Genomic DNA, 112820 nt, shown 5'->3' on the forward strand with positions numbered 1-112820 from the left:
GAGCACCCGGCTCCAGTCGATCCGAGCCTTGCGGGCGGCGTCGGATTGGAGGGAGTCAAGGCCGGATTCCAGCTCGCGCAGGTCCTCAGAGCCGGTGGAGGACCGGGTCAGGGCCGCGGTGATGTGCCGGGTTTCGTTCGGTTCTGCAGGTGCTGTTGGTTCCGAAGAGACGGATTCAGCGAGCGGAGTGGGGTTACTTGGCATGGCGGCGAATCTCCTCCCGCAGCCGGGCTGTGATGACCCCGGTCAGCTGTCCGGCAAGCCCGGCGTCGGTTCGGTGTTCCTCGGTCACGGCCCATTCCTGGACCACGCGGCCCGGACGGGAGGACAGCAGCAGCACGCGCTGGCCCAGCCGGACGGCCTCGCGGACGTTGTGGGTGACAAAAACGATGGTGCGCCCGGTTTCCTTCCAGATGCGCTCCAGCTCGTCGTGGAGGAGGTCGCGGGTGATGGCGTCCAGGGCCGCGAACGGCTCGTCCATAAGCAGCAGCTGCCGGTCCTGCGCCAGGGAACGGGCCAGGGACACGCGCTGCCGCATGCCGCCGGACAGCTCGTGCGGCCGCTTGTCACCGGCAGTACCGAGGTGCACCAGCTCCAGGAGTTCCTGCGCTTTGACGCGCCGGTCTGCCTTGCCCACGCCGCGCAGCCTCAGCGCCAGCTCGATGTTCTCCCGGGCCGTCAGCCAGGGGAAGAGGGCGGCGTCCTGGAACATAAAGGCCGCGCCGTCGCTGGGCACTTCAAGAGCGCCCGACGTCGGGACCTCCAGTCCCGCCATGATGTTCAGCAGGGTGGACTTGCCGCAGCCGGAGGCTCCGAGGAGGGCCACGAACTCGCCCTTCCCGATGTTGGCGTTGACGTCGTCCAGCACCGGGGCGCCGTCGCCGAAGCGCTTGCCCAGGTTTTCCAGTACGACTGGCATGGTCCCGTCCTTACGTTGGTGGTTGATGCTGCAAAGCGGCGGTTAGTCGTCCCCGAGGCCGGCGGCCGGTATGGACTCACCGGTCACTTCGTTCAAGGCTTTGAGGTCGAACAGGCCCTTGATGTCCGCCTGTTTGGTGGTGCCGGCCTCCACGCCGTCCTTGAGCAGCCTGGGGTAGGTTCCGGCCAGCGGATCCACGGTGAACACGATGTTGCCCAAGGACCTTTCGATGACGTCGGCCGGGAGCGCGGCTCCGGCCGACTCCTGCAGCGCGGCGTTGATGACAGCGGACTTCTCGGCGGCGGGGGCGTCGTTGAGCCATGCCACCGATTCTGCATGGCCTTTCAGCAGGGCCTTCACTGTGTCCGGGTGCTCGGCCGCGAACGTCTTGTTAACGATCAGGATGGTGGTGGGAAACTCGCCGGGCTTGCCGGAGGCCGAACCGTCCCAGAGGTCCTTTTCGTCCACCAGGACCTTGGCTCCGGCCTGGAGCACCAGCCGGGACGCCCACGGTTCAGGCAGCCAAGCGCCGTCGAGCTTTCCGTCCTGGAACAGCTTGAGCGTCTGGGCGTTCTCGGTGGGGTTGATCAGGACATCACCGCTGCCGTCCACGTTGGTCTTGTAGCCCTGTGAGCCCAGCCAGGCGCGCAGCGCCACGTCCTGGGTGCCGCCGAGCTGCGGGGAGGCGAGGGTCTTGCCCTTGAGGTCCGACGCCGAGTTGATCTCAGGCCGGACCACCAGCTGGGCACCACCGGCGGCGGCGCCGGCGATGATGCTCACGGATTCACCCTTGCTCTTGACAAAGGAATTGATGGCCGGATTGGGGCCGATGTAGGCAGCGTCAATGGCGCCCGCGTTCAGGGCTTCGATGGCGGCAGGTCCGGCGTTGAAGGTCTCCGTGCTGAGTTTGGTGCTGCCCAGGTTCCTGGCCAGGAAGCCCTGCTTGAGGCCCACCAGGGCGGGAGCGTGGGTCAGGTTTCCGAAGTAGCCCAGCTTGAGCTCGGCTGCCGGCGTGGGCGGCGGGGAGGCAGCGGCGGCATTGCGGGAGACTGTGGAAGCCACCACGGCACCTGCAGCGATCAGGAGGACCAGTCCGATGGCGAGGGCAGCCTCGATGGCACGCTTGCGCTTGGGCACCGCGCTTTCGCCTGCCACGATGCGAATCATCCCGGGCTTGGAACTAGTCATTGGTTCACCATAGGGAGTCACGTAAACCCGGTTCAATGAAGCGGAAACGGGGGGTCACGCGCGTTCATGTAGCGTCATATTCGCCGCACTTGGCCCGTCATATCCCGCGTGGCGTCAGTTGCCCTTGACGTTGACCAGCTGGCGGAGCTTATGCCGGATTGTGACGAGGTCCGCCGCGTCCCTCATCACCACGTCGATGGGTTTGTAGGCCGCGGGGATTTCGTCGATGAAGGCCTCCGTAGCGCGGAATTCGATCCCGTGCATGGCCGTTTTCAGCTCCGCCAGCGAGAACGTTTTGCGGGCAGCGTTACGTGAGTACTCGCGCCCAGCCCCGTGCGGTGAGGAGTTCAGCGACACTGGATTGCCCAGGCCCTCCACCACGTACGACGCCGTCCCCATGGAACCGGGAATCAGTCCCGGATCGCCGTGCTCGGCTTTGATGGCGCCCTTGCGCGACACCCAGACGGTTTTTCCATAGTGCGTTTCCTGCTGGGTGAAGTTGTGGTGGCAGTTGATCCGCTCCTGCTCCTTCACCGGCCCGCCCACCCAGGTGCTGAACTGGGTGATCACGCGGTCCATCATTTCCTCGCGGTTCAGCAGGGCGAAATGCTGGGCCCAGCGCAGCTCCTCCATATAGCGGCTGAACTGCGGCGTGCCCTCCTCAAGGTAGGCAAGGTCCGGATCGGGAAGCGTGATCTGCCTCTTCCGGGTCAGGTTCTGCGCGACGCCGATATGGTGCTGCGCGATCTTGTTGCCCACGCCCCGCGAGCCGGAGTGCAGGAACAGCCAGACGCCGTCGGTTTCGTCGGCGCACACCTCGATGAAGTGGTTTCCGGATCCCAGCGAGCCAAGCTGCAGCTCCCAGTTGGCCACATACTGCGCAGGGCTGAACCCGGCCTTGGCGGCCATCCTGGACAGTTGGGCAACGCGGGGTTCGGCAGTTGCCTGGACCTTGCGGTTGTTGTGTCCGGCGGAGAGAGGGATGGCGCGTTCGATGTTCTCCCGCAACCGCTTCCTGTCCTTCGGCAGGTCCTTCAGCGAGTACTGGGTCCGGACGGCGATCATCCCGCAGCCGATGTCCACCCCCACGGCGGCCGGGATGATGGCACGTTCGGTGGGAATCACGGACCCCACGGTGGCGCCCTTGCCCAGGTGCGCGTCCGGCATCAGCGCCAGGTGCGGGTAGATGAACGGCAGCCGGGATGTTGCCAGGGCCTGCTCACGCGTCTTGTCATCCAGGATCGAGGCCCAGTTGATGAGTTTGCTGTTGATCTGTTCCACGGTGTGCCCTCCCACTTCCGATGATGGTGGGGCAGCTGCGGCGAGGCAAGGGCCGCCGTCGAACCCGGCCCCACAGTAGGAACGGCCCTGCCCCGCATAACCGGTGTGGGACAACACCGTTCGTGCGGGGCAGGGCCGTTCGTGCGTGGCAGGGCCGTTCGTGCGGGAAATCAGATGGAGTAGCGCTCGTCCTCGTGGTCGCCCGGGTGGTCCTTGATCAGGCCTGCGGCCAGCGTGTTGCCGTCCAGCGGATCGATCACCAGGAACGCTCCGGTGCGGCGGTGGTGCGTGTAATTCTCCAGCGGCAGCGGCGCGGAGAGCCGGAGCTGCGCGTGGCCGATGTCGTTCAGCTCAAGGCTTGATGTGGCTTCGAGCTTGAAGGAGGCCAGGTCAAGCTTGCCGCTGACGTTGCGGACCAAGGCCTGGACGGTGCGGGTGCCGTGCTTGACCAGCACCTTGGCGCCTTCACGCAGCGGCTTGGGTGAGAGCCAGCACAGGGCAGCGTACAGGTCAGCCGACGATTCACGGACAGTTCCGGCGGCGGCAATGGTGTCACCGCGGGCGACGTCGAACTCGTCAGCCAGGCGGATCGCCACAGACTGCGGAGCGGCGGCTTCCTGGAGCGAGGCTCCGGCGAAGTCGATGCCCACCACGGTGGTGGTGCGGGGGCCCTGGCCGGGGGTCAGCACAGAAACCTTGTCCCCCACCTTGACGGAACCCTCGGTGATCTGGCCTGCGTACGCACGGTAGTCGCGGTAGGCCTCAACGTCCAGGCCGGCAGCCACGGCGTCGGGAGCCAGCGCACCCTGCGGCCGGACCACCAGCTGCACCGGGAAGCGGAAGCTTTCCAGCTGGGTGTCGATTTCGTCGGCGGCCGGCAGGGTCTCCAGGACCTCCAGCAGGGCAGGACCGTCATACCAGGCAGTGCGCTCGGAGCGCTCCACCACGTTGTCGCCGTCGAGCGCGGACACGGGGATGACCAGCAGGTCATCGATGTGGTCCGCGGTGCCCAGCTCGGCGGAACCGATGCCCAGTTCGCGGGCAACCCGCTGCACGTCAGCCTGGATCTCGCGGAACACCGACTCGCTGAAGTCCACCAGGTCGATCTTGTTCACGGCCACAATCACGTGCGCCACCCGCAGCAGCTGCAGCACGGACAGGTGCCGGCGCGTCTGCTCCAGGACACCCTTGCGGGCGTCAATGAGTACGACGACGGCATCCGCGGTGGACGCGCCGGTCACCGTGTTTTTGGTGTACTGCACGTGACCGGGGCAGTCGGCCAGGATGAAGCTGCGCTGGTCGGTGGCGAAGTAGCGGTAGGCCACGTCGATGGTGATGCCCTGCTCGCGCTCGGCGCGGAGGCCGTCCGTCAGGAGGGCGAGGTCGATCGCCTGGGTGCCAGTGGCGCCGGCACCGCCGAAGCCGCGGTCCGCTGAGGTGCGGGCGACGGCGTCGAGCTGGTCTGCCAGGATCGCCTTGGAGTCGTGCAGGAGGCGGCCCACCAGAGTGGACTTGCCGTCGTCGACCGATCCGGCGGTGGCGAAGCGGAACAGGGTGGTGGGCAGGGCTGTTTCCAGCTCGGCGGCCAGGAGTGAAGTCTCGGTGCTCATTTAGAAGTAACCATCCTTCTTGCGGTCTTCCATGGCTGCCTCGGAGATGCGGTCATCTGCACGGGTGGCACCACGTTCGGTGATGGTGGAGGCGGCAACTTCGATCACAACGTCGCTCACGGTGGCTGCGGCCGATTCAACGGCACCGGTGCAGGACATGTCGCCCACGGTGCGGTAGCGGACCGTCTTGATGATGACTTCCTCGTGCGGCAGCGGCTGGGAAACCTCGCCCACGGCACGCCACATGCCGTCGCGGGCAAACACTTCGCGGTCGTGGGCGTAGTAGAGGCCCGGCAGCTCGATGTTCTCGCGTTCGATGTAGCGCCAGATGTCCAGCTCGGTCCAGTTGCTGATGGGGAAGGCGCGGACGTGCTGGCCCACGGTGTGGCGGCCGTTGTACAGGTTCCACAGCTCGGGGCGCTGGTTGCGCGGGTCCCACTGGCCAAACTCGTCGCGGAGGCTCAGGATGCGCTCCTTGGCGCGGGCCTTGTCCTCGTCACGGCGGCCGCCGCCGAAGACGGCGTCGAACTTGTTCTGCTGGATGGCGTCCAGCAGCGGAACGGTCTGCAGCGGGTTGCGGGTGCCGTCGGCACGCTCGGCCAGCTCGCCGCGGTCAATGAACTCCTGGACACTTCCGACGACGAGCTTCAGTCCCAGCCGTTCCACCGTCCGGTCGCGGAAGTCGATGACCTCGGGGAAGTTGTGGCCGGTGTCCACGTGCAGCACCGGGAACGGGACCTTGCCCGGCCAGAACGCCTTGGTGGCCAGGTGCAGCATGACCACGGAGTCCTTGCCGCCGGAGAACAGCAGCGCGGGCTTCTCGAACTCGGCAACAACCTCGCGGATGATGTGGATGGCCTCGGACTCAAGCGTGTCCAGGCTGGAGAGGCGCGTTGCGACGCCGAATGCCGCCCCCGCCCCTTCGCCGCGCGACTGATCTTCGATCAGTCCTGCGCGCGGCTCCGACAGGCCCGATGCCACTCCCTGGGCGGCATTCGGCGTCTCAGTAGCGTCGGTTTCCAGCACAGACAACTCCAGGTCCTCGTTGGTGGTTTGGGTGCTCATACGTGTAGTCCGCATTCTGTCTTGTCGGTCCCTGCCCAGCGGCCGGCGCGGGGGTCGTCGCCCGGCGCCACCTTCCGGGTGCAGGGCTGGCAGCCAATGGAGGGGTAACCCTGGGAAAGCAGCGGGTTCACGGGCAGGAGGTTGTCATCGGAGTACTGCACCAGCTGGTCGAACGTCCAGGCGGCCACCGGGTTGACCTTGACCAGGCCGTTAGCCTCGTCCCAGGTGACCAGCGGCGTGTTGGTGCGGGTGGGTGACTCGTCGCGGCGGACGCCGGTGAACCACAGCTCGTAGCCGGCCAGGGTGCGGCGCAGCGGGGCCACCTTGCGGAGGGCGCAGCACTGGGCGGCGTCGCGGGCAAAGAGGTCCTTGCCCAGGAGCCGGTCCTGCTGTTCCACAGTGTTCTCCGGAAGCACGTCCACCACGTTGACGCGAAGGTTTGCTGCCACCTCATCCCGCGTGGCGTAGGTCTCCGGGAAGTGGTAGCCGGTTTCCAGGAACAGGACGTCGACGCCGGGCATCTGGTCAGCCACCAGGGCAGGCAGCACGGAGTCGGCCATGGAGCAGGCGACAGCTACTGCGGGCAGGTCGAAGTTGCGCTCCACCCAGGCGATGACGTCGCGGGCGGGTGCGTCCCAGCCGAGTTCGGCAGCGCCGGATTCGGCCAGCGCCTTGAGTTCGTCGTGGCTGCGGAGGGCCGGTGCCGTTGACTGGTCGTTGCTCACTGCAGGTCCCCCTCATCAGCTGCGTGTGCCCATTCGGCAAACGTCTGGTTCTCGGAGCGCTTCGCCACGAAGGAGCGGACAACCCGCTCCACGTAGTCCGGCAGGTCCTCGACGTAGACCTTGAGCCCGCGGACGGTGCGTCCCAGGCCGGCCTCTTCCCGGTCGGTGGAAGCCAGCCCGCCGCCCAGGTGGACCTGGAAGCCGGGGGTGGGGTCGCCGTCGGGCGTTGGCAGCATCATGCCCTTGAGGCCGATGTCCGCGGTCTGGATGCGGGCGCAGGAGTTGGGGCAGCCGTTGATGTGCAGGGACAGCGCGTGCGGCAGTTCGCCGGACGCGGCGAGGTCCGCCAGGCGGCGTTCCAGCTCGGCGACGGCGGTTGCGGCGGTGACCTTGGTTTCCACGATGGCCAGCTTGCAGTATTCGATGCCGGTGCAGGCGATGGTGCCGCGGCGGAACACGGACGGCCGGGCGGAGAGGCCCAGGGCGTCCAGCTCGGCCACCAGCGGCTCAACCTGGTCCTTGGCGACGTCCAGCACCACGAGCTTCTGGTGCGGGGTGGTGCGCAGCCGGTAGGAGCCGCGGGCCTCGAGGGTGTCAGCGAGCTTGACCAGCGCAGCGCCGGAGAGGCGGCCGGCCAGCGGGGTGGCGCCGATGAAGAACTTGCCGTCCTTCTGCTCGTGCACGCCGATGTGGTCGCCCGGCGAGGTGGGCTTGGGCGCGGCGGGACCGTCGGCCAGCTTGTAGCCCAGGTATTCGTCCTCGAGGATCTGGCGGAACTTCTCCGGGCCCCAGTCGGCCATCAGGAACTTCAGGCGGGCCTTGGTGCGCATGCGGCGGTAACCGTAGTCGCGGAAGATGCTGGTGACGCCGAGCCATACTTCGGCGGCTTCCTCAGGCTTCACGAAGGCACCCAGGCGCTTGCCGAGCATCGGGTTGGTGGACAGGGCGCCGCCGGCCCAGAGGTCGTAGCCCACGCCCAGCTCGGGGTGTTTGACTCCCACGAGGGCGAAGTCGTTGATCTCGTGGACCACGTCCTGGCTGGGGTGGCCGGTGATGGCGGTCTTGTACTTGCGCGGCAGGTTGGAGAGCAGCGGGTTGCCGATGAAGCGTTCGCCCAGTTCAGCGATCAGCGGCGTGGGGTCGATGATCTCGTCCTTGGCGATGCCGGCCACCGGGGAGCCCAGGATGACGCGCGGAACGTCGCCGCAGGCCTCGGTGGTGGACAGGCCAACGCCTTCCAGGCGGGTCCAGATTTCCGGGATGTCTTCCACCCGGATCCAGTGCAGCTGAATGTTCTGGCGGTCGGTGAGGTCGGCCGAGTCCCGCGCGAAGTCAACGGAGATCTGGCCGATGACGCGCAGCTGCTCGGTGGTGAGCGCACCGCCGTCGATCCTGACCCGGAGCATGAAGTACTTGTCCTCAAGCTCGTGCGGCTCAAGCGTGGCGGTCTTGCCGCCGTCGATCCCGGGCTTGCGCTGGGTGTACAGGCCCCACCAGCGGAAGCGGCCGTGCAGGTCCTGGCCGGGGATGGAGTCGAAGCCTTCTTTGGAGTAGATGGACTCGATACGCTCGCGCACGTTAAGGCCGTCGTCTTCCTGTTTCCAGGTTTCGTTGGCGTTCAGCGGAGTTTTGCCGTCCACTTTCCACTGCCCGTGCGGCTTGGCGGCTGGGCGGGAAGAGGTGCGTGCGGGGCGCTTGGAGGCAGCGGAGTCCGCGGACGCTCCGGCTAGAGCTGTATCAGTCATGCATCGACTGTAGGGCCCACCCGAATAGCGTCACAAAGGTCCCGGAAACCCTAGGTCACCTAGGGAAACATTTCGTCACGAAACGCCGGACAGCCTTGAAGACGGCAGCGTGCTGTGCTTCGGCGGCGGCGTTTAGTGGGCGGCCGCCGCGCTGTTTTAGTGGGCGGCGCGGCGGCGGTTTTAGCGACCGGCTGCGACGGCGGCGTCGTAGCGTTCCAGCGCAATCTCGGCCAGCACGGGCGACGGCAGCAACGGCGCAGTCACGAGGTCGGCCCCGGCCTTCGCAAGCTGGTCATGGAAGTAGCCCGGCGCCAGGAGGTAGGAGGCGATCACCACGCGGCCGCCCAGGTCAACACCGCCGGCGGACTCCCCCGCGCCGGCACCGCCCTCGGCTTCCTCGCGGAGCATGGCGACGGCGTCGGGCACCGAGGGTTTGGCGGACGCTCCGTAGGCGGCGACGATCCTGTTGGACCGCAGCTCGCTCAGGTGCCCCAGGAGTTCCTCGACGCTGACGGCTGCGTTGGGGTTGGAAGACCCGGCAGCGGCCAGGACGACGGCGTCGCGGTCGGTGACGCCCGCCTCACGCAGGCGCTGGTCCAGCAGGGCTGCCAGCCTGGGGTCCGGGCCCAACGGCGCGGCGGCGAGGCTTCCCGGCCGGCTCTTGACGGCCCGGGCGATGTCCACCTTGACGTGGTAGCCCACGCTTAGCAGCAGCGGCACCACCACAGCCGTCTCGCCTTCGGGGAGCGACGCCATCACGTCCACAAGATCCGGCTGCTGGACGTCCACATAGGCCTCGCGCACGTCGAGTCCGGGGCGCAGGGCCGCGATGGCATCGCGCAGGGCGTTGACCTCCGCGGCGCCCTGGGGGTTGGACGTCCCGTGGGCGCAGGCGATCATGATGGGGCTGTTCATAGGGGCTAGCGTAACGTTGGAGCCGCCCTGTCCGCCCTCTTTGAAACCGCCGGGACGCTCCATGACATTCCCTTTTGACATCGCCCTGGTATGGCTGGACCTGGCCGGTGTCTTCTTCTTCGCCGTATCCGGATCCCTCCTGGCGGCCCGGAAGCAGTTCGACGTGGTGGGCTCGCTGCTGCTGGCCTCCCTCGTCTCCCTGGGTGGCGGCATCATCCGCGACATCATCCTCAACACCACTCCGGCCGCCTTCACCAATCCGGCCTACCTGGCTCCCCCGGTCCTGGCCACCGTGCTGGTCTACTTCCTCTTCTCCAGCGTCCAGCGCTTCACCTCGCTGCTGACCCTGTTCGACGCCGGCGGGCTGGCCCTGTTCTGCATCACCGGAACCCTCAAGGCACTTGCACTGGGCATCAACCCGGTGGCGGCCGTGCTTTTGGGAGTTACGACGGCGGTGGGCGGCGGCCTGCTGCGCGACATCACCGCCAATGAGGTACCGCAGCTGTTCGATCCCAGGGACCTCTATGCACTGCCGGCCTTCAGCGGCGCGGTGTTAACCGCAGTGCTGTGGGTTCTGGGCGGCTTCACTGCAGTGAGTGCGTGCGGGGTGGCGGCTGTGGTTTTCGCCTTCCGTGTGGTGGCCTGGCGCCGGTCCTGGCGTATTCCTTTGGCTGTTCGCGGCTGGCAACGGCTTGGCGTTGACGAGGGCAAGTTGAGGGACGGAAATTAGCTAGGATAAGAGCCATGACTGACATGTTCCTCGAGAAATTCCGCGCGCTTGTTCCGAAGTATCTCGAAGACGAATGGCAGGAAGAGGACGGGCTGCCCACGGATGAGCTTGATGCCGCCCTCGCCGAACACCAATTCCAGGTTCCCCTGGTCCTGCGCGAGTTCTACCAGGCCCTCGGCGGCTGCGAGGACCTCATGGAGGCCTACCACTACTTCTGGGATCCCGAAGAGCTGGAAGTCGATGACGAAGGCTTCCTGATGTTCATGGAGGACGAGGAAGAGCAGTTCACCTGGGGCTTCCGCGTAGGCGACCTCAGCGTTCCCGATCCCATTGTGTGGCGCCGCAACAACGCCCGAGGCCAGTGGAAGAACGAAGAAGGAACCTTCTCTGAGTTCGTCTTCGACATGTTCGAGTGGGCGTTCAACGACGAAGACTAGGGGCTCTTAGGGTTCTTAGTGTCCTCGGGGCGCCGTCGTAGGCACGGAAATGCGTAAGTTTTAGCTCCCGGGCAGCTGGGCTCCCCTGGATTTGCAGGGCTGGCTGCCCCTGACCTCGGCAAAACTTACGCAATTGCGTTCCCACACGCCGCCAACGGGCCTGTCAGGCTCCATGGAACCTGCCCTGACGCCTCAGCTCAAGAACTGCCAGCACTTCGGCCACCATATCGTCCGGGGAGTGAACAACGTCTGCGTAGTAGTACCGCAATACGAGGTAGCCACCCAGAACGCTCCTGTTGTTCCGCCGCTGGTCCCTCTTCACAGCCTTTGGTTCAAAGTGTGTGGACCCGTCGAGTTCGACAACCAGGCAGTCCTCAACCAGGAAATCCACTTCGCCCACTCCAGGGATGAATACGTGCCTGCGGACGCGGAGGCCGGCCCGCTCAAAATGGGTGTTTGCCAAGACTTCCAGAAGTGAGTCCGCTCTGGGAATCAGCAGGTCGAGCACGTCCCGCACCTTGCCGTTCCGCCGCCCAGGTGACTTTGAGTAGAGGAAGTCCAGCGCTATGTCTCCGCGTCCCACCGCTGATTGCACCATTACAAGGGACTCCAGTTCGGGCAAGCACCGAAGCGAGTGCAGCAACACGTCAGCGAGGCCGGCAACTGGGAGCCAGGCATGCCTTGGGTGCCGCGGCCGTGGGTGCTCTACAAGGCCAGATACGCGCTCGGGATGGCTTCGGCACAGATGAACAGCGCTGGCATCCCTGAGAACCCACAAGCCATAGATGGGGGCGGCCGACAAACAGGTCAGAAGACCCCCATGCGCGAGTGCTTCGCCGAAGCCCTTGGAGCCTGGCAGGACATACACTCCTCGGCTCAGGCGCAGCACGTGGCCCCGGCCGACTGCCGCTTTTACGGCTGCCCTGCTGAAACCCGATCCTTCCAGCTGGCCCGCCCTGGCTGCACCACCATGGCGCTGGAGAAAGTCGACGATGTCCACGAGGAAAGAATGACGCCCTTGCATCACCGCAGCGACGGTCCAGCCGGCGTATGTGGACAATCCTGGCGAAGCTTCTGCCCCGAAATGCGTAACTTTCAGCGCGGAGCCGCCCGCAAAAACCCGGGTTTGCAGGCCTTGTCTTTGTGGAGGACGCCAAAAGCTACGCAATTCCGGCACCTGTGCCCCACGAAGGAAGGTGAAAACGTGTGACAGCGAAGTAACAAGGGGCTTGCATCTTGTGACAAACCTGTCATAGACTGTTCACGGATCCGCTAAACGCCTCCGGCGGATTTGATGCGAACGGAGAAATAGCCTCGGTTCAATGCAACGTGATGACTCGTATCGTTGCAGCGAGCCGGGGCTATTCCGTTTTTAAGCCCACTTGGCGCTGAGGCCGCAGAACCTCAGCGCGCGGAACTAGCTGGCCCGGTCCACCACTGCCAGGGCAAAGTTGGACAGCGAGGCCTTCACCACACCCTCCGGCAGCGGCGCCAGGGCAGCAATTGCTTCGTCAGCCCAGCCACGCGCCACAACCCACGACTCGGCCGTGACGGGGTGTTCGCGCAGCCCGGCCACCGCGGCAGCCAGGGCAGAATCTGACGTGAGGTCGCCGTCGATAAGCTTCAAAAGTTCGACGGCGGACTGGTCACCGGACGCCGCATCCCGGCGCAGGAACAGGACCGGAAGCGTGGGTACACCTTCGCGCAGGTCCGTGCCCGGGGACTTGCCGGACTTGACCTTGACACCGGTGACATCAATGACGTCGTCGGCGAGCTGGAAGGCCACACCCACCTTTTCGCCGTACTCCACCAGCAGGTCCTCGTAGGCAGGATCGGCGCCGGCGAAGATGGCGCCAAGCTGGCCGGAGGCAGCCACCAGGGAGCCGGTCTTGTCCGCGATAACGGAGAGGTAGTGCTCCACCGGGTCCTCGTCCGGACCCGGCCCCACGGTTTCGTGGAGCTGGCCCAGGCAGAGCCGCTCGAATGTACGGGCCTGGATGCCCAGGGCGCGGGAGCCCAGCTCGGACACCAGAATGGAGGCGCGGGCAAAGATGAGGTCGCCGGTGAGCACAGCCACGGAGTTTCCCCAGACCTCGTGGGCCGTGGGGGCGCCGCGGCGGAAGGGAGCCGAGTCCATCACGTCATCGTGGTAGAGCGTGGCCAGGTGTGTCAGTTCCACCACCACCGCGGCCTGGACCACAGCGGGCAGCGAGGCGTCGCCAAGGTGCGCGCACAGCAGCGTCAGGAGGGGACGGATACGCTTGCCGCCGGCCTCCACCAGATGACGCGACGTTGCATCAGCCAGAGGATCGGAGTTGGCAATGGCTTCGCGCAGCTTTTTCTCCACCCGCGCCAGGTTGGTGGTGATGGCGGGGCCCAGCTCGGCATCCTCCGCGATGGCCGCGAAGCCTGCGGGCAGCTGAAGTCCCGTGGCAATGGCGGTGGTGTTGAGGCTGGGTTCGGAGTCCGGCAGGCCGTGCCCGGCGTGCGTCCAGCTGTGGTCTGCGGAGTTGGTCACGGGTTAACCCTAACTTTTTGTTGCGGATACCGCTGATTGGCGTGCGTTGGGGTGCGCGTCGCTGTATTGGCTGTGGCAGGAACCAGCGACTCCAGGACGCGGATGGCCCTGTCCTCGAAGCCCTTGGCGGCAGGGTCTGTGAGGTTGGCCAGCAGCCGCACCACAAACCTCATCAGGACCGGGACGGGCATTCCAGTCCGCAGCGCGAGTTTCATCACGGCGGGCTTCCCGATCAGCGCGGCGAAGGCCCTGCCAAGCGTGAAGTGCGAGCCCCACTGGTTCCGCACGTAGCCGGCGTACCCCGCAAGGTGCGCGTCGGCGTCGTACGTTCCGGCGGCCGCCAGAGAGCGTGAGGAGGCGTCAATGATGAACTCGGCCGCAAAGCGCGCGGACTCCATGGCGTAGGAGATGCCCTCGCCGTTGAAGGGGGACACCATGCCGCCGGCGTCGCCCAAGAGCAAGAGGCCGGGCGAGTAATGCGGAGTGCGGTTGAAGCCCATGGGGAGCGCGGCGCCGCGGATGTCCCCCACCTCGTTGTCCGGCGTGAAGCCCCACTCGGCGGGCATGCCGGCGGTCCAATCGCGCAGGACCTGCTTGTAGTCCAGCTGGCCGAATTCCTTGGACGAGTTCAGGATGCCCAGGCCCACGTTGGAGGTGCCGTCGCCCACGCCGAACACCCAGCCGTAGCCGGGGAGCAGGCTGCCGTCGCGGCCCGGGAGTTCCAGCCAGCCTTCCATCCAGTCGTCGTCGTGGCGCGGGGAGGTGAAGTAGGTGCGCACGGCCACACCCAGGGGACGGTCGTCGCGCTTTTGGATTCCCAACGACACCGCTGTGCGGGTTGAGTTGCCGTCCGCGGCGAGGACGACGTCGGCACTGAACTCGCGCGTCTCCCCCGTCTTGCGTCCGGACTCATCCAGCAGCGCTGCGCGGACACCGGTCACGCGGCCGTCCTCGTTGCGCAGGGCTTCCGTGACGCTGTGCCGCTCGAGGATCTCGGCGCCGGCAGCCTGGGCATGGCGGGCCAGTTCCTCGTCAAAGCCCAGGCGCGTGCGGATCAGGCCGTACTGGGGAAAGTCGCTGACCTCGGGCCAGGGAAGCTCGATGGTCCGCCCGCCCGCAATCAGGCGCAGGCCCTTGTTGCGGCGCCAGCCATCGGACTCAGGGTGCGGCAGGCCGAGCTTCTGGATCTCACGCACGGCGCGCGGGGTGAGGCCGTCGCCGCAGACTTTCTCGCGCGGGAAGCTGGTCTTCTCCAGGACGGTCACGGGCACGCCGGCCCGGGCAAGGTAGTACGCAGCGGTGGACCCGGCCGGCCCCGCGCCGACAATCAGAACATTCACACCGGTCAGCGTGGGATGCGCGTGATGTTGCGGCGGAGCTTGGCGACTGGGCCCTTGTTCGCGGCGATGGCGGCAGCAGCGGCGTCGGGCCCGCCTGCCGTGTCCGGCGATGCCGGCTTGAACGCGCGGTGTACGGCCACGATTCCGCCGGTGAGGTTGCGGTAGGTCACGTTTTCCCAGCCGCTCTCCTGCAGCCAGGCGGCCAGGTGGTCCTGGTCCGGCCAGGCGCGGATGGACTCGGCGAGGTAAACGTAGGCGTCCGGGTTGGAGGCAACCTTGACGGCGATGGCAGGCAGCGCCCGCATCAGGTACTCGGTGTACAGGTTGCGCCAGAGCGGCACCACGGGCTGGGAGAACTCGGCGATGACCAGCTTGCCGCCGGGCTTGGTGACGCGGAGCATCTCGGCAAGGGCCTTCTTGGGCTCGTTGACGTTGCGCAGCCCGAACGAGATGGTGCTGGCGTCAAAGGTGTTGTCCGCGAAGGGGAGGTTGGTGGCGTCGCCGGCGATGAAGTCGATGTCCGGGCGGCGGCGCTTGCCCACCTTGAGCATTCCGAGCGAGAAGTCGCAGGCCACCACGTCTATGCCGGCGTCGGCATATGGCTCGCTGGAGGTGCCCGTTCCGGCAGCCAGGTCAAGCACCCGTTGGCCCCGCGAGACTTCCATCGCTTCCACCACGACCTTGCGCCAGCGGCGGGTCTGCCCCATGGAGAGGACATCGTTGACGACGTCGTATTTAGGTGCGACGTCGTCAAACATCGTGGCTACTTCGTCCGGACGCTTATCCAAGGATGCTCGGTTCACCATGACATTGTCTCAAACGTTAGGCAGGCCGACGAACCACGGGCGTTTCGGCCGGCTGCGGCCCTCAAAGTGCCCAAGGATACCCAGGTGACACAGTAACCTCGGGTACCGTTGAGCAATCATGACGAGCACGTTCCGCACCGGCGTTATCAAGACCTTGACAGTCCCCCTGGATGGCACAGCATCTCCCGGGGGCCTGCCGCAGTTTCTGGTCCGGGACGACGTCCTCTGCTGGACCCGGCGCGAAGCCGGACTGGTGGGATTCGGCGAAATCACCCGGTTTACGGCCAGCGGCCCGGACCGCTTCCTCGAGGCCGACATTTGGTGGCGCCACCTGGTTTTGGAAGCCGACATCACCGACGCCGTTGAGCTCCCCGGCACGGGCCCTGTCGCCTTCGGATCCTTCGCCTTTTCCAAGAAATCGGCCCACGAGTCACGCTTGATTGTGCCGGAGATTGTGGTGGGTGTCCGCGACGGCAGTTACTGGCTCACCCAGTTAACGTTCGACGACGGCGAGCTCACCGAGGCGGGCGCCCTCGCCGCCCTGGAACGCTGGCTGAGCGGCAGCACCTCTGCCGCTTCCCTCGCCTCCTCCACTCCTGGGGATGTGCCGGCTGGTGACGTTCCCTCTGGGGATGCCCCCGGCGGTGACGTCCCCGCAAAGGCGGGTGGCGCCGTCGTACGTCCTTTGCCTTTGGCTGCCGGCGCAACGCTGCACACGGGTTCGCTCAGCGAGGAAGCCTGGATGGCCGCCGTCGCTGCCGGGGTGGCCGAAATCCAGACCGGAGCCCTGGAAAAACTGGTGCTGGCCCGCGACATTGTGGCCACTGTTCCGTCCGGTGTGAATGCCGCGCAGGTGCTGCGCGAGCTGGCCGTGCGGTACCGCGAATGCTGGACGTACGGCGTGGACGGGCTGGTGGGGGCCACGCCGGAGATGCTGATCCAGGTGGAGGGCCGGACCGCCCAGGCGCGCGTGCTGGCGGGGACACTGGACCGCCGCGACGCGCATGGTGAGGCGGGAATTCCCATGGATTACGCCGAACGGGTCCTGGCCGGGTCGGAGAAGCAGCGGCACGAGCACGAGATCGCCATCCAGTCGCTGACGTCCCAGCTGGCGCCGTTCTCCGAGGCTATGAACGCGCACGACGAACCGTTCATTCTGGAGCTGCCCAACGTGTGGCACCTGGCGTCGGACGTGAAGGCTGAGCTGACCGAGGTGGAGGGCCACGTGCCTACGTGCCTGGCCCTGATCAACGCGCTGCACCCCACGGCTGCCGTCTGCGGAACCCCCACGCTGGTTGCCGGCGCGCTCATCCGCAAACTCGAACATCTGGACCGGGGACCGTATGCCGGCCCCGTGGGGTGGCTGGACGCGGCGGGCAACGGCGAGTGGGGCATTGCGCTGCGCGGCGCCGTCATCGAGGATCCGCATACGGTGCGGCTGTACGCCGGCTGCGGAATCGTGGACGGCTCCCAGCCCGAGGCGGAGCTCTCTGAAACGTGGGCCAAGTTCCGGCCGATGCTCGAGGCTTTGGGCATCAGCAGCTAACGTCCGCGCCAGGCCGCCGTGCATCCGCCCCAGCTCCACCCCCGCCCACCCCAACCCGGCCACACCTCCCCCCAGCCACCGAACACCCAACTGGGTAGCGCTATCTGTCGTTTTGACGGCCCATAACGACAGATAGCGCGACCCAGTTGGGAGGAGTCCGGGATGCGAGACACCCCCAGGTTCTACGGGCTTGATTTCAGCCGTGATTTAGTTATCCAATAGTGAAAGTAAGTTTCCTGTGATGCACATCTCTTATTCGGGCTACACTATGAACCGATTTAGTACCGCATACTCCTGCAACAAAAGGTAAGAAACATGCAGCTCAAGTCCCTGGCCACGGCCAAAATTGCCGCCAAGGCAGCAGCAATCCTCGCCGCCGGTGCCCTCACCCTCACGGCATGCGGCGGCGGAACCACCACACCGGCAGCCACCGAGGGCGGGGTCCAGCTCATCAACCCCGGCAAACTCACGGTCTGCTCCGACATCCCCTACGAGCCCTTCGAATTCGAGAAGGACGGCGAGACGGTGGGCTTTGACATCGACATCGCCAAGGAAATTGCCAAGGACCTCGACGCCGAACTGAGCATCGTGGACAGCTCCTTCGAAGCGATCGAAACCGGCACCGCCCTCACCCAGTGCGACGTGTCCATCTCCTCGATCTCCATCACGGATACCCGCAAGGCAGTGATGGACTTCTCCACGCCGTACCTTGATGATGACCTTGCCCTCGTGGCCAGCAACAAGTCGGGCATCAACAGCCTGGACGATGCCAAAGGTAAGAAGGTAGGCGTGCAGCAGGCCACCACCGGAGCGGATTACGCCACCGAGAAGGGGATCGACGCCCAGCAGTTCGAGGACACCGGCCTCCTGATCCAGGCACTCAAGGCCGGAACCATCGACGCCGCCCTGGGTAACCAGTCTGTCCTCGGCTACGCCATCAAGGACGACAACGATTTCGAGAGCGTGGAGAAGTTTGCCACCGGCGAGCAGCTTGGAGTCGCCATCAAGAAGGGCGACAAGCTCATGGCCGAGAGCGTCAACGTCACGCTGGAGCGCCTCACGGACGACGGCACGCTGGATAAGCTCAAGACCACCTGGTTCGGCGACACCGCCAAGTAACCGGCTCTGCGGCCCCATCCAGGCCGGCCTGAGACCTTCACAGCCCTGAGAACTACGCAGCTGGGGCCCCGGACGAGCTGTACCCCCATCCGTCCGGGGCCCCAGCCACGCACAACGAATGTGAGCACCCCTTGGCAATGACCGCACGTGAACGGGCCAGAGTGAGCCTGTACGTCCAGGCCGGAATCTTTATTGTGGCCGTGGCCGCGCTGATTCTGGCCACCGACTGGGAGACGATCGGAAACAGCGTCTTCAACTTCGGCAAGATCGACCCGATGTTCCCCAACATCTTCATCATCGGCCTGAAAAACACCCTGATCTACACGTTCCTGGGCTTCATCGTGGGCCTCTCCGGCGGCCTCGTCCTGGCGCTGATGAAGCTCTCCAGCTTCCCGGTGTACCGCTGGATCGCCACCGGCTACATCGAGTTCTTCCGCGGCATCCCGGCCCTGCTGGTGTTTATCGCGTTCGGTTATGGTGTCCCGTTGGCGTTCGGCGTCTCCTGGAACGTCACCATCATCGTGATGATCTCGCTGGGCATGGTGGCCTCGGCATACATCGCCGAAACCCTCCGCGCCGGACTGCAGGCTGTGCCCAAGGGCCAGCTGGAAGCCGCCCGCTCCCTCGGCATGCCGCAGTGGCGCGCCATGGTCTCCATCGTCATCCCCCAAGCCTTCAAGATTGTGCTGCCGCCGCTGACCAACGAGGTCATCCTGCTGACCAAGGATTCCTCGCTGATCTACGTCCTGGGCCTGACCGCCTCGCAGTACGAGCTCACCAAGTTCGGCCGCGACGGCATCTCCAGCCTGGGTGCCGGACTGACGCCGCTCCTGGTGGCCGGCGCCTTCTACCTGGTCATCACCATCCCGCTGAGCCTCCTGGCCCGGAAGTTCGAAAGCCGCTCCGCGCGGACCAAGCGATAGGCAGGGAAGACAATGAACGACGTCGTACATTCCTCCGGCGGGGGAACCGCAACAATCCACGCAGCCGGCGTGTCCATCCAGAACCTGCGCAAGTCCTACGGCACCAATGAGGTCCTCAAGGGCATCAGCCTGGACGTGGCACCGGGTGAGGTGGTGTGCCTGATCGGCCCCTCCGGCTCCGGCAAGTCCACCCTGCTGCGCTGCGTCAACCTGCTGGAGCAGCCCAACGAGGGCACCATCCAGGTGGGCGGCTTCGAAGCCACCGATCCCGATGTGGACATCGACAAGATGCGCCGCAAGGTGGGCATGGTCTTCCAGCAGTTCAACCTCTTCCCGCACCTGGACGCGAAGCGAAACTGCTCCATCGCCCAGACCAAGGTGCTCAAGCGCTCCCAGGCCGAGGCGGACAAGGTGTCCATGCACAACCTCGAGCGCGTGGGGCTGGGTCACCTGGCGGACCGCTTCCCTGACCAGCTCTCCGGTGGCCAGCAGCAGCGCGTTGCCATTGCCCGGGCCCTGAGCATGGACCCCGAGCTGATGCTCTTTGATGAGCCGACCTCGGCCCTGGATCCGGAAACCGTGGGCGATGTCCTGTCCGTCATGCGGAACCTCGCCAAGGAGGGCATGACCATGCTGGTGGTGACCCACGAGATGGGCTTCGCCCGCGAAGTGGCGGACCGCGTGGTGTTCATGGACGGCGGCGTGGTGGTGGAGGAAGGCGCGGCTGAGCAAGTTGTCGGCGCACCAACGCAGGCCCGCACCAAGGAATTCCTGCGCCGCGTCCTGGACCCGACGCACATCGAAATCGAAGAGTAGGCGCGCTTAGTACCTTTTCGACGCGCTTATGCCCTGGCGCTAGTGGTTTATCGCTAGCGACAGGGCATTTGTGCGTCATGGGCTCTTTAGCGCGTCGAAATTAGCAGAACGCGTACGACGGCGGGGCACGCCACCCGCCGCCAGCTTGCGTTCCAGCCCCCCCGGGCTCCATCAGCTCAGACCAATCCCACCGCACCACGTTGAACCCCAGCGCCCGCACACGATTCTCGCGGTTCTTCTCGTCCACCACTGCTTGGGATGGGGTGCGTCCCTTGAGGAACTCGGGTTTGCTGTACTTGGCCACGCCATCGAATTCGCCAACCACCTTGGCCTGCTTCCAGTAGAAGTCGGTGTAGCCCACCAGTCCGTCAGCGTCGCTAATGGCATGCTGCAGGACCGGAGGCTCGAATCCGGCAACATGCATCAGGGCGCGGCTGTAGGACTCCCCTGCTGAACCGGATAAGGGATCAGCGAAGGCAATGGCCGCCCGGATCCTCCCCTGGGCCGCGGAACTGTAGGCCGATACGATGCCGGCCTCCAGCTCATCCTTGCTGAGGGCACGCAGTCGCAGGGTCCGGTCCGGCTTCAGCACATGATCCAGGGGCGCGGCCGCGGACGTAAACGGCGTGAACGCTGCAAGGTCCAGGACGGTGCGTATGCGCCCAGTGACCAGCAGGCCCTCCCGCCGGACCACCGTCAGTGTTGAGGGATCCGCATAGTGGCGGCTGACTCCGGCACGGGAGCGGCCGCCGTCGTTCTTCAGTGCCAGAGCCTGAACGGGGTGGTGCAGGCCAATGGTGGGGATCCCCCAAACACTGGCTGCGGAGTGCCGGGCGAATACGGTGGGGCCTTCGAAGGTTTCGGCTGCGGCCTGAACGCGGAGCCGGTACTGCTCCCAGGGGTAAAGCTCCCGCCACGCCGCGCCGTCGGTGTAGACGCCGTGCCGGACCCTTACGAGCGAACCGGCTTTCACCCGCCTGGCCAATTCGTTGGGCCGCAGCCCGTGCAGGATGCGGTCACGGGCCAGGAGAAGGAGCGGTAGGTCTGTCATTCCTTGAAGATGCCAGCCGCGAGGCCCTGGCGGCAGGTCCAGGCCCCGCTATGTGGAGAACGCTGACGACCGACCTGTTCTTTTTCGACGCGCACCCTCCCTGGCGCGAGGGAAATACGGGCCGCGTCAGGGATTAGGCGCGTCGCCAGGTGGGATGCGCGTCGCCAGGTGGGAGGCGCGTCGCCTACCTGGCGAGGACTCCTGCGACGGCGGCAGACACCGTAGCCTTGATGGTCGCGTGCAGCTGCCTCAGGGAGTGGCGGTCGGTGCGCACCTCGATGATGCTGCGGCCCTTGATCGGCTGGGCCAGCGCTTCGCCAAGGGCCGCGGTGGTGCTGACCGAGCAATGCGCGACGCCGTACGCTGCGGCGAGTGCCGCGATGTCCACGCTGTGGGGGGTGCCGAAGAGCCGTTCGACGGTGTCCCCGTACCGGCCGGCTTCATCCACCGCGCCGTGTTCCAGCAGTCCGAAAATGGCACCGCCGGAGTCGTTGAGCACCACTATCCGCAACTGGGGTTCTTCCTCGCCGGAGCCCAGGAGCAGGCCGCCGGCGTCATGCAGGAAGGTGACGTCACCCAGCAGGACGGTGGTTTCCTGCTGGCCCCCCAGGGCAATTCCGGTGGCGGTGGAGATGGTGCCGTCGATCCCGGCCAAGCCGCGGTTGGCGTACACGGTGGCGGAGGGCTCGGGCGCGGGGAGGCCGGCCAGGTCAACGTCGCGGATCCCGTTGGAGGAACCCAGCAGAAGCTGCCCCCGGGTGTGCTTCCACACCAACGATCCGACGGAGGGCCCGGTGGCGGGACTCGACCCTTCTACCGCGTCACCGGAGGCGCCACTGGAGGCACTAGCGGAATCACCACTGGAGACGCCTGAAGGAGACGCACCGGCCAGCACACCATCCAGTGCGTGCTGCGCGGCGGATCCGGCCAGGAGCCAGGCATCAAGCCAGGCGGACGGGCCGCGGCCGGCAAAGTCGGCAAGGTCGGTGAGGCTCTCCAGCGGAAGTTCCGTGCGGCGCCCGGGCTCGTACCAGGCCACCGGAACCGGCTGGTACAGCGCGGAAGGCACATCGGCCCGGGCCAGCAAAGCAGCAACGGGCCGGGAAAGGGTGGGCCTGCCGAACACCACCACCCGCTCGATCGGGAGGGCAGCAGTGGGACCGAAGTGTTCCAGCAGCAGCCGGTAAGGCCCCACGGCATTCGGCCCGAAGCGCGCATTGGAGGACGGTTCCGCAAGCAGCGGAAGCCCGTGGGCGCGCGCGAACGCCTCGGCGACCGGACCGGCGTCGTGCCCCGCAAGCACCACGGTGCGGCGCTCCGGCAGGGTTTCGGCAGCAGGCGGCAGGCTCATGGTGAGGGGTTCGGTGCCGATCCGGAAACGTTGCCGACCGGCCGCCGTCGGGAGCGTCTCCTCCGGCGAAGGAACCAGCGGGTCCCGGAAGGCGAGGTTCAGCTGGACCGGGCCCGGTGCGAGGTCCGAGAACGCGCCGGTGGCAGCGGCGAGCGCAGTCTCCACCGCGCGGAGCGGGCTGCTGCCGGCGGCGACGTCCGCGGCGAAGCGGACGTGCTCGCCGAACAGATCCAGCTGAATGGTGGTCTGGTTGGCACCGGTGCCGCGAAGCTCCTCGGGCCGGTCGGCGGACATCACCACCAGCGGAACGGCGGCGTGGTTGGCCTCCATCACGGACGGCAGGAGATTCCCGACGGCGGTACCGGACGTCGTGAGCACGGCCGCCGGGGAGCCCGTGGACAGTGCCAGGCCCAAGGCTGTGAAGCCTGCGCTGCGCTCGTCGATCCGGACCAGCAGCTCAACCCGGCCGGCCGCGGAAGCCTCGGCCAGGGCATAAGCCATTGGTGCGGAGCGGGATCCCGGGGCCACCACCACGTGCTGGACGCCGCCGTCGATCAGGGCGTCGACGGCGATCCGCGCTGCCGCCAGCGACCCCAACGGAGTCGCAGGAAGCACGGCCGGAGTCTCCTCGTCGGCTGGGGCGTCGGGGGCTGGTTCGTTGAGCGAAGTCACCAAACCAGTCTGCCACCCCCAACGCGCTCCCACTCCCCTGCCTCCAGGCGTTGCCCTATCACTTTTGGTCGCCAAACAGCGGGTGAAGGGACCAAAAGTGATAGAGCAACGGGAGGGGCGGAGGGGAGGAAGGGGCGGGAGGAGGGGCGGAGGGAACGAGAGGCGGAGGGGTGAACGGAACGAACTAGGCGTCCGTGCGGAACACCTGGATCACCGACGGACGCGGCGCGCGCGCCTGGCCGGCTGCCGGCGTCGCACCAACGGCCACGTAGTCCGGGAAGAACGAGACCTGCTGGTCGAACGAGCCGTCCTCCCCCGGGTGCTGCACGGAGACGAAAACGGTGCGTTCGGCGTCGTGGATGATGGGCCCGCAGGTTTCGCCATCGCGCGGGACGGCCAGGAACTGTTCCACCCTGCCGCGCTCGGTGCCGTCCAGGGTGACCTTGAACAGGCCGTCCGCCTTGCCGATGCCGGAAGGGGCGCCGTCGGTGGAGATCCAGAGGTTGCCCACGGAGTCGAAGGCGAGGTTGTCCGGGCAGGAGATGGGCGAGACCTTGTCCACGGGGAAGCCGGAGAAGTAGGTGACGTCGCCCTGGGCCGGATCGCCGCAGACCATCAGCAGGTTCCAGGTGAAGGTGGTGGAGGTCTGGTCCCCGGTTTCGATGATTTCCACGATGTGGCCGTCGCGGTTCTGGTTGCGCGGGTTGACCTCGGTGGCGCCCTCGTTGGACCCAACACCGCGGTTGGAGTTGTTGGTGCAGGCCACGTAGACCTTTCCGGTGAAGGGGTTCGGCTCCACGTCCTCACAGCGGTCCATCTTGGTGGGGCCCACCTTGTCCGCGGCGAGGCGGGTGTACACCAGCACTTCCTCGACGGACATGCCCGGCACCGCGGAGACCCCGTCCACCACCAGAGGCAGCCACTCGCCGGTGCCGTCAAAGGCGCCGTCGGCGGGAACAGCGCCGGTGCCGGTGATTTCGGCGGCCGGTGAGTTGCCCGTGAACTTTGCCACGTACAGGCTGCCGGCGGACAGGAGGGTCATGTTGTGCGCCCGGTCGCCTTCGCGGTACTTGTCCTTCGAGACGAACTTGTAGAGGTAGTCGAAGCGCTCGTCGTCCCCGGAGTAGGCCACCACATGCCCGGACCCGGCGATGATGACGTTGGCACCTTCGTGCTTGAAGCGGCCCAGCATCGAGTGCTTCTTCGGCATGGAGGTGGGGTCGAACGGGTCAACTTCCACGATCCAGCCGAAGCGGTTGGCCTCATTTTCGTAGCCGGCGTTGCGGGTGTCCCACCGCGGTTCGTCGAGCTCCCACTGGCGGGCGGTGGGCTTGGAGGTGATGCCGTAGCGCTTGTCACCGGCGGAGGTGCCGTTGCCGGCGAAGTAGCCCTGGAAGTTTTCCTCGCCGGACAGGATGGTGCCCCACGGGGTGGTGCCGCCGGCGCAGTTGCCCAGGGTTCCCTTGATGAAGCGGCCGTCCGGGTCCTCAACGGTCTTGACCAGCGACGAGCCGGCGGCCGGACCTGTCAGTTCGTAAACGGTGGAGTTCAGGTAGCGGCGGTTCAGCCCGGCGCCCTTGACGTACGTCCACGGCGTGTTCTTGTTCTTCCGCTCCAGCTCCACCACGGAGAGCCCGTGCGCGGCAGCCCCCACAGCGCGCATCTGGTCTGCCGGCATGGTGGCCGGGAACATGATGTTCTCGTTGGTGTACTCGTGGTTCGCGAACAGCACCGCCCGACGTCCCTTGCTGCCCGGAATCTCCAGGATGTCCGTGTAGTCGTTGTTGTAGCCGAACTGCTGCTCCTGTGCGGCAGCCGTCTGGTTGTTCAGGTCAAAGGCCGGCGCGCCGTTGAAGATCGGATCGCCCCAGCGGATCACCGGCTTCCAGGTGAAGCCCTCCGGCACAGTGACGGAGTCGACGGCGGCATCAACCGGCGCGATGGCCGTGAACTGGAGCTTGGACTTTGCAAAGCCTTCCTTGGCCGCGGGCGCCAGCCCGCCGGCAGCCGCCGGTTCCGCGGAGGCCAGGTTTCCACCGAGTACGACGGCGAGCGCACCGGCGGCCCCGAAGCCCAGGGCGGCGCGGCGGGACATGGTGGCGGAGGCGATGTCGCGGAAGTAGCTGTTGGAGCTCGTGTTGCAGACGTCGCCGGCGCAGGCGTTGTCGCACTTGAGGGCGCAGGTGACGGCGCTGCGCTTGCCCTTCGTATGGCCAAGCATGGGCAGCAGGGTGAACTTGCGGGCTGTCGTTTCAGACATGGGGGCCTTCCAAGAATTCGATGAGGTCCCGCCCACCCTGTCAGCCGGTTCCTACGTAGAGCCGTCAGCCAGATGAAGTTCCGGTGAACCGCTCGTGACCTGCAGAAACGTGAGAGAGCGTCGCCCAAAAGGCGCCAAACGTGAGAGAGCGTCTGTCAGGAAGGGGCAAGGAGGGTGTGGACTCGGCGGAGGCGGGCCAGCCACCAGTCCCGGCGTTCCCGGGAAGCCGCGAACTGCGCGAGCAGCCCGGCGTCGGCGGAGACATCGCGGAGGCGGATGGCGCCGTCGTCGGCCACCAGCGGATCGGTGCTGATGTCGGACTCAAACAGCGAGACGGTCCCCAGCCCGCACGCAAAGGGAAGCTCCGGCAGGGATGCGGCCAGGGCAAGACCGGCCCGGATCCCCACAGAGGTGTCCAGGGCGGAACTCACGACGGCGGGGAGCCCGGCCTGAGCCACGATCTCCAGCGCGCGCCGCACTCCCCCCAGCGGTGCCACCTTCACCACAATCAGGTCCGCAGCCCCGGCCCGGGCCACGCGGAGGGGGTCAGATTCCTTGCGGACGCTTTCGTCGGCGGCGATCAGCACGGGAGTTCCGGCCGCCCGCAACTGCGAGCGCACTTCCGCGAGCCCGTCGATTGTAGGCACCGGCTGCTCCGCGTATTCAAGCCCGACCCCGGCCAGACGGGTCAGGGCCGACACCGCCATAGACACGTCCCAGCCGCCATTGGCGTCAATGCGGATGGCCGCCTGCGGGAGGGCGGAGCGGACGGCGGCGAGGCGGGCGGCGTCGTCGTCGAGCGTTTGGCCGCGCTCGGCCACCTTGACCTTCACGGCGTCCACCCGGCCGAAGCGGGCCAGGACGTCCGGGACCCGGTCCGCGGAGACGGCGGGCACGGTGGCATTCACCGGGACCACGGACCGAAGGGGAGGCGGGAAGCCCTGCCACCCGGCCTCAACAGCGGCGGCAAGCCAGCGGGAAGCTTCTTCGTCCCCGTATTCCGGGAACGGGCCAAACTCCCCCCACCCGTGGGGCCCGCGAAGGAGCAGGGCTTCGCGCTCCATGATGCCGCGGAACTTCACCCGCATGGGCAGGCTCACCACGTGCGCGGAGGCCAGCAGCTCCTCCAGCGGAGGGACGCCGTTCGGGACAGTCGGGGTAGGCATCTGTTCACTGTACAAGCGGTGGCGGACAGAACTCTTTGCCCTGCCTATGGAACGCATATCCATATGGGTATACAATCCAATTATGGCACGGGCAGCAACAACCGCAGATGCGTTCAACGCGGTGGCTGAGCCCCGCCGTCGGGAAATCCTGGACGCCCTGACCGGAGGCGAGCGCCCCGTCAATGAACTGGTGGACCTGCTGGGCCTGGCTCAGCCGCACGTCTCCCGGCACTTGCGGGTGCTGCGCGAGGTGGGCGCCGTGGATGTGCGGGATGAGGGCAGGCAGCGGCTGTACCGGCTCAACCCCGAGGCCCTGAAGCCCATCCACGACTGGGTTGCCGGCTACCAGCACCTCTGGGAGGAGCGTTTCGAACTCCTGGAGGGTGTGCTGGAGGACCTCAAGGACCCAGAAGACAAAGAAGACTCAAACGCCTAAGAGAAGGAACAGGGCAATGGCACAGACACACAGCGGCAGCGGCACTATGGAAGTTACCTTCCCCAGCGACGAGCAAATCCTGATCACCCGCACCGTCAACGCGCCCCGGCACCTGGTCTACCGCGCCTGGACCACTCCGGAACTCGTCAGGAAGTGGTGGGCCGGCCGGCGGGGCGAGATGACAGTGGCCGACATGGATTTCAGGGTGGGCGGCGCATGGCGGTACGTCATGGTGGCGCACGGCGAATTCGAGGTGGCCTTCCACGGAACGTACCGCGAGATTGTGCCCAACGAGAGGATCGTCCAGACCGAGGTGATGGAGATGCCCGGCGAGGAATCCGGCGGGGAGGGTGTGGTCAACACCGTCACCTTCCGGGATGCCGACGGCGGCGCCACCACCGTGAGCATCCTCACCGACGCGGGCAGCAAGGAAGTCCGGGACATGATTGCGCAGTCCGGCATGGAAGGCGGCGTGCGCGAGCAGTTCGAACTCATCGAGGAGCTGGCGGGGTCACTCACCTGACACCTGTCCCCTCTCCCAACTAACTCGCAGTTAACGTCGTCATTCCGGCTTTTCACGACGTTAGCTGCGAGTCACTTTGGGTGAAGGCGGCTCCCAGCTTTCTGTGACACCCTTAACTGATGACCGTTTCACGACAGGCGCCGGCCCGCGCTCCTTTGCGCCCCGCCCCCGGCTCAGGCTTTATGTTCGCCTTCGCCACGCTCGCCTGCATCGTGGGGCTGATCGCCACGTACTACTACTTCGTGCAGACCACCACGGGCCAGTTCATCGACGAATCCGCCCTGGTGGAAGCCGTGGATGTGCACGGGCCCGCGGGCAAGGCAGCCACGGAGTTCCTGGACTGGCTGCCCACCATTTCGCTGGTGATGGCCGCCGTGGTGGTTCTCTTCGTCACGGTGATCCGCCGCCGCTGGACCGCCGCGGGCATCGCCGTGTCCGCGTGCATCGGCGCCAACATTGCCACCCAGATCCTCAAAGATGTGCTGCCCGCCCGCCCTGACAAGGGTGTGGTCACGCTGGAGCTGAACTCCCTTCCGTCCGGGCACACCACGCTGGCGGCGTCGGCGGCGGCCGCCGTGTTCCTGATGGCCTCGCCGCGCTGGCGCCCGATGGCCGGCTTCGTGGGCGGCACGTTCGCCATCGCGTCCGGCGTGTCCACCCTGATCAACCAGTGGCACCGACCGGCGGACGTGGTGGCGGCGTTCCTGCTGGTGGGCGCCTTCATGATCCCCGCCGGCTGGCTTATCCTGCGCCACGGCGGGGCCTGGAATGTGTGGGACGGCTTCGGCAGGCATTGGGGTTCCGCCAAGATCTGGCTGACGCTGCCGGTGATGATCGGGCTGGCCTCGGCCGCGGTGGCGGTGTACTCGCTGGCCAGGATCGCCCCGGGCCCCAGCCAGGAAGCCAGCACCACCAACTACTTCTGGGCCGGCATTTCCCTCATGGTGATCGCCGGGTACCTGGCCACCGTTGCCACCACTTCGCTATTCGCCTATGCTGCCCGACGGCGGGTCCCGGCTTCCCGCTGACCGCACCGGCTGCGCCGGTGCCGGAGGCTACACAGCACCGGCGCAGGTATTGGAGGCAGCGGCGCTGCTGCTGGGATGAAGGAAGTGTCTAGCCCCGGACCGGCACCGGAGCCAGCGGGCAGCTGACCTTGCCGTTGGCGGTGGCGTTGTCCAGGGTGATGTCCATAGAGGCGGCCGTTTGGTCCAGGTAGGTGGCAGTCACCCGCACCGTCAAAGGGCCGGCGGCATTGTCCTTGAGGATCTGGGACCTCTGCGCATGCGGGCTTGCCGTCAGGACGATGTTTGCGGAGCCGTTCGGGAGCAGGATGGTCGACCCCGGGTAGCTCGTGCCGTAGTTCCCGTTGGCCTGCAGGGCCGCGTACGTGATGGTGGCCGGCGCCGCCGAGACAGTGACGGCGAGAGTGGCCACCTTGTGCGGGCTGTCGTTGGTGCAGGTCAGCCCGGCCAGCGCCGGGCCGGGCCATGCGCCGTTGGCGGTCACCGTCATGGTGGCGGTGGCGGACTGTTCCCACAGGGCCGACGCCGAAGCGCAGCCAACACCAAGCAGCACAGTCAGGACGAAAGCGCCAATTGCCAGTGCGGATCCGGGTACCCGAGAGAGCTTCACGCGAACGCCCCGGCATCGGCCTGCTGGGTGCGCCTGCGGCTGCGGATTCCCTTGACCAGCTGCAGCGCCCCGTACCCGATCAGGCCGGCAGCGGCCACCATGCTCCAGGTGGTGCGGTCGGCATTGCCCAGCGCGTTGGCGGCGTAGCCCACGTACGGAACGGCGTAGAACAGTTTGCCTTTGACCTGCAGTTCACGGACCGGATCAGCGTCGTTCACGCCGTTGTTGTCGCCCTTGGTGATGAGGGTCTTCTCCCCCTCCTGCGTGGCACCGAAGCCCACAATGCGGTGGGTTTCGACGTCGGGGCGCCCGGAATACATCTGGAAGGTGACCACATCGCCGTACTTGAGTTCGCTGAAGTCGGCAGGCTTGATCACCAGGAAGGTTCCCGGCGGGAACTTGGGGGCCATGGAGTTGGTCAGCACCGTGTAGGCCTCGGACCCGGTAGCCCTCGGAACCACAATCAGCACCAATGCCGCGAAAACGAGGATCATCAGGACAACCAGGTTCACGACCTTGCCTGCGGCGGCGAAATAGGCCCGGCGCTTTGGCTCCGTGCCGGCGTCGGCGTTCTCTGGGGCGTCGGCCTTCACACGGCTGGTTGCCTTCGCGCGGTTGCTGCCCGCTTCGGCACGACTGCCAAGGGCCCGGCCCAAAGCCAGCTCGCGGGACATGATTTCAGGCGCAGCCACTTGGCACCCCGCAGAGCTGGCGGGCGGTGATGGGAAGACTGATGTTCACCGTTTGACCTTTCAGGAGGATGGAGGTGGAGGAACTGAGGCTGACCTGGAAGCAGAGAACCGTGCTTGCCGCCTTCGGGACGGCCGCGGACGTGAGTCCAGCTGCGGTGAGCGCGGTGTAGCCGGTGGAACTGCTGCATTCCGCGACGGCCGAGGCGAACTTTGCAGATACGGTCACATACTGCGCAAGGCTGCCGAACCCAGTGTTGGAAACAGTGGCCTGGCCCGCCGTAATGCTGGTGCTGAACGTTCCGCCGGCGTTGGAGTTATTGCCGATTACAACGCTTGCGTACACCGGTGTTCCCGGAGCGAGCGAGGTGGCCTGGGTGAGGTTGATGGTTGCCGGGGTCCCTCCGGAGAGGCTCATGTTGGTGGCCTGCCCGGACGGACTTGCAGTGAGGCTAACGTCGAACGATGCGGCGGTGACGGTCCCCGGCGCCGCCGCGGTGGCGGCGTTCCACAGGGCGTACGAGCCCTGCACCGTCAACAGTCCCAGGACTACCGCTGCTGCGATGAGTGCACCGGTGCGCAGCATCCGCGGCATCCGCATTGTTCCTCCTGGTCCTGATCCGAATCTGTCCTGATGTGGCGGGCGGCTGCTCAGGGCCGCCCGCCAAGTTCAGGCTAGGACAGGCCGGAGAGCCCGGACTGAGTGACCTGCGTCAGGGTGAAGCCAACATTGTTGAAGTTGTAGCTGGCGTTCACGTTGTCGCGGGCGCCGGTGGCTCCCTTGAATTCAAAGGTGATGGTCGCCGTGACGGTCTGGGTTGCTCCGGAGGAGGCCAGTAGCGGGTTGGAAACAGGCTGGCCGCCGACAGTGAGGACCGGGGTGCTGGTGACGGTGACGTTCGCGGCAGTGAATCCGTTGGTGGGGGTAATTCCGGCAGCGGCGATGGTCGCGGCCATCTTGTCTCCCACGAGCGTAACCGTCAGGTCCTGCGTGTAAGTGAGCTTGTCACCCGGGACCACTTTGTAGGTGGCGATGTCGATAGTTGCTTCGTTCCGGTCCTTCCAGGTGCCGGCGCTCGTGGCATTGACCACGTTCAGGTCGCCGGCAACGATGGTGCCCGGCGTCTGCGAGGCCGCTGCGTTCCAGTTGGCCAGTGTGCCGCCGCCACCTACCAGCAGTGCTGCGCCCAGTGCGATTGCTGCAGATCCCTTGATGAGTGTGCTGTTCTTCATGATGTCCCCTCAGACTTTTGCGTGCTTGATTTATTGCTGAACACCACATTGCACGTGCTCGATCAGGACTAAGGGACGAAAATAATCAAAGTTTGCTCAAGAAATTGAACATTCAACAGGCCTTTGACCTGCGGTTTTACTAAAACAAGTGGCGTAAACCCGCAACATAACCCGTCAGTAGTTCCGCCGGTGCTTGAGCCGGGGAAGTACGACGGCGAACACGGCTGCCGCGGCAAACCCCAGTATTCCGGTGGCTGAGACCCCCGCGCCCAGGGATGCCAGCGCCGTCACCACGGAGAGCAGCACGGGTCCGCCGGTTGATCCGGCGTCGGCGATAAAACGCCACAGGCCCAGGAACTGGCCGCGCCCTCGGTCCGGTGAGAAGTCGGCACCCAGCGTCATGATCAGGCCTGAACTGATGCCGTTGCCGAAGCCGATCAGCAGCGCGGCAAGCAGCAGCCCGGCGAACGAAGCGGTCAGGGGGATCAGCAGCATGGCTATTCCCATGATGACGGTAGAGGGGATGGCCACAAACTGCCGGCCCCGGCGGTCCATGAGCTTGCCGGCCGGGTAGAACACCAGCATGTCGATCGCTCCGGAGAGCCCATAGATCAGCGACGCCTGGGTGGCGTCCATGCCCAGGTGGTCCGCCCAGAGCGGGATGACCACCTGACGGGAGGCGCGGAGGGCGCTGAGCAGCAGGATGCCCAGGCCCAGCGTCAGGAACACGCCTGAATGGGAGACCGCCACATTCCGCAGGGTGGGTTCGGGGCCCTTGTGTCCGCCGTCGGGGGCTGGCGGAACTACCAGGTCCGGGATGGTGACGGCGAGCACCGCGGCGGCCGCCATGCCTGCCACCCCCACCCAGTAGGCACCGCTGATCCCCTCGAACTGCATCACGGCTGCGCCCACAAACGGCCCGATGAAGATGCCGATCCTGGTCACGCCGCCCAGGGTGGACAGCGCCCGCGCACGGAACTCGAGGGGCACTGCCTCGGTGAGGTACTTCTGCCGTGCCAGGTTGAAGACGCTGGCGGTCATCCCGACGACGGCCATCGCCCCGGCGAGCAGCCACAGTCCGTTGGGGATCAGGGAGGACACCGCGGCCGCGGCGAGGGCAATGGCGCCCACCGCGGCCGCACCAACGATGGACCAGCGTTCGCCGAATTTGAGCGTGATGAGGGAAGCGGGCAGGTTGAAAAACCAGGAGCCCAGCCCGATCAGCGTGACGATCAATGCTGACACGGCCACGGATGCGCCGAGGTCGCGGGCCGAAAGGACCACTACGGGCAGGACAGCTCCTTCGCCGATACAGAACAGCAGTGCCGGGCCGAACGCAGGTATCGCGATGCTCCGGAAGTTGAACGGCGGCGGGCTGTCTGGCGAAGTCATCAGATTTATCCTATGACGGGGCCGGGATCGGGCCACTTTTATGTGCTGTCGTTGGAATTTCAGCAAATACGGGGGTCACAAAGAGCCATGGGAGGACTAGCGTTTGCCTTGTGGGAGGCTGCCATCCATTCCACACAAAACCAAGGGAGATTTCATGGGGGAATTGTGGATCCGCACCATCAGCAACGGCCTGGTCCGTGCGGACAGAGTTACCGAAATTTCATCGACCCGCGGCTCACTGCAGGAGGACCAGGGTTATTCGCTCAAAGTCATCGTGGACGGCAAGGCCCACGTACTGATTGATGACAGCGAAATCCAGGGCACGCTGGCCGAACGGCTGGAATATGCAAGGCATGTAGAGGATGCCCTGCTGCTCGCCATGGATGAAGCAAAGGGCTCGCATGTGGCCATGGTGGTCTGCTACGAGCACGAGAACGAGCGCTGGTCCGTGGCTGCGGCGGCAGAATTGGTGGGCGCCCTTCCCGCCCATGCTCCACCGCGGGAGATGACCGGCGCCTCCTAACCGGTCAGTTGCCAAGGGACTAGCCCCTCCCCGAAACGAAGAGCCTCGAAGGGACGCGGAACGGGAAATACCAGCAGGGTCCCCCCAGAGAACCACCGCAACGCCCCATATGGGGCCGTCCCTGGCTCACTCGCGCTCTAAAGAGCCGACAGGAGCCACACTGCGTACGTCCGCGGTGGCTTTACCCCGGAAGCAGGCGCCCGTTATGCAAAGTGAAACGATGCTGGACACGGGCAAGAGCGGGAACATAGCGTCAACTTATTCGGGCCGGCAAGGCTAACAGAGCGAGTTGCCGGTGCGCACCGCCGGCCCATGAAGGAGGGTGGCCGTGCCGAAAGTTGCGCGCTTCCTGCTCCTGTCGTTTGTCATGCTCGCGGCGTTCACGGCCGCACAACCGACAATGACCGCGCCTCCTCCCACCTCCTCGCCGCCGCCCACCTCCATGGCAGCCCTGGGCGACTCCATTACCCGGGCCCTCGCCGTCTGTTGTTCGAACGGTGACAACTCGCTCCACTCATGGTCCACCGGGCGCGGTCCCGGCGACGGAGTCAGCAGTCACCATGAGCGGCTAACACGTCTGGACTCGGCTATCACTGACCGCAACCACAACAACGCCATCAGCGGCTCCAGAGCCAGGCATCTTCCGGACCAGGCCGAGATGGCCGTCGAACAGAATGTGGAATACGTGACCATCCTGATCGGAGCAAACGACCTTTGCGCCTCATCTGTATCCACGATGACATCCGAGGCGGAATTCGCTTTGCACATTCAAACAGCCTTGGCGACACTCGACCGCGGCCTACCGAGGGCACGCATCCTCGTTGCCAGCATCCCGGACCTCTACCAACTCTGGAAGGCCTTGGAAAGCAACGCCGAGGCACGCGAGGCATGGTCCGGCGGCACCTGCCAATCGATGCTTGCCGCCCACAACACCGAGGAGCAACGGCAGTCGGTCATCATGCGGGAGCTCGCGTTCAACAGGATCCTTGCCCAGGCGTGCTCCCAGTACAAGAACTGCCGCTGGGACAACAACACCGTGCATAACTTCAAGTTCTCGGCAAGCGACGTTAGCGTGCTTGATTACTTCCATCCAAGCCTGGAAGGCCAGGCCCGTCTGGCTGAGCTCACTTGGCGGGCGTCATGGTGGGGAGACCAGCAGTAGCTCCCTTCGGCGGCCTGTCCACCGAATCGGTATGACCACGATTCGACGACTCGCCGGGTATTGGTCAGAAACGTCGTTTTGACTGTAGCGAATAAGGCACCCCGGCACTGCGGGTATGGCTGCGCTTGGATCTTGAGCCGGACATGGCTCGCAAACTGGATGTGCGGCCACCCTCCATAGATAGGGCCCACGCCACTCCCGATAAGCCTGTTCAAAGCGTCGAGCTAACCAGCAGCAACCCTGAGGATGATCCGGCCAGGCGGGCCGATTAGTTAGGGCGGGCTTGGAGTCCTGGGTTGCCGTCCAGCGAGGAATCAACGGCGGCTACGGCGGCGGCCAGGGCTGGGATGTAGAACCAACCGATGCTTGCGGAGTCGATGACTACGAAGATCACAAGAGCGACAGTTTCCGCGACCGATGCAGGAGTCTGCGCCCGTCCTCGTATCAGGAGAGGTAGCGCGGTCAGGGCCACTGGGATGAGCAACGGCACGAAGATAGACGGCCCGACTGTCTCAAGTAGGGCCGGATGACTGACCTGCTCTGGCCCACCAGACGTTACTTTTACCTGTGTGTACATCGGAGCCAGTAAGAGGACCATGGATGCAACTATCGCGAGTAAGCACCAAGGTGCGGTGACCCACGGGCCTGCGGCCATGGCCTTTCGAGGTCCGCGATAGCAATGCGCGCCAAAGCGGGGCTCGAGTCAGGGCTGCGGTATCACGAAGTGCGCTATGACCGTCAGGACCAGGATTACCGGCACGGCTAAGACAACACTCCGGGACATACGGCCCAGCCAGCCGTTGTCTCGTGACCGAAGCAGTAGCCCGACGATGACAGCCCCGAGCAGTGCGAAGAGGATGCCTGCGCCGATCAGTGATGCACGAACAGGCAGCAAGTGCGGAGGGCACATCGCCGGAAAACTGGTCGCACATCCCCAACCAGGCAGAACCGGCTGCGCCATCCAGAGGACCAGCAAGCCCAGAAGCACGGTGCAAGCTGCGACTACAGGTGAGCGCGTCGCGCCGAGTGTCTGGATGGTCATGTCGCCAGACTATCTATCGGGCTCTCCCTGTTGCAGGACGACCCAGTGCGGTCTCAAATCCGACCAGAAAACTTGAGTTCAAACTCTCCCTTGGCCGCTCGAGAATGTGGGTGGACCCCGGTTCCAAGAACCGCGGTCCACCCACAGCGAGAGAGACGACTCAAGACTTTTTGGGGAATCTTTAGCCGTTAGACGCTTGGTCTACCGTCGGCTGCCTGTGTAGGTAATGGCGGGCATTTCCGGGGTTTTCATGCCCTCGCCAATGTAGAAACTGGTGTGCGGCGGCTGATTGTAGGAGACATTCTCCCGCGCCACGTCGGCACGGTAGACGGGGTCATGCATCAGGGTGCGGAGCCTGACTTCCGTGGGGGCGCTGGTGGTGTAGATGCGGAGTTCTGTGCTGTCCGCGGACGGCCAGGCGATTTCTTCCCGCCAGTCGCCCATGAGGTCTGCCTGGACCGCAGGGTTGCCCTTGGTGCCGTTATTCGTCTTGGCGCCGGCTGCCGTAAGCAGCTTGTCGCTGGCCTGGGTTTCCCAGTTCCACTTGGCAATGGTCGGAACGCCGGTTTGAGTGGCGTCATCAAAATCGTGGTCAACGATTTCGCGGAGCAGGTCACCGTCCCACCAGGCCAGGAAGTTGGCGGCAGGTATCTTCGTGGACAGAACCTCACCATTAGCCGAACGCATCTCCCCGACAGTGGAGTTCCAGGCGTAGGTACCTCCAATAGCCCAGGCTTCGGCACCGGCATGGCGCGGATCAAGGTCGCCGGCAGCGCCTCGTCCGGTGTCCCTGGCTGCGGGAATGCTCCAGAGCACTTCGCCGGTCCGGGAATCCCGGAAGGTTGCTCCAATGTTTCCGCTGGCACTCATGCTCTCGTGCACGGCGAAGGTTTCCAGGCCAGGGCGGGACGGATCGAAGTCGCTGGTATGAATGGCGTCGCCATGGCCCAGTCTGGTGTTGTAGAGGGCTTTGCCGTCGTCGTCGATGGTCATGGATCCGAAGACGAACTCGTCCTTGCCGTCGGCGTCGACGTCTGCGACGGACATGTTGTGGTTGCCTTGGCCGGCATACTCTGCACCGGCCACATTGGAGTCAAAGATCCAGCGTTTGACCAGCTTTCCGTCCACCAGGTCATAGGTCGCGAGCACGGTTCGGGTGTAGTAGCCGCGGCTGAACATCATCGACGGACGCTCTCCGTCAAGGTAGGCTACAGCGGCCAGGAAGCGGTCCACCCGGTTGCCGTAACCGTCACCCCAGGCAGCGACGTTCCCGCGCGGCGGTTCGTACCGGACTGTGTCCATGACTGTGCCGGTCTGGCCGTGGAAGACGGTAAGAAACTCGTCGCCGGCCAGGACATAGCCGCTACTGTTGCGGTGGTCCAAGGTGGGATCGCCGATGACAGTTCCTGCCGCGTCGCGGGTGCCGTCAGCCGTCTTCATCGAGACCTCGGCCTTGCCGTCGCCGTCGAAGTCATAGGCGAGCAGCTGGGTGTAGTGCGCGCCTGCACGGATATTGTGGCCCAGATCGATGCGCCACAGCTTGGTGCCGTCCATCTTGTAGGCATCCACATAGACGATGCCGGTGTAACCCGGGCGGGAGTTGTCCTTGGCGTTGGACGGGGACCACATCTGTATGACTTCGTACTGGCCGTCGCCGTCCACATCCGCCACGCTGGCGTCACCAGCGGAGTAGGTGTAGGGAACGCCGTCTTTCGCGACGCCATCAGAAGGCTTATCCAGCTTGACCGCCAGGTAGTTCTGGGCCATGGGAGCGAACTCGCCAGTGAGCTGGTCCGCCCCGCTGCCTACCGCCTTGATAACGTACGTGGACGTGGCCGTGCCGCTCGTATCAACGTACGTGGTGCTGTTGCGGATGGGATCGACTGTGAGCTGAACGCCGTCCCGGATGACATGGAAGCCCACGCTCTCCAGGTCCAGCCCAAGCATTCGCCAACTCAAGCTGACACCTTGATCGGTCAAGACAGCCACCGGAGCCCGGTCCAGCTTTTCCATCTGGCGCTTCGGTGTGCCCTTGCCAGACTGTTCCGGCAGCGTCACCTGCGGATTCTTGGTTCCACCCGGCTCCTGGGCAGCTTGGGCGCTTGCCAACGGCAGCCCCGTCAGTGCGATAGCCGCGGCAGCAAGGGATGCGGTTGCCACCATAGGGCTGGAACGCAAAGCCTTGCTGGCCCTGCTACTCCGGAGTTGATTCGCAAGATAATTCAAAATAGACATCTCCTTTGATGCCAGGTGGCAAAAGTGAGCCGACCCGGTTCAGATTTGTAACGTTTCATTGCTTCTCCCCGATAAAAGACGGGGAGGATCGAGGGGATGGGTTAGAGGTGGAATTTTCGGGACGCAATGCCCTCAACGGAGTTCAGGAAACCGCTTTCCTGCATCTAGGTCTACCAGCCGCTCCTTGGAGGGGTCAAGGAATAAACAGAAAAACATGAACATTTCCAAACAAGAAGCCACTGAACACGCGGAATAGGAACACATCCGACTAGGGAGGAATGGGGACCAGCGTTGGCCGAAAAACTATGGCCACCCGCGCCGAAGGCGTGGCGTGCACAGTGGTCGGTGTTCCGCTGCCTTAGGATGTGGCAGACCTGCAGGGGCTGGCAATGGTCGACGCCGTGGGGAACGTCGTGAGCCTGGGCGGCGGCCTGCTGCCGGTCATCTTCCCCCTGCTGCCGCACCGCCGGCAGCCCACCCACCAGAAGGAAGTGCAAGCATGAACATCGCAGTCGCCGGCGGAACCGGGAAAGTGGGCCGCCACGTGGTCAGCATCGCCAGGGAGCGGGGGCATGCGGTGAAAATCCTTGCCCGCTCCGAGGGCGTGGACCTCGTCAGCGGCCAGGGCCTTGCCGGAGCGCTGGAGGGTGTGGACACCCTTATTGACGTTGTCAGCATCCAGACCCTGTCCGCCAAAGTATCCGTGAAGTTTTTCAGCGCCACCACCACCCACCTGCTGGAGGAGGCCAAGGCTGCCGGTGTGCGGCACTACCTGGCGCTGTCCATCGTGGGCGCGGACAAAGCTGCCGCCGGCATCTACGCCGGCAAGCTGGTCCAGGAAGAGCTGGTCAGCGGCGGGGACGTGCCCTGGACCATCCTGCGCGCCACCCAGTTCCACGAGTTCGCCGGGCAGGTCCTGGGCCGCAGCTCGGTTGGCCCGCTGGCTGTCGTACCCCGCATGGCCACCCAGCCCATCGCCGCACGGGAGGTAGCCGTGGCCCTGGTGGATGCTGCAGAAGCAGGCCCACAGGGACGGATTCCGGACCTGGGCGGGCCTCGAGTAGAGCAGCTGGTGGACATGGTCCGCGCGTATGCCGAAAAATCGGGGCAGCGGAAGCTGGTTATTGGCGCCACTGCGCCGGGCCGGCTGTGGAAGGCGATGCGCAACGGGACCTTGCTGCCGGAGGCGGGCGCCGCCGTCGGACGCCAGACGTTCCAGGACTGGCTGGCAACCCTGAAGCAGCAGCAGGCCTAAGCCACGAGGCAGCCTCCCATGCCAAGTACCCGCCACGTGCTGGTATTGCTGTGGCGCCTATTCGGGCAGCTCCATCTGGAAGCCGCATGGACAGCGCAGTACACGCGTCGTCATATAGACATCCAGTCCGTCCTCAGAGGCACTGTCGGTGAAGACTGGAGCGCTGAGCCGGCGGAGTTCCGACCCGGCCTTCTGCATTGGCTGGCCGCAGTGGATGTAGTGGCCGCCGAAGGCAAGCACATTCCTGAAGCTCCCGGTCCGGTTCAAGACTGCAGCAACGGCTGTGACGCCGGCATGGTCCAGGTAGTGACTCCCGCACGCGCCGCAGGAATAGCCCACCTCCACCAGGACATCGGAGGACGGGCTCAGGGTTTCGATGGAGTGCACCGCCAAGTTCTGGTCCGTCCCGCAGTTTACGCACGTCAGCGGACGATCTTCGGTGCCTTCTTCAAAAGAATGCCTGTTCGGGCCCAGGGGATGAATAGACATTGTCACGCAGCGGCGGGGCAGCTGGACAGGATGTCAGCGGCAGCTGCCGGGCCATCCATTCGAAACAAGGTGCAATGCGAGGCAGCCATGATGGCTCTCTTTCGCTGTTGTGCATCCAATCGCCGTTTTGCTCCAGCGATGTCTTTTGGCGGCCCTGCACACGGCCGACAAGAGGAATCATCACAAATGTGATGCTTGCCACTAAGAATGTACGCACGACAGGCCCGCATGTCCAGTTGAACCAGCGTCATTCCCTGCACGTGGCCCAAGCAGGGTGGCCCCAAACAGGCCCATTTAGCAAGCCTACTTACTATCTATTAGTAATCATGCTTACTATTATCCGCACACGCCCGTTTCCCAAAGACCAGGAGCCCACCCACCATGACCATCACGAGCCGGACCACCGGACACAAGACCAGACTCCAAGCTGCATCCCAAGCCGTAGGGGCAGTGTTCCTGCTGGTCGGCGTCCTCGGATTCATTCCGGGCATCACCAGCAATTATGACTCCCTGGGATTGGCCGGGCATGGGTCCGGTGCCCTTCTGCTGGGGATCTTCCAGGTCTCCGTGCTGCACAATATGGTCCATCTGCTTTTCGGCGCCGCAGGCATCCTCCTGTCCCGCAGCCACGGCCAGGCCCCGCGCTAAAGAACCCCGCCAGTCCAGATCGTGGACGGGCTCTGGGGCCTCAGCCCAGCCGTTTATCAACGGCTTTGTTCCGTACTCGCCGCTGGGCCTTCTTCGCCGACTCCCCCGTGCTCTAGCGCGGGCGCGGCACTTTTGTGAACCCGGAATTTCCTCCTGTATGGCGGGGTCACCTACCTCATCCTCTGGCTCTACGGGTTTCTGATCGGCTACGATTCACCGGCCAACGTCGTCCCGGTCAACGACGCGGACAACTGGCTGCACCTGGTCCTCGGCCTCGGCATGATCGGACTTGCGGTGCTTTTTTCCAAGAACACAGTCCCCCTCCGATAACAGAAGCCATCCTCATGCTCCTTATTTTTGGACTCAGCACCAAGCTCAAAGCGCTGCCGCCCCGGCCTGCAACCTGCCAATACTGCAGGTCTTTCGTTCAGCACTACCTGGAAGAGCGGGCCACAAAGCTCACGATCTTCTTCATACCCGTCCTCACAACGTCCAGGAAGTACGGCATCACCTGCTCAAACTGCGGTCAGCACTCCATCATCAACAAACGACAAAGAAACGCCCTGACCCGGTGAGCCCGGTGGGCGCGCCACGAGTGGCTGTAGATCTCAATCAAGTGGTGCTGCGGATGTTGCAGCAAACGGTCCCAGAAACTGGGAGTCGGCGCGGGCCCTAGTTATGTGAAAAAGCACGCTCGAGGCCGGCCCGCTCTGGGACATAGTCCCGGGCCGCCTGATCCTCATCACCTGCTTCACGGAGGACCTCTGGGGGCAAGAACGATCATTATTGAAGCCAGCCCGCTGGAAACCCAAAGTAGGTAGCAGCAAGTGCCGTTTTCGACGCTGAAAGCGGCACTTACTGCTACCTGCTTGGGCGAACGGCAGGCCGGTCAGGTGATCAGGTAGTGGGTCCGGTCAGTTTCCGCGTCGGGGGAAGGGCCTTTGCGGAGGATGGCACGGGCCAGCGCGCTGGTGCCGATGGCGGGAAGCAGGATGACGGCGGCTGCGATGGACAGGCCGGTCCAGCCCGCATCCCGCAGAACCCCACCAGGCCCGCCGGGACGCCCCGGACGCCGGCGCTTGCTGTACGTCAGATACATCATGGTCCGATGGTAGGGACCATGCACGGCCCCGGGCCCGAGTAGCCGGTACCTGCTTTTCGGCACCGGCAGCACTTGCCGGACGGCGCTAGCGGTACCCGTCCACCATCGCGGCGGCGATTTCCTTGTAGGCACGCCGGGTTTCAGGCTTGAGGACATCCAGGGTGACCAGGTCGCCGTCGGCCACGCCGCGGTCGTGCGGGACGGCGATGAGCTGGCGGCAGATGCCGGCGAGGTGTTCCTCGATGGCGTCCTTGTCCACCCGGGAGGAGACTTCGTCCTTGTCCGTGATGACCACAATGGCGTTCCGGGCCAGGTCCTCGTAGCCGTGGCTCGCCAGCCAGTGCAGGGTGCTGCGGGCACGCTTGGCGCCGCTCACCGCATACCCGGCGGCGATGATCAGGTTGTCAGCGGACTGCAGGATGCCGCTCATGGCGTTGTGTGTCACGCCGGTGCCGCAGTCGGTCAGGGCGATGGAGTAGTAGCTGGAGATGAGCTTGCGGATCCGCAGGTACTCGGCGGCCGTGAGCGAGTCCGAGACCTCCGGGTCCTGCTCCCCCGCGATCAGGTGCAGCCGGCCGGCGTGGTGCATGTAGCGGGACAGCGCGGTGAGCGAATCCACGGAGTCGATGTTCTTGAGCAGGTCCGTGATGGTGCGCGGGCTGGCCTGCTGGTAAATGCCCTCGCCCAGGGCGCGCTCCACCAGGTCGCCGGAGTCCGGGTTGGCATCGATGGCGCAGGGCGGATCGCCGCGGAATTCGGCCAGGGTCAGGCCCACGCCCACCGTGGTGGAGGTCTTGCCGATGCCGCCCTTCAGGCTCAGGACCGCCGTGTTGAAGCTGCCCTGCAGCTGGCGCGCGATCCGGAGGCGCAGCTCGTCCTCCGCGCGCTGCTTGGCGCCGGGTCCGAGGTTCCAGGCCCCACCGGTCAGCGAGTACATGGCGCCGCGGAATCCGCCCACCGGCCGGGGCTTCTGCTCACGGACAAACAGGCCCGGCGAGCTGGTGAAGTCCGGCATCGGGGTGTCGGCAATAACGTCCGCGGTGCTGGGCCGCTTGCTTCGGCGCACCGGTTCGGTACTGGTAGAAGCGTCCGACGACGGCGGCACGGCGTCCGCAGCGCTGTCGGCGGAGGTGGAGGTGCTGGTGTCCTGGTCACCAGCCGCCGGACCGGCAGCTGCCGGCGTCTCAAAGCCGGGACCGGCAAAAGCCGCCGCTTCAGACGCAGGTGCATCGGGCCCTGTTGCTTCAGACCCCGGTGCATTAAAAGCGGGCAGGCCGGCTTCCGGCTGGCGGCCGGCAGGCGCGAAGGATGCCGGCTGCCGGCTGGGGGCGGGGACGTGACCCGTGGTTTTTGCTGCGTCCGCAGCGGCGGCGGCCTCAGCCCAGGAGCTTCGGCGGATAGGCGGCTGGCCTGCTTCTGACGGGCTGGAGGGGTTGGGTGTGATGGCTGGCATGGTTCCTGTCCGGGCGTCTGTCAGGTCGCCGTCGGCGCGACGGAGGTCGCGGCGTCGGCGCAACTGCGGCTGCCCTTTATCTGCATCAGGTGCGAGGGCGCGAGCGTTTTGATCCGCCGGATCAGGCATGTCTGTCCCCCCAGGACTTTTGGCATAAGGTTCTGCTGAACTTTACTGTCTGGTTCAAACAGTAAGTCTAGGTGCTCAGGCAGAATCCGGAGGTCAGACCCGCGAAAGGGCAAGCGCCACCACGGCGGAGGTGGCCACCAGGAGGAGCGCAAGGACCGCGTAGGCCTGCCATTTGGGGCGGCCCTTGTGAGGGTTGATGTCTACGTATGGCATGGCTAGCGGCTTCCCTCCCGGATGGCGGCAACCCGCACGGCGCGGCGCTTGAGTCTTAGCACCTGGTACATCACCAGAAAGGGAATCAACAGCGTGCCCAGCAGCGCGCACAGCGCCAGGGCAAAGTCGGCGAGAGCCACAACGAACCTCCGTTGGTTAGCAGGATCCCCCATGTCGGATCAGCCAACACGTTATCCAGCCAACACTGTTGTGACAAATCCGTAAAAGGGCAGCAGGGCAAACGCTTTCCTCGCGCTCCGCCCCTATCCAGCAGGATTGACGTGATTCCGCCGGAATTCGGCGTGTCAGGCAACCGCTAGCACAAGGGGGTCCGCGGAGCGAGTCAAGCGGTGTGTGACTGAAGCAGCCAGGCCTCGATGGCATCCGCCGCGGCGGACGCTCCGCCGGCAGCGGCGTAGCCTTCAGCCACCCGCGTGGCCCCGGCCCGCCTGGCCATGGCGTCCTTCACAGCCCGCCGAAGCCGCTCCGGCGAGAGCTTCCTGCGCGGGAGCCGGATCCCTGACCCGCTGACCTCCACCCGCCTGGCCACCTCCAGCTGGTCCCGGCCAAAAGGCACCACGCACACCGGCACGCCGTGCGCCAGCGCCTTCTGGGTGGAGCCCATGCCGCCGTGGGTGACCGCAACGGCTGCACGGTCAAGGATGGCGTTATGGGGAACAAAGTCCACAACGGTCGCATTGGCCGGCACGTCCAGCCCGTCAGGGATGCCCGCAGGCATGGTGGCAACAACGTGCACCGGCTCGTCCCGGAACGCGCCCAGGGCAGTCCGGACCAGCACGCCGTCGTCCTGGAACTCTGAGGACGTGGTGACAAGGACTATTGGCTTGCCGATGGCGTTCAGCCATTCCGGGATGTCCTGCGGAGGCTCCCACGTGGAGGCGCCCACCATCAGGACCTCCTGCCCCCAGTCCGTGACGGCGTACTCGAACGGCTTGGCGGTGGTGACAAGCATCAACGGGGCCTTGCGGAGGAACTCATCGGCCGATGCCACTGGCGGAAGCCCCAGCTGTTCCCGCAAGGCGTTGAGCCGCGGCAGCAGGGACTGCTCCACCGCTCCGATGACGGCCCTGCCCACCAGGGCATCCCGGGCCCGCCCCAGGAAGCCGCTCATGGGCGGCAGTCCAGGACCGAACGGCGGCGTACCCGGAGAGTTGAGCGCGGGAGTGTAGGGCGAGAAGGACACCCAGGGGCCGCCCCAGGCCTCCGCCGCGAAGCCGGCGCCCCAGGTATTGATGTCCACGATGGCAGCGTCCGGGTGGATCCCGTCAATTGCCGTCCGGAAGTCCGGAGCGTCATACGTGCCGCGGGCGGCGAAAACGGCTGCCCCGGATTCCAAGGCACGCTTGGGCCCCCGAGCCAAATAGTCGTCCATGGCGACGGATTCGATGCGTGGGTCGATGGGCTCTGCCGCTAGTCCGAGGCTCCGCATCAGCCCCACGTGACTGGCAAGGGTGCGCACGTGCACGTCATGGCCGCGGCGGCGCAGCTCCAGCAGCAGGGGCGTCATGGGAAGGAGATGCCCCAGCGCGGGCGAAGTGTAGGCGAGGATGGTGGACATCAGGTCACGTCCTTGGTGAAGGGGGCAAGCATCTCCGCGAGGGCCTGCTCAGTTTGACGGCGGGTGAGTGCGCTGTCGCGGCGCAGCAGCTTCCAGGTGTAGACATCACAGATGGTTACCAGCTGGGCAAGCCGCCGCTTACGGACGGCCGCCGGCTGGTCAGGGAGGAACGGGGCGAAGGCGTGCTCGCACCACTGCCGGTGCAGGAGGCGGCCCTGGTCGGCAAGCACCTTGATCGCCGGAATGCGGCCCTCTTCTGCAAGCATCCGCAGCACACGGTCGCCCATGAGCTCGTAGTGCTCCATCAGGTTGGCCACCGCGCCCGGGACATCCCCCGGCACCACCCGTGAGCGGGCCTGCACCACCCGCTCCGACTGGCGTTCCGCGGCCGCGGCGAACAGCTTGTCCTTGTTTCCGAAGCGGCGGATGACGGTCTGGACGGTGACGCCGGACCTTGCGGCCACTTCATCGAGGCGGATCTGATCGGATGGCTGCTCCCAGAAGAGCTCCGTCACGGCGTCGAGAATTGCTTCAGCCGTGGCCGCGGCAGCATCGGAACGGGCTGCCATCCGGTAAGGCCGCTTGGCCTCTTCCGCCAATTTCATGTTAACTACGTTAACTCTAAATCTGCCGGCGTCAAGAGGGTCCCCAGTGCACACGCCACGCTTGATCGCTCTCGTTGCGGACCGCTGTCTGAACCCTCGCTACCCATCAACTTGCGGGGTGGAGCGAGTTGGCCCAGCCATTCCAGTACGTTGCGGTTTGGCTCTCCTGGCGAACCACGCGGTCAGGCGCATCGCCCTTAGCGGGCCAGAAGCAGAGCTGATAGGTGTCGACCGGCTCCTCTGTTTCAACGATTGTGTCGACTGCGCGGGCAGAGTCCATTCCCCTTGCCGCGTACCGGACGCGGTAGGTGCCAGGAGCCAGGTCTATTGGATACAAGACCTGGCCTCCCCACTCCTCTAGGAAGGGACGGTGAACCACTGTGAATGAGACTTCGACGATGTCCTCCCATGCCCGATCCAGTGGCGGTTCTGCATCGGAGAACCCGACGCTGAAATTGACATGGCCGGTGTGCAGACCCGTGATGAGAAATAGGAGGTTGGGGCTGGAAGCACCGCACAGGCCGTTGGACTGACCTCGAAAAGATGCCTCTAAGTCAGAGTCGAAGACGGGCCCGGACACGACATAGGCCTGGCCGTAGTGCACCCACAATCGACCATTGAAGAGGGTCTTCATGGCAACACTCTAGACGGCTGGCGTTTTCCGATTTGACCGGGCTACGGGATGGGTGGCAACGGTGGGGGGTACGTCTGCTCGATTCCACGACGTCAAACACGCACTGAGTCCCTAGGCGGACCGAATGGTTCTGAAAGCTTAGTGCTCCCGGCGGGTCTCCTGCAGCCGCTTGATGAACCAGCGGGACTGCTCGGGGCCGTAAGGCAGCACGGGGATGGCCTTGGTGGCGTCCGTCGGGGTATCGCGGATGGACTGCCTGGCCTGGCGGACGGCGGTGGTCATGGTGTCCGCCATGGTCTTCACGAACTGATCGCTGCAGGGTTTGCCGTGGCCCGGGATCAGGAACTCGTAGCGGTGGCGCAGTGCGGAAATGTGCCGCAGGGCGTCGGCCCATTCCTCCGGGTAGGAATCTTCAAAGGACGGGTGTGCGCCCTGTTCCACGAGGTCGCCCACGTAGAGGGTGGTGGAGGTGCCCACCAGGAGGTCGCCGTCGGTATGGCCGCGGCCCAGGTAGAACAGGGTGGCGGTCAGCCCGCCGAGGTCCACCAGCACGGGCTGGTCCTTCACGATGGCGTTGGGCACCACCAGTTCAACATTGTCACCTTCGCCGGTGGACATTTCCGGCTCCAGGGTGCCAACAAAACGGCGCTGCAGGTCCCCGCGCTCGTCGATTTCGGCGGCGCAGTTTTCATGGGCCCAGAATTCGTCAGTGCCGTCCTCCGCGAAGACTGCGTTGCCGAAGAAGTGATCGTAGTGGGCGTGGGTGTTGACCACCACCAGCGGCAGCTGGGTCTTCTCGCGCACTGCGTCCAGGATCTCGCGTCCCTGCCGCGGACCGCAGCCCGTATCGATCACCATGGCCCGCTCGGAGCCGACAATCAGGCCGGTGTTCAGGAGTGAACCTTCGGTGACGAGCACATAGTTGTCCGCGCCCACTTCGAGCCATTCTGACATTGTTTCTCCATACCTCCGGCAAGCATTTGGGTTCTTCTGGCCTCGAGTCTACCCACCGGGCCTTGGAGTTTCCGGGACGCGGAACGGCCTGGGAGCACCTCCGGGAGCGCAGGGTGGCCCACAGGTTAATCTTTCCGAAACGTTCCGTTAGGTACTATCGGTCCATGGGGACTAAACAACACAAAGCCTTTTGCGCTGCCTGCGGCAGGACCACAAACCACGTGACCGTCTATCGAAAGGCCGACGACGGCGGCCAGCTGGTTGCGAGCGTCTCCTGTGTTGAACACCCGGATGTGCCAGCGTAAAACAGATGGGCACAGCTCCCCATCGCTCGGCGTTCCGCTGATACGGCATGATGGTACCTGCACTTTCGCGCCGAATATTGGGGGATCCATTGAGCAACAACCAGCAGCCCGGTTGGCCGCACCAGCCCAACCAACAGCAGCCTAGTTCGCAGCAGCCACATCAACAGCAACCACAGCCTGAGCACGGCCGGGAATACCCGGCTGTCCTGCAGGCGCCGGGCCAGGACGGGCAGCAGACCCAGCAGTTCCCGCCCTACAACCCGCAGCAGCCGGGCCAGGAGGGGCAGCAGACCCAGCAGTTTCCGCCCTACAACCCGCAGCCGGGCCAGGACGGGCAGTACAGCCAGCAGCCACAGCCTGAGTACGGCGGCGATTACCCGACTGTCCGCCGTTACCCTAGCCAGGACGGACAGCAGACCGGGCAGTACCCGCCCTACAACGTGCAGCAGCCAGGCCAGGCAGGGCAGCCGTTTTATGGAGATCCCGCGCAGCAGTACCCCGCACAGCAAAACGGTGCCCCTTACGGGCAGCCGGGCTCCCCGATGTATCCGCAGCCTGCACAGAAAAGCGGCATGCCGGTGTGGGGCTGGGTCGCCAGTGGCGCCGGCGCCTTGGCTGTAATCGCAGTGGCAGGCGTGATGGTGTTCAACGGCCTCGCCGGCGGCAAGCAGCAGCCTGTAGTGGCTGACCCGACCGCCAGTGAGTCGGCAGCACCGGAGGAATCAGCGGCACCGGTGGAAACGGAGGCGGCGGAGATCGTTTCCCTCTATGACGAAACAGACTTTGCCAGCGCACCGGTGTGGTCGGTCCAGGCACCAGAGGGCTGGACCATGGAGCAAGTCCGCGAGGGCACCATGGAGTACACAAACGCGGACCTGCAGTGCGTTTTTACCACCCATCAGGCCATCCTCCCTCCCATCAGCGAAACCGAGGAATTGGGCGCCACTAAACTGGCCATGGCGGCTGAGATCGATGCTGTGAAAAAGTCCGTTGAGAGTTCCGTAGAGGTCGTGGAAGAAGACGGTTCCGCCTACATCAAGCTGCGGGATGACAGTACGGAAATCGAACTTCAGAAAGCGGAGCTCCGCTTCAAGAACAAGAACAACTCCGATGTGGTCTACCTGATGGCCGTGCGCGCCACCCCATCCAGTGACGGGCTGATGGAAGTGGGCCTCGCCTGCCCCGGCGGAATGACCGGAGCGTCTTCGCTCTGGTACGAACTCGTTGAGCGGGTAACCATGACGGACGCGCCGTAGGCGGGAATTCTGGTTCTCCCATCTTTCCCGGCGTCGTTAGATGATTGCCACGAAAGCGAACTTCCTAGGGATGTTCGTGACGCTTGCAATCCTTGCAGAAAAGTGTTTCTGTCAACTCGCCGCAGCACTGGCAGCGATGTTCAAGTGCCTGAGGTTCCACGAAGTATATGGTCATGCTTCATGTTCAATCCTTCAGTCCCTTGAAGGTAACCGTAGCCACTACTCACATTTCCCACGACCACTACTTGGACGTATCGACCCTAAGGCCAGCTGGGTCGAGATCAAGTACGCAGGGCCCTTGCATCATTTGCGGTTCTGCGGGCTATTCTACGGTGACGCTCTTGGCCAAGTTACGAGGCTGGTCCACGTCGTAGCCCTTGGCCGAGGCGAGTTCCAGGGCGAAGATCTGCAGCGGCACGGTGGCCAGCAGCGGTGCGAGCAGCGTGGGCGTGTCCGGAATGTAGAAGACGTGCTCGGCATAGGCCTTAACCGCTTCGTCCCCCTCTTCCGCAATGACGATGGTCTTGGCACCGCGGGCGCGGACTTCCTGGATGTTGGAGACCACCTTGGCGTGCAGGGAATCGCGGCCGCGCGGGGAGGGGACCACCACGAACACGGGCTGGCCTTCCTCGATCAGCGCAATGGGTCCGTGCTTCAGCTCGCCGGCCGCAAATCCTTCGGCATGGATGTAAGCGAGCTCCTTGAGCTTCAAAGCTCCTTCCATGGCTACCGGGAAGCCAACGTGGCGGCCCAGGAATAGCACCGACTTGGCATCGGCCATGGACTTACCCAATTCCTTGATCGGGCCGGCGTTATCCAGGATGGTTTGGATCTTGGCCGGGATCTTGCCCAGGTCTGCCAGGATGTCCTTGATTTCCCCTTGGAACAGGTTGCCGCGCAGCTGGGCAAGGTACAACCCGAGCAGGTACGCAGCAGTAATTTGCGCCAAGAACGCCTTCGTGGACGCGACCGCGATCTCCGGACCGGCGTGGGTGTACAGCACGGCGTCCGATTCACGCGGAATGGTAGAGCCGTTGGTGTTGCAGATGGAGAGGGTCTTGGCGCCCTGTTCCTTCGCGTAGCGGACGGCCATCAGAGTGTCCATGGTCTCCCCGGACTGGGAGATGGAAACCACCAGGGTGTGGGCGTCCACGATCGGGTCCCGGTAACGGAACTCGTGGGAGAGCTCTACCTCAGTGGCGATCCGGCACCAGCGTTCGATGGCGTACTTAGCCACCTGGCCAGCGTACGCTGACGTGCCGCAGGCCAGCACAATGATTTTGTTGACGTTCTTGAGCTCTGCGGGGTCGATCCGGAGCTCGTCCAGGGTCAGCTTTCCGTTGATATCCGAGCGCCCCAGCAGTGTCTGCCCCACGGCATCGGGCTGGTCATGGATTTCCTTCTCCATGAAAGAGCCATAGCCACCCTTTTCTGCCGATTCCGGATCCCAGTCAACGAAGTATTCCTTGCCTTTGGCGGGGGCACCGTAGAAGTCAGTGATGTCCACCTCGTCTGCCGTGATGGTGACAATCTGGTCCTGGCCCAGCTCCACGGCCCGGCGGGTGTAGTCAATGAAGCCGGAAACGTCCGAGCCCAGGAAGTTTTCTCCCTCACCCAAGCCAACCACCAGGGGCGAGTTGCGGCGGGCGGCAACCACCACGTCGGGCTGGTCGGCATGCACGGCCAGCAGGGTAAAGGCGCCCTCAAGGCGTTGGCAGGCCAGCTGCATGGCTTTCGTCAGGCCCCCGTCGCTCACGGCTCCGTTGAGCTTGGTGCGGAAAATATCGCCCAGCAGCGCCGCAGCGACCTCGGTGTCCGTCTCGGAACCGAACGTGACGCCACTGGCTAGCAGCTCGTTCTTGAGCTCGGCGAAGTTCTCAATGATGCCGTTGTGGATCAGGGCCAGCTTGCCGCCGTCGGACAGATGGGGGTGCGCGTTCTCGTCCGTGGGTCCGCCGTGCGTTGCCCAGCGAGTGTGGCCTATGCCGGTGGAGGTCTCAGGCAGCGGGCGCTCTTGCAGTTCCGTGAGCAGGTTGCTGAGCTTGCCCGACTTCTTCCGGGAGGAAATCATCCCATCCGAGATCACCGCAACACCCGCGGAGTCATAGCCCCGGTACTCCAGGCGGCGCAATCCTTCAAAGACCACTTCCAGCGCATCATGACCGGCATTCCCGCGGCCGTTCGAATGGCCCACATATCCCACGATTCCACACATAGGGACAAACAATACATCTTGTTCGGCGGTGTACTAATTCCGACGGCTAGGACGGAACAAGGAAGGAATTAGTAACAGGAGTCGTCGATTTGTAGTTCGAATACGGAACCCGGTATTCGATACGTTTCAGAACCTTGACATGCTGCGCAGACTCCCACGAACTGATGGGGACAGTCCACTGGACCATCGCCTTCCCCACGAGGCAATGAAACTTTCACGTCATCTGTATATCAGCATGGGAGCGTTCGAGCGAGTATTTGGCAAGGCGAATCAGGGGAATCAAAACTCCGCAATCACAGGCCCCGGGTTCTCCATAGCATCAGCAACAAACCGAAGGAACCCAGCCGCCGTTCCACCGTCACAAACCCGGTGATCGAACGTGAGCGTCAGCTCAGTAACCTTGCGGACGGCCAAGGAACCGTCCACCACCCACGGCTTATCAATAATTCTGCCAACGCCGAGTATGGCCACTTCCGGATAATTGATGATGGCTGCCGACCCATCCACCCCAAAGACACCGTAGTTATTGAGGGTGAACGTCCCGCTGCCAAGTTCGGCCGGAGATGCTTTACCCTCACGGGCCACAATCGTGAGCCGGCGGATCTCCCCATCCAGCTCCCGGGCGCTCAGCTTCTCCGCTGACCGGATGGACGGCACCACCAGCCCGCGGTCCGTTTGAGCGGCAAAGCCAAGGTTGATGCCCTCGAAGGCAACGATCTCCTGTGTACCGTCTGAAGCTGTTTCGATCCTGGTGTTCAGTTCCGGATACTTCTTCAGTCCCGCGGTCACAAAGCGGGCAATAAAGGCAAGCAAGCCTGGGGCGGGACCAGCGTCCTTTTTCAGGCCCGCCCGGAGCTCCACAAGAGCAGTGGCATCAACGTCCACCCACACTGTGGCTTCCGGGATTTCCGCGCGGCTGCGGGCCATGTTCGCAGCAACGGCTTTGCGCACACCCTTAACTGGTGTGCGGGAAGCGATGCCCAAGCCGGTCCGGGAATCGGTTGAGCCCTGTGCCGCTGGAGTTGGAGGCTGGCTGTCCTGTTCCGTCACATTCGGGGCCGAGATCGCGGCCTCAACGTCACGCCGCATGATCAGGCCGCTTTCGCCGGATCCATGGATCTCGCCGAGGTCAACGCCATGCTCCCGGGCCATCCGGCGCACCAGCGGTGAAATGACGGCACCCAACTTGCCCGGGACCCGTGTCAGCATCAGCAGAAGCTCGTCAGCAGCCTTTTCAGCATCGGAGACGGAACTGCCCGGCGAAGCGCCCACCGAGACACCGGCACCCGTCGATCCGCTGTCATGCCTTCGGGCTCTGGTTCGACGCACAGACCCGCTGCCGCCCCGAGTGCCGTAACCGATCAGCACGTTCCCAGAGCCGGCTTTCTCCTCTTCGCGGTATATGTCGGCTGCCACTTCGACAGGCTCAACCACAGGAGCCCCGGCGGGAGCCACCGAGATCAGCGGCTTCCCAACCTCAAGCGTCTGGCCCTGCTCGCCGTGCAGCTCGGTCACTGTCCCCGCATAAGGCGACGGCACCTCCACCATCGACTTCGCCGTCTCCACCTCGGCGATCGGCTGATCCACTCGGATCTGATCACCCACAGAAACCAGCCAGTTAACCAGTTCGGCTTCTGTCAGCCCTTCGCCGAGGTCCGGAAGAAGGAATACTTTTGTCTCAGTCATGGTCAGTCTTCCCACTGGAGGTCGTCTACGGCGTCAAGGATGCGGTCCACGCCGGGGAGGTAGTAGTGCTCAAGCTTCGGCGCCGGGTACGGGACGTCGAAACCCGTCACGCGGTGGATCGGCGCTGCAAGGTAGTGGAAGCATCGTTCCTGCACCCTGGCCACGATCTCGGAGGAGACGGATGCAAAGCCATGCGCTTCCGCGATCACTACAGCCCGGCCAGTCTTACGGACGGAGGCACATACGGTTTCATCGTCGAAGGGGACGATTGAGCGCACGTCGATGACTTCCAACGACCGCCCTTCCTCAGCGGCCGCCGCGGCCGCCGCCAGCGCTGTCGGCACCGACGGTCCGTAGGCAATCAATGTTGCATCAGTGCCAGGACGGGCGACGGCGGCACGGCCTTCCGAGGACTTGCCACCCTTTGTATTTGCCGAGTGCTGCTCCCGCAGCGTCTCCAGGTCCACCATGTCCTTGGACCAGTAGAGCTTCTTCGGCTCCATAAACATGATGGGGTCATCGGAGTCGATGGCCTCGCGCAGCATTACATAGGCGTCGGCAACGCTGGCAGGAGTGAATACCTTCAGGCCGGCGGTGTGGGCGTAGTACGACTCAGAGGAATCGCAGTGGTGCTCCACTCCCCCGATCCCGCCTGCGTAGGGAACGCGTATGACAATGGGCAGCTTGATGGCCCCCTTGGTTCGGTTGTGCATCTTGGCCACATGGCTGACTATCTGCTCAAACGCCGGATACGCAAAGGCATCAAACTGCATTTCAATCACGGGGCGCATGCCGTTTATGGCCATGCCCACTGCCATGCCGACAATGCCGGACTCCGCGAGAGGAGTGTCGAAGCAGCGCTTTTCGCCGAAAGTCTTGGTGAGTCCGTCTGTGATGCGGAAGACCCCTCCCAGCATGCCCACATCTTCACCGAAGACCAGGACGGACGGATCGTCATGCATTGCGTCTGCCAAGGCTGTGTTGAGGGCTTTGGCCATGGTGACGGACTGCGGACCGGCCGCTTCGGCGGTGGCTGCAGCGGACGCGGCGGCCCTGGCAGTTGCCGCGCTGACATTGCCGTTCGCCTCGGATGAGGTGGTGACTGTGGGGCTCACTTTGCGTCCTCCTCGAAGGTTGCTTCGCGGGCGAGTTCGTCGGCGAGCATGGCGGACTGTTCTTTCAGCTGCGGGGTGGGGACTTCAAAGACATAGCGGAAGAGTTCCTGTGGGTCCACGGGAACTTCTTCGCTGAGGCCGTCCCGCAGCTGGGTGGCCACAGCCTCCGCCTTGGCTGCGATCCGGGTTTCAGCGGCACCGTCCAGCAGCCCCTTGTCCGTAAGGTATGTCTTCATCCGGCTCACCGGGTCCTTGGCCTGCCACTCAGCCACCTCGCTGTCCTGGCGGTAGCGTGTGGCATCGTCGGCATTGGTGTGGGCCTGCATGCGGTAGGTGTTCGCTTCAACGAGCAATGGGCCGGAGCCCTCCCTGGCCAGTTTGACGGCGCGGTCCAGGACGGCAAGGAGTGCCACGACGTCGTTCCCGTCCACGCGTTCTCCGGCCATCCCGTAGCCCACTGCCTTGTGTGCGAGCGACGGCGCCACAGACTGATGTGCCAGCGGCACCGAAATGGCGTATTTGTTGTTCTGGACGAAAAAGATCACTGGCAGGTGGAAGACAGCAGCGAAGTTCAGCGCCTCATGGAAGTCGCCTTCGCTGGTGGCCCCGTCGCCGCACATGGCCAGGACCACGATGTTCTCGCCGCGGAGCTTTGCAGCGTGGGCCACGCCGACGGCATGCAGCAGCTGGGTGGTCAGAGGAGTGCATTGGGGACCAACCTTGTGCTTCAGCGGGTTGAAGCCACTGTGCCAGTCGCCGCGGAAAAGGGTCATGGCCTGGACCGGATCCACTCCGCGTGCCATCACGGCGACCGAGTCCCGATAAGTGGGGAACATCCAGTCGCCCTCTGAGAGGCAAAGGGCAGCAGCCACCTGGCAGGCTTCCTGTCCGTGGCTTGAGGGATAAACCGCCATACGGCCCTGCCGGACGAGAGAAGAGTTCTGATCGTTGACGCGGCGTCCGATCACGAGCTGCTCGTAGGCGGCCATCAGCTCCTCATCACCGGGCAGCGGATACTCGTGGCCGGGTTCTGTGCCTTGTTCATCCTCTGCTTTGAGCCGGCCATTCTGGTCCACCATCTGGATCTGATGGCGGGCCGGCAGCATGTAATCTTCAGCGGTAATCCCAAATTTGCGTACGGCTTCGGCAACCGGGTCCGCGCTCAGGGGCTGCCCCTGGTCGTGCGCCGTGTGGTCTGCGGAGATCGTCATCGGTCCGTCCTTCTGTAGCCACTATTCACTCCCAGTATCGACCCGCAGCAAGTTTCGTATCCAGTCCTTAGCAAAAACGTGGAGGAGTACGATCGATGGACCTATTCTTGGAGACGAAACGTCAACGTGACCTGCATTACGGCTAGGAGCTGTGGACAAATTGGCAAGACCCGAGGCTGAGGGCGACCCGGCGCCGCTGGATGATGTGGACCGGAAAATCATTGCCGAGCTCACCCGTGATGGCCGAATGTCCGTCACCCAGGTGGCAGAGAATGTCCACATCTCGCGGGCGCACGCTTACACACGGATAGCGAGGCTGACAGGGGACGGAGTGCTGACCAAGTTCACTGCCTTGGTTGACCCCATCAAGGCCGGGCTCAAGTCCTCTGCCTACGTGACGCTAAAGGTCAGCCAGCATTCATGGCGCGAACTGCGCGAACAGCTACGCAACATCCCTGAGGTGCATCACATTGCCCTGGTGGGCGGCGACTTTGATGTCATCCTGCTGGTCCGCGCCATCGACAACATCGACCTGCGTCGGGTCATCTTTGACCAGCTTCAGTCCATGCCTGGGGTACTTGATACACAGACGTTTCTGGTGTTTGAGGATGTGGATACACGCTAGGTCCGCCGGAAAACCGCAGCCGTCTAAGCCGTACTCAGTCCGGTTCCAACTGCTGTGCCGCTTCGGCGCGGGACGGACGACGGCGGGCTCGAACCTTCTGGATGCCTAGGGCGTGTCTCCTTATTGTCATAGCCAGATGACGACGGCATAGAGGCCGACACCGGCTTGGTAGGTCAGTGCGAGTTTGTCGTAGCGGGTGGCGATGGCACGCCATTGTTTGAAGCGGCTGGTGGATCTCTCCACCGTGTTGCGGCCTTTGTAGGTCTCGGCGTCGAAGTTCACGGGGCGTCCGCCGCGTGAACCACGGCCGTTACGGTGCCCGATCTGGTCGGAGGGCTCCTCGACGACGGCTTAGAAGCCCCGGCCGCGCAGCAGTTGCCGGTTCGCGCTGGACGAGTAGGCCTTGTCACCATAACCGCGTCCGGCCCGTCCATAACGATCGGAAACATGGGCGAATCTCCGCCCTGCCCGGGGCCAAGATCATCGCCCAGCGGTCGGACTTTACGGTCGCAGGCGTGATGATTCTTGGTGCACAGACCGCTTCTGGAGCGGTCCACGGTATGGTACGAGGGCTCAGCAAACAGTTTCTTGAAATCCGTGAGTTCTCCCTGTTGTGCGGGGAAGGTTTATCCCGTGCTTGTTAGCTTTGTTGCTAGTCGAGTCCACCGAAACTGCCCAATCGATCAGCCCGGCGTCCGATTCGGCCAGAAGCCTTCGGTGGCTCTGGTCCCGCGTCCCCTCGGACGCGTAACGGCGGTGCCGCTTCCAGACTGTCTGCCACGGACCGAACTCGCGGGAGGGTTCCGCCAGGCAATGCCGCACCGGGGTACCAGTAAACGATGGCTTCAACGACCTGGCGGTGGCCCCCGTACGGGCGTCCACGCCGCCCGTCGGTACTCGGCAGCAAGGTATCGATCCGGCACCACACAGAATCCCGATCCCGGCGAAGAGGCCTCATCACGAATCTCTGCCATCGGTTCGACAGGTTCTTTCGACCGACCTCTATGCGCTTATTGGAACGCCAACGAACACAGTTGGGCGTATTCCCTTTTTCAGGAACTGAGGGTCGGTGGTTCTCGGGAAACCGAGAACCACCCACCCCCAGCTTTAAGTCCCAAGCCACAGTGCGGAAAACCAGGCCTTTGGTATTCATTAGGGCTATGGGGAGACATTTGCCTAGACCCTGGCAGTCCATCCTCTCCCTTACCCTCCCCCAGACGATGCCCCACATCTTTCTGGTGCTCCTTGCCATAGCCGCCGCTGACTCAATGGCAGTGCTATCCCATCTGAAGGCCTCCTGAGGCCTGCTTGAAGCATCTGGAAGAGGCATGATGGCAATGCTTGTCCCGCTCGCACTGGTGGCCTTCTCGTCAAGCCCCATTGACCAATCCGTGTCAGGGGACCTGGCCGGAGTCCTGAAATTTTTCTCCATGCCCACGGAACCCCGCCTGGTTAATTACGAATTTGTCGAATCCGCAGCGAACGTGGTGCTATTTAGCCCGTTGGGGCACGCGGCAGCACTGGCATGTGCAGAAAAGCGATGGTGGCAAATAGGCATCTTAGGCACGCCAGTGTCCGGCGGCATCGAACTCGGACAGCTGAGGTTTATTCAAAAACGGTTCGCGAGTGCGCAGGATCATGTCACAAATACCACAGGGGCAGTCATAGGGGCGCTGCTGGCCGTTGCGGCCCTTAAACGGCCAGGCCAGGCCCTCTGCGGCGGGCATGCAGCAGCAGTAGCTGCGGGGACTAGCTGACGAAGCCCTTCATCCAGGTCTTCAGATCCTCGCCAAACTCCACACGCTCGGAGGCAAGCGTGATGACAGCCTTGAGGTAGCTCAGCTTGTCTCCGGTATCGAACCGGCGGCCCTTGAATACCACTCCGTACACGCCTGAGCCCTCGCCCTCGCCAGCAGCGAGTGTCTGCAGCGCGTCCGTCAGTTGGATTTCGCCGCCACGGCCCGGACCGGTTTTCTCCAGGATGCCGAAGACGGACGGGTGCAGCACGTAGCGCCCGATCACCGCCAGGTTGGACGGCGCCTCACCAGGAGCCGGCTTCTCCACCAGGCTGTTGACGCGGACGTAGTCCTCGCCGTCAATGGCCGTGATGTCCGCACATCCGTAGGCGCTGATCTGGGACGGATCCACCTCGATCATGGCGATGACGGAACCGCCGGTCTTCTGTTGCACCTCCATCATGGTGCTGAGCAGGCAGTCGTTCTCATCAATCAGGTCATCACCCAGCAACACGGCGAACGGCTCGTTCCCCACGTGCTGGCTGGCGCACAGCACCGCGTGGCCAAGCCCCTTGGCCTCGCCCTGGCGGACATAGTGGATGGGCCCCAACTGGGAAGCGTGCTGCACGGCCTCCAGGCGGCTCTTGTCGCCCTTCAGCTCCAGGGCACGCTCCAGGCCGGGTTCCCGGTCAAAGTGATCTTCCAGGGAGCGCTTGTTCCGCCCCGTGATCATCAGCAGGTCGGTGAGGCCTGCCTGAACGGCTTCCTCCACCACGTACTCGATGGCCGGCCGGTCAACCACCGGCAACATTTCCTTCGGCATCGCCTTAGTGGCGGGCAGGAAGCGAGTTCCCAATCCGGCAGCAGGAATGACGGCTTTGGTTATAGCTTTCCCCATTGTCATAGCTGAACCATACAAATGAGCACGTGAACATAGCAATCTCTGGCATGCAAACTTTGGCTCGCGCTTCTCTGAAATGCCCGAAAACCCTCGGCATACCCTGGCTTTTGCAAACCCGGCCGAGCGAGGACGACGCCGAGCGTTTGGCAGGGCCATGACGTCATTGGCTAAGCTGGGCATTCACCCCTCTGACGTTGGAGACACCCTCGCATGCGCACGCCTGAAACCAAACGCACTGATCGGAACCCTAATCAACGTTTCTCACAGAGGGATGCAAGGAAGACAACGAAGATCGCTTTGGTGGTTGCTGCGATGGTAGCGGCAGTGATCGCGCTCGTCATGGTATTCACGGGGCTAACCCCATCGAATTCGAACTCTCTGGTCCAGCCTATTCCAACCACAAACAGCTCTCTGCCACCGGCACCGACAGTTTCCTACTACGACCAGCCTGGCCCACCGGCTAATTCGCCATTGGAAGCAGTTGAACCACTGAAGGTTAAGGTCACGGGAAATGAGCTCGGTACGGTCCTGAACCAGGGTATGACAGGCATTTCACTAGAAGCGACCGATCTGGGGGATGCTGCCTTGAGCAGCTCAAACACCTCCCTCGCAAAGCTTCTGACTGAAGTTGACGAACCCGTGTTGCGTTTCGGAGGCAACGCCGTGGACCGTCGCTTCTTCTGGACCTCGTCGGGCGAGGCGCTCCCAGCCACGTACAAGGGGGACAAAGCGCATCCCGCCCGGGCTGTCGGCCCGCAGGACCTGGCCCGCGTCAATGGCTTGCTTGAAGCTGTAAACGCGAAGCTGAGCCTTACCGTCGATCTTGGCCACTTCGATCCGGCACGGGCCGCCGACATGGTGAAGCACGCTTCCACCATCTTCGGGGATCGACTCATCAGTGTGACGATCGGCAACGAGCCCAATGGCTTCGGCGCCAATGGTGTGCGTCCCGGAGGTTACACCACCGATGACTACGTTAGAGAGCTAAAGGCATATGCCACGGCGATTTACGCTGCGGCACCCAGCGTCGCTATCTCCGGCCCAGGAACCTACAGCAAGGAATGGTGGCAGCCCTTCATCGATGCCGACATTCCTCAGAAAAAGATCCTTTCCTTCCACAATTATCCCCTCCATAGTTGCAACGGCGACGACCCCAAATCGTCGCCAACAATTGGAAACCTCATGACCCCGCTCATGCACCAGCGTGCCGCTGACTATCAGAAGGCCGCCATTGAGGCAGGGAAATCAGCCGGACTGGAAACATGGCTCCCCGAAACGGGTATCGCAGCATGTCCCGGTTCGAACGAGACCTCCCGTACGCACGCGTCAGCCTTGTGGACGGCGGACTACTTCCTCAACGCTGCGCAGCTGGGAATTGCCCGCATCGGTTTCCACAGTTCATTGCTGACGTGCGCAGGGGGGCCACCCATGTCCGTACTGTGCAGTGGCGGCCCCTACCTCAAGCCGGATGGACAGTTTTCGGGCAGGGCAAACTTCTTTGGGCTGGCCATGGTGGCTGAACTTGAAGGCGGAAAGTTCCTTGAACTTGAGAGCTCGGGCGGTGGCCTGGCCTACAGCTATGCCCTCCGGAACCCGGACGGCAGTACCACTGTGGTTCTGGTAAATCAGAACGATCCCGAAAAGGCCGCTCAGACGGAAGTAACCCTCTCCCTGCCAGGACAGCCTCTGACCGGAACCATGACCCAGCTAACCGGGCCCAGCTACAAGGCCGAAGACCAGACAATCATTGACGGCGCAAAGGCAGGACCTAAGCCTGTGGCCGAACGGCTGACTGTCCCTGGCTTTGCCTACGGCTCCACTACACAAACGTTTCCGCTGACTGCCGGCACCGTGACGGTACTGAACTTTACGTACTAGACCGCCGAACCACTACAGGCCCGCCGCAACTCTGCGGCGGGCCTGTAGTGGCATCAAGGACGGGAAGCGCCCTAGGAGGCTGCTGAAAGAACGCGAACATAGCAATCTCTAGCCGGTAAACCTCGGCTCACGCTTCTCCTGAAAGGCCAGGAAACCTTCGGCATAATCGTCGCTTTTACAAAGCCGCGCCTGCTCCGAATTCTCCTCTTCCATGGCCTCCCACAGGCCCAGGCGCTGGTCCCGGATGTGCGCCACCAGCTCCTTGCTCGCGGTGAATGCACCGGTGGCACCCATGGCCACCTTGGCCACCACCGCCCGCGTGTTGTCCAGGAGTTCATTCGCCGGCATTGCCCGGCTGAACATACCCTGCGCCACGGCTTCCGCCCCCGACATCAGCTCCGCCGTATAGATCAGGTCCAGCGTCCGGTGCATGCCCAGGCGCTCAGTGAAGTACCAGTGCCCGCCGGAATCCAGCGTGGCGCCCAGCTTGGCGAACGGGGAGCCGAACTTGGCGTTCTCCGCCACGTACACCACATCCGTGGCCAGCAGCAGGCCCAGCCCCACGCCCAGGCACGCACCCTGGGCCGCAGCAAACGTGGGCGCCGGAAAGGAGCTCATCTTCTTCAGCAGCGGCTGGACCAAACCGCCCAGGTAAGCGGCGGCGTCGTCGCTCTCCGGCCTCACGTGTGAGATGTCCCGTCCCGCGCAGAAGGCGCGGCCCTCTCCCCGGAGCAGCAGCGCCCGCACCTCACCGCGTGAGGCGGCGTCAGCAGCGGCGTCGTACGCGTTGGCCAGTTCCGCCAGCGCCTGCTCGTCCAGCGAATTCAGCTTGTGCGGCGCGTCCAGCACCACCTCGGCAACACCATTGTTGATGGAGAGGGAAATCATCGAAGCTCCTGTTCTGAGAGGTACGTAAAGCTAGACGTCGAAGTCGACGGTGACTTCCGGGGTGGTGGGGTGGCTCTGGCAGGTGAGCACGTAGCCCCTGTCCAGTTCATCCTGCTCCAGCGCATAGTTTTCGTCCATGGCCACGCTGCCGGTGACCACCTTGGCCCGGCACGTGCCGCACACTCCCCCGGCACACGCGAACGGTACATCCGGGCGGACGCGCAGGGCCGCGTTGAGGATGGACTCCCGGGCATGCGTGGGGCTGGCCACCTCACCCTGGAGGCCGTCCAGCTTGAACGTGATCTTGTACGTCTCCTTGGACTCGTCCACCAGGATCGGCCGGCCGGCGTGGCCCTCCGGCCGATCCGGCTTGCCCGACGTGAACAGCTCAAAGCGGATGTGCTCCGGCTGCACGCCGCGCTCGGCCAGGGTGTCCCGGCACAGCTGCACCAGCTCGAACGGCCCGCACAGGAACCACTCGTCCACATCGTCCGCGTGGATGGCGGTGCCCAGCAGCTGCTGCAGCTTCTCGGCGTCGATCCTGCCGCTGAGCAGAGGCGCGATCCGCTGCTCCCGGGACAGCACGTGGTGGATGGCCAGCCGCTGCGGGTACTTGTCCTTCAGGTCCGCCAGCTCCTCCAGGAACATCACGTCCATGGCGGCCTTGTTGGCGTAGATCAGGTCAAAGCGGGTCTCCGGGTTGGCGGCCAGCAGCGTCCGGGCGATGGCGATCACCGGGGTGATTCCGGACCCCGCGGCGATGGCCACAAAGCTGCCGGGCTCCCCCGCCAGGTCCTCCGGATGGTTCATCGAGTTCATGACGTTCTGGTCCACGAGGTTGCCGTCGCGGCCGTGCTTGGACACGAACGCGCCCATGGGGCTCATGACGTCCAGCGTGTCCCCCGCCTTCAGCTCCGCATTGGCCCAGGTGGAGAACAGCCCGCCCAGGTCCTTCTTCACGGCCACCCGGATCTCGCTGCTGCCGTCCTCAAACGTGCGCGGCTCCGCGCAGATGGAGTAGCTGCGGCGGATCTCCTTCGGCTCGCCGTTCTCATCCGGCAGCGTGGTGCGCAGGGCAACATACTGGCCGGGCAGGTAGTCGAACTGGCCGGCCAGCTCCCTGGGCACGTGGAAGGCCACCTCGATGGCGTCCTCGGTGAGCCGGCGCACCTCCTTGACGGCGAGCGTGTGGAAGGACGGACGACGGCGGCCGGTGGCCTGCGCCGATTCGGCGGCGGTCTGGCGGACAACAGGCATGGGGCTTCCTTACAGGACTTTGAAGTAGTCGAACGGTTCCTTGCAGTCCTGGCACACGTACAGCGCCTTGCAGGAGGTGGAACCGAAGCGGGTGAGTTCCCTGGTGTTCAGGCTGCTGCACTGGGGGCACTTGACGGCCAGGGTCAGGCGGATGGGGCCTGCGTGGCGTGCTGCATCGCTTCGCCCTGTTGGGGGCGCGATGCCGTACTCCTGCAGCTTCTGTTTTCCTGCCTCGGTCATCCAGTCCGTGGTCCAGGCCGGGGCGAGCACCAGGTCCACCTGGACGTTGCTGTAGCCCTCTTTGGCGAAGGCTGCCTTGACGTCGTCGCGGATGGCATCCATCGCCGGGCAGCCCGAGTAGGTGGGCGTGATGGTGACCCTGACGGCGGGTTGCGCGACGGGCTTGCCCAACTGACTCGCAGTTAACGTCGTCATTTCGCCTTTTCGCAGCGTTAACTGCGAGTCAGTTGGGTGGGTGGTGCCGCCGTCGTGCTGGTCCACGATCTCCACCCGGCGCAGGATGCCCAGGTCCTCGATGGTGAGCACCGGGATTTCGGGGTCGACCACAGTGGCGGCGATCTCCCACGCCGTCTGACGCGGCGTCTTCGGCCGCGGCGTCCTGGTCCTGGTCTCAAAATCGGAGATGTACATGGTTGTCACCACGTCGCTCCGGGGTATTCCCGGGCCAGGACCTGCATCTCGGCGAGGATGTAGCCCAGGTACTCTGAGTGCCGGCCGCGGCGGCCGCCGCCGGGGGCAGCGGGAACGTCCGGCACGTCCAGCTCCGCTTCTTTGAAGACGTCACCGGTCAGCCGGTCAAAATCTTCCCTGAGGCTGGAAGGCGCGACGGCGGCACCGGTTTCAGCCAGGCGGGTGGCCAGGTCGTCATCTTCGAAGAGCTCGGCGACGTAGGGCCACATCAGCTTGAGGCCGTGAATCATCCTTTGGCGGGACTCGTCCGTGCCTCCGGCCAGGCGGAGGATCCACTGAGCGCTGTGGTCCCGGTGGTAGTCCACTTCCTTGACGGCCTTGGCTGCGATGGCGGCCAGGGTTTCATCGGTGGATTCGGTGAGGCGGCGGTACAACTCGAACTGGTAGTAGCTCACGATGAACTGCCGCGCGATGGTGGCCGCGAAGTCCCCGTTGGGCTGTTCAAAGAGGTGGGCCGAGCGGAACTCGTGCTCGCGGCGGAAGTAGGCCAGATCGTCCTCGGTCTTGGCCGCGCCGTTTTCTCCCAGCGCTCCGCCGGCATAGCTGAGGAAGGAGCGGGCGTGGCCCAGCTGGTCAAGGGCGATGTTGCCCAGGGCCACGTCCTCCTCCAGCTCAGGCCCCCGGGAGATCCAGTGGCCCAGCCGCTGGGCCAGGATCAGGGCGTCGTCGCCCAGGCGCAGCGCGTACTCGGCAACGTCCTGGTCCGGACGGGCCAGGCCGGTGCGGACCTCCAGCGCGATGTCCTCCGGGCGCAGTGCGTTTCCCGGCGTGATGCGGGTGGCGGAGGCGTTGCTGTCCCCGCTGCCTGATGGTGCCGCCACGCCGGTGGAGATGTCGCCGTGGCCGCTTGCTGTTTCTGCCTTGGTTTCGGGGCTGCTCACAGGTGCTTCACGCCTTCGCTCTTGGTGTAGTACGTCGCATGCCGGTAATCCTTGCCCTGCGGGGACTCGAAGAAGGAGCCCTTCGCGTCAGGATCACTCGCGGCGATGGCATCGGCCGGGACCACCCAGATGGACACGCCTTCGTTGCGGCGGGTGTACAGGTCACGGGCGTTGCGCAGGGCCATGGCGGCATCCGGTGCGTGCAACGATCCAGCGTGCACATGGCTGAGGCCGCGGCTGGACCGGACAAAAACCTCCCAGAGGCCCCAGGCGTTGCGGTCCACAGCTGTGCCTTCCGCGGCTGTCCCTTCCGAAACCTCCGGGCTGGCCTTCGGTGCCTCGCGCTTGATTTCGGCGGCCGAGTTGGCTGGCTCTTCAGGGTTGCCGTGCGGGCTCATGCTGCGAATTCCTTCTGCTTTGCGGACTGTTTTACTAGCTCTCTTTGATGCTGTTTCGCCGCATAAGCGGCGGCCGCCTCACGGACCCAGGCGCCGTCGTCGTGCGCTTCCCGCCGGCGTTCCAGCCGCTGGGCGTTGCAGGGCCCACGGCCGGAGAGGACTTCCTTGAACTCGTTCCAGTCCAGCGGGCCGTGTTCCCACTTTTTGGTGTCTTCGTTGAAACGGACCTCACTGTCCGGGAGGGTGAGGCCCAGCACGCGGACCTGCTCCACCATCATTCCCACGAACCGGCTGCGGAGTTCGTCGTTGCTGAAGCGCTTGATGTTCCAGGCCATGGACTGGCGCGAGTTGGGCGAATCATCGTCCGGCGGGCCGAACATCATCAGCGCCGGCGCGTACCAGCGGTTCACGGCGTCCTGGGCCATCTGCTTCTGCTCGGGGGTGCCGTTGGCGAGTTCCAGCAGGATCTCGAAGCCCTGCCGCTGGTGGAAGGACTCCTCCTTGCAGATCCGCACCATCGCACGGCCGTAGGGACCGTAACTGGCCCGGCAGAGCGGCACTTGGTTGCAGATGGCGGCGCCGTCCACCAGCCAGCCGATGGCACCCATGTCCGCCCAGGTCAGCGCCGGGTAGTTGAAGATGCTCGAGTAGCGGGCCTTGCCGGCGATGAGGTCAGCCATCATCTTGTCCCTTGTTTGACCGAGGGTTTCGGCAGCCGAGTACAGGTACAGGCCGTGGCCGGCCTCGTCCTGGACCTTGGCCATCAGGATAGCTTTGCGCTTCAGGCTGGGGGCCCTTGAGATCCAGTTCGCTTCGGGCTGCATGCCAATGATCTCCGAGTGCGCGTGCTGGGAGATCTGCCGCAGGAGGGTTTTGCGGTACGCGTCCGGCATCCAGTCCTTGGGCTCGATCCGCGAATCCTCCGCCATGACGCGGTCAAAGTTGGCCCGGCCGTCAGCCTCCCGCTGTTCGGCGGCCTGCTGTTCGTCCGGGGATAGCCCAGCGGGCACTGACTGCAGATCATGCGCTGCCATGGTTGCTCCTATGCATTGGCCTTCAGTGGCTCATTTATTTACCGACCGTTCGTTCAGGATATGCGGAAGCGGCGAGGAGCGTCAAGCACGGCCAGATGCTCTCTCACCTTCTGCAGGCTTTTCCCAGGGCGCTCTCGCACTTCCGTCAGGAGGTGCGGATCCGCACCCTTGGGACGAAGTTCCCGCACCCGATGCAGTTGAGTCGCCATGGACGCCAGACGCCGGCAGCTTGCCGTGATTCCCCGTCCGCTGATCTCCACGGGAAAATGTCACACCCTCCCACGATGATTGATACATGGGAAGCGCAGCAGTGGCGAAAGCCTACAAGGACATCAACGCTGCTTTTGATGTCCTTACCGCCGAATTAAACGAGACCCTCCCCTGCGCGGCGGCTGATGGCGATCCATTGGCCGTCCTTGCGGATACTTGCCTGGACATTCTCACCGGAACAGCAGGTACAGAGGCTCGGATGGCTGCCTTGAAGGCCCAGGCTGCCGCGAAGTTCGCGGATAGGGCGAGGTCGGCCGCACCTCCAGATGAGCCCATCATGGCGCAGGAGGCGGCTGTGGCTGCGGAGATCGCCTGCGCGCTGACCATCGGCCCGCGCGCGGCGGGTTCCCTGCTGGCCCAGGCCCACGAACTCACCACCACCTTGCCGCTGACCCTGTCCGCCCTGCAGTCCGGCACCATCTCCTGGCAGCATGCTCGGGTCATGGTCGACGAAACAGCCACCCTTGATCCCGCAGGCGCTGCGGCATTGGAGGCGCACTTCCTGGGCCGTGAGGCACCGATTCCGGCCAGCGCCTGTGCCGCCGGGGAAATGCCGGCGTCCCGGTTCCGCCACAAGGCCCGCATCTGGCGCGAACGCCATCAGCCGGAAAGTATCGAGAAGCGGCATGCCAAAGGTGTCCTGGACCGGAGGGTCGAATACACACCGGACAAAGACGGCATGGCCTGGCTTTCCGCCTACCTGCCCGCGGTGACAGCAGTCGCGATCTGGAACCGGACCACCGCCGTCGCCCGCGGCCTCCAGGGCATTGACGAAACCCGGAACCTGCCCCAACTCCGGGCTGACGCCTTCGCCACCGCACTCCTCGGCGGAAATGGCGGCAGTGTCGGTGACGGCGGGGAAGCCGGGAACTCAGGAAGAGTCCCCACCCCACGGGCCGAGGTCCTGGTGACGGTCCCAGTATTTGCCCTGCTCGGCGCCACGGATGAACCGGCCGTTCTAGACGGGTACGGGCCCATCCCCGCGTCGATGGCCAGGGACGTGGTCGCCAACGGGGCTGACTCGTTCCACCGGGTCCTGGTTGACCCCCGTGACGGCGCGCCGCTGGAAATCGGACGGAAGAGCTACAGGCTTACCAAAGCGATGCGGACGTGGCTGCGGATGCGAGACGGCAGATGCCCCTTCCCCGGTTGCAGCAACCACTCTCTGGACAATGAGGCAGACCACCTCCTCGCCTGGCAGAAGGGCGGAACCACCGGCGTATCGAATTTAGGACAGCCGTGTCCCCGGCATCACCGCCTCAGACATACCAGCGCCTGGACGCCAAAACCGGCCCGCAAGAATGAACCACCTGGCTGGATATCGCCTTCCGGCCGCCACTACAAGAGCGAACACCAGGACTGGGAACCACCGCACTGGCCCCAGGACCTGGAATGGCAGCTGAATCCGGGCCTGAATCCGGGCCTGAATCCGAGCCCGAAACTTCCGCTGCAGCCAGGGCTGAAACTGCACCTGCAACCGGAACTGAAACCAGGCCTGACGTCCAACGGGCATCTTCCCCCAGCGCCGCGTGACTCTTCCTGCATCTCGCCGGATTTCATCCACGTCGGGCTGTCCATGGGAGAGGGCAGCATAGAGCGGTTCCTGCATGGCGCCTGATCAGATGCCCAGGGGTGGCTAGTATCGTGCCCTATGCGCAGCGCGAAGGGTTCTTTCTTCGAGTTCATGCCGGGGCCGCTGCCTCGCCTACGATGGGCAGCGTGAAGATTGGGACCGCGGCCGCGTGGATGGAGAGGCACCAGATCGGGTTGTATCTCGCCGCGATCATCGGCGGCGGTGCAGCGGGATGGCTGGCGCCCCAATCCGCCGGAGCCCTGGAGCTAGCGATCAATCCAGTCCTTGGCGTGCTGCTCTACGCCACGTTCCTGGGGATTCCCTTTGCCGCTATCGGCACTGCCATCCGGGATCTGCGGTTCATGGCCACGGTGCTGATACTCAACTTCGCCGTGGTGCCGGTGGTGGTTTTTGCGCTCACCCGGTTCATCGCCGGCGATCAGGCATTGCTGATTGGCGTTCTCCTGGTCCTCCTGACACCTTGCATCGACTACGTCATCGTGTTCACCGGCCTGGCCGGCGGGGCAAGTGACCGCCTGCTGGCTGCAGCACCGGTGCTGATGCTGGTGCAGATGATCCTGCTGCCTCTGTACCTGCTGGTTTTCGTAGGCCCTGGAATCGTGTCAACGATCCACCCCGCACCTTTCGTTCAGGCGCTGGTGGGGTTCATCCTGGTTCCTTTGGCCCTGGCCGCGCTGACCCAGTCATTGGCTCGCCGGGCGAAAGCGGGACGGGTCATCATGGCGCTCATGCACACCCTGATGGTTCCGCTGATGATGGCAACCCTGGCAGTTGTTGTGGGTTCGCAGATTGTGGGAGTCCGGCAGGAGCTGGGCGCGCTCCTGGCAGTGGTTCCGCTGTATGCCGCGTTCCTGCTGGTGATGGTGCCCTTGGGAATGCTCGCGGCCAGGCAGGCACGCCTGGACATTCCCGCCACCCGCGCCGTGGTGTTCAGCGGGGCCACCCGCAATTCCCTGGTGATCCTTCCGCTTGCACTGGCCTTGCCCGAGCCCCTGGCCCTGGCCGCACTGGTGGTGGTCACCCAGACTCTCGTGGAACTTATCGGCATGCTCCTCTACGTCCGGTTCGTGCCTGTCCTCGTCCCCGCGGGTCAGCGCCAACAGCTCACGTGAGCCCTGCTGCAGGGGGTGGGCATGTCTCCCAAATTCCCGGCCGACGAACGGCTTTATCCAGTCGGTGTCCCTTGGTCCGCCAGGAGGTTTTGGGGGCCACGCCTAGTATCCAGACTACGACGAGGAATTCTCCGGTCGTCTCGCAGCGGAGTCAAGGAGACGGGAGCTGACTTCATCAGTTTTGAGACCGGAAGCCAGCTCCCCGACGGGCTCCCCCACGTGAAGACCAGAGGTCCTCCCCAGCAAGGAACCAAACACCCGCCAACGCACATCATCCTGCAGCCCGTACGCCCCGTCAACGCCGAAACGCCGGTCCATTGGTACAACTACGATCTCGGCTAAACCTATATCTGTCATCCTTACCGGCGGAGGCGTTCCCAGGCCTCCAGAAACCGGTATGAAACGGCTGGCGGAAATGATTTCAAAAACGGCAGTGAAATCCAAGGAAGATCTGGTTAATGGAGTCGCCAGTGCCCGGACAAAGGGCGATGGACAGGCCGGGGATGCCGGGGCCAGTTCGGACGTGGACGACTTTCTATCAGGAGCACCGCACCGACGGAAGCCACTCCAACTTCTTCCGGCTGGAGAATCCGGAGCGCGAAGACGCCTAGGGTGATCGGATTCCCACTGTCCCAATTTTAGAGGCTGCCTAAAATGGCTCTCCGTTTCCCCCGCGCCTCCGCGTGGCAGTACCTTCTGGACCCGCCCCTTGCCGCCCTGCTCCCTGATGGTGGGTGCATTGCTTCAAACTTGGTTTTCCCGCCGGCCTACTTGATTACGGGACCCGAAGGCGTCAGTGGGAAGTGAGGTCATTCATCGAAGTATGTATGCACCGCGGTATTGGGTGAAACTGATTCGATGACTCCTGCCGCAACGTCGCGCAATTTGACGTTCCGCGAGCTGGAAGCCTTCACCAGGATTGTCATCGCAGCCTCCTGGCTGCACCGGTTCTGCGCCATGATCACGCCGGTAGCAACATCGATGGCGGTACGGCTCTTCATGGCCGCTTCCAAGTTATCCTTCGCGTCCCGCAGCCTCGTTAGGCGCAACTCGAGCCTCAGCGTTTTCGCGGACTGCTCACCGAACAGCTCTGCGCGTGCGATCTCCTCTTCTGTGAATGCATGTGGCCGTGAAGAGTAGATGTTCAAAGCCGCGGAGGACTCTCCCTCCAAGGGCAGCGGAACACCAAGGATTGAGCGCACTCCTTCGGCGGCGACCGCTTGGATGTACGGGGGCCAGCGCAGCTGGCTGGCCACATCAGGGACATGCATAGTGGTTCCGGTCCGCATCGCAGACAAGCATGGCCCGTCACCGTAGGCGTATTGCATTTCATCCATCACCCGGGCGCGGGGGCTGCTGCACGCGACCGTGACAGGCTTTTTCCGACGCACCACAGTGACGTTGCAGGAGATATCGGACCCGGGCGGTGAGAGGAGTGAGGCAGAAAAAACGGCGAATTCCTGGAAGAATTCCTCCGCATCAGAGGTTTCCAGAACCAGGTCCTGGAGATGGGAAACGACTCCGTCAAGCTCTGCAGGGATGGGTAAAGCGTCCATGGCACGTCCTAAGGAAATCCTCAACCGCTTGCAGATCAGGCGGAGCGAAGACGCCCGCTTCTGAACGTTTCCTTCCCAGCGTACATCCCCATCAGCTTCCTGAATGGAAAGGAAATATCAGCTGGGTCCTCCCCGGCATGAGTCGACCGAGGTTATTCCACACGGGACGCAGGTCTAACCAGACGGACAGAAGGAAGCCTGCTGGTCCCACCTTGCCCGGCGGTTGAGGCGCGGCACCAGTATTTCGACGGAATGATTTAGCTACAGCAGGGCAGGGACCCCGGCCCAGTCAAGGCGTAGACTTAGGGTTCGTGCCCCGACAGGTCAAAAGCTTCACGTTATCTGCCTGAGGGGCTTAACAGGAACGAGGCCGTCATGGCCCAGGAACCCAACCTCCTGCCCCAGGCAGTCGTCGCCGAGCACCTCCAGGACCTCGTGCTCCAGTGCGCCGATGTGGAGCAAATGCTCAACGAGCTGGCTGCATTCTCCGCCACCAGCCTTTCCACCCACAACGAAGTCTTTTGCGGTGTCACGTTGATGCGGAAGAAGAAGGCAAACACTGTGGCCGCCAGCGACGACAGGGTCCTTCCCTTGGACGAGCTACAGTACGGCTTCGGCGACGGGCCCTGCCTCACCGCTATCCGGGAGCTGGCCACAATGCACGTCCCGGAACTGCGGGAGGAACACCGCTGGCCCGCCTACACCACCGCCGCATGGAAACAGGGAATCGGTTCAATCCTCTCCGTCCCCCTCCCACTCGAAGGTCAAGCGAACGCGGCCCTGAACATCTACTCGACTCAGACGCACGCCTTCAGCGGCGAGGACATCGACAAGGCCGAAGCCTACGCCGAACAGGCCTCCAAAGCCCTGCGCCTGGCTGTCCGGATCGCCAGGCTCACCGACGCCCGGAAGAACCTGACGGCTGCGATGGAGTCCCGCACTGCGATCGACCTTGCCGTCGGCGCGATCATGGCGCAGAACCGTTGCAGCCAGGAAGCAGCCTTCCAGATCCTCAGAATCGCTTCGAGTACCCGAAATCTGAAACTCCGAGAGGTCGCCTCCTCTGTCATCAAATCGGTGTCCCAGAACCCGAACGTCCTCACCCATTTCGACCCGTAAAACCAAGATTAATCCGCAAAATTCATTGGCTCTTGTAAACATTTAGGAGCAGAAGCAAGGATTGAACATGGAGGATGTGCAGCTGGCGGCGCAGACCCTTATGCGTGAACAAGAAATGGATCCCTGGGAGCTCTGGGTCGTGTTCTGGGGCCACGGCGGGAACCTCGATGCGCTTTCCTTCGAGGCATTCATCCAGGGCCTCATGCCCGGAGACAACCACGATTTGGAAACATTGCGCTGGACGTTGAAGGACCTCCGCATCCAGTAACTCGGAGCGCTTCCCGCTCCACTTGTCTTCCGCATCCTTAGCTAATTTGGCGTTCCAAGCGGAAACCGGACAACGCTCTCTATCGCCCTACGGTCCCCAGGCGGCTTTGGGTTGCTGCTTGTTATAGCCAGGTCGCCGTGCCCCTTCATCGGGGTCAGGGGCATACAAAAGTATGGCCAAGTTGGACAGCTTGCTGCCGGAATGGAGGCACGCAACCGCAGCAGCGAGCAGAAGCGGATTCTGTCCGTCGAAGCAACGCCTGTATTAGGGAGGAAATATGCGAAGCGCGGCCGCTCCTCAACTTGGCAGTTGGTGCCACATTGCGGACATGCCCATCTCCTTCGTGAAAGCGATCCACCCACTCAGCGTCCGCTTGCCACTCCTTTCCAGATCGTCTGCCACGTACCATCAGGCATTCAGGACCGCCTCAGGGTTCGGGAGACGCCCAACGAGGAGCCGGACACAGGAAAATCACTCCGTCGAAACACTGCGGCAACGTCGCCCGGCCATGCTTGGCCTTACGGGGATACAACGAGCAGGAGGCGGCTCATCATGGAAGTACAAGCAGCACAATCTGTCCAAACCGAGTCAAGCGACATCAGGACTGGCGATCAGATCGAGGCGTGGCACAACGGCAAGCTTTTTCACCAGGGCCGGGTCACCGCCGTCGTACCTGTTTTGAATCTGTTCTGGATCCTTGACGCGAGGACCGGAACCCGCAGGCTCCTGGATCCGGAAGCGCTGGAAATCGTCCGCGTGGAGCCGGGCTGACCCGCACTCACACCAACCCCTCCCCTCCTGAGTTTTTGTCCATTTGTGGCGACTTTGACCCCCTTTAACTCGCCATAACTGGACGAAAACTCGGGGGTGGGCGGCATGTTCAGCGTTGGCCGGGAAGGGTAACGTCGGAAACAAGGAACGTGCGTTTTCGACGAAAGAGGCGGACAGTGAACCCGGATCAGACAGCTGCCGGTCCCGGCGGACCGGAGGCACCGTTCGACGGCGACCCCGGGTTTCCCGACGACCCCGCCGAGGGCGCCCGGCGGCTCCAGGAATTTGTGATGGACAGCCCCGACGTGGGTCTTTTCCTCACGGAACTGGCAACCATGGCCGCATCCGCCCTCACCACCCAGGACAATCCGGTGGTGTGTGGTGTTACGGTCATCCGGCAGCGGAAGCCCAAGGTGGCGGCCAGCAGTGATGCCCGGGCGCAGTCGCTTGATGAGACGCAGAACGGCTTTGGCGACGGCCCCTGCCTGACAGCCCTGCGGCAGGAAAGCAGCGTCCTGGTTCCCGAGCTCCTGGCTGAGACGCGCTGGCCCGAGTACACACGGACCGCCGTGCAGCAGGGAATCCGGTCCATCCTTGCCGTGCCGCTCGAGCTGGCCAGCGAGGCAGAAGGCGTGGTGAACCTCTACTCCGGCCAACCCGGCGGCTTCTCGGAGGAAGACGTGCGGACAGCCGCCAACTTCGTGGCCAACGCATCACGCTCGCTGCGCCTGGCCCTGCGGATGGCACGCCTGCGCGATGTCCGCGACGACCTCATGGCAGCAGTCCAGACCAGGACCGCGATCGACATGGCGGTGGGCGCCATCATGGCGCAGAACCACTGCAGCCAGGCGGAGGCCTTCCAGATCCTCAATAGGGCCTCCAACACCCGCAACATCAAACTGCGCGATGTTGCGTCCACTGTCATCTCGTCCATTGGCAGGAAGTCCGACGGCGGCTCCTCCAACGGCGGGTCACCTACGGGCGGTCCGGTCAACGGTAAGCCATCGAACGGCAGCCCGTCTAACGGCGGCCCCGGGGCGAAGACGCGCTGATCCGGCTGTTCAGGAAACGGGCCTGAGCGCCGGCACCACCGTGACCGATCCCAGGTTCGGCAGGCTGCTGCGGGCAGCCTTCTCCAGCCTGGACGCGGAGTCCGCGAAGTCCTCCAGCAGCACGGCATTATCTGCCGGAACGGTGATTTCAGCGTGCAGCCGGTGCCCGCTCCAGCGCAGCCTGGCGGAGCTGCCTTGAGGTGCAAGGTCATGGACCAGGCGTTCAAGGCTGTCAGAGAGCGCGGGATCGACGCCGTCCATCAACCGGCGCCCCACGTCCCGGACCGTCCCCCACAGGAGCACTGCTATCGCAGCGGAGATCAGCAGGCCAACGATCGGGTCAGCCAGGGGGAATCCCAGCCAGATGCCGATCACCCCTGCCACCACGGCCAGCGAAGTGAAACCGTCGGTCCGTGCATGGACGCCATCGGCCACCAACGCCGCTGAGCCAATCCTCCGGCCAACCCTGATCCGGTACATGGCCACCAGCTCGTTGCCTGCAAAGCCCACCAGCCCGGCGGCCAGGACCCAGCCAAGATTCTGGACGGGCTGGGGCTCAAAGAACCGCCTGATGGATTCGACGCCGGCCACGACGGCCGAGAGGGCGATCATTGCCACAATGAACAGCCCCGCCAGATCCTCGGCCTTGCCGAAGCCATACGGGTACGTGCGCGTGGCGGGCCTGCGTCCGAGCAGGAACGCGATCCACAGCGGGACGGCGGTCAGCGCATCGGAGAAGTTGTGGACGGTGTCGGCGAGCAGGGCCACCGATCCGCTGACAAGCACAATGGCCAGCTGGAAGACTGACGTGGCGCCGAGGCCCAGGAGCGACACCTTCACAGCGCGGATCCCCATGGCACTGCTCTCCAGGGCGTCATCCAGGGAATCTGCTGAGTCGTGGGAATGCGGGACGAACAGCTCGCGCAGCCAGCCCTTCAGCCCGGTGGAGTGCTGATGGCCGTGGTCATGCGGGTGGTGAGCGTGACTGTGAGCGCCGCTGTCCTGCGCGTGGTGATTATCGCCGTCGTGACTGTGAGCGTCGGCGTCGTGCGCGTGGTGAGTATCGCCGTCGTCCGCGTTATCATGGCCGCCGCCGGCGGAAGGTGCCTGCTTACTCATGCCCGGCCTCCTTTGGATAAGGCAGTCCCGTGATGAGGCGCCGTGCCGTGGTGCGGCGCCGTGCCCAGGGCGTGTTCGGCCTGGTGGATGGCGTCGGCGACGAGCTGCCAGGCATGACCGTCCTGCAGCCGGTAGTACACCTTGGTTCCTTCCTGGCGCGTGGAAACCATCCGGGCCAGGCGCATCTTGGCCAGATGCTGCGATACGGCTGCGGCAGATTTGCCTGCCTTTTCAGCCAGCGTGTTGACGGGCAACTCGCCGCCTTGCCGGAGTGCCAGAATCAGCCGGACCCGGGTGGCGTCCGCCAGCATCGCGAACACTTCCACCGCAAGTTCGACGTATTGGCTGTCCGGAGTCAGTCCGCATGCCTTCGTATCTGCATTCATACGCAGATACTTTCATAGCGATGACAATCCTTCAAACGCGAACCGACTCCGAACCTCAATACCAAGCCGGCATTACGCAGATGGGACGGTTGGACCCGTGGACCATCTAAGCAGTGCCGCGATCTCTGCGCCCTCCGGCAATACGCCTCCTGGAACCAACAGGACGTTTGCATCTGTGAGGGCAGCAGCGCGCAGGAGGGCTGCAGGCGCCGGCACCTTGCCCACGATGCCTGCTCCGAGTGCTTCCTCTTCCGCATTGGCCACCCAGGGCTCGGCGTCCAGGGCCAGGAGAGTCCGCTCGGCGAACGCAGCGTCATTCAGAACCAGCGTTTCCACCTGAGCCTGCTGGAGGGCGTGAACCACCGCTCCAATCCCGGTGGCTGACTCCGGATTGGGCTGCCCTTCCTGGACCGCCAGGCGTTCCATCACTCCCTGCTGCTCCTGGGCCCACTGCTGCGCGACGCGCTCATCCACCTGGTCATTGAAGGCATCCCGGTCCGCCCCGCCCGTGTGGGTATGCGATTCGATAACCGTCAGCAGGGCACGGCTGGCGTCAGAGAGCTGCTCCTCCACCAGTCCGCGGGCCCTGATATCACCGGCAAGCACCAGTAAACGCGCACCGCTGGTGCGAATGACCCGATCGATCTCGTTGGCAACCTCGTTGGCATTCCGGCGCCAGATCTCCTCCGTGCGGTGTTGGTATTTGCCTTGCGACCAACCTCCTCCCGGGACCTTGCTGAGATTTTCGCTGGATCCCTGCACATCCGTTGTGCTGGCTGCCCCCGGACGCCCGGCGTAATGCAGGCGGATCTCGCCGTCGTCGCGTCCCACTTCGGCAACCACATACGGGAACTCCTCGGGCCGGTGCTTTACCAGGGGCAGCAGATCCGGAATCGGCTCAACAGCGACTCTTGGCGGCAGCGCCAGCGGGCCCGGCAGGAGCTCGTTAATCTCAGTCTTTCCGTCCCGGACAAGAACGAACCTTGCCAAGGGGGAAGGCTGGCCCTCGGCCGGGCGCAACGCCTCCTCCATCGCATCAAGATCCTGCTTGGACGCGCCTTCCCCCTCCAACGCGGTCCGGACGTTGCCCGGCGTCACGTCGGCGGCTTCCAGTGTGTCCACGGTTCCTGTGCCGGCATTGACGTAGGCGACGCACCACGGCCCGGGCTGTCGGTAGAGGTCAGCGTATTGCGTGAGGCTTAGCGTCACTGTGGTCCCTCCTCGTCGTCGTCCTGGTCCTCGATGTATTCTTCGGCGTCAGCCGGGACGCGCTTCGTTGGGTCAAGGGCATCCCGGACGTCGTCTGGATCGGTGTCGTCCGGAAACGGCTCGGTCTCCCGAAATTCTTCGGCGTGGGCTGGCTTGTTTCCCTTGACCATCCCGTCGGTTTCCTGCTTCATCTTGTCGTCCAGGCCCGGTCCATGCGTGGTGTTTCCGCGTTCGGCCATGACGAACTCCTTCCTTACTGTGGTGCCTACATGGGGTCTGTGGTGGTGCCGGACGTGGTGCCCATTCCAGACGTGGTGCCCGTGCCAGTTGCATTTCCCATCCCAGTGGTGCCCGTGCCCGTGGTGCCCGTGCCGCTGGTGCCTGCGCCGGAAGCGGCACCCATGCCGCCTGCGCTACCCATTCCGCTAGAGGTCCCTGCGCTTGAGGTACCTGCGTTCGAGGTCGCTGCGCCTGCGCGCGAAACGGGGATTTTCCGCGATGCAGTGGTGGACTCGTCCGGTACAGGAACCCGGACTTCAAGGACGCCGTCGGTATAGGAAGCGTGGATGTCGCTCTCGTTAACCGGGCCGGGGAGGGCCACTGTGCGGGAGAAAGTGCCGTAGCGGAACTCGGAGCGGTATCCCCGCTTATCCCTGTGCTCGGATTTCTCCTCGTGCCGCACTTCGATCCGCAGGTCACTGCCTACAAGCGTGATGTCAACGTCCTTCTCTGGATCGATGCCGGGAACTTCGGCTTTGACAACCATGTCCCCGCCGTCGCGGTATTCCTCCACCCGGAGCCAGGGACCCATGTCCCCCTCCAGGAACCGGCGCAGCGGTTCGGTAATGTCAGAGCCTGCCCGGCGGATGATGCTGTTCATTGTGCCCATCTCCTTGTCTACTGTCCGATCCCCTCGGCAGCCGACGCAACCCGGGGAACGGGGTCGGATTTCCGGCAATTTCACGATACTTCCGCCCGGGTCATCTTGTTAAGGGCCTCCGGGAATATCTGCGGCCCATGCCGGGTTGCGTAGTGAGCCCGAATATTTCGGGACCGAAAACACAAGGAGAAAGCCACAAAATGTCAGTCGACTACGATGCTCCGCGCTTGGCGCCCGAGGATGAGTCGAACGAGCCACTGGATGTGCTGAAGACCGAGAAGAGTGCCACTCGAGGCGCTGTACCGGACTTGGACGAGGCGGACCTGGCGGACAGCTTTGAGCTGCCCGGTGCTGATCTTTCCAACGAGGAACTCCTGGTCCAGGTCATCCCGGTCCAGTCCGACGAGTTCACCTGTATGTCGTGCTTCCTGGTCCACCACCGCAGCCAGCTGGCCCGCGAGAAGGACGGCAAGAAGTACTGCAAGGAGTGCGAGGGCTAGGCAAAAGAGCCACCCAACTGGGCAGCCCAAACTGGGTAGCGTCAAGTGTCGTTATGAGCCCTGATAACGACAGTTAGGGCTACCTAGTTGGGCAGGGACAGACGGCTATTCGTCAAAGAAGGTGACAACCTCTGGATCCTGGCTGATGGAGGCAATGACGCCAGCAGCGACGTCGTGCAGTTTTATGTTGCGGGTGCTGGATGCACGGATCAGCACCTTGAATGCCGCATCCTGGCTGCATCTGTTTTGGGCCATGATGGCGCCAGTCGCCAGGTCAATCACAGTGCGGGACCTCATGGCTGCAGTCATGTTTTCCTTGGTGTCCTGCAACTGGCCCATCCGCAGGGCGAGGCGCAGGCCCTTGGACGCCTGTTCACAAAATGCTTCCACGGCCGCGATGCTCTCGCCCGTAAAAGCATGGGTCCGCTGGCTGTAGAGGTTCAGGGCACCCCGGGTCTCGCCCTCCAGCGGAAGCGGAACACTCAGCAGCGACTCAGTTCCTTGGCCGGCCACAGTCCGGACATAGCCCGGCCACCGGGTCTCAAGGCTGAGGTCCGGAACATGGACGGTGGTCATCTCGCGCATGGCTGTGAGGCACGGCCCATCACCATATTTGTTCTGCAGCTCGTCCATTAGCCGGGCGCAGGGATTACTGCTGGCCACCGTGGTGGCCTTCTTCCTTCTGATGAGGGTGATCCCACAGAAGACTTCATGGTCCGGAACACTGAGCCGCTCGCCGGAGTAAACGGCCAGGTCCTGCAGGAACTGCTCCACGTCGGGGCTGTCCAGCACCAGGTCCTGAAGATGCGGAGCAACGTCAGGAAAAAATTCTTCTGAGGTTTCAGCGGCCACGAAGTGCCTCTCCTGTCGACAGCAGAAGCCCAGCACAAATCCGGGCTATCGGCCACGTACGTTCCGCCAGCTACTTGACGGTTCTCCAAGAGTATCCACTTCCCCTGTGGCGAGCGAGTGCCTCCTGCTGTCCGGAGGGGACCAGACTGTTTGGAGGTGCCCCTCCAAGGGTAAGAAGATTCAAAACGGCCGAGACCTCCGGACAGAGGCCAAGGGAGGATTGAGGCCAAGGGAGGATCGACATGGCACCTGCGACTCCTGCCTTGACGCAAGGGAGCTTCAACCTGATTACAGGGCTCTGGCCCCTGATTCACATGCGCAGCTTTGAAGCCGTGAGCGGGCCCAAGACTGACAAGTGGCTGGTACGCACTGTTTCCGGTTTGCTCGTCACCATTGGAATTGTCCAGTTGGGAAGTTCCAACAGTCCCGACGGCGTCAAGCAGGCCAGGCGCCTGGGCATCGGCACAGCTGCCACGCTTGCCGCCATCGACCTTATCTATGGGGGAACAGGCAGAATCAGCAGGATCTACCTGCTGGATGCCGCCGTCGAACTGATGTGGATCCGCCGCTGGGAGCGGCACCGGCAACTGCTCGGGCATCGAGTCGGGCATCGACCAAAGCAGTAACCGCTGGCAGGACGCCCTGAACAGCCAAAAAAACTACTTCCGAGTAAGCGGTTTCCCACTTAGTCTTAAACGAATGGCATGGCTGGGGAGCCGGACGCACTGGTGCGTCGGTTAGTAGGCAGCCCCGAGGCCATTTCGCCTCGGATGGTAATTAGGGGAACCATGTCCGGATCTTTCGAACTTTTTTGTGACCACCGCACGCTGTCCTTCGGGTTCAGGCTCAAAGCTGCCGACGGTTCAGTGGTGGCCGTGTCAGCGCCGTTTCCGGACAAGGCATCCGCCGTGCAGGGGATCCGTGACGTACGGGAGTGCGCCGGCATGGGTTTGATCACGGATCTTTGTGGCCCTGCCGGGGCAACTTCGGCGGAGCCGGGGACTCGCCGGGCGGGCCCTGCCTGAGCGGCGATTCACGGACACGGTGGCGCAACAAGCTTTCCGCGCGCTCGATTCAGTGCTTGTTGCCGGCCAGAGCCAGCGTGCCACCGAGCCCGATCATGACTGCGCCGCCCGCCGCACCCATGTGTGAGAGCCGTTTCGGGTTGCGCGCGAACCAGGACCTGGCCGTGCCGGCAGTGAGCGCCCAGATACTGTCGCTGGCCAGGGCGATGGCGAAGAAGATCAGGCCGAGCAGGGCAAGCTGGAGCGGAATGGCCCCGGCCCCGTAACTGACGAACTGCGGCAACACAGCCACGAAGAACACAATCGTCTTCGGGTTGGAGATTCCGACGAAGAATCCCTCGCGGAGCAGCCGGAAGGACGACGGCGGAGCTGCCGCGGCGGGGACGTCCGGCCTGTGGCCGTGGCGGTGCCGGATCGCCTGCACGCCAAGATAGATCAGATACGCAGCCCCAGCGAACTTAATCACTGTGAAGACCAGCAGGGATTCTGCCACCACTGCCCCCACCCCCAGGGACACGGCCGCGATGGCCGGAATCATTCCCAAGGCATTGCCCAGCACGCTCAGAAACCCGCCCTTTCGACCCAGCGAAAGTGAGCGGCCAATGACAAACAGCACGCTGGGCCCAGGGATCACAATCAGGGCAAAAGCAGCAAGTGCGAAAGCACCGGCATTGGCTGCGGGAAGCATGCTTGTCTCCGTAACGCTGGGCGGATGTTCTTCGAATGTACCGCAGCCCCCGCCGTCGCGCTCCCACCCCTGACCTGCACCTTTGTTCCAAAACGCTTTTTGTGGGTACTTCGTCTGTAAGTGCGTATTTACCAGATACGTATTTTCATGAGGAGGACGAGTGAAAAGGTTTATCGGCGGCTTTTTATTGTTGCTGGTTCTTGCCGGCTGCGCTCCAGACGGGACCGGCGCCTCCACCGCGGCCGAGGAGTTCCACCAGGCCCTCGCGTCAGGTGATGAAGAGCAGGCTTGCTCCATGCTGAGCCAGTCCGCCAAGGACAAAGCAGAATCAGACGGCGGCTGCGAAAACCAGTTGGAGGAACTGCAACTGGCCGACGCCGGGACGCCTGGGCAAACCGAAGTTTACGGCCGAAACGCAATGGTCGAGTTCGAGAACGACACCGTTTTCCTGGCCGCGGCGAGCTCGGGCTGGCAAATTACAGGTGCCGGGTGCACGTCCCAGGGCGAAAACGGGTACATGTGCGAAGTAGGAGGGAAGTAGAAATGCGCTGGAGCTTTGTGCTTTACCTTGTCTTGATCTTCGGCGGACTGGCATACATGGCCGTTGTCGGACTAGCACGAGGATAGGGGCGGGACCATGAAAACCGCACTGAAAAACAACGGCCTCAGCCTGTTCTTCGGACTCATCTTCCTCCTGGCCGTAACAGGACAGGGCATCTCCGGCCACGCAATGTACAACGAGGAACAGCTATCGGCCGGGCAGGAAGAAATAACCCTGGCGCAGTACCTGGCATCGTCGGACTTCGCCGTTAACGTCTCGGAGAACTGGCAGTCTGAATACCTTCAGTTCCTGCTCTACATCCTGGCCACGATCTGGCTGGTCCAGAAAGGCTCCCCCGAGTCCAAGGAGCTGGACCAGTCCGGGCTGGAGTCCGACAAGGATCAACTGGTGGGCGAATATGCCAACGAAAAATCACCGGCCTGGGCTAAGGTTGGCGGCTGGCGCCGTACGCTCTTTGCCAACTCGCTGGGACTGACGATGGGACTGATCTTCCTCCTCTCGTGGCTGGTGCAGTCCATCTCGGGGAACAGCACCTATAACGAGGAACAGCTGCGCAACTTCCAGGACCCAGCACCGTGGGCCGAGTACCTCGCCTCACCCGAATTCTGGAACAGGACGCTGCAGAACTGGCAGTCGGAGTTCCTGGCGGTGGGCTCCATGGTGGTGCTGGCGATCTATCTCCGCCAGCACAGTTCGCCGGAATCCAAGCCGGTGGGTGCCGCCCATGACGACACCGCCTCAACGGGGTAAGGGTGGCGGCAGAGGGATCCCAGCGCACAGCCAGAAGGCCCGTTCCGGATCTGGTCCGGAACGGGCCTTTCTGGCTGTGCGGTAGTTGTTGGGTGCGGATTCCTAGGCGTGGGTGTAGGTGAGGCAGTCGGCGTTGTCCGCACCTGGCCCCACATGCACCTCGGACGCGTTGCACATCAGGTGGTCGTTGTAGGCGCATTCCGTGCGCTGGCAGGCTCCGACGCCGGCCAGGACCTTGGGCAGGCCCCCGTGGGTACCGATGTCGATGAACGTGGCGCATGCGGCGTGGTCTTCAGAGCCGCCAACGGTAATGGCGGCGGCATTACATTCGGAATGATCGTTGAAGGAACAATTGGTTACGCTGCAGTCGGCTACGTGCGTGGTCATTGGGAAATCCTCCGCGGTCCGGCCACCCGGGCTGGGCAGCTCCTAGGTCCCACGGTAGGCCCGTCCGGTCAAATCAAAAAGACCCAATCGTGTGACTTAATTCCGACGGCGGAACCGCCTGCGCACCAGGCTGCGGAACCAGCGGGGTCCCGTTGGCCCCCGAGCCGGCTTTGCCCAGGCTCCAATAGGCCCTGAACTCGGACCGCTTCGGGTCCAGGCCCGCCTGGGTAACCAGCAGCCGCCGCAGGTTTTTCACGCTTGCCGCTTCGGCTGCCACCCACGCATATGTCTCCGGGCCTGGTGGCAACGTGGTTTCGGTGAGAGCCCGCACCGCCCCATTTAGCAGGTCCCCGCGGGCAGCACCCGAAGCGTTCCGGACCAGCCACGTGACCCGGACTGACGAAGCGGAGGTGACCGTACCGACGTCGTACGTGTCCGGAACCTCCAGGAATGCCTCGCCGGTGATGTCGGGCGGGAGGCTTTTGAGGATGGAGCTGATGGCCGGGACGGCCGTTTCATCACCGGCCAGCAGCACGTGCCGGGCACCCTGCGGATCCCATCTGATCCCGGTTTCAGTCCGGGGCGTGGCCTCGGTGACGGCGTTGAGGTCGGGGCCAATAATGACCACCCGGGCACCTGGCGCGGCAGCTCCCGCCCACTCGGAGGCGGGAGCGGTGTGGCCGGGGGCAACGGGGTGGACGACGAAGTCGACGTCCAGCTCCCGCCTGCCCGGCGTGTTCCGGATTGCCCGGATGGTGTAGCTGCGGATGAAACCACGGCCTGGCTGTTCGCGGCGGAGCCACTCCTGGTACCAGCCCTCCTGCAGGTATCCGCCAGGCTCACCCAGCCGGGCAAGAGGATGCCCCGGCGCTGGCAGGAGGAGCTTGATCCGCAGGTCCACGGTGGGACCGGGGACGCCGAAGGTCGCCAGCTCCGGTCCGGTGAAGGTGATGCGGCGGAAATGCGGGCCCAGTTGCTGGACGCGCAGGACCGCCGCATCAAACGCGCGGAGAGGATAGGTTGTTGAGCCCATTGCTACGGCAGCTGCGGATCCACGCCGTAGTGCTTCGCCAGGTCCGTGATGACCGAGTGGGCACCCTGGATGCTGACGGACGCAAGGAAGGTTCCGTCGTCGACGTTTTTGACTTCACCGGTGAGGCGCTGCCAAAGCGGGTTGGACTGGAACTTTTCCTGCTGCGCCCGGGTTTTGTCGCCTTCGGCGCCGGGAGGCGTGAATGCGCTGACCATCACCAGGCCGGCGTCGCCCTGGAGGATCTGCTCGGCCGAGAGCGGCACGAAGATTTCCTTCTCGCTGTCCGGGGCGTCCTGGGGCCGCGGGATCTTCATGTCGGTCATGATCTCGCCGATGAAGGAGTTTGAGGAGTAGAGGCGTGCTGTATCCCCGCCGGTGAAGCGAACCAGGGAGTACGTGGCGTCCGGCTTCTTCTTGAGGATTTCGGCTCCCACCTTCTCGGCGCGCTCCTCGTAGGCCTTGACCAGTTCCTCGGCCTTGGCCTTCTTGCCCAAGGCCTCGCCCAGGAAGACCACGTTCTCTTTCCAGGTGGGGCCGGTGCTGACCGAGAAGATGGTGGGGGCAATCTTGGACAGCTGCGGGTAGAGCGCCTCGTGGCGGACCTTCGCCGAAACGATTAGGTCCGGCTCCAGCTCAAGGATCTTTTCCAAGTTGGGCTCGGCCAGGGTACCCACGTTGACGGAGTCCTTGGTGGCATCCTTGACGTCCCCGAGGTACGGGGCGAACGGGGCATTAGGGTCCTGGCGGTACTGGACGTAGCCCACCAGGTCGGCCCCCAGCAGGAGTGCGGCATCGATGTAGCTCGGATCCAGCGCAACGACGCGCTTGGGCACGGTGTCAATGGTGGTGGAGCCCATGGTGTGCTCCATGGTCAGCGGGAAGCCTGCTGACTCTGCGGCTGTTGTTTCAGTGGTTTCTGTGGAGGCGGCCGGGGCGCCGCAGGCCGCGGTGGCCAGAAGGGCCATGCCGGCGGTGACAGCACTGAGCTGCTTGAGGATGCGTGTTTTCACGGTGTCACTTTCAAAAACGATGACGGGGAGATGACTTCTTAGGCAAGGCTTACCTGCGTCTGCCGTAGACTGTAGCAGGATTTTGCCAAATAGCTCACAAAGGCATGACGTAATAGAAGGACCCTGTGAAGACGATGGATCCTGCCTTGGCCTCCGCCCCGAAGGCGCACGGTGGAACGACTCCGGAAGCTGCTGGGCGGCCTGGTTCCGGGCGGCCCGGTGTCCCTCAGCCTGGTGCTGGGCGGTCCGGTTCGCGGACGCCCGGTGCCGGGCGGCCCGGTGCCGGGCGGCCCGGGGCGCGGAGGCCCACCATGCGGTGGCTGGCAGTTTCAGTTGCGGCCATGCTAGCGGCGGCCTGCCTAAGCATCTGCATCGGCGGCCAGCCCTCCTCCCTGCAGGACGTCTGGCATGCCGTCTTCACTCCCGATGGCAACGTCATGGACGTCACCATCCGCGAACTGCGCTGGCCGCGCACCGTGCTGGCCGTGTGCGCAGGAATCTGCCTGGGCCTGGCCGGAACCCTGGTCCAGGGACACACCCGAAACCCGGTTGCTGATCCCGGCCTTCTGGGCATCAACCAGGGCGCGGCCCTCGCCATCGTCGCGGTCACCGCCCTGGCCGGCGAGCAGCCGGGACTGACGCAGGCATTGCTGGCGTTCACGGGTGCCCTGGCCGCCAGCGTCCTGGTGTTTATGATCGGCTCCGCGGCCCGCCATGGCTCCACCCCCGTGACCCTGGTGCTGGCCGGAGCCGCCGTGACAGCGCTCTGCTCCGGGCTGGTGGCGGGCATCGTCCTGCTGAACGACCAGGCCCTGGACACGCTGCGGTTCTGGCAGGTAGGTTCTCTGGCCGGCCGCAGCGACATTCTTTCCATGATCTGGCCCTTTGTGGCCGCCGGAGTGGTGATGTCGTTGCTGAACATCCGGCCCCTGAACGCGCTGGCCCTGGGAGCAGACACCGCCACGTCACTGGGCATCTCGGTTTTCCGGGCACGGGCGGCAGGCATAGCCGCCATCACGCTGCTGGCAGGTTCCGCGGTGACCATGGCCGGGCCCATTGCCTTCGCCGGACTCCTGGTTCCGCACATCACCCGGGCCATGACAGGTCCTGACTACCGTTGGCTGATCCCGCTCTCTGCCATAACGGGCGCCACCGTGCTGCTCCTTGCGGATACGGCGGGCCGCGTGATCTCGCGCCCCGGAGAGCTGTCGGTCGGCGTGGTCCTGGCCGTGGTGGGTGCCCCCTTCTTTGTCCATCTGGCCCGCCGGCGCAGGCTGGCCACCCTGTGACCGCCCTCCAGCAGAAGCCGCGGCAACAGCAGAAACCGCTGCAACAGCCCAGGACAGGTGCTGCCACCATTCGCGCCCTGCGCCTTGGCCCGGTATCCATCCGCCTGAACTTCCGCGTGATGGTTGTCGCCGCCGTCCTGGCCGCCGCCCTGGTGGCCGCGATGGCCCTCCACATAGCCTTCGGCGGAACCCCGCTGGCTTACCCGGACGTTCTCCGTGCGCTCCTGGGTGACGCCTCCAGCCCGCGGATCCACCTCGCCGTTACCGAGTTCCGGGCCCCGCGCATGGTTGCCGCCGTGGTAGTCGGTGCGGCGCTGGCCGCTGCCGGAGCCATCACCCAGACGGTGGCACGGAACCCCCTGGCCAGCCCCGACCTGCTGGGCGTCACCACCGGCGCGTCCCTGGGCGCCGTCACCGTACTGGTGGTGGCCGGCGGCGGCCACGCCGGACTCAGCGGCCTGGCCGCGACGGTGGGAATGCCCGTGGCCGCGTTCGCCGCGGGAATCATCAGCGGCGTGGCCGTCTACCTGCTGGCCTACCGGCGCGGGCTGGACAGCTACCGGCTGGTCCTGGCGGGCCTGGGTATCTCCGGCCTGGCCGCGAGCCTCACCACCTGGATCCTCACGCTGGGGGACGTCACCAGCGCCGCCCAGGCCCTGACCTGGATGATGGGATCACTGAACGGCAAGGACTGGGCCACCGTCCAGCCCATGGCCGTCAGCGCTGCCGTCCTCCTGGTTGCCGCGGTGCTGAGCGGGCGCTGGCTGCTGCTGACCAGCCTCGGCGAGGACACCGCCGTCGGGCTCGGAGCGCGCATTGGCGCGGTGCGCCTGACTGCCCTGACCATCGCGGTGCTGCTCGCGTCGGTGGCCACTGTCACCGCGGGCCCTGTGGCGTTCGTTGCCCTGGCCAGCCCGCAGATCGCACGGTCCCTGACCTCCAACGTGGTTCCCCCCGTGGGAGTCTCGGCGCTGGTGGGTGCGGTGTTTGTCCTGCTTGCGGACACCGTCTCAGCCAATGTGCTCAGCGCGCCGCTGCCCGTGGGAGTGGCCACCGCCGTCGTCGGCGCGCCGTTCCTGATCCATCTGATCCTGAAGTACCAGCGGAGGCTGAGTTGAACACCACCACAGAACGGCACGAGGGGCTGAGGGCGGAAAACCTGACGCTGGGCTACGACGGCCGGGACATCATCAAGGACCTGTCCCTCACCGTCCCGGAGGCCCGGGTGACCTCGATCATCGGCCCGAACGGCTGCGGCAAGTCCACGCTGCTCCGCGGCCTGGGCCGGCTGCTCGCTCCGCGCTCCGGCGCTGTTTTCCTGGATGGCGCCGCACTGTCCACCCAGTCCAGCCGCCAGATAGCCACCAGGATCAGCATCCTGCCGCAAACGCCCACCGCGCCTTCCGGGCTCACCGTGGCGGATCTCGTCTCGCGCGGCCGGCACCCCCGGCAGAAGTGGTACCAGCAGTTCTCCCCCGCCGATCAATCCGTCGTCGAGGACGCACTCGTGGCCACCGACATCGCCGACCTGGCCGACAGTCCGCTCGAGGACCTCTCCGGCGGGCAGCGGCAGCGCGCCTGGATTTCCATGACGCTGGCCCAGGAAACGGGCATCCTGCTCCTTGATGAGCCCACCACCTACCTGGACCTCGCGCACCAGGTGGACGTCCTGGAACTGGTGCGCAGGCTGAACCGCGAGCATCACCGGACCGTGGTGATGGTGCTGCACGACATCTCCCTGGCGGCCCGCTACTCCGACCACATAGTTGCCATGAAGGACGGCAGCATCATCACCCAGGGGACGCCGGCGCAGGTGGTGACTCCCGGGCTGCTCAAGGACGTGTTCGGCCTGGACGCCCACGTGGTTGCCGAGCCCACCGACGGCCGGCCCCACGTCATCCCGCTGGGCACCCCGGCCACGGCTGCCGCCTCCTAATCCAAGCCCCGCACCCGCGTTGCTCTATCACCTTTGGTCGCTAAAAGGCCCCGGAAGGGACTGTAAGTGATAGGGCAACGTTGGGGTGGGCGGGAGCGTTTCGACGGCGGCGCGCGCAGCTTCGCGTGTTAAGTTGAAAGTGCGGGACCAGCCCGGCTCCGCGCACCACCTGGAAAGAGAAGCTCCTTGGAATCGCCTTCCCCCGTCCCCGAGCACGTAAGAATCCTGACCGTCTGCACGGGCAACATCTGCCGCTCCCCCGTGGCTGAACGGCTGCTCCAGGCAGGACTGGACCAGGTGCTGCCCGGCGGCTTTGTGGTGGCCAGCGCCGGAACCCGCGCCATGGTGGGCGACCCCATGCAGCCGCCGTCAGCGGACATGGTGCGCATGTTCGGCGGCGACCCCCAGGAGTTTGCCGCACGGCAGCTGACCGGCAAGATCCTGCGCAGTGTGGACCTGGTGCTCACCATGACGTCCGGCCACCGCGGCGAGGTTCTCCAGCTGGACGCGTCGCTCCTGAAGCGCACTTTTACCATCCGTGAATTCGCGCGCATGCTGGACGTCCTGGATGAGCGGGATCCCGCGCCTCAGGGTCCGGCCGGTGATCCCCTGGCAGCCAACACAGCCTTCTGGCGGGGCCTTCCGGCCCGCGCGGCAGCGGTCCGGCACCTGTCCCTGCCAGCCGACTCCTCCGAAAACGACATCATCGACCCCTACCGCCGCGGGCCCGAAACCTACCGTCAGATGGAAGACGAACTGGCCCCCGCGATCATCTCCATCCTGCGTCATGCGAGGCTGAACGCTCCCTCCTGACAGGGCCCGCCGCCGTCGTTCAGGCACTGCGGTTTTTTGTGCGGCTTTTCTGCGGATTCCCCCGATGTAACGCCTTTGCGCCGATGCTAATTTTCGGAAATGGCCACCGCGTCCGAGCATCCTGCCGCTGTCTTTACCGGCTCAGCCTCCTCCGGCACAGCTGTTTCGGGCGCGGCTCCCGGCCCGGCTTCCGGCGCGTCTCCCCGCGTTCCGGCTGGCCGGCGCCGGCGCCCCCTCCGCACCTTCCTTCTGTTCCTGCTCGCCCTGGTGATCCTGATTCCAGCTTCGGCCGGGGTGTACCTGATGAACCTCGGCCGGATTTACGATTCCGAAGTCACGACGATCGAGAACCCCTTCCCGGACGAAGCAACCCGGCCCAACCCATCCGTCGCGAATGGCGCGGCCCCCGGTGCGGCCGGCGTTCCGGGAACTGCTGAGGGCGGCACAAACAACGCCGGAGGCGGGACCGGGTCCGTGAATATCCTGGTGATGGGCAGCGACAGCCGCGGCGCCACCAGCGAAGAAGCTGCGGCCGGCGCGGGATCCAACCAGCGGGCGGACACGCTCATGCTGGTGCACGTCCCCGCCGACCGCGCCAAGATCTACTCCATCTCACTCATGCGGGACCTCTGGGTGGGCATCCCGGACCGCGGGGAGGCCAAGATCAACGCAGCACTGGCCTACGGCGGCATCCCACTGATGGTGCAGACCGTGGAATCGATTTTTGGCCAGCGGATCGACCACGTGGCCATGGTGGACTTCGAAGGTTTTGTTGGACTCACGGACGCCCTGGGCGGAGTGGAAGTGGATATCCCCGCCGGGTTCGTTTCGTATCACGACCAGTCTGTCTTCCAGGCCGGGAAGAACACCCTGGACGGCGAGCGTGCCCTGAAGTTCGTCCGCGAGCGCTACGCGTTCGCGGATGGTGACTACCAGAGGGTCCGCAACCAACAGGCGTTCGTGCGGGCGCTTCTGACCAAGAACCTCAGCGCCGACACCCTCCTGAATCCGCTGAAGGTCCAGGGTGTGGTCAGCGCCATCGCGCCGTTCATCAGCGTGGATGAAGGGCTGAACGCCGCGGCCCTGGCGGGGCTGGCTGTGGAGCTCAAGGACGTACGGCCGAGCGACATGGTGATGTTCACCCTCCCGACGCTGGGCACGGGAACGTCAGCGGACGGGCAATCCATCGTCATCCCGGATACCGCTGCCATCGCCGCAATCGCCACATCGCTTTCCGATAACACCCTTGGCAACTATGTAGCCGGAAAGGGTCTGGAAGGCGGAAACTGATCCCATGGAGAGACAATGAGCGTCCCAGGTGCTTCCGAGCCCATCGGTCCTGATTCATCCGGTTCCGGCCCCGCTAGTCCTGGCGGGGCCGGTTCCGGTCCTTCCGCACCCGGTACAGGGACAGCACGACGGCGGCGCATCATTGCCGCGCTGCTGACCGTAGTGCTGGTGGCCGGCATCGCCGTCGCCGCCTTGCTGTTCAGCCGCCCGGCAGATACGTCCGCCACATCGGCCACGCAAAGCGCCCAGCCGACGGAAACCCCGACTGCCACGGAGACCACCCCTCCGCCGGTCCCGGCCCCCGCTCCTCCGCCGCCGCCCGAGCCCATCCCGGAGCTGCAGCCCGTTCCCATGAACATCCTCATCATCGGCAGCGACAGCCGCGGGAATGCGAGGGATCAGGCAGGCCATACCCTGGCCACCGGCCAACAGTCCGATCAGCGGGCGGACACCATCATGGTGGCCCACGTTCCGGCTGACCGGCGCAGCGTCCAGGTGGTCTCCATCATGCGGGACACGTGGGTGAACATCCCCAGCTATGGCGGTTCCAAGGTGAACACCAGCCTCCAGGTGGGCGGCACGCCCCTGGTGAAGCAGACTGTGGAGTCCCTGCTGGGACTTCACATCGACCATACGCTCATGCTGGATTTCAACGGGTTCAGGGCCCTGATTGACGCCATGGGCGGGATCGACGTGCAGGTCAACCTGCCGTTTCAGTCCACGCACGACACCGGGCACGTCTTCTCGCAGGGCCTGAACAGGCTTAACGGGCAGGCTTCGCTGGAGTTCGTCCGGGAGCGGTACGCGTTCATCGACGGCGACTACCAAAGGGTGCGCAACCAGCAGGCTTTCCTGCAGGCACTGTTGGCGAAGCTGACCCACGGCGGCGCCTTGAACGATCCCAACGTGGTCCGGCACCTGGTGGCTCTTTCCGGGCCCTGGCTGACCCTCAACCAGGGCCATGACGCCTTGTCCGTGGCGATCCTCGCCTACGGCCTTCGAAACCTCGACTACAACGCCTGCACCTTCGTTACGCTGCCAACGGCCGGGGTGGGCACCATCGGCGGGGCATCCGTGGTGCTGCCAGACTATGGCGGGATTAATGCCGTGGCCGCCGCCCTGAGGGAAGGGCGCCTGGCCCAGTACGCGGCTGGGCGCTGAGGCCAGGCGGGCGCTGAGGCCAGGAGGGCCTTAACTGTCCGTTCGCGCTTCGGACTTATGCCAGAGCACTCCGGCGGCGCAGCCTCCGCATTGTCCTGACCTTCAGGCGGCCCGCCGCGCCCATCAGTTTCATGGCCACGGCCCAGTAGGCGACGCCGACAGCCAAGGACAGGGCAACTGCCAAAACAGGCTGGCTGTCCTTCAGGTCGGGGAACACCACCCAGTGCGTGACGTAGGCGTACAGTGACGCGCTGGCCAGGACGCCGAAGAGGCGGTGGAGCACCGACGGCAGCGGGATGGCCGGAATCCATGCGAGCAGCAGGATCCCCGCCAGGATGGTGCCCTCCCGCCAGGGGTTGTCGAAGTAGCCGTACAGGGCCAGTGCCCCCAGCGCGGACAGCGCCAGCCGCTGGCCAGCAGTCCTCGCCCGCGCCAGGGCCCAGCCCAGGGCAAACAGCCAGAGGACCGGCCGGGTGTGCAGGATGTCCACGCCAATCAGGTCATAACGGGCCAGCAGCCCGGCAGCAACAAGCGCCACGGGGAACGCCAGGGGAAAGCGCCGCTCTGTCCGGTGCACCCAGGGGATGGCCAGGAGCGCCATCACGCCCACCAGCACGTACACCAGCACCTCGATGAACCAGAAGTGCCAGGCATCGGTCCAGCCGGCCGGCCCGATCATCGTGTTCAGCAGCAGCAGGTTGGCCGGCGTGTAGTGGAATTTATCCGTCAGCAGCATGACCGCCCCGATAAAGGCCACTGTGGGCACCACCAGCCTGGCCAGGCTGCGTACCTGGCGCCGGAGCCGCGGGATCCTGTCACCGCCCAGCTGAAAGCGGGCAAAGTTGTAGCCGGCCAGGGCCATCAGCACATGCGCTGTGCCCGGCCACCTGATGAGGTCCACGTGCGTGCTGATGATCATTACAATGGCCGCCGCACGCAGCAGAATGCCTGTCTCCAGCGGCGCGAAGATCCGCCAGGGGCTGCGCCGTGGCCGCGCAAGGGCCTGCAGTTCCCGGACGGGGGTGACGTGCCAGTCCGGGGGCAGGTGGCCAAGAACCTTCTCCAGGCTTACCGATGCCGCAACGTAGGACAGCGAGTCGCCGCCAAGCGAGACGAATGTGTCATCGTCGCCGATGTCCTCGATCTCAAGCGCATCCGCAAAAATCCTGCGGACGTCCGACGGCGGTGCTGCCGCAGCGGAGGCGGCAGCACCGCCGTCGGCCTCTTCCTGCCCGGGCCTCCCGGCAGCGTTTTCCGTTTCGTCCGTGTTGTTCGTGGTGTCCGTGTCGGCAAGCGCCAGGATTGACGGGTAGTCGGTTTTGCCGGTGGCCAGGCGCGGCAGGCTTTCGACGGCGCGGACCTGCACGGCGGCACGGGGCAGGCCCAGGTCCTGGGCGAGGGTCTTGGCCAGGAGTCGGGTGTCGTGGCTGCCCTCGACCGCTGCCACCAGCCTGTGGTCTGTGCCGGCGCAGGCCGCGTTCAGGCCCATCTTCTGCAGCATCTTTTCCACCTGGCCAAGGTCAATGCGCAGGCCCACAATCTTGACGAACCGGCTTCTCCTGCCCACCACCTCGTACAGGCCGGCGTCCGACTGGCGGGCCAGGTCCCCCGTGCGCAGCTCGCTGATGGTGCGCCCGGCCGCCAGGTCCTCCGGTTTCTCGGCATAGCCCAGCATCACGTTCGGCCCGGTGTACACCAGCTCGCCGTCCTCCAGGCCCGGCACCGGATCAATGCGGAAATCCCCGCCCGGGACCGGAACGCCGATGCTTCCCGGATGCTCCGCGGCGAGGTGCGGCGGAAGGTAGGCCATCCGTGCGGTGGCCTCCGTCTGGCCGTACATCACGTACAGGTCCCAGCCGCGCCCGCGTCCGGCCTCGGCGTAGCGGACCACGGTTCCGGGATCCAGCCGGCCCCCGGCCTGTGTGATGTACCGCAGGTGAGGGAGCTCCATCTCCGTGAACCTCACGCGGTCCAGGAGCTCAAAAGTGTAGGGGACGGCGGCGAAGGACGTGGCTCGGCGGTTGCGGAACAGTTCCCAGAAGCACGGATCCACCACCGACAGATCCGAGAGCACAATCCCGGCGCCGCGGAGCAGGTGGCTGTTGAGCACCGAGAGCCCGTAGCAGTAGTACATGGGCAGCGTGGTCATGGCACGGTCGTCTTCACCGATGTTCAGGTATTCGGCAATGGATTCGGCGTTTGACTGCACATTCTGCTGGGAGAGCCGGACGAGTTTGGGCGAGCCCGTGGAACCCGACGTGCTGAGCAATAGGGCAAGATCCGGGTGCAGCTGGTGCCGGGTTCCGGGCCGCACTTCCTCCAGCAGCGGCTCACTGGCACCGGCTTCCGTTGGCCCCGTCCGGACGATGGCATCCGGATCGTAGGCTGCCACCAGGGATGCCATGGCGGCGTCATTTCCTGCAGGCGCCAGGATCAGCGGGTGCCCGCAGGCCAGGGCAGCCAGGTACGCCACCAACGACCCCACGCTGTTGTCCGCCGCGAGCACCACAAGGCGGCGGACGGGGCCGAGCCGCTCGGCAAAGGAACCCACCCGGTGGGCGAGTTCCAGGTAGGAGATGGTCCGGCCGCCGGTGAGGAGGGCGGGACGGTCTCCGTGGCGGGCCAGATCAGCGGCAAAGGCTACCCGCGCAACTTCCAGGGACGAGTTCACTGGCTGAGTGTAGAGGCAAGGCTAACCTAACAACAAGTAGATTAACGGTTTGCAAAGGCCCACCTGCGGGCCCCGCCCACCTGCCCGCCGCCGTCGGCCGTTATTTCCCCCTTTCCAATGGGTAAGCCGCTAGTAGTGTTCGGGTGCCGAAAAGCGGCAGCCGCACAACGGGCAACATGGCGATGGGGCAGGTCTTTGTGGAAAATCAGGGAATGACGCAGGCAGTCCGGGAAGCCGGGGCGGTGGAGCTCATCCTGATCCGCCACGGCCAAAGCGAAGGCAATGTTGCGGCGTCGGAGGCACAGCTGGCAGGCGTTGAGGTGATCGACGTCCCGGCACGCGACGCCGACGTCATATTGTCCCCTACCGGGCAGGACCAGGCGGTGGCCGTCGGAAAGGCGCTTGCTGCCATCCCGGAAGACCGCCGGCCGGATGCAGTGGTGTCCTCCCCGTATGCCCGCGCGCATCAGACCGCCGAAATCGCCGTGGAAACTGCGGGCTGGCCCGTCCGCGTGCGCATCGATGAACGGCTGCGGGACCGGGAGCTGGGCGTCCTGGACATGCTGACGTGGCAGGGCGTGGAGAAGCGCTTCCCCGAGGAGGCCGAACGGCGGCGCTGGCTGGGCAAGTTCTACTACCGTCCGCCCGGCGGTGAATCCTGGACCGATGTGGCGCTCCGGCTGCGCTCGGTGCTTGACGAGCTGAACGGCCTGGGCATGGGGCACCGCGTGATGGTGGTGTGCCACGACGCCGTGATCCTGCTCTTCCGGTACATCCTGGAGGGGATGACGGAGCGGGAGATCCTGGACCTCGCCGCCGGCACCTCCGTTCTGAACGGTTCCATCACCCGGTTTGTCCGCCCCGAGGGGAAGGGGCCATGGACGCTGGAGGAGTTCAACCAGGCGGACCATCTCAGGGAGCAGGGTGTGGAAGTGACCGAGCACGCCGGGGACGCCAGTGTCCACCCGCAATGAGGCCCCTGCCGCCCAGGTGACGCCCTCACTGCTGCGCGACTGGCCGCTGCCCGCCGCCGGTGAGGACAAGTATTCGCGTGGTGCTGTGCTGGTGATTGGTGGTGCCCGGAGTACGCCCGGGGCGGCCCTCCTGGCTGGCCGCGCCGCACTCCGGGCCGGGGCGGGAAAGCTCACGCTTGCTGTGGCCGAATCAGTGGCTGTGCAGCTGGCCGTGGCGCTCCCGGAGGCAGGTGTTACGGGACTTGCTGAGACTGCCGAGGGGTCCATGCAGGCCTCCGGCCTTCAACGCATCGCGCCCGCCCTGGAAACCGCCGACGTTCTGCTGATCGGCCCCGGGCTTGACGATGTGGACCTCGCTGTCGAGCTGCTCCGCGCGCTTTTGGGGAGCCAGGCAGCGGGCGGAACCGACGGCGACGGTTCCGGAAGTTCCGACGGCGAAGGTTCCGACGGCGGCCGGGGAGCCACCATCGTGCTGGACGCCTACGCCCTGGGCGCCCTGCCTAAAATCCAGGAGGAGCTGACCCCCTGGCGGGGACGGCTGATCCTCACGCCGAACCCCACTGAGGCGGAAATCCTGTTGGGCCGGGACCTGGCAGACCTGGAAGATGACGTGGCAGAGATCGCTGACCGGTACCAGGCAGTGGTCAGCTGCCAGGGTTTCATCGCGCGGCCAGCCGGCACCAAGGCGCCGGAGGAACCTGAACGTTGGCAAATCACCACCGGGTTCGGCGGACTGGGAACCTCCGGCAGCGGCGACATCCTGGCCGGGGCCATTGCCGGGCTCCGTGCCCGTGGGACCACCGATGCTCAGGCAGCCTGCTGGGGCACCCACCTCCATGCCGCGGCGGCGGACCGCTTGGCCAGCAGGATGGGACCCCTGGGATTCCTGGCCCACGAACTGGCCGACGAACTGCCGGCCCTCATGATGGAGCTCAACACCTGAGCCCGGGCTTCGGTTGTACGCCCCTCCTCCCCCAAGTAGGCCGCAGTTAACGTCGTCATTCGCGCGAATAACGACATTAGCTGCGACCCAGTTGGGAGGCGACCTGGTCGAGAGGTGGGGTTGCCTCGATCGAAGCTGCGGCGGGCATGAGATGACCCCCGGCATTGCCGGGGGCCACCGTTTCGGAAGGAGCAGTCGCTTCGCTGCCGATGCGCCTATGGCGCTGTGGCGTGCATCAAATGGCTAGTCGCCCAAAAGGCAGCCAACAATGGCGTCCGAACCTTCCGGCCTTGTGCGGAAACTAGGCGGCAATCTGATGATGTGCCCCCTTCGTTTCAATCTCGATCTTGCGCGGCTTGGCCTTCTCGACGACAGGAATCCGCAGAGTCAGGACACCGGCGTCGTATGTTGCCTTGACGTTTTCGGCATCCAGGGCCTCACCCAGGATCAGCTGGCGGCTAAAGACGCCGCGCGGCCGCTCCGATGCGATCATCTCGGTGTCCTTGCCCACGGGATCCGGCCTCTCAACCTTCACCGTCAGGACGTTCCGTTCCACATCCAGATCAACTGAATCCGCATTTACACCGGGCAGATCAAAGGCCACCACGAATTCCTGGTCCTCCCGCCACGCGTCCAAGGGCATCGCAGCCGGACGCGCCGCCGTGCCGAGGACCTGCTGGGCCAGCCTGTCCAGCTCACGGAACGGATCGGTTCGCATCAACATGGCTTCCCTCCTCGAAAGAGACGGTCCAACACTTTTCCTACCAGCCGATCTATATCAGCTGATATAGATTTTTTAGCACTGGCGGCAGCAGGATGCAAGCGGTTTAGAGCGAAAAATTTGGGCGAACACCGGCAGGGGTCTTGGCTAATGGTAAGCATGCTTAGCATAATAAAGGTGTCGGCGTTTAGGGGGCCATGGGTGAGCGTGGGCGCCCGCGATTCCCGCCGCTGGCGCCTTGAAAAAGTCAGGTCCAAGGAAGCAGGCGGCCACAGTACCGCCTTCGATGATTGGGAGAAGCACAATGTCCATCAAGGCACGCGACATCATGAGTGGCGGCGTGGAATGCGTCGGTGAGAACGAAACGCTGGAGCAGGCAGCGCGGAAAATGAAGGACCTCGACGTCGGTTCGCTGCCGATCTGCGGTGAGGACAACAGGCTGAAGGGGATGATCACAGACCGCGACATTGTGATCAAGTGCCTCGCCGACGGCGGTGATCCCCGCACTGCCACGGCCGGACAGTTCGGCCAAGGCAAACCGGTGACCATCGGTGCGGATGACTCCATCGAAGAAGCCATCCGCACCATGCAGGAGCACCAGGTCCGCCGCCTGCCCGTGATCGATGGCCACGACCTGGTGGGCATCCTGAGCCAGGGTGACATCGCGCGCAACTACCCGGAGGACCGGGTGGGCGAACTGGTGGAGTTTATTTCGTACTGACCAGCTGGTTGCCGGTCAGCTCTATCGGTCAGCTTTCTAGCTGCGGGTAGGGTCTGGCCGCAGTGGTTCCGGCCCCGGATCCGGAACCGGCAATGGGCCGGGAGGTTCCGGGGTCGGAACCGGGCTGGGCCGTGCAGGGCCAGGATGACCCGGTGAGGTGGGGTCAGGGGTGAAAGGATCCGGGCCCGGTTCCGGCGGGAACGGCTCGGGTTCGTGCACTGGCGGGATGGTCATAGGATTCCCCTCTCAGGCTGGGCGGATGTTCTCTCGCGTGATCAGGATACGCCTGCGCCCATTTCCGAACTAGGCTCACGTTCTCCCCACCAGCCCGTTGCTCTATCACTACTGGTCGCTCTGAGCGCTGAGAGGGACCAATAGTGATAGAGCAACGGGGGCGGGGGTGCTCTCCCCCGGTAGCGAACGCCGCCCTGATTGTCTGCCCGGGTCTATATATTGAGGGGATGACCCAGACTCCGCTGCAGGATTCCGCCAACGCGTCCGCTGCCACTGTTTCCGCCGATTCTGCCCTGCCGCCCGTCGCCCGGAAGGTCCCGGCCGAGCGCATCCACCACGGCGAGACCTTCGTGGACAACTATGAATGGCTGCGGGAGAAGGAGTCCCCGCAGGTGGTGGAGCACCTCAAGGCAGAGAACGCCTACCAGGAGGCCGTCACAGCCCACCAGGAACCGTTGCGCGGGGCCATTTTCCAGGAGATCAAGGGCCGCACCCAGGAAACTGACTTGTCTGTTCCCAGCCGGAAAGACGGCTGGTGGTACTTCAGCCGTTCCGCCGAAGGCAAGGAGTACGGAATCCAGTGCCGCGTCCGCGCCCAGGACACCGGAAACCCCGTGGCTGACTGGACTCCGCCGGCAGTGGAGGCCGGCGTCGAAATCCCTGGCGAGGAAGTGCTGCTGGACGGGAACGTTGAGGCCGAAGGCAAGCCATTCTTCTCCGTGGGCGGCTCCGCAGTCACCGTAGACGGAAACCTGTACGCGTACGCCGTGGACAACGCCGGCGATGAACGCTTCACGCTCCGGATCAAGGACCTCCGCACAGGGGAACTGCTGCCGGACGTCATCGAGAACATCTTCTACGGCGTCTCCTTCTCCCCTGACGGCACGCGCATTTTCTACACGGTGGTGGACGATTCGTGGCGGCCGTACCAGGTCAAGTCCCACGTCCTGGGCACACCCGTCGCCGACGACGTGGTGATCTACCAGGAGGACGACGTCGCCATGTGGCTGGGCTTTGAACTCTCCGGTGACCGGCGCCACCTGGTCCTGGGCATCGGCTGCTCCGAATACAGCGAAACCCGCCTGATGCGGTTCGACGACCCCGCCGGGGCCCTCACCACCGTGATTTCGCGGGACCAGCGGGTCCTTTATGAGGCCGAGCCTTTCCTGCTGACCGGCCCCGACGGCGAAAAATCCGAACGTATCCTGCTCACCCACAACCGGGGTGCCATCAACTCCATGGTGTCCCTGGTGGACCCGGCCGAACTCACCAAGCCGCTGGCGGAGCAGCACTGGGATACCGTCGTCGCGCATTCCGATGATGTCCGCGTGAACGGCGCGGGCGTCACGTCCACGCACGTGGTGGTGTCCATCCGGAAGGACACCATCGAGCGGGTTCAGGTACTGGGCCTGAACGGACTGGGCACTGCCGCGCAGGAGGCCCCGGTGGAACCGGCATTCGACGAGGAGCTATACACAGCAGGAGTTGGCGGCTCCGATTACGAGGCCCCGGTGATCCGGCTCGGGTACACCTCCTACTTCACGCCTTCCCGCGTGTACGACTTTGTGCTGCCCACGCCGGAACAGCCCGCCGGCGAACTGCTGCTGCGCAAGGAAAGCCCTGTGCTGGGCGGCTACGACGGCAACGACTACGTGGCCACCCGGGAATGGGCCGACGCCCCCGACGGCACCAGGATCCCGCTCTCGGTGCTGCGGCACAAGGCGGTCAAACAGGATTCGACGGCGGCCGGCCTGGTGTACGGGTACGGCTCCTACGAGCTGAGCATGGATCCCGGCTTCGGGATCGCCAGGCTGTCGCTTTTGGACCGCGGAGTGGTTTTTGTCATCGCCCACATCCGCGGCGGCGGCGAGCTGGGGCGGCACTGGTACGAGGACGGCAAGAAGCTCAGCAAAAAGAACACGTTCACCGATTTTGTGGCCGCAACCGACTGGCTGGCCGGCTCAGGCTGGGTGGACCCGGCCAGGATCGCCGCAATGGGTGGCTCCGCAGGCGGCCTGCTGGTGGGAGCCGTGGCCAACCTCGCCCCGGAAAAGTACGCCGCCGTCCTGGCACAGGTCCCGTTCGTGGATCCGCTCACCACCATCCTGGATCCGGACCTTCCGCTGTCCGCACTGGAGTGGGAGGAATGGGGCAACCCCATCACGGACCCTGCGGTTTATGCCTACATGAAGTCCTACTCGCCCTATGAGAATGTCCGCGACGTGGCCTACCCCAAGATCGCCGCGGTGACGTCCTTCAACGACACCCGGGTGCTCTATGTGGAGCCGGCCAAGTGGGTCCAGGAACTCCGCAACAAAACCACCGGGAACCAGCCCGTCCTGATGAAGATCGAGATGGACGGCGGCCACGGCGGAGCCTCCGGCCGGTACGTCCAGTGGCGCGAACGGGCCTGGGACTACGCGTTCATCGCTGATTCCGTGGGCGCCACCGAACTGCTGCCAGGAGCGGGCCTGAAGTAAAACCCCACTTCCCGGGTTAAGCGCAACAGCACTCCCCCGGGCTAGGCACGGGGCGTCGGTTGTGAGACGAGTGAGCTCAACCGGCGTCCCTTCCGTACTCGGGGTGCTCCGCCAGCAGCTCGGCCAGCGTCTCTAGGTTGGCGCGGACCGTCCGGGCCTGTGCCTTCTCCACAAGGGGGTCAGCCAGCTTCCCGAAGATCCCGCCGAGCCCGGAATCGGCATCAATGCGGAAGGTCAGGCGGGTACCGTTGCCCTCCGGTTCCAAGGCGTTGGTGATGGTGAAATTCATCTTGCCTTCAACCGAGCGGGCCACTGTCTTCCGCGGCGGATCGAAGTCAATGTTTTCAGCAACCCAGTCAAAATGCCGTCCCATGACCTTGCTGGTGCCGCGCACCTTGGTGCCGGGCCCTGGCGGACCCTCGGTGATCTGTTCGGTCCGGATCACCGAAGAATCCCAGACCGGGATGTTCTCGCTCCTGACCAGGAAATCAAAAACCTCCTGCGGCGGACGGGCGATGAAGACACTTTCTTCTATGACGGGCATGGCGGCACTCCCTCGGACAGCCTGTTGCCGGCCCGGCTTGGCCGGCAGGTAGCGTCATTTTGGCCCCCTTCCCGTGGGCCGTCAATGACTTCCGGAAACACCTGTGGTCAACGCCGGGACGGCGCGGCAGCCTTCCATTCCCGCTCCAGCATGGAGTAGACCAGCTCTGTTGCCCACTGGCCCTTGTAGTGCCATTTGTCCACGAGCCTGGCCTCGAGCCGCATGCCCAGCCGTTCGCACAACCCAGCCGACGGGGTGTTGAGCGCGTCCAGCCGCGCCTCGATCCGGTGGAACCCGAGTTCGCCAAAGCCCAGGCCCAGCATGGCTGCCGCAGCCTCGGTGGCGTAGCCCTTGCCGCGCGCCCCCGGCGCCAGGGTCCAGCCGATTTCGGCCTGTCCGCGGCCGGGGAGCCACTTGAGCACCACCTCGCCCAGCAGGCCGGGCGAGTCCTTGGCTTCAATGGCCAGGCTGACCCAGTCGCCTTCCTTTTGGAAGACAAAGTTGGCATACATTCCCACCCGCTCCATGCACTGCGTGTAGGTTTTGGCCAGGCCTGGCAGGAACCGCGCCGTCTCCGGCAGCGCGTGGTAAGCGTGGAAGGCCTCCAGGTCCCGTCCTTCAAACCGGCGGAGGGCAAGCCGTTCCGTGCGGACGGGCAGGATGATGTCCGGCATGGAGGCTAGGCGATCGCCGTTGAATGGACGACGGCGGCTGTGGCCTCCGCGATCGCCTGTTCTTCGTCCGTGGGGACTACCAAGACCGGGATGGCGGACTGCGTGGTGGTAATAACCCGTGGTTCCTTGGACCGCTGGCTGTTGAGGCCGGCGTCGAGCTCTATGCCCAAGGCACCCAGGCGGTCCGCCACCAGCGCACGGAACTGGGAGGAGTTTTCTCCGATGCCCGCGGTGAAAACCAGCGCCTTGGCGCCGCCCACCGCCACGTGGTAGCCGCCGATGTACTTGGCCAGGCGGTAGGACGCCACGGCGAGCGCCATGGCGGCCCTGGCGTCGCCGGCCTCGGAAGCTTCCACCACCGAGCGCATGTCATTGTTCCCGGCCAGCCCCTTCAGGCCGGACTCGCGGTTGAGCATGGTGTCGATGTCCTCCGGGGTCCAGCCGGCCCTGCCCAGGAAGACCAGGATGGACGGGTCCAGGTCGCCGGACCGGGTGCCCATCACCAGGCCCTCCAGCGGGGTGAAGCCCATGGACGTGTCCACGGACTTGCCGCCCCGGACGGCCGTGACAGAGGCGCCGTTCCCGAGGTGGGCGATCACGCCGTCGAACTCTTCCACCGGAATGCCCAGGAGCGCGGCGGCACGCTGGGTCACATACTCGTGCGAGGTGCCGTGGAAGCCATAACGGCGGATGCCGTGGCTGGTGTAGAGCTCATCCGGCACGGCGTAGCGCCAGGCGTGCTCGGGCAGCGTGCGGTGGAAGGCGGTATCAAAAACGGCCACCTGCGGCATGTCAGGCCATTTTTTGGTGATGGCTCGGATCCCCAGCACGTTGGCCGGGTTGTGCAGCGGCGCCAGCGGGTTGAGGCGTTCGATGGCCCGGGTGATCTCGTGATCGATCAGCACGGGTTCGGCGAAGCGCTCGCCGCCATGCACCACCCGGTGGCCAACGGCAGCGAGTTCAAGATCACCGAGTTCCGCATGAATGGCCGCGTCCACCTGCTCCAGCGCCTCCGCATGGTCACGCGGGCCCTCGATCTCGCCATCCCCGTCACCGCCGTTACCCATGCCGATCTTTTCGATCAGGCCTTCGGTCAGCACACTTCCGGCGGCAACATCACGCACCTGGTACTTGAGCGATGACGAGCCGGAATTGATGACTAGCACAAGCATGGGGCCTCCTGAGCCTTGCTGTTGCGGTGACTACGTCCCACTATAAATTGACACGTTGGAACACACCGAGAGGAACATTCCATGACGAACGACCCCACTCAGCCGGACTACACCACTCCCGAGAACGTCGAAGCCCATACCGAAACCGCCCAGCCGCCCACCGGCACCGAAGGCGACACGTCGTCGAAAGATACGGAGTCGGCTGCTACGGGATCCGATGGCAAGGATGCCGAAGGCATGGACCTCACACCCGAAGGCCTTTCAGACGAACCGGCCAAGCAGGAGGACCCGGCCAGCCTGGCGAAGCCCGAAAACAGCTGACTGCTACACGCGCGAGATGACACTTCGCGGCAATGTTTTCGCGAAACACTGCCGTGAAGTGCCATTTCGACGCGGATCAGTCCCCGGCCGAGACCCTCACCGGCACCTGCGCCTGGATGGCGGTGATGGCCACGGTGTTGACGATGTCCTCCACGGTGCAGCCGCGGGAGAGGTCGTTGACCGGTTTGCGCAGCCCCTGCAGAACGGGCCCGACGGCGACTGCCCCCGAGCTCTGCTGCACCGCCTTATACGTGTTGTTGCCGGTGTTGAGGTCGGGGAAGATGAAGACGGTCGCCTGCCCGGCCACGGACGAGCCCGGCATTTTAGACTCGGCAATGGACGCGTCCACGGCGGCGTCGTACTGGATGGGGCCTTCGACGGCGAGGTCGGGCCGGCGTTCGCGCACCAGTGCGGTGGCCTGCCGGACCTCGTCCACCGCCTCGCCGGAGCCGGAGCCGCCGGTGGAGTAGGACAGCATGGCCACCCGTGGCTCCACACCGAACTGGGCAGCGGTTTCGGCCGAGGCCAGGGCAATGTCCGCCAGCTGCTCCACGTTGGGGTCCGGGTTCACTGCACAGTCGCCATAAACCAGCACCCGGTCCGGCATCAGCATCAGGAACACCGAGGAGACGATGTTTACGCCGTCGCGCGTCTTCACGAACTCCAGCGCGGGCCGGATGGTGTGGGCCGTGGTGTGTGCGGCGCCGGACACCATGCCGTCCACCACGCCCAGGTGGACCATCATGGTGCCAAAGTAGCTGCCGTCCTGCATGATCTCGAGCGCCTTGGCCACGTCCACACCCTTGTGCGCGCGCAGCTCCGCATACTTTTCCGCGAAGCTTTGCCGGAGTTCGGACGTCGCCGGGTTAACGATGTTGATTCCGGACAGGTCGATGCCGCGGGCGGCTGCCAGCTCGCGGACGTCGGACTCAGGGCCCAGAAGGGTCAGGTCACACACGTCGCGGCGGTGCAGGATCTCGGCGGCCCTGAGAATCCGGACGTCTGTCCCCTCCGGGAGGACCACGTGCCTGCGCTGTGCCCGAGCCCGTTCAATGAGGTCGTGCAGGAACCGCAGGGGCGTCATCCGCTCGGGCCGCGGCAGGTGGAGGCGCTCCATCAGCTCCGCCTCGTCCACACTCCTGGACCACAGCCCCAGGGCGGACGCCACTTTGCGCCGGTGCCCGGACCAGATCTCGCTCCGGACCTCCGAGACCCGGCGGGCCGTGGTGTACGTGTCTTCGTGGGAGGCGAACACGGGGAAGGGGGCCTGGGCCAGCAGCGGATAGATGTTGGCGTCCGGGGCAAGGCCGCCGGTCAGGACCAGGGCCGAGGGCACCGGGAATTCCGGCGAGAACGACGACGCCAGGCAAGCCACCATCACGTCCGCGCGGTCCCCGGGCACAATCACCAGGGCACCCTCGTCCAGGACGTTCAGGAAGTTGCCCACGTTCATTGCCGCCACCTTAATGTCACGGACATCCCGCTCCATGTCCGGGCGGCCGGCAATCTGGCGGACGCCCAGGGCGGCGGCAACCTCGCCGGTGGTGGGCCTGGCGATCTCCTCCAGTTCAGGCAGGACGTACACCGGACGCCCGGATGCTCCCCGCTTCACCGCGGCAGCGATGGCCTCGACGTCATCGGGATCGGCGCGGTTGACCATGATGGCCAGCAGGGCGCACTTTCCTGCTGAAAGTTCCTTGCGGGCCACCTCGACGGCGGCGGTTGCCTCTGCGACGGTGCGCCCCTTCGCACCCACCACTGCCACCACCGGTGCGGCCAGGTTGTTGGCGAGGCGGGCGTTGAGGTCAAACTCGACGGCGGCGTCCTGGCCTGTGAGGTCCGTGCCCTCCACAATCACCACATCGCAGTGCCGGGACATTTCGGCGAAGATGTCCACACAGCGGGCGTCGATTTCGGCGCGGTTTCCTTCGGCCAGCAAGGCGCGGACCTCGGCGAAGGTCAGGCCGCCCCGGCAGCGGTCATCGTCCAGTGCAAAGCGGGACTTCATCAGCGCCACCATGGGGTCATCCGCAGCGTCGGTGCCAAGGACCACTGGCTTGAAGAAGCCGATCCTGTCGGCATGCCGGTGCAGTGTGTCCGCAAGGCCCAGGGCCACGAGCGACTTGCCCGAGCCGGGGGTAGTTGCGCTGACATAGATGCCTCTGGCCATGATCCGCCCTTTAATTGCTGGTGTGTAATTGCTGGTGTGTGGAGCTGCCGTCCTCCCATCCTGTCATTAGCTTTCCGCCGGGTTCACCTGCCCCCTCTACCCCGCTCGTCCCGCGCTCGCCACGTAGCCAATTTTCAGGCCTGAAGAATGGCGGCTAGGCTCGAAGGTGTCAAAACGCTGGGGGTACCGCTCCCCGGGGGCAGCCGGCCACCCTAAGGGCCGTATGGTTCGGAAGGCGGATACGTGGGTATGACGCATGTGGAAAATTTGAGGCGGACAACCCGCGGGATGGGCCGGTCACTGCGAAGCCGGGCATTTCTCCTGACCTGGGTGCTGCCGCTGGCAGCCATCCTGGGGATCCTGGTCCTGTACGTCGCGAGCGAGCAGCGGATTTATTTCTACGACCCGCGCGGCTATCAGGAAGTGGCCATCAACACTTCCGATGCGCTCCGTAAAGGGCCGCACGCGCTCTACCTGTACCTGAAGGCGCAGTCGCTGAGCGAGTATCCCCCATACTGGGCCCTGCCGCTGGCTGTCCTGCCGCCCGAACTCCTCAACCTCCGCGTGCCTTATGAGGCTGCCATGGGTTTGTTCGGCCTGCTGCCGATGACCGTGCTGACCACCAAGATCGCCTGCCGCACTTTGGGGCTCCGGGTCTCACCCTGGATAGTCCTGGCGGCAGGCCTCAACCCGCTGACGTTCCTGGTATGCGTTCAGGGGGTCCCCGACCTGATCGGGATGTCCCTGATTCTTGCTGCGGTCTGGATTCTGATGTCACGCCCGCTGCATCGGTGGACCCTGTTCTGGGCACTGCTGATCGGAGCGGGCTCGTTGTTGGTCAAGAAGAACTTCCTCTTTGACCTGGCAGCCGTCGTTGCGTGTTACCTGCTCGCCTACACGGTGGCCGCGCTCCGCTACCGGCGCCCGCCCGAACGGTGGCGGAGCCTTCTGAAGGAGACGCTGAGCCTGCCTGTCCTTCTGGCTGGGGCCGCAGTGATTGGCGGCGCAACCGTCCTCACACCGGGTACCCTCACCTCCATCTTCTCGCGTGACAACTCCCTGTTCTACATCAGCTACCAGACCTCGCTGACGGACGCGCTCACCGCCAACCTCTCCTACGCCGGAGGCTTCGTGGCGCTGATCATTGCCATCGCAGCCGTGGTTGCGCTGGCGGTAGTCATTGCCCGGAGGACCTCGACGTCGGTGACGCGCAACGCCGTGTTCGTGGCTTCCTTCCTGGTGGTCTCCGAGGTGGTATGGGCCATCATCCAGAAGCAGTCCGGAATCATCCACCAGGTGCATGTGTGGCCGCTGCTCATGACTGTTGGTTTCGTGGGGCTGGTTCGTTTGCTGCCCCGGCCGCGCCCGCTGGCCCGCCAGATAGTGGCAGCGGGGCTTGCCACCGCCCTGTTTGCCTTTATGTTCGCGCAGACACCGGCCCTGGCCGGGATTCGCTTCGCAGCCTCGCAGCTGCCAGGCGGGCTGTACCCCAACGTGACGGAACCTTTCGTCCAGTCAAACCTGCCGAACATGGTGGAGGTCGCCTCCACCGTCCGGACGCTCTCCCAAACCAACGGGCCCGTGATGGTGCCCATTGCGTCCACCTCGTTCAACTCCAGCCTCCTGTACCAGACGTACGTCCAACAAGCCGGTGCCCCGATCCCGGATATCTACCAGCTGCCGCAGGTTGACCTGCGGGATGCCCAGCCCTGGTCCGGGCTCATCGGCGACGACGGACGCACCGTGCTGGTTTCCCAGCAATGGCTCCCCGACCTGCCTGAGGGCCACCACAACCTGCAGGCGGTCAACGAGTTCCTGGATTCACCCGCCGCGCAGCCGTGGATCAAGTCCTCCCAGCCCCTGGATGCCGGCGTTCCCGGGCAGCTGGCGGACCTCAGGGCAGTCCATCTGCTGATTCCGGAGTCCGATGCGCTCGCCTTCGCGGCCGCCATCAGGCCCTACCTGCCCGTCAACGCGGACCACGGACTGCAGGGAGCAGTGGCGCTCCTGACCGATCAGGGACTGCGCACGGAAGGACCCAGCGCGAAGACACCGACGGCCTGGACCATCACGGCGGGCTCCCCCGCTGCTCCCACCCGGCTGCTGGTTGATGCCACGGCCGCGCAGTCCATCAAGCTCAGCATGCCGAACGCCGGCTGCAGCGGTGTCCAGTATCAGTGGACCTCCCTCGAAACCCCCACCGGGAGCGCTCCGGCAGCCGCGTCAGATGCCGGCCAGGGAACGCTGCCTGCGGGTGCCGCCCAGACCGTCCCTGTCCCGGAGACCGGCACCGCCGCGTGGAGCCAGGTGCTGACACTCTCCACCGATAGCGCCGACCCGAACGCCTGCCAGGTGGTTGTCGGCGTCTAACGCTAAGGGAGCCGCAAACCAGGGGCGCCGCACAGCTTCCCACCGCTGCCTTCCTAAAAGGCCCCGGAAGGCAGGCGCGCGCCCTGATCCTGGCTGAACCCTGCCCTGAACCCGCCCCGCAACCGGCGGCTACGCCTGTCCACACACTGCTCCGCTCTTGACACTGCCCCCCTTCATGGGATTACCTAATGAACATTCGGTAAATAAAGCTGGAGGCAATGACGCATGGCTGAAGCAGCACTCTCCGGGGCCACACACCCCATCCTCGAAAACGACTATGCCTCCGAATGGATGGGTATAGAGGTCGTGGCCGTCAGCGACGGGCACGCCACCATCCGCATGAAGCTCCGCCAGGAAATGCTCAACGGCTTCGGCATGGCGCACGGCGGAATGATCTTCGCCTTCGCGGACACCGCCTTCGCCCTGGCCTGCAATCCCATCACCCCGGCCCCCGGCGAGGAAAACAGCATCACCGTTGCGGCCGGCGTCGACATCAATTTCCTCAAGCCCGCCTACCGTGGCCAGGTGATCACCGCCGTCGCCGACCGCCGCTCAAGTGCAGGACGCAGCGGACTGTACGACATCCAGATTTTCGCCGCCGACCCCGAAGCGCAGCCCGATTCACCCCTCAGCTCCGGCCAACCCGGTGAACTCATTGCCGAGTTCCGCGGACGCAGCCGGACCATCCCCAAGAAGTAGGAAAGCCATGACGCTTCACGCCCCCGAAACCCCGGCTCATCACAACCCCGCCCCACAGGGAACCGCAGCGCAGGGAACAGCGCTGCCTGCAGATGCCGTCCTGGACCGCGAGGAAACCATGTCCCGGGACGAGCTGGAAGCCCTCCAGCTCAGCCGCCTGCAGCACACGGTGGCGTACGCGTATGACCGCGTGCCGTTGTACAAGCGCAAGTTCGACGAAGCCGGCATCCACCCCTCGGACCTCCGGGAACTCAGCGACCTGGGCAACTTCCCGTTCACCACCAAGGAGGACCTGCGCGCCGAATACCCGTTCGGCATGTTCGCCGTGCCGCAGCACGAGGTGGCCCGCGTCCATGCGAGCTCCGGTACCACCGGCCGGCCCACCGTTGTTGGCTACACCAAGCAGGACCTTGCCGACTGGGCAAAGCTCGTGGCCCGCTGCTTCCGCGCCTCCGGGATCCGCCCAGGCATGAAGGTCCACAACGCCTACGGCTACGGACTTTTCACCGGCGGCCTGGGCGCGCATGCGGGTGCCGAGGCGCTGGGCTGCACCGTCATCCCCATGTCAGGCGGCCAGACCGAACGCCAGATCCAGCTCATCCACGACTTCCAGCCGGACGCGATCCTGTGCACCCCCACCTACCTGCTGACCATCGCCGACGCCATGGCGCACATGGGAATCGACCCCACCTCCACATCGCTGAAATACGCGGTGCTGGGCGCCGAGCCGTGGACCCAGGAGATGCGGCACGAACTCGAAGTCACCATGAACATCAAGGCCTGCGACATCTATGGCCTGTCCGAGGTGATGGGTCCGGGCGTCGCCGGGGAGGCAGTGGAGACGCAGGACGGCAGCCACATCTGGGAGGACCACTTCCGGCCCGAAATCATTGACGCGTTCAACCCTGTGGCGGGCAAGGAAAACGTCCTGGGCGACGGCGAACACGGCGAGCTGGTCTTCACCTCGCTCACCAAGGAAGCGCTGCCCATCATCCGCTACCGCACCAAGGACCTCACCCGCCTGCTGCCCGGCACCGCCCGGCCGGCACACCGCAGGATGGGCCGGATCACGGGGCGCAGCGATGACATGATCATCCTCCGCGGCGTGAATCTCTTCCCGTCCCAGATCGAGGAAATCGCCCTGCGCATCGCCGAGCTCAGCCCGCATTTCCAGCTGGAACTGACCCGCCCGGAGGGCCAGCGGATGGACCAGCTAACCGTCCGCATCGAGCGGCGGGACAACGTGACACCTGAGCAGAGTTCGACGGCGGCGCGCACCTTGAAGGAGCAGATCAAGATCCACGTGGGTTCTTCATGCACGGTGGATGTGGTGGAGCCAGGTTCGCTGGAGCGGTCCAACGGCAAGCTGCGCCGGATTTACGACCTGCGCCCGAGGGCGTGATACGGGCAGCCTGCGCTGGCTGACCGACCGTTCATGAGAAACTAGCCACTATGTCCAGCACCAGCGAAATCTCCAGCACAACAGCACCTCTGAAGCGCGGCCGCCCCGGTTACGACCAGCAGTCGGTGCTGCTGATCGCGGTGGACGTTTTCAACCGGCATGGCTATGACGCCACGTCCATGGGCATCCTCGCCGAGAACCTGGGCATCTCCAAGTCAGCGATCTACCATCACGTCCCGTCAAAGGGCGATCTCCTGAAGCTGGCCCTGGAGCATGCACTGGGCGGCCTGGAAGCCATCCTGGACCAGCCGGAGGCTACCTCGGGCGCGGCTGACGCACGGCTGGAGTACGTGCTGCGGCAGACCGTGGCCGTGCTGGTGGAACGGCTCCCGTTCGTTACGCTGCTGCTCCGGCTCCGGGGCAACACCGAAATTGAACGCGACGCGCTGGAACGGCGGCGCTCATTTGACCACAAGGTGGCCGGGCTGATTTCCGCCGCCCGCGACGAGGGGTCCCTGCGCCAGGACATCGACCCCCGTACCGTCACGCGGCTCCTGTTCGGCATGATCAACTCGATAGTGGAATGGTACAAACCGGGCGGTTCACTCTCCCCCGAGAGACTGGCCGACGACGTCATCACCATGGCGTTCGACGGTCTCCACTCACAGGCCTAACCCAGCCCGGCACCCCCCGGCATGCCCGGCACCTTGCCTGCCGATCTCCAGTAATAAGGGTACTTACTACTGGAGATCGGGATGCTCCCCCGCTACGGTGGAAGGAAGAGCCAGCATCCGCAGGGAGGTTGTCAATGAGCCCCAGCAACGGCCAGGAACCGTGCCGCGCAAGCCGCTTCCGGACAACCCTTGGGGCCGTGCTGCTGGCCGCCGCGGTGTCCGTCTCCGGCTGCACGGACTCACCCACTCCCCCCGGTCCCACCGTATCGTCACCCACAGCGCCTCCTGCCGGCACCATGCAAACCCCCCGGCCAGGGCCCGGCCCTGATAATTCCGCCCCTGCCGCGGCCGGCGACATCCCGCAGCTGGTGGAGAACCTGGCACCATCCGTGGTGACCATCTTTACCGAGGGCGGACTGGGCAGCGGCGTGGTGTACTCCGAGGACGGCCTCATCCTCACCAACGAACACGTCATCCGGGGTGAAACCACCGTTCAAGTTGCCTTCGCTGACGGCCAGAGGGTGGAAGGGACAGTGCGGGCAACCGACCCCGTCACAGACCTCGCCCTGGTCCAGGTGAACCGCACCGGGCTCCCCAAGCCGACCTACCAGACAACGCTGCCCAAGGTAGGGGAAGGTGCCATCGTGCTGGGCTCCCCGCTGGGCTTTGAGAACACGGCCACCGCCGGCATCATTTCCGGCCTGCACCGGGCCATCCCCGGCTCCGCCTCCAACAGCCTGTCCCTGGTGGACCTCATCCAGACAGACGCTCCCATCAGCCCCGGCAACTCCGGGGGCGCGGTGCTCAACATGCGCGGGGAGGTGATCGGCATCAGCGAGGCGTACATCCCGCCACAGGCAGGGGCTGTTTCGCTGGGCTTCGCCATTCCCGCGGCCACGGCCGTGGAAGTGGCCGAAGAGCTGTTGGCAGACGGCACGGCGGAGCATGCCTACCTCGGCCTGACACCGGGCGAGCTGACACCACAGATCGCCGGGCAGTTGGGGATCGAGGCCTACAGCGGCGTCCTGGCATTGTCTGTTGACCAGGACAGCCCGGCGGGTAAGGCAGGTATCCGCCCCGGTGACGTCCTGGAATCCATGGAGGCCGTGGACCTGACCACTCCCGAACGGCTCCTGTCCGAGCTCCGCAAACGCAACCCGGGAGATACCGTTGGGTTCAAGGTCAAGCGGGACGACCAGAGCGTGGACATCAAGGTGGAACTCACCGAAAGGCCTGCGGGATAAAGCCTCTGCCCCTGAAACCACCAGCCCAAAGCAGCCGAAGAGCCCAGCACACCAAAGAGGCCCAGCGCACCAGGAGAGGAAGGTTACGTCATGACCCACCCGAAGGATGAAGCAGACCAGGGATTCATCGTCCCGGACCCGTCAACTGTCCGGGAGGACGTCCCCGGCGACGCAGGCGATGAAGGCAACGTGATCCGCTTCAGCGAAGAACAGGCGCTGATCGAGGAACAGGCAAAAGGCATCCGCCCGGACACGTACAGCGTTCCGTCCGGCGGGCCCACCATGGAGGAGGCCCGCGGCAACATGGACCTTTCGGACCAAACCGGGACGGAACCGGCTGACGACAGCAGTGATGACGGACTGCACGGAGGCGCCCAAAGCTGAGGCGCCGGCGTCGTCAGGGCTGGTGCCGTCAGAGCTGGTACTCGGCCTGCTTACCCAGGGTTTCGTGGATGCACAGGATGTTGTGTTCTGTGTCCATGAACCACGCGCACTTCTCCGAGTCGGTAGTGCAGATGTGGTTCTCTGTCCTGAGATGGGGCAGGTCGTAATCCTGGAACCGGACGCCCTTGGCTTCCATGTCCCGGACTGTCCGCTCGATGTCCTCCACTTCGAAGGTCAGGGCGGTGTGCTCGGAGTGCCTGCCGTCCGGGACCGGCATCAGCTGCAGCATGGGGCCGCCGGGATTGCCGAGCAGTTCGCTGCCATCATCCGTCCTGCCGCGGTGCGGTAGCCCGAGTTTTTCTGTGTAGAAACTCCGGGCGCGGGCTGGATCATCCACTGGCAGGATGGTTGTGGCTGTGTTCAGGGCTAGGGTCATTTCGCCACCTCCTACCAGAAAAATTTTACGCCTCGGCCCGGAGATAGTGACCTGCCTTTTACTTCTCCACGAGGGTCAGGACATCGTACGTTGCGACGATCTCGTCGTTCTGGTTGGTGAGCACCGCATCCCAGGCCACCTCGCCGTACTCGTCGGTCTCACGGGGTGTGATCTTCTTGGCCGTCAGGGTCACCCGGATGGAATCCCCCGCAGCCACAGGCGTGATGAAGCGCAGGTTCTCCAGCCCATAGTTGGCCAGGACAGGACCCGGCGCCGGCTCCACGAACAGTCCGGCACCCCAGGCCAGCAACAGGTAGCCGTGCGCCACAATGCCGGGGAAGAACGGGTTGGCTTCCGCGGCCTCCTGGTTGGTGTGGGCGTAGAAGGTGTCGCCGGTGGAGTTGGCGAAGGCAGTGATGTCCTCCAGGGTGACCTGGCGCAGATCCGAGCGGATGGCATCACCAATGAGCAGGGTTTCCAGCGACTTCCGGAACGGGTGAGTCCCTTCCGTCTCAACCGTGAAATTCCGGTCGGCCCCGGCGTGCCAGACACCCGTGACGGCGGTGAGCATGTTGGGTGAGCCCTGGATTGCTGTGCGCTGCATGTGGTGCATGACCGAGCGGATGCCGCCCAGTTCCTCGCCGCCCCCTGCCCGGCCGGGGCCACCGTGGACCAGGTGCGGGACCGGTGAGCCGTGGCCGGTGGAGCTGCGGGCGTCCTCACGGTTGAGCATGAGGACCCGGCCGTGGTGGGCCGCGATGCCCATCACCAGTTCCTGGGCCACCTTAGGATCGTTGGTGCATACAGAGGCCACGAGCGAGCCGCTGCCGCGGGCGGCGAGGCGGACGGCGTCGGGAATGTCCTTGTACCCAATGACCGACGAAACCGGGCCGAACGCCTCCAGCGAGTGGACTTCTTCCGCCTCGGAGTCCGGCCAGTTGAGCAGGACCGGCGCCATAAAGGCGCCGCCCTCCACAACCCCGGTATCACCGTTGGCAGTGGTGACCGACGGCGAATCAAGGGTTCCGTACGCAAGCTCACCGCCGGCGTCGAGCATTGACTGGACGGCGGCACGGACGTCCGCGAGCTGTTCGACCGAGGCGAGGGCGCCCATGGTGACGCCGTCAGCCCGGGGGTCGCCCAGGACAACACGTTCGGAGAGGCGCCGGCCGATGGCCGCGGACACCGCTGGAACCAGCTCCTGCGGCACGATGGCGCGGCGGATGGCAGTGCACTTCTGCCCGGCCTTGGCCGTCATTTCGGTCACGACTGACTTGACGAACGCGTCGAACTCCGGCGTGCCCTCCACTGCGTCCGGGCCCAGGATGGCGGCGTTCAGGGAGTCCGTTTCGGAGGTGAAGCGGACGCCGCCCTGGACCACGTTCGGGTGCGATTTCAGGGACAGGGCGGTGGAGGCCGAGCCTGTGAAGGCCACCAGGTCGCGGTAGTCCAGCACGTCCAGGAGCCCGCGGACCGAGCCGGAAATGAGCTGCAGCGAGCCCTTCGGCAGGATGTTGGATTCGACGATCGCCTTGACCACGGCGGCAGCCACGTATCCGGTGGGGGTGGCCGGTTTGACGATGGTGGGAACGCCGGCGATGAAAGCAGGTGCGAACTTTTCGAGCATGCCCCAGACCGGGAAGTTGAAGGCGTTGATCTGCACGGCCACACCCGGGATGCGGGTGTAGATGTGCTCACCGGCGAAGGAGCCGTCCTTGGACAGCACCTCCAGCGGCCCGTCCACCACCACCTGCGAGTTGGGCAGTTCACGCCGACCCTTGGACCCGAAGGTGAACAGGACGCCGATGCCGCCGTCGATGTCGATCAGGTTGTCCACCTTGGTGGCACCGGTCTGGGCCGAGAAGGCGTAGAAGTGTTCACGCCGCGCATGAAGATACTGCGCCAGCTCCTTGAGCTTGAGGGCGCGCTGGTGGAAGGTGAACTGGCCCAGTTCCGCCTGGCCCGTGGTGCGGCCGTATTCAACCACGGCGGCCAGGTCCAGGCCGTCCGTGCTGACCTTGGCCAGGATTTCGCCCGTGCTTGCATCTCGCACAGGGACAGCGTTGGCCGTGGAGCCGGCGTCGGGCGTCCACCAGGCATCCTGCACAAAACTGGGGACTGTCTCTACGGTGTCGACTGTGGCTTCGGCTGTGGCAGTGGTGGTCATCGTTGACGGGTCCTTCCGGAACGGGGGCAAACAAAGGCGGCCAGGTATTACTGACCGTCCGTTCGGTAATATGACTACAGTACATGAATGTACCGTGCTGCACACTAGGAGTTCAGCTATTCCCGCCCGCCCCGAAGGAGAGCTCATGACCGCCGAGCCCACAGATACCGCCCCCTCCCAGAATTCTGCCGACGCCGACCTGTGGAAAATCACCCTCGGCGAACTGGACGAAAAAATGGGCGTCAAGATCGTGGAGGAGTCCATCCAGCGCGTGGTGGCCACCATGCCGGTGGAGGGCAACAGACAGTCGTTCGGGCTGTTGCATGGCGGTGCATCCCTGGCGGTGGGAGAGGCCGTGGGTTCGTGGGCTGCCGTCATCCACGCGGGCACGCTGGGCAAGACCGCCGTGGGCGTGGACGTTTCGGCAACCCATCATCGGTCCGCGAGGGAAGGCACGATCACCATCACGGCCACACCGATCTACCTTGGCGGGACCCTCACCACGCACGAGGTCCTGATCACCAACGAGGCCGGCGAGCGTCTCTGCACGCTTCGCATCACCAACCTGCTCCTCGACCGGAAGGTCTAGGCCCGGAAGGTGCGGGCCGAAGGGTCCAGGCTGCCCACCCATAGGCCGCGATGCTCTATCAGATAGAGTCCCCAAAGTGGGTCTGAAGCGACTCGAAGTGATAGCTCAACGGGTGGCGGGAGGGCGCTGCTTCTTTCGCCGCATGCCGAGGACAAGGAAAAGGCTGCCGACGGCGATGGCACCAGCAGCGACGCTTGCTGCGGCGATGATTCCATCCGCCCCGGTATCAGCCAGGTTTGCGTAGCCTCCGACGGCGGTGCGGTCACCTGCGGGGAGAACGGCATCGTTGGGAGGTGGAGACGCGGAGGCCGTTGGCTTGGCCGGACTTGGTGCCGGCGCGGGGGCCGGACCGGGGGCAGCGGCCGGCGGTGGGGCCGGCGCGGGAGC

The 112820-nt window shown here is 64.7% G+C and carries 111 protein-coding genes and 3 pseudogenes (2 of these 114 running past the window's edge); 48 read left to right on the forward strand and 66 right to left on the reverse strand.

Going from position 1 to position 112820, the window contains the following annotated elements:
* The 9 genes from M1E17_RS17865 to M1E17_RS17905 form a co-directional block, all read right to left on the reverse strand.
* Positions 1-204, reverse strand: the 5' end (the start) of a protein-coding gene (locus tag M1E17_RS17865; protein ID WP_457963273.1) for an ABC transporter permease. Its footprint begins 765 nt before the window's first position; the window shows 204 of its 969 coding nt (coding positions 1-204); the start codon lies at positions 202-204; the stop codon falls past the left edge of the window.
* Positions 194-919 (reverse strand): ABC transporter ATP-binding protein, encoded by a 726-nt coding sequence (locus tag M1E17_RS17870; protein ID WP_457963274.1) that lies wholly within the window; start codon positions 917-919, stop codon positions 194-196. The genes M1E17_RS17865 and M1E17_RS17870 overlap by 11 nt, the downstream gene beginning before the upstream one ends.
* Positions 920-961: 42 nt before the next feature.
* Positions 962-2086, reverse strand: a complete 1125-nt coding sequence (locus M1E17_RS17875; protein WP_457967816.1) for an ABC transporter substrate-binding protein — start codon at positions 2084-2086, stop codon at positions 962-964.
* 135 nt (positions 2087-2221) lie between these two features.
* On the reverse strand, positions 2222-3388 hold the full coding sequence (locus M1E17_RS17880; RefSeq protein ID WP_457963275.1) for an RtcB family protein: 1167 nt from the start codon (positions 3386-3388) through the stop codon (positions 2222-2224).
* Between the two features lie 170 nt (positions 3389-3558).
* Positions 3559-4998, reverse strand: coding sequence for a sulfate adenylyltransferase subunit 1 (locus tag M1E17_RS17885; RefSeq protein ID WP_457963276.1), 1440 nt, complete (start codon positions 4996-4998; stop codon positions 3559-3561).
* Complete coding sequence (gene cysD / locus M1E17_RS17890) at positions 4999-6063, reverse strand: sulfate adenylyltransferase subunit CysD (RefSeq protein ID WP_457963277.1); 1065 nt, start codon at positions 6061-6063, stop codon at positions 4999-5001.
* On the reverse strand, positions 6060-6788 hold the full coding sequence (locus M1E17_RS17895; RefSeq protein WP_457963278.1) for a phosphoadenylyl-sulfate reductase: 729 nt from the start codon (positions 6786-6788) through the stop codon (positions 6060-6062). The genes cysD and M1E17_RS17895 overlap by 4 nt, the downstream gene beginning before the upstream one ends.
* Positions 6785-8533, reverse strand: coding sequence for a nitrite/sulfite reductase (locus M1E17_RS17900; protein ID WP_457963279.1), 1749 nt, complete (start codon positions 8531-8533; stop codon positions 6785-6787). Before M1E17_RS17900 ends, M1E17_RS17895 begins: the two co-directional genes overlap by 4 nt.
* 180 nt (positions 8534-8713) lie before the next feature.
* Positions 8714-9448, reverse strand: coding sequence for a sirohydrochlorin chelatase (locus tag M1E17_RS17905; protein ID WP_457963280.1), 735 nt, complete (start codon positions 9446-9448; stop codon positions 8714-8716).
* A 61-nt stretch (positions 9449-9509) separates the two neighbouring features.
* Here M1E17_RS17905 and M1E17_RS17910 point away from each other — a divergent pair, with 61 nt between their 5' ends.
* Positions 9510-10178 (forward strand): trimeric intracellular cation channel family protein, encoded by a 669-nt coding sequence (locus M1E17_RS17910; RefSeq protein ID WP_457963281.1) that lies wholly within the window; start codon positions 9510-9512, stop codon positions 10176-10178.
* Positions 10179-10192: 14 nt separating this feature from the next.
* A complete protein-coding gene (locus M1E17_RS17915) occupies positions 10193-10615 on the forward strand; it encodes a hypothetical protein (RefSeq protein WP_457963282.1) in 423 nt (140 codons plus the stop codon).
* A gap of 163 nt (positions 10616-10778) precedes the next feature.
* Here the strand turns inward: M1E17_RS17915 and M1E17_RS17920 are convergent, their stop codons facing one another.
* From M1E17_RS17920 to M1E17_RS17940, 5 genes and pseudogenes are all read right to left on the reverse strand, one after another.
* Positions 10779-11213, reverse strand: a complete 435-nt coding sequence (locus M1E17_RS17920) for an endonuclease domain-containing protein (protein WP_457967818.1) — start codon at positions 11211-11213, stop codon at positions 10779-10781.
* A gap of 315 nt (positions 11214-11528) precedes the next feature.
* A pseudogene (locus M1E17_RS17925) lies at positions 11529-11639 on the reverse strand (hypothetical protein); the annotation flags it as partial.
* Positions 11640-12032: 393 nt separating this feature from the next.
* Positions 12033-13133: a polyprenyl synthetase family protein gene (locus tag M1E17_RS17930; RefSeq protein ID WP_457963283.1), complete on the reverse strand. Its 1101-nt coding sequence runs from the start codon at positions 13131-13133 to the stop codon at positions 12033-12035.
* Entirely contained in the window at positions 13130-14473 is a 1344-nt protein-coding gene (locus M1E17_RS17935) for a geranylgeranyl reductase family protein (RefSeq protein ID WP_457963284.1), read from the reverse strand. The genes M1E17_RS17930 and M1E17_RS17935 overlap by 4 nt, the downstream gene beginning before the upstream one ends.
* Before the next feature lie 5 nt (positions 14474-14478).
* Positions 14479-15276, reverse strand: a complete 798-nt coding sequence (locus M1E17_RS17940; protein WP_457967820.1) for a demethylmenaquinone methyltransferase — start codon at positions 15274-15276, stop codon at positions 14479-14481.
* 121 nt (positions 15277-15397) lie between these two features.
* Between M1E17_RS17940 and M1E17_RS17945 the strand changes: the two genes are divergently transcribed.
* The 4 genes from M1E17_RS17945 to M1E17_RS17960 all read left to right on the forward strand — a co-directional run bounded on the left by M1E17_RS17945 (position 15398) and on the right by M1E17_RS17960 (position 19683).
* Positions 15398-16825 (forward strand): isochorismate synthase, encoded by a 1428-nt coding sequence (locus M1E17_RS17945; protein ID WP_457963285.1) that lies wholly within the window; start codon positions 15398-15400, stop codon positions 16823-16825.
* A 315-nt stretch (positions 16826-17140) separates the two neighbouring features.
* Complete coding sequence (locus tag M1E17_RS17950; protein WP_457963286.1) at positions 17141-17944, forward strand: ABC transporter substrate-binding protein; 804 nt, start codon at positions 17141-17143, stop codon at positions 17942-17944.
* A 131-nt stretch (positions 17945-18075) separates the two neighbouring features.
* Positions 18076-18867 (forward strand): amino acid ABC transporter permease, encoded by a 792-nt coding sequence (locus M1E17_RS17955; RefSeq protein ID WP_457963287.1) that lies wholly within the window; start codon positions 18076-18078, stop codon positions 18865-18867.
* 12 nt (positions 18868-18879) lie between these two features.
* The gene (locus M1E17_RS17960) at positions 18880-19683 is read left to right on the forward strand and encodes an amino acid ABC transporter ATP-binding protein (protein WP_457963288.1); all 804 of its coding nucleotides are present in this window, start codon (positions 18880-18882) and stop codon (positions 19681-19683) included.
* A gap of 100 nt (positions 19684-19783) precedes the next feature.
* Here the strand turns inward: M1E17_RS17960 and M1E17_RS17965 are convergent, their stop codons facing one another.
* The 4 genes from M1E17_RS17965 to M1E17_RS17980 all read right to left on the reverse strand — a co-directional run bounded on the left by M1E17_RS17965 (position 19784) and on the right by M1E17_RS17980 (position 26183).
* Positions 19784-20734 carry a hypothetical protein gene (locus tag M1E17_RS17965; RefSeq protein ID WP_457963289.1) on the reverse strand — a complete coding sequence of 317 codons (951 nt, stop codon included), beginning with the start codon at positions 20732-20734 and terminating at the stop codon, positions 19784-19786.
* Between the two features lie 184 nt (positions 20735-20918).
* Positions 20919-22700 carry a 2-succinyl-5-enolpyruvyl-6-hydroxy-3-cyclohexene-1-carboxylic-acid synthase gene (gene menD, locus M1E17_RS17970; protein WP_457967821.1) on the reverse strand — a complete coding sequence of 594 codons (1782 nt, stop codon included), beginning with the start codon at positions 22698-22700 and terminating at the stop codon, positions 20919-20921.
* Positions 22701-22941: 241 nt separating this feature from the next.
* Positions 22942-25017, reverse strand: a complete 2076-nt coding sequence (locus M1E17_RS17975; RefSeq protein WP_457963290.1) for a PhoX family protein — start codon at positions 25015-25017, stop codon at positions 22942-22944.
* Positions 25018-25172: 155 nt separating this feature from the next.
* On the reverse strand, positions 25173-26183 hold the full coding sequence (locus tag M1E17_RS17980) for an o-succinylbenzoate synthase (protein WP_457963291.1): 1011 nt from the start codon (positions 26181-26183) through the stop codon (positions 25173-25175).
* Positions 26184-26265: 82 nt separating this feature from the next.
* On the opposite strand from M1E17_RS17980, the gene M1E17_RS17985 reads away from it, so the two are divergent.
* The 3 genes from M1E17_RS17985 (at position 26266) to M1E17_RS17995 (ending at position 28170) form a co-directional block, all read left to right on the forward strand.
* Positions 26266-26619 (forward strand): ArsR/SmtB family transcription factor, encoded by a 354-nt coding sequence (locus tag M1E17_RS17985; protein WP_457963292.1) that lies wholly within the window; start codon positions 26266-26268, stop codon positions 26617-26619.
* Positions 26620-26635: 16 nt separating this feature from the next.
* Positions 26636-27142, forward strand: a complete 507-nt coding sequence (locus M1E17_RS17990; RefSeq protein ID WP_457963293.1) for an SRPBCC family protein — start codon at positions 26636-26638, stop codon at positions 27140-27142.
* Positions 27143-27261: 119 nt separating this feature from the next.
* Positions 27262-28170, forward strand: a complete 909-nt coding sequence (locus tag M1E17_RS17995; protein ID WP_457963294.1) for a phosphatase PAP2 family protein — start codon at positions 27262-27264, stop codon at positions 28168-28170.
* Positions 28171-28258: 88 nt separating this feature from the next.
* On the opposite strand, the gene M1E17_RS18000 is transcribed toward M1E17_RS17995, so the two are convergent.
* The 5 genes from M1E17_RS18000 to M1E17_RS18020 form a co-directional block, all read right to left on the reverse strand.
* On the reverse strand, positions 28259-28777 hold the full coding sequence (locus M1E17_RS18000; protein WP_457963295.1) for a hypothetical protein: 519 nt from the start codon (positions 28775-28777) through the stop codon (positions 28259-28261).
* Complete coding sequence (locus M1E17_RS18005) at positions 28774-29469, reverse strand: signal peptidase I (protein ID WP_457963296.1); 696 nt, start codon at positions 29467-29469, stop codon at positions 28774-28776. The genes M1E17_RS18000 and M1E17_RS18005 overlap by 4 nt, the downstream gene beginning before the upstream one ends.
* A complete protein-coding gene (locus M1E17_RS18010; protein WP_457963297.1) occupies positions 29456-30067 on the reverse strand; it encodes a hypothetical protein in 612 nt (203 codons plus the stop codon). Before M1E17_RS18010 ends, M1E17_RS18005 begins: the two co-directional genes overlap by 14 nt.
* A gap of 74 nt (positions 30068-30141) precedes the next feature.
* Positions 30142-30699, reverse strand: a complete 558-nt coding sequence (locus tag M1E17_RS18015) for an alternate-type signal peptide domain-containing protein (RefSeq protein WP_457963298.1) — start codon at positions 30697-30699, stop codon at positions 30142-30144.
* Positions 30700-30873: 174 nt separating this feature from the next.
* A complete protein-coding gene (locus M1E17_RS18020) occupies positions 30874-32091 on the reverse strand; it encodes an MFS transporter (RefSeq protein ID WP_457963299.1) in 1218 nt (405 codons plus the stop codon).
* Positions 32092-32245: 154 nt separating this feature from the next.
* Here M1E17_RS18020 and M1E17_RS18025 point away from each other — a divergent pair, with 154 nt between their 5' ends.
* Complete coding sequence (locus tag M1E17_RS18025; protein ID WP_457963300.1) at positions 32246-32614, forward strand: hypothetical protein; 369 nt, start codon at positions 32246-32248, stop codon at positions 32612-32614.
* 328 nt (positions 32615-32942) lie between these two features.
* Positions 32943-33776: an SGNH/GDSL hydrolase family protein gene (locus tag M1E17_RS18030; RefSeq protein WP_457963301.1), complete on the forward strand. Its 834-nt coding sequence runs from the start codon at positions 32943-32945 to the stop codon at positions 33774-33776.
* A 268-nt stretch (positions 33777-34044) separates the two neighbouring features.
* Here the strand turns inward: M1E17_RS18030 and M1E17_RS18035 are convergent, their stop codons facing one another.
* From M1E17_RS18035 to M1E17_RS18045, 3 genes are all read right to left on the reverse strand, one after another.
* Positions 34045-34170 carry a hypothetical protein gene (locus M1E17_RS18035; RefSeq protein ID WP_457963302.1) on the reverse strand — a complete coding sequence of 42 codons (126 nt, stop codon included), beginning with the start codon at positions 34168-34170 and terminating at the stop codon, positions 34045-34047.
* Between the two features lie 309 nt (positions 34171-34479).
* Positions 34480-34818, reverse strand: a complete 339-nt coding sequence (locus M1E17_RS18040) for a hypothetical protein (protein WP_457963303.1) — start codon at positions 34816-34818, stop codon at positions 34480-34482.
* Positions 34819-35019: 201 nt separating this feature from the next.
* Positions 35020-36981 (reverse strand): rhamnogalacturonan lyase, encoded by a 1962-nt coding sequence (locus M1E17_RS18045; protein ID WP_457963304.1) that lies wholly within the window; start codon positions 36979-36981, stop codon positions 35020-35022.
* Between the two features lie 437 nt (positions 36982-37418).
* On the opposite strand from M1E17_RS18045, the gene M1E17_RS18050 reads away from it, so the two are divergent.
* On the forward strand, positions 37419-37556 hold the full coding sequence (locus tag M1E17_RS18050; protein WP_457963305.1) for a hypothetical protein: 138 nt from the start codon (positions 37419-37421) through the stop codon (positions 37554-37556).
* Positions 37553-38308 (forward strand): SDR family oxidoreductase, encoded by a 756-nt coding sequence (locus tag M1E17_RS18055; RefSeq protein WP_457963306.1) that lies wholly within the window; start codon positions 37553-37555, stop codon positions 38306-38308. Before M1E17_RS18050 ends, M1E17_RS18055 begins: the two co-directional genes overlap by 4 nt.
* 57 nt (positions 38309-38365) lie before the next feature.
* Here M1E17_RS18055 and M1E17_RS18060 read toward each other — a convergent pair whose 3' ends face one another.
* Positions 38366-38695: a hypothetical protein gene (locus tag M1E17_RS18060; protein ID WP_457963307.1), complete on the reverse strand. Its 330-nt coding sequence runs from the start codon at positions 38693-38695 to the stop codon at positions 38366-38368.
* Positions 38696-39178: 483 nt separating this feature from the next.
* Here M1E17_RS18060 and M1E17_RS18065 point away from each other — a divergent pair.
* Together M1E17_RS18065 and M1E17_RS18070 are read left to right on the forward strand one after the other, a co-directional pair.
* Positions 39179-39775 (forward strand): annotated as a pseudogene (locus M1E17_RS18065) (DUF4383 domain-containing protein).
* Between the two features lie 14 nt (positions 39776-39789).
* Positions 39790-40020, forward strand: a complete 231-nt coding sequence (locus tag M1E17_RS18070) for a zinc-ribbon domain-containing protein (RefSeq protein WP_457963308.1) — start codon at positions 39790-39792, stop codon at positions 40018-40020.
* Positions 40021-40334: 314 nt separating this feature from the next.
* Here the strand turns inward: M1E17_RS18070 and M1E17_RS18075 are convergent, their stop codons facing one another.
* From M1E17_RS18075 to M1E17_RS18105, 7 genes are all read right to left on the reverse strand, one after another.
* Complete coding sequence (locus M1E17_RS18075; RefSeq protein WP_457963309.1) at positions 40335-40547, reverse strand: hypothetical protein; 213 nt, start codon at positions 40545-40547, stop codon at positions 40335-40337.
* 85 nt (positions 40548-40632) lie between these two features.
* Complete coding sequence (locus M1E17_RS18080; protein ID WP_457963310.1) at positions 40633-42129, reverse strand: MinD/ParA family ATP-binding protein; 1497 nt, start codon at positions 42127-42129, stop codon at positions 40633-40635.
* Positions 42130-42344: 215 nt separating this feature from the next.
* Positions 42345-42515: a hypothetical protein gene (locus tag M1E17_RS18085; protein WP_457963311.1), complete on the reverse strand. Its 171-nt coding sequence runs from the start codon at positions 42513-42515 to the stop codon at positions 42345-42347.
* A 170-nt stretch (positions 42516-42685) separates the two neighbouring features.
* On the reverse strand, positions 42686-43921 hold the full coding sequence (locus M1E17_RS18090) for a glycosyltransferase (protein WP_457963312.1): 1236 nt from the start codon (positions 43919-43921) through the stop codon (positions 42686-42688).
* The gene (locus M1E17_RS18095) at positions 43921-44526 is read right to left on the reverse strand and encodes a TetR/AcrR family transcriptional regulator (protein ID WP_457963313.1); all 606 of its coding nucleotides are present in this window, start codon (positions 44524-44526) and stop codon (positions 43921-43923) included. The genes M1E17_RS18090 and M1E17_RS18095 overlap by 1 nt, the downstream gene beginning before the upstream one ends.
* Before the next feature lie 106 nt (positions 44527-44632).
* A complete protein-coding gene (locus tag M1E17_RS18100) occupies positions 44633-45160 on the reverse strand; it encodes a hypothetical protein (protein ID WP_457963314.1) in 528 nt (175 codons plus the stop codon).
* A 138-nt stretch (positions 45161-45298) separates the two neighbouring features.
* Positions 45299-46114, reverse strand: coding sequence for an MBL fold metallo-hydrolase (locus tag M1E17_RS18105; protein WP_457963315.1), 816 nt, complete (start codon positions 46112-46114; stop codon positions 45299-45301).
* 394 nt (positions 46115-46508) lie between these two features.
* Between M1E17_RS18105 and M1E17_RS18110 the strand changes: the two genes are divergently transcribed.
* The gene (locus M1E17_RS18110) at positions 46509-47675 is read left to right on the forward strand and encodes a hypothetical protein (RefSeq protein ID WP_457963316.1); all 1167 of its coding nucleotides are present in this window, start codon (positions 46509-46511) and stop codon (positions 47673-47675) included.
* 322 nt (positions 47676-47997) lie between these two features.
* Here M1E17_RS18110 and glmS read toward each other — a convergent pair whose 3' ends face one another.
* The 4 genes from glmS to pdhA all read right to left on the reverse strand — a co-directional run bounded on the left by glmS (position 47998) and on the right by pdhA (position 53902).
* A complete protein-coding gene (gene glmS, locus M1E17_RS18115) occupies positions 47998-49890 on the reverse strand; it encodes a glutamine--fructose-6-phosphate transaminase (isomerizing) (RefSeq protein ID WP_457967823.1) in 1893 nt (630 codons plus the stop codon).
* 279 nt (positions 49891-50169) lie between these two features.
* Positions 50170-51576 (reverse strand): dihydrolipoamide acetyltransferase family protein, encoded by a 1407-nt coding sequence (locus M1E17_RS18120; protein WP_457963317.1) that lies wholly within the window; start codon positions 51574-51576, stop codon positions 50170-50172.
* Positions 51577-51578: 2 nt separating this feature from the next.
* Positions 51579-52691, reverse strand: a complete 1113-nt coding sequence (locus M1E17_RS18125; protein WP_457963318.1) for an alpha-ketoacid dehydrogenase subunit beta — start codon at positions 52689-52691, stop codon at positions 51579-51581.
* Positions 52688-53902, reverse strand: a complete 1215-nt coding sequence (pdhA, locus tag M1E17_RS18130; RefSeq protein WP_457963319.1) for a pyruvate dehydrogenase (acetyl-transferring) E1 component subunit alpha — start codon at positions 53900-53902, stop codon at positions 52688-52690. Before pdhA ends, M1E17_RS18125 begins: the two co-directional genes overlap by 4 nt.
* A gap of 160 nt (positions 53903-54062) precedes the next feature.
* On the opposite strand from pdhA, the gene M1E17_RS18135 reads away from it, so the two are divergent.
* Entirely contained in the window at positions 54063-54527 is a 465-nt protein-coding gene (locus M1E17_RS18135; RefSeq protein ID WP_457967825.1) for an Lrp/AsnC family transcriptional regulator, read from the forward strand.
* Between the two features lie 126 nt (positions 54528-54653).
* Here M1E17_RS18135 and M1E17_RS18140 read toward each other — a convergent pair.
* Positions 54654-55485 (reverse strand): annotated as a pseudogene (locus M1E17_RS18140) (IS5 family transposase).
* A gap of 379 nt (positions 55486-55864) precedes the next feature.
* Here M1E17_RS18140 and M1E17_RS18145 point away from each other — a divergent pair.
* Positions 55865-56284 (forward strand): VanZ family protein, encoded by a 420-nt coding sequence (locus tag M1E17_RS18145; protein ID WP_457967826.1) that lies wholly within the window; start codon positions 55865-55867, stop codon positions 56282-56284.
* On the opposite strand, the gene galU is transcribed toward M1E17_RS18145, so the two are convergent.
* Positions 56277-57167: a UTP--glucose-1-phosphate uridylyltransferase GalU gene (galU, locus tag M1E17_RS18150; RefSeq protein WP_457963320.1), complete on the reverse strand. Its 891-nt coding sequence runs from the start codon at positions 57165-57167 to the stop codon at positions 56277-56279. The genes M1E17_RS18145 and galU overlap by 8 nt on opposite strands.
* Positions 57168-57749: 582 nt before the next feature.
* Here galU and M1E17_RS18155 point away from each other — a divergent pair.
* A complete protein-coding gene (locus M1E17_RS18155; protein ID WP_457963321.1) occupies positions 57750-59042 on the forward strand; it encodes a hypothetical protein in 1293 nt (430 codons plus the stop codon).
* A gap of 108 nt (positions 59043-59150) precedes the next feature.
* Here the strand turns inward: M1E17_RS18155 and M1E17_RS18160 are convergent, their stop codons facing one another.
* The 6 genes from M1E17_RS18160 to paaA are packed head-to-tail and all read right to left on the reverse strand — an operon-like array spanning position 59151 to position 64211.
* On the reverse strand, positions 59151-59930 hold the full coding sequence (locus M1E17_RS18160; RefSeq protein WP_457963322.1) for an enoyl-CoA hydratase/isomerase family protein: 780 nt from the start codon (positions 59928-59930) through the stop codon (positions 59151-59153).
* A gap of 30 nt (positions 59931-59960) precedes the next feature.
* Positions 59961-61187 carry a 1,2-phenylacetyl-CoA epoxidase subunit PaaE gene (gene paaE, locus M1E17_RS18165; RefSeq protein ID WP_457963323.1) on the reverse strand — a complete coding sequence of 409 codons (1227 nt, stop codon included), beginning with the start codon at positions 61185-61187 and terminating at the stop codon, positions 59961-59963.
* A 9-nt stretch (positions 61188-61196) separates the two neighbouring features.
* Positions 61197-61838 carry a 1,2-phenylacetyl-CoA epoxidase subunit PaaD gene (gene paaD, locus M1E17_RS18170; protein WP_457963324.1) on the reverse strand — a complete coding sequence of 214 codons (642 nt, stop codon included), beginning with the start codon at positions 61836-61838 and terminating at the stop codon, positions 61197-61199.
* 5 nt (positions 61839-61843) lie between these two features.
* A complete protein-coding gene (gene paaC / locus M1E17_RS18175) occupies positions 61844-62779 on the reverse strand; it encodes a 1,2-phenylacetyl-CoA epoxidase subunit PaaC (protein ID WP_457963325.1) in 936 nt (311 codons plus the stop codon).
* Positions 62776-63177, reverse strand: coding sequence for a 1,2-phenylacetyl-CoA epoxidase subunit PaaB (gene paaB, locus M1E17_RS18180; RefSeq protein ID WP_457963326.1), 402 nt, complete (start codon positions 63175-63177; stop codon positions 62776-62778). The genes paaC and paaB overlap by 4 nt, the downstream gene beginning before the upstream one ends.
* Entirely contained in the window at positions 63174-64211 is a 1038-nt protein-coding gene (gene paaA / locus M1E17_RS18185) for a 1,2-phenylacetyl-CoA epoxidase subunit PaaA (RefSeq protein ID WP_457963327.1), read from the reverse strand. The genes paaB and paaA overlap by 4 nt, the downstream gene beginning before the upstream one ends.
* 295 nt (positions 64212-64506) lie before the next feature.
* On the opposite strand from paaA, the gene M1E17_RS18190 reads away from it, so the two are divergent.
* Together M1E17_RS18190 and M1E17_RS18195 are read left to right on the forward strand one after the other, a co-directional pair.
* The gene (locus tag M1E17_RS18190) at positions 64507-66099 is read left to right on the forward strand and encodes a DUF222 domain-containing protein (RefSeq protein ID WP_457963328.1); all 1593 of its coding nucleotides are present in this window, start codon (positions 64507-64509) and stop codon (positions 66097-66099) included.
* Positions 66100-66191: 92 nt separating this feature from the next.
* Positions 66192-67187, forward strand: a complete 996-nt coding sequence (locus tag M1E17_RS18195; protein ID WP_457967828.1) for an arsenic resistance protein — start codon at positions 66192-66194, stop codon at positions 67185-67187.
* A gap of 809 nt (positions 67188-67996) precedes the next feature.
* Here the strand turns inward: M1E17_RS18195 and M1E17_RS18200 are convergent.
* The gene (locus tag M1E17_RS18200; RefSeq protein ID WP_457963329.1) at positions 67997-68743 is read right to left on the reverse strand and encodes a GAF and ANTAR domain-containing protein; all 747 of its coding nucleotides are present in this window, start codon (positions 68741-68743) and stop codon (positions 67997-67999) included.
* 375 nt (positions 68744-69118) lie between these two features.
* Here M1E17_RS18200 and M1E17_RS18205 point away from each other — a divergent pair, with 375 nt between their 5' ends.
* From M1E17_RS18205 to M1E17_RS18220, 4 genes are all read left to right on the forward strand, one after another.
* Positions 69119-69862 carry an ANTAR domain-containing protein gene (locus M1E17_RS18205; protein ID WP_457963330.1) on the forward strand — a complete coding sequence of 248 codons (744 nt, stop codon included), beginning with the start codon at positions 69119-69121 and terminating at the stop codon, positions 69860-69862.
* Between the two features lie 67 nt (positions 69863-69929).
* The gene (locus tag M1E17_RS18210) at positions 69930-70130 is read left to right on the forward strand and encodes a hypothetical protein (RefSeq protein WP_457963331.1); all 201 of its coding nucleotides are present in this window, start codon (positions 69930-69932) and stop codon (positions 70128-70130) included.
* Between the two features lie 552 nt (positions 70131-70682).
* Positions 70683-70901, forward strand: coding sequence for a hypothetical protein (locus tag M1E17_RS18215; protein ID WP_457963332.1), 219 nt, complete (start codon positions 70683-70685; stop codon positions 70899-70901).
* A 176-nt stretch (positions 70902-71077) separates the two neighbouring features.
* Positions 71078-71953: an ANTAR domain-containing protein gene (locus tag M1E17_RS18220; RefSeq protein ID WP_457963333.1), complete on the forward strand. Its 876-nt coding sequence runs from the start codon at positions 71078-71080 to the stop codon at positions 71951-71953.
* A 9-nt stretch (positions 71954-71962) separates the two neighbouring features.
* Here the strand turns inward: M1E17_RS18220 and M1E17_RS18225 are convergent, their stop codons facing one another.
* From M1E17_RS18225 to M1E17_RS18245, 5 genes are all read right to left on the reverse strand, one after another.
* Complete coding sequence (locus M1E17_RS18225) at positions 71963-73072, reverse strand: cation diffusion facilitator family transporter (protein WP_457963334.1); 1110 nt, start codon at positions 73070-73072, stop codon at positions 71963-71965.
* Positions 73069-73458 (reverse strand): ArsR/SmtB family transcription factor, encoded by a 390-nt coding sequence (locus tag M1E17_RS18230; protein ID WP_457963335.1) that lies wholly within the window; start codon positions 73456-73458, stop codon positions 73069-73071. The genes M1E17_RS18225 and M1E17_RS18230 overlap by 4 nt, the downstream gene beginning before the upstream one ends.
* Positions 73459-73530: 72 nt before the next feature.
* Positions 73531-74667 (reverse strand): baeRF2 domain-containing protein, encoded by a 1137-nt coding sequence (locus M1E17_RS18235; RefSeq protein ID WP_457963336.1) that lies wholly within the window; start codon positions 74665-74667, stop codon positions 73531-73533.
* Entirely contained in the window at positions 74664-74906 is a 243-nt protein-coding gene (locus M1E17_RS18240; protein WP_457963337.1) for a hypothetical protein, read from the reverse strand. The genes M1E17_RS18235 and M1E17_RS18240 overlap by 4 nt, the downstream gene beginning before the upstream one ends.
* 26 nt (positions 74907-74932) lie before the next feature.
* Positions 74933-75547, reverse strand: a complete 615-nt coding sequence (locus M1E17_RS18245) for an Hsp20/alpha crystallin family protein (RefSeq protein WP_457963338.1) — start codon at positions 75545-75547, stop codon at positions 74933-74935.
* 200 nt (positions 75548-75747) lie between these two features.
* On the opposite strand from M1E17_RS18245, the gene M1E17_RS18250 reads away from it, so the two are divergent.
* Entirely contained in the window at positions 75748-76047 is a 300-nt protein-coding gene (locus M1E17_RS18250) for a DUF4193 domain-containing protein (protein ID WP_457963339.1), read from the forward strand.
* Positions 76048-76152: 105 nt separating this feature from the next.
* Here the strand turns inward: M1E17_RS18250 and M1E17_RS18255 are convergent, their stop codons facing one another.
* A complete protein-coding gene (locus tag M1E17_RS18255; RefSeq protein ID WP_457963340.1) occupies positions 76153-76899 on the reverse strand; it encodes a GAF and ANTAR domain-containing protein in 747 nt (248 codons plus the stop codon).
* Between the two features lie 242 nt (positions 76900-77141).
* On the opposite strand from M1E17_RS18255, the gene M1E17_RS18260 reads away from it, so the two are divergent.
* Positions 77142-77525 (forward strand): hypothetical protein, encoded by a 384-nt coding sequence (locus tag M1E17_RS18260; protein ID WP_457963341.1) that lies wholly within the window; start codon positions 77142-77144, stop codon positions 77523-77525.
* A 162-nt stretch (positions 77526-77687) separates the two neighbouring features.
* On the forward strand, positions 77688-77924 hold the full coding sequence (locus tag M1E17_RS18265; protein ID WP_457963342.1) for a YegP family protein: 237 nt from the start codon (positions 77688-77690) through the stop codon (positions 77922-77924).
* A gap of 49 nt (positions 77925-77973) precedes the next feature.
* Here the strand turns inward: M1E17_RS18265 and M1E17_RS18270 are convergent, their stop codons facing one another.
* Positions 77974-78612 (reverse strand): LysE family translocator, encoded by a 639-nt coding sequence (locus M1E17_RS18270; protein WP_457963343.1) that lies wholly within the window; start codon positions 78610-78612, stop codon positions 77974-77976.
* A gap of 160 nt (positions 78613-78772) precedes the next feature.
* Between M1E17_RS18270 and M1E17_RS18275 the strand changes: the two genes are divergently transcribed.
* Positions 78773-79153: a lipoprotein gene (locus M1E17_RS18275; RefSeq protein ID WP_457963344.1), complete on the forward strand. Its 381-nt coding sequence runs from the start codon at positions 78773-78775 to the stop codon at positions 79151-79153.
* Between the two features lie 96 nt (positions 79154-79249).
* Positions 79250-79924 carry a DUF6766 family protein gene (locus tag M1E17_RS18280; RefSeq protein ID WP_457963345.1) on the forward strand — a complete coding sequence of 225 codons (675 nt, stop codon included), beginning with the start codon at positions 79250-79252 and terminating at the stop codon, positions 79922-79924.
* Positions 79925-80026: 102 nt separating this feature from the next.
* On the opposite strand, the gene M1E17_RS18285 is transcribed toward M1E17_RS18280, so the two are convergent.
* The 3 genes from M1E17_RS18285 to M1E17_RS18295 form a co-directional block, all read right to left on the reverse strand.
* A complete protein-coding gene (locus M1E17_RS18285) occupies positions 80027-80311 on the reverse strand; it encodes a DUF1540 domain-containing protein (RefSeq protein ID WP_457963346.1) in 285 nt (94 codons plus the stop codon).
* 73 nt (positions 80312-80384) lie between these two features.
* The gene (locus M1E17_RS18290; RefSeq protein ID WP_457963347.1) at positions 80385-81344 is read right to left on the reverse strand and encodes a siderophore-interacting protein; all 960 of its coding nucleotides are present in this window, start codon (positions 81342-81344) and stop codon (positions 80385-80387) included.
* Between the two features lie 2 nt (positions 81345-81346).
* Positions 81347-82354: an ABC transporter substrate-binding protein gene (locus M1E17_RS18295; RefSeq protein ID WP_457963348.1), complete on the reverse strand. Its 1008-nt coding sequence runs from the start codon at positions 82352-82354 to the stop codon at positions 81347-81349.
* 311 nt (positions 82355-82665) lie between these two features.
* Between M1E17_RS18295 and M1E17_RS18300 the strand changes: the two genes are divergently transcribed.
* From M1E17_RS18300 to M1E17_RS18325, 6 genes are all read left to right on the forward strand, one after another.
* Positions 82666-83643, forward strand: coding sequence for a FecCD family ABC transporter permease (locus M1E17_RS18300; RefSeq protein WP_457963349.1), 978 nt, complete (start codon positions 82666-82668; stop codon positions 83641-83643).
* Complete coding sequence (locus M1E17_RS18305) at positions 83640-84761, forward strand: FecCD family ABC transporter permease (protein WP_457963350.1); 1122 nt, start codon at positions 83640-83642, stop codon at positions 84759-84761. The genes M1E17_RS18300 and M1E17_RS18305 overlap by 4 nt, the downstream gene beginning before the upstream one ends.
* Positions 84758-85579: an ABC transporter ATP-binding protein gene (locus tag M1E17_RS18310; protein ID WP_457963351.1), complete on the forward strand. Its 822-nt coding sequence runs from the start codon at positions 84758-84760 to the stop codon at positions 85577-85579. The genes M1E17_RS18305 and M1E17_RS18310 overlap by 4 nt, the downstream gene beginning before the upstream one ends.
* A 186-nt stretch (positions 85580-85765) precedes the next feature.
* The gene (locus M1E17_RS18315) at positions 85766-86392 is read left to right on the forward strand and encodes an arsenate reductase/protein-tyrosine-phosphatase family protein (protein WP_457963352.1); all 627 of its coding nucleotides are present in this window, start codon (positions 85766-85768) and stop codon (positions 86390-86392) included.
* Positions 86393-86491: 99 nt separating this feature from the next.
* Entirely contained in the window at positions 86492-87682 is a 1191-nt protein-coding gene (locus M1E17_RS18320; protein WP_457963353.1) for an LCP family protein, read from the forward strand.
* Between the two features lie 15 nt (positions 87683-87697).
* A complete protein-coding gene (locus M1E17_RS18325; RefSeq protein WP_457963354.1) occupies positions 87698-88843 on the forward strand; it encodes an LCP family protein in 1146 nt (381 codons plus the stop codon).
* Between the two features lie 55 nt (positions 88844-88898).
* On the opposite strand, the gene M1E17_RS18330 is transcribed toward M1E17_RS18325, so the two are convergent.
* Complete coding sequence (locus M1E17_RS18330; RefSeq protein ID WP_457963355.1) at positions 88899-91514, reverse strand: AMP-binding protein; 2616 nt, start codon at positions 91512-91514, stop codon at positions 88899-88901.
* Between the two features lie 212 nt (positions 91515-91726).
* Here M1E17_RS18330 and M1E17_RS18335 point away from each other — a divergent pair, with 212 nt between their 5' ends.
* Together M1E17_RS18335 and M1E17_RS18340 are read left to right on the forward strand one after the other, a co-directional pair.
* Entirely contained in the window at positions 91727-92488 is a 762-nt protein-coding gene (locus tag M1E17_RS18335) for a histidine phosphatase family protein (protein WP_457963356.1), read from the forward strand.
* Positions 92472-93431 carry an NAD(P)H-hydrate dehydratase gene (locus M1E17_RS18340; protein WP_457963357.1) on the forward strand — a complete coding sequence of 320 codons (960 nt, stop codon included), beginning with the start codon at positions 92472-92474 and terminating at the stop codon, positions 93429-93431. Before M1E17_RS18335 ends, M1E17_RS18340 begins: the two co-directional genes overlap by 17 nt.
* A gap of 301 nt (positions 93432-93732) precedes the next feature.
* On the opposite strand, the gene M1E17_RS18345 is transcribed toward M1E17_RS18340, so the two are convergent.
* Positions 93733-94155 carry an Hsp20/alpha crystallin family protein gene (locus M1E17_RS18345; RefSeq protein WP_457963358.1) on the reverse strand — a complete coding sequence of 141 codons (423 nt, stop codon included), beginning with the start codon at positions 94153-94155 and terminating at the stop codon, positions 93733-93735.
* 301 nt (positions 94156-94456) lie between these two features.
* On the opposite strand from M1E17_RS18345, the gene M1E17_RS18350 reads away from it, so the two are divergent.
* Positions 94457-94873 (forward strand): CBS domain-containing protein, encoded by a 417-nt coding sequence (locus M1E17_RS18350; RefSeq protein WP_267276112.1) that lies wholly within the window; start codon positions 94457-94459, stop codon positions 94871-94873.
* 461 nt (positions 94874-95334) lie between these two features.
* Positions 95335-97587 carry a S9 family peptidase gene (locus tag M1E17_RS18355; RefSeq protein ID WP_457963359.1) on the forward strand — a complete coding sequence of 751 codons (2253 nt, stop codon included), beginning with the start codon at positions 95335-95337 and terminating at the stop codon, positions 97585-97587.
* A 76-nt stretch (positions 97588-97663) separates the two neighbouring features.
* Here M1E17_RS18355 and M1E17_RS18360 read toward each other — a convergent pair whose 3' ends face one another.
* From M1E17_RS18360 to M1E17_RS18370, 3 genes are all read right to left on the reverse strand, one after another.
* Positions 97664-98131 carry an SRPBCC family protein gene (locus M1E17_RS18360; protein WP_457963360.1) on the reverse strand — a complete coding sequence of 156 codons (468 nt, stop codon included), beginning with the start codon at positions 98129-98131 and terminating at the stop codon, positions 97664-97666.
* A gap of 107 nt (positions 98132-98238) precedes the next feature.
* Positions 98239-98805: a GNAT family N-acetyltransferase gene (locus M1E17_RS18365; RefSeq protein ID WP_457963361.1), complete on the reverse strand. Its 567-nt coding sequence runs from the start codon at positions 98803-98805 to the stop codon at positions 98239-98241.
* A gap of 5 nt (positions 98806-98810) precedes the next feature.
* Positions 98811-99977 (reverse strand): acetate kinase, encoded by a 1167-nt coding sequence (locus tag M1E17_RS18370; RefSeq protein WP_457963362.1) that lies wholly within the window; start codon positions 99975-99977, stop codon positions 98811-98813.
* An 81-nt stretch (positions 99978-100058) separates the two neighbouring features.
* Between M1E17_RS18370 and M1E17_RS18375 the strand changes: the two genes are divergently transcribed.
* Positions 100059-100298 (forward strand): hypothetical protein, encoded by a 240-nt coding sequence (locus M1E17_RS18375; RefSeq protein WP_457963363.1) that lies wholly within the window; start codon positions 100059-100061, stop codon positions 100296-100298.
* 76 nt (positions 100299-100374) lie between these two features.
* Here the strand turns inward: M1E17_RS18375 and pta are convergent, their stop codons facing one another.
* Positions 100375-102468 carry a phosphate acetyltransferase gene (gene pta, locus M1E17_RS18380; RefSeq protein ID WP_457963364.1) on the reverse strand — a complete coding sequence of 698 codons (2094 nt, stop codon included), beginning with the start codon at positions 102466-102468 and terminating at the stop codon, positions 100375-100377.
* A gap of 249 nt (positions 102469-102717) precedes the next feature.
* On the opposite strand from pta, the gene M1E17_RS18385 reads away from it, so the two are divergent.
* The 6 genes from M1E17_RS18385 (at position 102718) to M1E17_RS18410 (ending at position 109241) form a co-directional block, all read left to right on the forward strand.
* On the forward strand, positions 102718-104838 hold the full coding sequence (locus tag M1E17_RS18385) for a hypothetical protein (RefSeq protein WP_457963365.1): 2121 nt from the start codon (positions 102718-102720) through the stop codon (positions 104836-104838).
* A gap of 225 nt (positions 104839-105063) precedes the next feature.
* On the forward strand, positions 105064-105537 hold the full coding sequence (locus tag M1E17_RS18390; protein WP_457963366.1) for a hotdog fold thioesterase: 474 nt from the start codon (positions 105064-105066) through the stop codon (positions 105535-105537).
* A 7-nt stretch (positions 105538-105544) separates the two neighbouring features.
* A complete protein-coding gene (gene paaK, locus M1E17_RS18395) occupies positions 105545-106939 on the forward strand; it encodes a phenylacetate--CoA ligase PaaK (RefSeq protein ID WP_457963367.1) in 1395 nt (464 codons plus the stop codon).
* A 50-nt stretch (positions 106940-106989) separates the two neighbouring features.
* Positions 106990-107613, forward strand: a complete 624-nt coding sequence (locus M1E17_RS18400) for a TetR/AcrR family transcriptional regulator (protein ID WP_457963368.1) — start codon at positions 106990-106992, stop codon at positions 107611-107613.
* Positions 107614-107747: 134 nt separating this feature from the next.
* Positions 107748-108857, forward strand: a complete 1110-nt coding sequence (locus M1E17_RS18405; protein WP_457963369.1) for a S1C family serine protease — start codon at positions 107748-107750, stop codon at positions 108855-108857.
* A gap of 90 nt (positions 108858-108947) precedes the next feature.
* Positions 108948-109241: a hypothetical protein gene (locus tag M1E17_RS18410; protein WP_267276131.1), complete on the forward strand. Its 294-nt coding sequence runs from the start codon at positions 108948-108950 to the stop codon at positions 109239-109241.
* 28 nt (positions 109242-109269) lie between these two features.
* On the opposite strand, the gene M1E17_RS18415 is transcribed toward M1E17_RS18410, so the two are convergent.
* Entirely contained in the window at positions 109270-109677 is a 408-nt protein-coding gene (locus M1E17_RS18415; protein WP_457963370.1) for a VOC family protein, read from the reverse strand.
* 58 nt (positions 109678-109735) lie between these two features.
* Positions 109736-111844, reverse strand: a complete 2109-nt coding sequence (gene paaZ, locus M1E17_RS18420; protein ID WP_457963371.1) for a phenylacetic acid degradation bifunctional protein PaaZ — start codon at positions 111842-111844, stop codon at positions 109736-109738.
* Positions 111845-111989: 145 nt separating this feature from the next.
* Between paaZ and M1E17_RS18425 the strand changes: the two genes are divergently transcribed.
* Positions 111990-112433: a PaaI family thioesterase gene (locus M1E17_RS18425; protein WP_457963372.1), complete on the forward strand. Its 444-nt coding sequence runs from the start codon at positions 111990-111992 to the stop codon at positions 112431-112433.
* Between the two features lie 105 nt (positions 112434-112538).
* On the opposite strand, the gene M1E17_RS18430 is transcribed toward M1E17_RS18425, so the two are convergent.
* Positions 112539-112820: the 3' portion of a S1 family peptidase gene (locus tag M1E17_RS18430; RefSeq protein ID WP_457963373.1), read on the reverse strand. Its footprint extends 1839 nt past the window's final position; only the last 282 of its 2121 coding nucleotides appear in the window; its start codon lies off the right edge, out of view — the gene reads right to left on this strand; it ends in the stop codon at positions 112539-112541.

Source organism: Arthrobacter sp. D1-29 (assembly GCF_054130585.1).

Bases quoted from the DNA above. Each gene is read 5' to 3' on its own strand.
- M1E17_RS17870 (WP_457963274.1), bottom strand. From the start codon at position 919: ATGCCAGTCGTACTGGAAAACCTGGGCAAGCGCTTCGGCGACGGCGCC.
- M1E17_RS17875 (WP_457967816.1), bottom strand. From the start codon at position 2,086: ATGATTCGCATCGTGGCAGGCGAAAGCGCGGTGCCCAAGCGCAAGCGT.
- M1E17_RS17885 (WP_457963276.1), bottom strand. From the start codon at position 4,998: ATGAGCACCGAGACTTCACTCCTGGCCGCCGAGCTGGAAACAGCCCTG.
- cysD (WP_457963277.1), bottom strand. From the start codon at position 6,063: ATGAGCACCCAAACCACCAACGAGGACCTGGAGTTGTCTGTGCTGGAA.
- M1E17_RS17900 (WP_457963279.1), bottom strand. From the start codon at position 8,533: ATGACTGATACAGCTCTAGCCGGAGCGTCCGCGGACTCCGCTGCCTCC.
- M1E17_RS17905 (WP_457963280.1), bottom strand. From the start codon at position 9,448: ATGAACAGCCCCATCATGATCGCCTGCGCCCACGGGACGTCCAACCCC.
- M1E17_RS17910 (WP_457963281.1), top strand. From the start codon at position 9,510: ATGACATTCCCTTTTGACATCGCCCTGGTATGGCTGGACCTGGCCGGT.
- M1E17_RS17915 (WP_457963282.1), top strand. From the start codon at position 10,193: ATGACTGACATGTTCCTCGAGAAATTCCGCGCGCTTGTTCCGAAGTAT.
- M1E17_RS17920 (WP_457967818.1), bottom strand. From the start codon at position 11,213: ATGGTGCAATCAGCGGTGGGACGCGGAGACATAGCGCTGGACTTCCTC.
- M1E17_RS17945 (WP_457963285.1), top strand. From the start codon at position 15,398: ATGACGAGCACGTTCCGCACCGGCGTTATCAAGACCTTGACAGTCCCC.
- M1E17_RS17950 (WP_457963286.1), top strand. From the start codon at position 17,141: ATGCAGCTCAAGTCCCTGGCCACGGCCAAAATTGCCGCCAAGGCAGCA.
- M1E17_RS17960 (WP_457963288.1), top strand. From the start codon at position 18,880: ATGAACGACGTCGTACATTCCTCCGGCGGGGGAACCGCAACAATCCAC.
- M1E17_RS17965 (WP_457963289.1), bottom strand. From the start codon at position 20,734: ATGACAGACCTACCGCTCCTTCTCCTGGCCCGTGACCGCATCCTGCAC.
- M1E17_RS17975 (WP_457963290.1), bottom strand. From the start codon at position 25,017: ATGTCTGAAACGACAGCCCGCAAGTTCACCCTGCTGCCCATGCTTGGC.
- M1E17_RS17980 (WP_457963291.1), bottom strand. From the start codon at position 26,183: ATGCCTACCCCGACTGTCCCGAACGGCGTCCCTCCGCTGGAGGAGCTG.
- M1E17_RS17985 (WP_457963292.1), top strand. From the start codon at position 26,266: ATGGCACGGGCAGCAACAACCGCAGATGCGTTCAACGCGGTGGCTGAG.
- M1E17_RS17990 (WP_457963293.1), top strand. From the start codon at position 26,636: ATGGCACAGACACACAGCGGCAGCGGCACTATGGAAGTTACCTTCCCC.
- M1E17_RS17995 (WP_457963294.1), top strand. From the start codon at position 27,262: ATGACCGTTTCACGACAGGCGCCGGCCCGCGCTCCTTTGCGCCCCGCC.
- M1E17_RS18010 (WP_457963297.1), bottom strand. From the start codon at position 30,067: ATGCGGATGCCGCGGATGCTGCGCACCGGTGCACTCATCGCAGCAGCG.
- M1E17_RS18015 (WP_457963298.1), bottom strand. From the start codon at position 30,699: ATGAAGAACAGCACACTCATCAAGGGATCTGCAGCAATCGCACTGGGC.
- M1E17_RS18020 (WP_457963299.1), bottom strand. From the start codon at position 32,091: ATGACTTCGCCAGACAGCCCGCCGCCGTTCAACTTCCGGAGCATCGCG.
- M1E17_RS18025 (WP_457963300.1), top strand. From the start codon at position 32,246: ATGGGGGAATTGTGGATCCGCACCATCAGCAACGGCCTGGTCCGTGCG.
- M1E17_RS18040 (WP_457963303.1), bottom strand. From the start codon at position 34,818: ATGACCATCCAGACACTCGGCGCGACGCGCTCACCTGTAGTCGCAGCT.
- M1E17_RS18045 (WP_457963304.1), bottom strand. From the start codon at position 36,981: ATGGTGGCAACCGCATCCCTTGCTGCCGCGGCTATCGCACTGACGGGG.
- M1E17_RS18055 (WP_457963306.1), top strand. From the start codon at position 37,553: ATGAACATCGCAGTCGCCGGCGGAACCGGGAAAGTGGGCCGCCACGTG.
- M1E17_RS18070 (WP_457963308.1), top strand. From the start codon at position 39,790: ATGCTCCTTATTTTTGGACTCAGCACCAAGCTCAAAGCGCTGCCGCCC.
- M1E17_RS18075 (WP_457963309.1), bottom strand. From the start codon at position 40,547: ATGATGTATCTGACGTACAGCAAGCGCCGGCGTCCGGGGCGTCCCGGC.
- M1E17_RS18080 (WP_457963310.1), bottom strand. From the start codon at position 42,129: ATGCCTGATCCGGCGGATCAAAACGCTCGCGCCCTCGCACCTGATGCA.
- M1E17_RS18085 (WP_457963311.1), bottom strand. From the start codon at position 42,515: ATGGGGGATCCTGCTAACCAACGGAGGTTCGTTGTGGCTCTCGCCGAC.
- M1E17_RS18090 (WP_457963312.1), bottom strand. From the start codon at position 43,921: ATGTCCACCATCCTCGCCTACACTTCGCCCGCGCTGGGGCATCTCCTT.
- M1E17_RS18095 (WP_457963313.1), bottom strand. From the start codon at position 44,526: ATGAAATTGGCGGAAGAGGCCAAGCGGCCTTACCGGATGGCAGCCCGT.
- M1E17_RS18100 (WP_457963314.1), bottom strand. From the start codon at position 45,160: ATGAAGACCCTCTTCAATGGTCGATTGTGGGTGCACTACGGCCAGGCC.
- M1E17_RS18105 (WP_457963315.1), bottom strand. From the start codon at position 46,114: ATGTCAGAATGGCTCGAAGTGGGCGCGGACAACTATGTGCTCGTCACC.
- glmS (WP_457967823.1), bottom strand. From the start codon at position 49,890: ATGTGTGGAATCGTGGGATATGTGGGCCATTCGAACGGCCGCGGGAAT.
- M1E17_RS18120 (WP_457963317.1), bottom strand. From the start codon at position 51,576: ATGACTGAGACAAAAGTATTCCTTCTTCCGGACCTCGGCGAAGGGCTG.
- pdhA (WP_457963319.1), bottom strand. From the start codon at position 53,902: ATGACGATCTCCGCAGACCACACGGCGCACGACCAGGGGCAGCCCCTG.
- M1E17_RS18145 (WP_457967826.1), top strand. From the start codon at position 55,865: ATGCTTGTCCCGCTCGCACTGGTGGCCTTCTCGTCAAGCCCCATTGAC.
- galU (WP_457963320.1), bottom strand. From the start codon at position 57,167: ATGACAATGGGGAAAGCTATAACCAAAGCCGTCATTCCTGCTGCCGGA.
- M1E17_RS18160 (WP_457963322.1), bottom strand. From the start codon at position 59,930: ATGATTTCCCTCTCCATCAACAATGGTGTTGCCGAGGTGGTGCTGGAC.
- paaE (WP_457963323.1), bottom strand. From the start codon at position 61,187: ATGCCTGTTGTCCGCCAGACCGCCGCCGAATCGGCGCAGGCCACCGGC.
- paaD (WP_457963324.1), bottom strand. From the start codon at position 61,838: ATGTACATCTCCGATTTTGAGACCAGGACCAGGACGCCGCGGCCGAAG.
- paaB (WP_457963326.1), bottom strand. From the start codon at position 63,177: ATGAGCCCGCACGGCAACCCTGAAGAGCCAGCCAACTCGGCCGCCGAA.
- paaA (WP_457963327.1), bottom strand. From the start codon at position 64,211: ATGGCAGCGCATGATCTGCAGTCAGTGCCCGCTGGGCTATCCCCGGAC.
- M1E17_RS18190 (WP_457963328.1), top strand. From the start codon at position 64,507: ATGGGAAGCGCAGCAGTGGCGAAAGCCTACAAGGACATCAACGCTGCT.
- M1E17_RS18195 (WP_457967828.1), top strand. From the start codon at position 66,192: ATGGGCAGCGTGAAGATTGGGACCGCGGCCGCGTGGATGGAGAGGCAC.
- M1E17_RS18200 (WP_457963329.1), bottom strand. From the start codon at position 68,743: ATGGACGCTTTACCCATCCCTGCAGAGCTTGACGGAGTCGTTTCCCAT.
- M1E17_RS18205 (WP_457963330.1), top strand. From the start codon at position 69,119: ATGGCCCAGGAACCCAACCTCCTGCCCCAGGCAGTCGTCGCCGAGCAC.
- M1E17_RS18210 (WP_457963331.1), top strand. From the start codon at position 69,930: ATGGAGGATGTGCAGCTGGCGGCGCAGACCCTTATGCGTGAACAAGAA.
- M1E17_RS18215 (WP_457963332.1), top strand. From the start codon at position 70,683: ATGGAAGTACAAGCAGCACAATCTGTCCAAACCGAGTCAAGCGACATC.
- M1E17_RS18225 (WP_457963334.1), bottom strand. From the start codon at position 73,072: ATGAGTAAGCAGGCACCTTCCGCCGGCGGCGGCCATGATAACGCGGAC.
- M1E17_RS18230 (WP_457963335.1), bottom strand. From the start codon at position 73,458: ATGAATGCAGATACGAAGGCATGCGGACTGACTCCGGACAGCCAATAC.
- M1E17_RS18240 (WP_457963337.1), bottom strand. From the start codon at position 74,906: ATGGCCGAACGCGGAAACACCACGCATGGACCGGGCCTGGACGACAAG.
- M1E17_RS18245 (WP_457963338.1), bottom strand. From the start codon at position 75,547: ATGAACAGCATCATCCGCCGGGCAGGCTCTGACATTACCGAACCGCTG.
- M1E17_RS18250 (WP_457963339.1), top strand. From the start codon at position 75,748: ATGTCAGTCGACTACGATGCTCCGCGCTTGGCGCCCGAGGATGAGTCG.
- M1E17_RS18260 (WP_457963341.1), top strand. From the start codon at position 77,142: ATGGCACCTGCGACTCCTGCCTTGACGCAAGGGAGCTTCAACCTGATT.
- M1E17_RS18265 (WP_457963342.1), top strand. From the start codon at position 77,688: ATGTCCGGATCTTTCGAACTTTTTTGTGACCACCGCACGCTGTCCTTC.
- M1E17_RS18270 (WP_457963343.1), bottom strand. From the start codon at position 78,612: ATGCTTCCCGCAGCCAATGCCGGTGCTTTCGCACTTGCTGCTTTTGCC.
- M1E17_RS18280 (WP_457963345.1), top strand. From the start codon at position 79,250: ATGAAAACCGCACTGAAAAACAACGGCCTCAGCCTGTTCTTCGGACTC.
- M1E17_RS18285 (WP_457963346.1), bottom strand. From the start codon at position 80,311: ATGACCACGCACGTAGCCGACTGCAGCGTAACCAATTGTTCCTTCAAC.
- M1E17_RS18290 (WP_457963347.1), bottom strand. From the start codon at position 81,344: ATGGGCTCAACAACCTATCCTCTCCGCGCGTTTGATGCGGCGGTCCTG.
- M1E17_RS18300 (WP_457963349.1), top strand. From the start codon at position 82,666: ATGCGGTGGCTGGCAGTTTCAGTTGCGGCCATGCTAGCGGCGGCCTGC.
- M1E17_RS18320 (WP_457963353.1), top strand. From the start codon at position 86,492: ATGGCCACCGCGTCCGAGCATCCTGCCGCTGTCTTTACCGGCTCAGCC.
- M1E17_RS18325 (WP_457963354.1), top strand. From the start codon at position 87,698: ATGAGCGTCCCAGGTGCTTCCGAGCCCATCGGTCCTGATTCATCCGGT.
- M1E17_RS18335 (WP_457963356.1), top strand. From the start codon at position 91,727: ATGACGCAGGCAGTCCGGGAAGCCGGGGCGGTGGAGCTCATCCTGATC.
- M1E17_RS18345 (WP_457963358.1), bottom strand. From the start codon at position 94,155: ATGTTGATGCGAACCGATCCGTTCCGTGAGCTGGACAGGCTGGCCCAG.
- M1E17_RS18350 (WP_267276112.1), top strand. From the start codon at position 94,457: ATGTCCATCAAGGCACGCGACATCATGAGTGGCGGCGTGGAATGCGTC.
- M1E17_RS18355 (WP_457963359.1), top strand. From the start codon at position 95,335: ATGACCCAGACTCCGCTGCAGGATTCCGCCAACGCGTCCGCTGCCACT.
- M1E17_RS18360 (WP_457963360.1), bottom strand. From the start codon at position 98,131: ATGCCCGTCATAGAAGAAAGTGTCTTCATCGCCCGTCCGCCGCAGGAG.
- M1E17_RS18365 (WP_457963361.1), bottom strand. From the start codon at position 98,805: ATGCCGGACATCATCCTGCCCGTCCGCACGGAACGGCTTGCCCTCCGC.
- M1E17_RS18370 (WP_457963362.1), bottom strand. From the start codon at position 99,977: ATGCTTGTGCTAGTCATCAATTCCGGCTCGTCATCGCTCAAGTACCAG.
- M1E17_RS18375 (WP_457963363.1), top strand. From the start codon at position 100,059: ATGACGAACGACCCCACTCAGCCGGACTACACCACTCCCGAGAACGTC.
- pta (WP_457963364.1), bottom strand. From the start codon at position 102,468: ATGGCCAGAGGCATCTATGTCAGCGCAACTACCCCCGGCTCGGGCAAG.
- M1E17_RS18385 (WP_457963365.1), top strand. From the start codon at position 102,718: ATGACGCATGTGGAAAATTTGAGGCGGACAACCCGCGGGATGGGCCGG.
- M1E17_RS18390 (WP_457963366.1), top strand. From the start codon at position 105,064: ATGGCTGAAGCAGCACTCTCCGGGGCCACACACCCCATCCTCGAAAAC.
- paaK (WP_457963367.1), top strand. From the start codon at position 105,545: ATGACGCTTCACGCCCCCGAAACCCCGGCTCATCACAACCCCGCCCCA.
- M1E17_RS18400 (WP_457963368.1), top strand. From the start codon at position 106,990: ATGTCCAGCACCAGCGAAATCTCCAGCACAACAGCACCTCTGAAGCGC.
- M1E17_RS18405 (WP_457963369.1), top strand. From the start codon at position 107,748: ATGAGCCCCAGCAACGGCCAGGAACCGTGCCGCGCAAGCCGCTTCCGG.
- M1E17_RS18410 (WP_267276131.1), top strand. From the start codon at position 108,948: ATGACCCACCCGAAGGATGAAGCAGACCAGGGATTCATCGTCCCGGAC.
- M1E17_RS18415 (WP_457963370.1), bottom strand. From the start codon at position 109,677: ATGACCCTAGCCCTGAACACAGCCACAACCATCCTGCCAGTGGATGAT.
- paaZ (WP_457963371.1), bottom strand. From the start codon at position 111,844: ATGACCACCACTGCCACAGCCGAAGCCACAGTCGACACCGTAGAGACA.
- M1E17_RS18425 (WP_457963372.1), top strand. From the start codon at position 111,990: ATGACCGCCGAGCCCACAGATACCGCCCCCTCCCAGAATTCTGCCGAC.